The sequence below is a fragment of the Halomonas sp. 7T genome (genome assembly GCF_025643255.1).
In the GTDB taxonomy this organism is placed as follows: Bacteria; Pseudomonadota; Gammaproteobacteria; order Pseudomonadales; family Halomonadaceae; genus Vreelandella.
Map to the genome: position 1 here is coordinate 2,932,341 of NZ_CP087112.1, position 115,343 is coordinate 3,047,683.

At 53.5% G+C, this 115,343-nt stretch carries 107 protein-coding genes, 3 rRNA genes and 1 other RNA gene (2 of these 111 cut by a window edge); 68 read left to right on the forward strand and 43 right to left on the reverse strand.

What is annotated here, in order from left to right; genetic code table 11:
* Both ligB and metK read right to left on the reverse strand, forming a co-directional pair.
* A protein-coding gene (gene ligB, locus LOS15_RS13700) for an NAD-dependent DNA ligase LigB (RefSeq protein WP_263066498.1) crosses the window boundary here: on the reverse strand, positions 1-581 show its 5' portion. It extends 1,144 nt beyond the left edge of the window; 581 of the gene's 1,725 nt are visible here — the first part of the coding sequence; the start codon lies at positions 579-581; its stop codon lies beyond the left edge, outside the window.
* Positions 582-756: 175 nt separating this feature from the next.
* Complete coding sequence (metK, locus tag LOS15_RS13705; RefSeq protein WP_263066499.1) at positions 757-1,977, reverse strand: methionine adenosyltransferase; 1,221 nt, start codon at positions 1,975-1,977, stop codon at positions 757-759.
* A 242-nt stretch (positions 1,978-2,219) separates the two neighbouring features.
* Between metK and tkt the strand changes: the two genes are divergently transcribed.
* The 7 genes from tkt to LOS15_RS13740 all read left to right on the forward strand — a co-directional run bounded on the left by tkt (position 2,220) and on the right by LOS15_RS13740 (position 9,314).
* A complete protein-coding gene (gene tkt / locus LOS15_RS13710; protein ID WP_263066500.1) occupies positions 2,220-4,211 on the forward strand; it encodes a transketolase in 1,992 nt (663 codons plus the stop codon).
* A 33-nt stretch (positions 4,212-4,244) separates the two neighbouring features.
* Positions 4,245-4,598 (forward strand): CidA/LrgA family protein, encoded by a 354-nt coding sequence (locus tag LOS15_RS13715; protein ID WP_263066501.1) that lies wholly within the window; start codon positions 4,245-4,247, stop codon positions 4,596-4,598.
* Positions 4,588-5,307 carry an LrgB family protein gene (locus tag LOS15_RS13720; protein WP_263066502.1) on the forward strand — a complete coding sequence of 240 codons (720 nt, stop codon included), beginning with the start codon at positions 4,588-4,590 and terminating at the stop codon, positions 5,305-5,307. Before LOS15_RS13715 ends, LOS15_RS13720 begins: the two co-directional genes overlap by 11 nt.
* Before the next feature lie 45 nt (positions 5,308-5,352).
* Positions 5,353-6,396, forward strand: coding sequence for a type I glyceraldehyde-3-phosphate dehydrogenase (locus tag LOS15_RS13725; protein ID WP_263066503.1), 1,044 nt, complete (start codon positions 5,353-5,355; stop codon positions 6,394-6,396).
* 48 nt (positions 6,397-6,444) lie between these two features.
* Positions 6,445-7,614 (forward strand): phosphoglycerate kinase, encoded by a 1,170-nt coding sequence (locus LOS15_RS13730; RefSeq protein WP_263066504.1) that lies wholly within the window; start codon positions 6,445-6,447, stop codon positions 7,612-7,614.
* An 80-nt stretch (positions 7,615-7,694) separates the two neighbouring features.
* Positions 7,695-8,759 carry a class II fructose-bisphosphate aldolase gene (gene fba, locus LOS15_RS13735; RefSeq protein ID WP_263066505.1) on the forward strand — a complete coding sequence of 355 codons (1,065 nt, stop codon included), beginning with the start codon at positions 7,695-7,697 and terminating at the stop codon, positions 8,757-8,759.
* A gap of 210 nt (positions 8,760-8,969) precedes the next feature.
* Positions 8,970-9,314, forward strand: coding sequence for a hypothetical protein (locus LOS15_RS13740; protein ID WP_263066506.1), 345 nt, complete (start codon positions 8,970-8,972; stop codon positions 9,312-9,314).
* Here the strand turns inward: LOS15_RS13740 and LOS15_RS13745 are convergent.
* The gene (locus LOS15_RS13745) at positions 9,311-9,637 is read right to left on the reverse strand and encodes a hypothetical protein (protein WP_263066507.1); all 327 of its coding nucleotides are present in this window, start codon (positions 9,635-9,637) and stop codon (positions 9,311-9,313) included. The two genes, LOS15_RS13740 and LOS15_RS13745, sit on opposite strands and share 4 nt — an antisense overlap.
* Before the next feature lie 226 nt (positions 9,638-9,863).
* Between LOS15_RS13745 and LOS15_RS13750 the strand changes: the two genes are divergently transcribed.
* The 3 genes from LOS15_RS13750 to LOS15_RS13760 are packed head-to-tail and all read left to right on the forward strand — an operon-like array spanning position 9,864 to position 11,903.
* Positions 9,864-10,562, forward strand: coding sequence for an HAD family hydrolase (locus tag LOS15_RS13750; protein ID WP_263066508.1), 699 nt, complete (start codon positions 9,864-9,866; stop codon positions 10,560-10,562).
* 1 nt (position 10,563) lies between these two features.
* Positions 10,564-10,938, forward strand: a complete 375-nt coding sequence (locus LOS15_RS13755; RefSeq protein WP_263066509.1) for a translation initiation factor Sui1 — start codon at positions 10,564-10,566, stop codon at positions 10,936-10,938.
* Positions 10,939-10,994: 56 nt separating this feature from the next.
* Positions 10,995-11,903 carry a nuclease-related domain-containing protein gene (locus LOS15_RS13760; protein WP_263066510.1) on the forward strand — a complete coding sequence of 303 codons (909 nt, stop codon included), beginning with the start codon at positions 10,995-10,997 and terminating at the stop codon, positions 11,901-11,903.
* Positions 11,904-11,910: 7 nt separating this feature from the next.
* Here LOS15_RS13760 and LOS15_RS13765 read toward each other — a convergent pair whose 3' ends face one another.
* The 4 genes from LOS15_RS13765 to LOS15_RS13780 all read right to left on the reverse strand — a co-directional run bounded on the left by LOS15_RS13765 (position 11,911) and on the right by LOS15_RS13780 (position 18,324).
* A complete protein-coding gene (locus LOS15_RS13765; protein ID WP_263066511.1) occupies positions 11,911-13,242 on the reverse strand; it encodes a deoxyguanosinetriphosphate triphosphohydrolase in 1,332 nt (443 codons plus the stop codon).
* Positions 13,243-13,349: 107 nt separating this feature from the next.
* Positions 13,350-13,465 (reverse strand): 5S ribosomal RNA (gene rrf / locus LOS15_RS13770).
* 132 nt (positions 13,466-13,597) lie between these two features.
* Positions 13,598-16,491, reverse strand: a 23S ribosomal RNA gene (locus tag LOS15_RS13775).
* A gap of 294 nt (positions 16,492-16,785) precedes the next feature.
* Positions 16,786-18,324 (reverse strand): 16S ribosomal RNA (locus tag LOS15_RS13780).
* The 16S, 23S and 5S rRNA genes sit together here, the layout of an rRNA operon.
* A 584-nt stretch (positions 18,325-18,908) precedes the next feature.
* Between LOS15_RS13780 and LOS15_RS13785 the strand changes: the two genes are divergently transcribed.
* Positions 18,909-19,934, forward strand: a complete 1,026-nt coding sequence (locus LOS15_RS13785) for an aspartate carbamoyltransferase (RefSeq protein ID WP_263069738.1) — start codon at positions 18,909-18,911, stop codon at positions 19,932-19,934.
* A 14-nt stretch (positions 19,935-19,948) separates the two neighbouring features.
* Here LOS15_RS13785 and ruvX read toward each other — a convergent pair whose 3' ends face one another.
* The 7 genes from ruvX to LOS15_RS13820 all read right to left on the reverse strand — a co-directional run bounded on the left by ruvX (position 19,949) and on the right by LOS15_RS13820 (position 24,700).
* On the reverse strand, positions 19,949-20,404 hold the full coding sequence (gene ruvX, locus LOS15_RS13790) for a Holliday junction resolvase RuvX (RefSeq protein ID WP_263066512.1): 456 nt from the start codon (positions 20,402-20,404) through the stop codon (positions 19,949-19,951).
* A gap of 12 nt (positions 20,405-20,416) precedes the next feature.
* Positions 20,417-20,974: a YqgE/AlgH family protein gene (locus tag LOS15_RS13795; RefSeq protein WP_263066513.1), complete on the reverse strand. Its 558-nt coding sequence runs from the start codon at positions 20,972-20,974 to the stop codon at positions 20,417-20,419.
* A gap of 67 nt (positions 20,975-21,041) precedes the next feature.
* Positions 21,042-21,998, reverse strand: coding sequence for a glutathione synthase (gene gshB, locus LOS15_RS13800; RefSeq protein WP_263066514.1), 957 nt, complete (start codon positions 21,996-21,998; stop codon positions 21,042-21,044).
* Positions 21,999-22,077: 79 nt separating this feature from the next.
* Positions 22,078-22,782: a S1 RNA-binding domain-containing protein gene (locus LOS15_RS13805; protein ID WP_263066515.1), complete on the reverse strand. Its 705-nt coding sequence runs from the start codon at positions 22,780-22,782 to the stop codon at positions 22,078-22,080.
* Between the two features lie 153 nt (positions 22,783-22,935).
* Entirely contained in the window at positions 22,936-23,703 is a 768-nt protein-coding gene (locus LOS15_RS13810; protein ID WP_263066516.1) for a 16S rRNA (uracil(1498)-N(3))-methyltransferase, read from the reverse strand.
* Between the two features lie 3 nt (positions 23,704-23,706).
* The gene (gene secB / locus LOS15_RS13815) at positions 23,707-24,216 is read right to left on the reverse strand and encodes a protein-export chaperone SecB (RefSeq protein WP_009102012.1); all 510 of its coding nucleotides are present in this window, start codon (positions 24,214-24,216) and stop codon (positions 23,707-23,709) included.
* 61 nt (positions 24,217-24,277) lie between these two features.
* On the reverse strand, positions 24,278-24,700 hold the full coding sequence (locus LOS15_RS13820) for a rhodanese-like domain-containing protein (RefSeq protein WP_263066517.1): 423 nt from the start codon (positions 24,698-24,700) through the stop codon (positions 24,278-24,280).
* A 253-nt stretch (positions 24,701-24,953) separates the two neighbouring features.
* Here LOS15_RS13820 and gpmI point away from each other — a divergent pair, with 253 nt between their 5' ends.
* The 3 genes from gpmI to LOS15_RS13835 all read left to right on the forward strand — a co-directional run bounded on the left by gpmI (position 24,954) and on the right by LOS15_RS13835 (position 29,067).
* On the forward strand, positions 24,954-26,522 hold the full coding sequence (gene gpmI, locus LOS15_RS13825; RefSeq protein WP_263066518.1) for a 2,3-bisphosphoglycerate-independent phosphoglycerate mutase: 1,569 nt from the start codon (positions 24,954-24,956) through the stop codon (positions 26,520-26,522).
* Positions 26,523-26,527: 5 nt separating this feature from the next.
* Positions 26,528-27,667: a murein hydrolase activator EnvC family protein gene (locus LOS15_RS13830; RefSeq protein WP_411537052.1), complete on the forward strand. Its 1,140-nt coding sequence runs from the start codon at positions 26,528-26,530 to the stop codon at positions 27,665-27,667.
* Positions 27,668-27,762: 95 nt separating this feature from the next.
* A complete protein-coding gene (locus LOS15_RS13835; protein WP_263066520.1) occupies positions 27,763-29,067 on the forward strand; it encodes a S41 family peptidase in 1,305 nt (434 codons plus the stop codon).
* On the opposite strand, the gene LOS15_RS13840 is transcribed toward LOS15_RS13835, so the two are convergent.
* The 4 genes from LOS15_RS13840 to LOS15_RS13855 form a co-directional block, all read right to left on the reverse strand.
* Positions 29,064-30,320 carry a UbiH/UbiF/VisC/COQ6 family ubiquinone biosynthesis hydroxylase gene (locus tag LOS15_RS13840; RefSeq protein ID WP_263066521.1) on the reverse strand — a complete coding sequence of 419 codons (1,257 nt, stop codon included), beginning with the start codon at positions 30,318-30,320 and terminating at the stop codon, positions 29,064-29,066. The two genes, LOS15_RS13835 and LOS15_RS13840, sit on opposite strands and share 4 nt — an antisense overlap.
* 26 nt (positions 30,321-30,346) lie before the next feature.
* Complete coding sequence (gene ubiH, locus LOS15_RS13845) at positions 30,347-31,573, reverse strand: 2-octaprenyl-6-methoxyphenyl hydroxylase (protein WP_263066522.1); 1,227 nt, start codon at positions 31,571-31,573, stop codon at positions 30,347-30,349.
* Positions 31,574-31,646: 73 nt separating this feature from the next.
* A complete protein-coding gene (pepP, locus tag LOS15_RS13850) occupies positions 31,647-32,987 on the reverse strand; it encodes a Xaa-Pro aminopeptidase (RefSeq protein WP_263066523.1) in 1,341 nt (446 codons plus the stop codon).
* Between the two features lie 36 nt (positions 32,988-33,023).
* Positions 33,024-33,602, reverse strand: a complete 579-nt coding sequence (locus LOS15_RS13855; protein ID WP_263066524.1) for a YecA family protein — start codon at positions 33,600-33,602, stop codon at positions 33,024-33,026.
* 167 nt (positions 33,603-33,769) lie between these two features.
* On the opposite strand from LOS15_RS13855, the gene LOS15_RS13860 reads away from it, so the two are divergent.
* The 3 genes from LOS15_RS13860 (at position 33,770) to LOS15_RS13870 (ending at position 34,957) form a co-directional block, all read left to right on the forward strand.
* The gene (locus tag LOS15_RS13860; RefSeq protein ID WP_263066525.1) at positions 33,770-34,078 is read left to right on the forward strand and encodes a cell division protein ZapA; all 309 of its coding nucleotides are present in this window, start codon (positions 33,770-33,772) and stop codon (positions 34,076-34,078) included.
* Between the two features lie 42 nt (positions 34,079-34,120).
* Positions 34,121-34,303, forward strand: a non-coding RNA gene (gene ssrS, locus LOS15_RS13865) — 6S RNA.
* Positions 34,304-34,309: 6 nt separating this feature from the next.
* Positions 34,310-34,957 (forward strand): 5-formyltetrahydrofolate cyclo-ligase, encoded by a 648-nt coding sequence (locus tag LOS15_RS13870; protein WP_263066526.1) that lies wholly within the window; start codon positions 34,310-34,312, stop codon positions 34,955-34,957.
* A 412-nt stretch (positions 34,958-35,369) separates the two neighbouring features.
* On the opposite strand, the gene ilvA is transcribed toward LOS15_RS13870, so the two are convergent.
* A complete protein-coding gene (gene ilvA / locus LOS15_RS13875) occupies positions 35,370-36,884 on the reverse strand; it encodes a threonine ammonia-lyase, biosynthetic (protein ID WP_263066527.1) in 1,515 nt (504 codons plus the stop codon).
* Positions 36,885-37,045: 161 nt separating this feature from the next.
* Between ilvA and rpiA the strand changes: the two genes are divergently transcribed.
* Entirely contained in the window at positions 37,046-37,720 is a 675-nt protein-coding gene (rpiA, locus tag LOS15_RS13880; protein WP_263066528.1) for a ribose-5-phosphate isomerase RpiA, read from the forward strand.
* Here rpiA and waaA read toward each other — a convergent pair.
* The 3 genes from waaA to LOS15_RS13895 are packed head-to-tail and all read right to left on the reverse strand — an operon-like array spanning position 37,712 to position 41,518.
* Positions 37,712-39,001: a lipid IV(A) 3-deoxy-D-manno-octulosonic acid transferase gene (waaA, locus tag LOS15_RS13885; RefSeq protein ID WP_263066529.1), complete on the reverse strand. Its 1,290-nt coding sequence runs from the start codon at positions 38,999-39,001 to the stop codon at positions 37,712-37,714. The two genes, rpiA and waaA, sit on opposite strands and share 9 nt — an antisense overlap.
* Positions 39,001-40,431 (reverse strand): bifunctional D-glycero-beta-D-manno-heptose-7-phosphate kinase/D-glycero-beta-D-manno-heptose 1-phosphate adenylyltransferase HldE, encoded by a 1,431-nt coding sequence (gene hldE / locus LOS15_RS13890; RefSeq protein WP_263066530.1) that lies wholly within the window; start codon positions 40,429-40,431, stop codon positions 39,001-39,003. The genes waaA and hldE overlap by 1 nt, the downstream gene beginning before the upstream one ends.
* Positions 40,421-41,518, reverse strand: coding sequence for a glycosyltransferase family 9 protein (locus LOS15_RS13895; protein WP_263066531.1), 1,098 nt, complete (start codon positions 41,516-41,518; stop codon positions 40,421-40,423). Before LOS15_RS13895 ends, hldE begins: the two co-directional genes overlap by 11 nt.
* On the opposite strand from LOS15_RS13895, the gene LOS15_RS13900 reads away from it, so the two are divergent.
* The 6 genes from LOS15_RS13900 to LOS15_RS13925 all read left to right on the forward strand — a co-directional run bounded on the left by LOS15_RS13900 (position 41,517) and on the right by LOS15_RS13925 (position 47,265).
* Positions 41,517-42,230: a 3-deoxy-D-manno-octulosonic acid kinase gene (locus LOS15_RS13900; RefSeq protein WP_263066532.1), complete on the forward strand. Its 714-nt coding sequence runs from the start codon at positions 41,517-41,519 to the stop codon at positions 42,228-42,230. The two genes, LOS15_RS13895 and LOS15_RS13900, sit on opposite strands and share 2 nt — an antisense overlap.
* 24 nt (positions 42,231-42,254) lie before the next feature.
* Complete coding sequence (locus LOS15_RS13905; protein WP_263066533.1) at positions 42,255-43,013, forward strand: glycosyltransferase family 2 protein; 759 nt, start codon at positions 42,255-42,257, stop codon at positions 43,011-43,013.
* Positions 43,010-43,840 carry a glycosyltransferase family 2 protein gene (locus LOS15_RS13910; RefSeq protein WP_263066534.1) on the forward strand — a complete coding sequence of 277 codons (831 nt, stop codon included), beginning with the start codon at positions 43,010-43,012 and terminating at the stop codon, positions 43,838-43,840. Before LOS15_RS13905 ends, LOS15_RS13910 begins: the two co-directional genes overlap by 4 nt.
* Complete coding sequence (locus tag LOS15_RS13915; protein ID WP_263066536.1) at positions 43,827-44,816, forward strand: glycosyl transferase family 90; 990 nt, start codon at positions 43,827-43,829, stop codon at positions 44,814-44,816. Before LOS15_RS13910 ends, LOS15_RS13915 begins: the two co-directional genes overlap by 14 nt.
* A 63-nt stretch (positions 44,817-44,879) precedes the next feature.
* Positions 44,880-45,584, forward strand: a complete 705-nt coding sequence (locus LOS15_RS13920) for a glycosyltransferase family 25 protein (RefSeq protein ID WP_263066537.1) — start codon at positions 44,880-44,882, stop codon at positions 45,582-45,584.
* Between the two features lie 31 nt (positions 45,585-45,615).
* The gene (locus LOS15_RS13925) at positions 45,616-47,265 is read left to right on the forward strand and encodes a sulfatase-like hydrolase/transferase (protein ID WP_263066539.1); all 1,650 of its coding nucleotides are present in this window, start codon (positions 45,616-45,618) and stop codon (positions 47,263-47,265) included.
* On the opposite strand, the gene waaF is transcribed toward LOS15_RS13925, so the two are convergent.
* Together waaF and rfaD are read right to left on the reverse strand one after the other, a co-directional pair.
* Positions 47,255-48,301: a lipopolysaccharide heptosyltransferase II gene (gene waaF / locus LOS15_RS13930; protein WP_263066540.1), complete on the reverse strand. Its 1,047-nt coding sequence runs from the start codon at positions 48,299-48,301 to the stop codon at positions 47,255-47,257. The two genes, LOS15_RS13925 and waaF, sit on opposite strands and share 11 nt — an antisense overlap.
* Entirely contained in the window at positions 48,294-49,250 is a 957-nt protein-coding gene (gene rfaD, locus LOS15_RS13935) for an ADP-glyceromanno-heptose 6-epimerase (protein WP_263066541.1), read from the reverse strand. Before rfaD ends, waaF begins: the two co-directional genes overlap by 8 nt.
* 109 nt (positions 49,251-49,359) lie before the next feature.
* On the opposite strand from rfaD, the gene glyQ reads away from it, so the two are divergent.
* The 4 genes from glyQ to gmhB all read left to right on the forward strand — a co-directional run bounded on the left by glyQ (position 49,360) and on the right by gmhB (position 53,994).
* Entirely contained in the window at positions 49,360-50,331 is a 972-nt protein-coding gene (glyQ, locus tag LOS15_RS13940) for a glycine--tRNA ligase subunit alpha (protein ID WP_263066542.1), read from the forward strand.
* Positions 50,331-52,397 carry a glycine--tRNA ligase subunit beta gene (gene glyS, locus LOS15_RS13945; protein WP_263066543.1) on the forward strand — a complete coding sequence of 689 codons (2,067 nt, stop codon included), beginning with the start codon at positions 50,331-50,333 and terminating at the stop codon, positions 52,395-52,397. Before glyQ ends, glyS begins: the two co-directional genes overlap by 1 nt.
* 216 nt (positions 52,398-52,613) lie before the next feature.
* On the forward strand, positions 52,614-53,402 hold the full coding sequence (locus LOS15_RS13950; protein WP_263069739.1) for a hypothetical protein: 789 nt from the start codon (positions 52,614-52,616) through the stop codon (positions 53,400-53,402).
* Between the two features lie 7 nt (positions 53,403-53,409).
* Positions 53,410-53,994 carry a D-glycero-beta-D-manno-heptose 1,7-bisphosphate 7-phosphatase gene (gene gmhB, locus LOS15_RS13955; RefSeq protein WP_263066544.1) on the forward strand — a complete coding sequence of 195 codons (585 nt, stop codon included), beginning with the start codon at positions 53,410-53,412 and terminating at the stop codon, positions 53,992-53,994.
* Between the two features lie 115 nt (positions 53,995-54,109).
* On the opposite strand, the gene gyrB is transcribed toward gmhB, so the two are convergent.
* The 4 genes from gyrB to dnaA form a co-directional block, all read right to left on the reverse strand.
* A complete protein-coding gene (gene gyrB / locus LOS15_RS13960) occupies positions 54,110-56,530 on the reverse strand; it encodes a DNA topoisomerase (ATP-hydrolyzing) subunit B (protein ID WP_263066545.1) in 2,421 nt (806 codons plus the stop codon).
* Positions 56,531-56,569: 39 nt separating this feature from the next.
* Positions 56,570-57,673, reverse strand: coding sequence for a DNA replication/repair protein RecF (gene recF / locus LOS15_RS13965; protein ID WP_263066546.1), 1,104 nt, complete (start codon positions 57,671-57,673; stop codon positions 56,570-56,572).
* Between the two features lie 86 nt (positions 57,674-57,759).
* The gene (gene dnaN, locus LOS15_RS13970; protein ID WP_263066547.1) at positions 57,760-58,863 is read right to left on the reverse strand and encodes a DNA polymerase III subunit beta; all 1,104 of its coding nucleotides are present in this window, start codon (positions 58,861-58,863) and stop codon (positions 57,760-57,762) included.
* Between the two features lie 57 nt (positions 58,864-58,920).
* On the reverse strand, positions 58,921-60,387 hold the full coding sequence (dnaA, locus tag LOS15_RS13975) for a chromosomal replication initiator protein DnaA (protein WP_263066548.1): 1,467 nt from the start codon (positions 60,385-60,387) through the stop codon (positions 58,921-58,923).
* A 535-nt stretch (positions 60,388-60,922) separates the two neighbouring features.
* Here dnaA and rpmH point away from each other — a divergent pair.
* From rpmH to mnmE, 4 genes are all read left to right on the forward strand, one after another.
* On the forward strand, positions 60,923-61,057 hold the full coding sequence (gene rpmH / locus LOS15_RS13980) for a 50S ribosomal protein L34 (RefSeq protein WP_009723348.1): 135 nt from the start codon (positions 60,923-60,925) through the stop codon (positions 61,055-61,057).
* A gap of 13 nt (positions 61,058-61,070) precedes the next feature.
* Positions 61,071-61,472 carry a ribonuclease P protein component gene (gene rnpA, locus LOS15_RS13985; RefSeq protein ID WP_263066552.1) on the forward strand — a complete coding sequence of 134 codons (402 nt, stop codon included), beginning with the start codon at positions 61,071-61,073 and terminating at the stop codon, positions 61,470-61,472.
* A gap of 115 nt (positions 61,473-61,587) precedes the next feature.
* Complete coding sequence (gene yidC / locus LOS15_RS13990) at positions 61,588-63,279, forward strand: membrane protein insertase YidC (RefSeq protein ID WP_263066554.1); 1,692 nt, start codon at positions 61,588-61,590, stop codon at positions 63,277-63,279.
* A gap of 136 nt (positions 63,280-63,415) precedes the next feature.
* Positions 63,416-64,786, forward strand: coding sequence for a tRNA uridine-5-carboxymethylaminomethyl(34) synthesis GTPase MnmE (gene mnmE, locus LOS15_RS13995; RefSeq protein WP_263066555.1), 1,371 nt, complete (start codon positions 63,416-63,418; stop codon positions 64,784-64,786).
* A gap of 13 nt (positions 64,787-64,799) precedes the next feature.
* Here the strand turns inward: mnmE and LOS15_RS14000 are convergent, their stop codons facing one another.
* From LOS15_RS14000 to rdgB, 4 genes are all read right to left on the reverse strand, one after another.
* Positions 64,800-65,645 carry a 23S rRNA (adenine(2030)-N(6))-methyltransferase RlmJ gene (locus LOS15_RS14000; RefSeq protein WP_263066557.1) on the reverse strand — a complete coding sequence of 282 codons (846 nt, stop codon included), beginning with the start codon at positions 65,643-65,645 and terminating at the stop codon, positions 64,800-64,802.
* A 143-nt stretch (positions 65,646-65,788) separates the two neighbouring features.
* The gene (locus LOS15_RS14005) at positions 65,789-66,463 is read right to left on the reverse strand and encodes an OmpA family protein (RefSeq protein ID WP_263066559.1); all 675 of its coding nucleotides are present in this window, start codon (positions 66,461-66,463) and stop codon (positions 65,789-65,791) included.
* A gap of 48 nt (positions 66,464-66,511) precedes the next feature.
* Positions 66,512-67,681 (reverse strand): radical SAM family heme chaperone HemW, encoded by a 1,170-nt coding sequence (hemW, locus tag LOS15_RS14010; protein WP_263066561.1) that lies wholly within the window; start codon positions 67,679-67,681, stop codon positions 66,512-66,514.
* A complete protein-coding gene (gene rdgB / locus LOS15_RS14015; protein ID WP_263066562.1) occupies positions 67,674-68,282 on the reverse strand; it encodes an RdgB/HAM1 family non-canonical purine NTP pyrophosphatase in 609 nt (202 codons plus the stop codon). Before rdgB ends, hemW begins: the two co-directional genes overlap by 8 nt.
* A gap of 282 nt (positions 68,283-68,564) precedes the next feature.
* Between rdgB and LOS15_RS14020 the strand changes: the two genes are divergently transcribed.
* From LOS15_RS14020 to LOS15_RS14045, 6 genes are all read left to right on the forward strand, one after another.
* The gene (locus tag LOS15_RS14020) at positions 68,565-69,257 is read left to right on the forward strand and encodes a response regulator transcription factor (protein WP_263066563.1); all 693 of its coding nucleotides are present in this window, start codon (positions 68,565-68,567) and stop codon (positions 69,255-69,257) included.
* A gap of 45 nt (positions 69,258-69,302) precedes the next feature.
* Positions 69,303-69,818 (forward strand): curli production assembly/transport protein CsgE, encoded by a 516-nt coding sequence (locus tag LOS15_RS14025; RefSeq protein ID WP_263066564.1) that lies wholly within the window; start codon positions 69,303-69,305, stop codon positions 69,816-69,818.
* Entirely contained in the window at positions 69,818-70,234 is a 417-nt protein-coding gene (locus LOS15_RS14030; RefSeq protein WP_263066566.1) for a curli assembly protein CsgF, read from the forward strand. Before LOS15_RS14025 ends, LOS15_RS14030 begins: the two co-directional genes overlap by 1 nt.
* A 72-nt stretch (positions 70,235-70,306) precedes the next feature.
* Entirely contained in the window at positions 70,307-71,137 is an 831-nt protein-coding gene (locus LOS15_RS14035) for a CsgG/HfaB family protein (protein WP_263066567.1), read from the forward strand.
* A 255-nt stretch (positions 71,138-71,392) separates the two neighbouring features.
* Positions 71,393-71,947 (forward strand): hypothetical protein, encoded by a 555-nt coding sequence (locus tag LOS15_RS14040; RefSeq protein WP_263066569.1) that lies wholly within the window; start codon positions 71,393-71,395, stop codon positions 71,945-71,947.
* Between the two features lie 60 nt (positions 71,948-72,007).
* Complete coding sequence (locus LOS15_RS14045; protein WP_263066571.1) at positions 72,008-72,814, forward strand: hypothetical protein; 807 nt, start codon at positions 72,008-72,010, stop codon at positions 72,812-72,814.
* Positions 72,815-72,864: 50 nt separating this feature from the next.
* Here the strand turns inward: LOS15_RS14045 and LOS15_RS14050 are convergent, their stop codons facing one another.
* From LOS15_RS14050 to LOS15_RS14070, 5 genes are all read right to left on the reverse strand, one after another.
* A complete protein-coding gene (locus LOS15_RS14050) occupies positions 72,865-73,134 on the reverse strand; it encodes a hypothetical protein (RefSeq protein WP_263066572.1) in 270 nt (89 codons plus the stop codon).
* Between the two features lie 195 nt (positions 73,135-73,329).
* The gene (hemL, locus tag LOS15_RS14055) at positions 73,330-74,610 is read right to left on the reverse strand and encodes a glutamate-1-semialdehyde 2,1-aminomutase (protein WP_263066575.1); all 1,281 of its coding nucleotides are present in this window, start codon (positions 74,608-74,610) and stop codon (positions 73,330-73,332) included.
* Between the two features lie 36 nt (positions 74,611-74,646).
* Complete coding sequence (locus LOS15_RS14060; RefSeq protein WP_263066577.1) at positions 74,647-75,456, reverse strand: hydroxymethylpyrimidine/phosphomethylpyrimidine kinase; 810 nt, start codon at positions 75,454-75,456, stop codon at positions 74,647-74,649.
* The gene (gene hemJ, locus LOS15_RS14065) at positions 75,456-75,887 is read right to left on the reverse strand and encodes a protoporphyrinogen oxidase HemJ (RefSeq protein ID WP_263066579.1); all 432 of its coding nucleotides are present in this window, start codon (positions 75,885-75,887) and stop codon (positions 75,456-75,458) included. The genes LOS15_RS14060 and hemJ overlap by 1 nt, the downstream gene beginning before the upstream one ends.
* A gap of 50 nt (positions 75,888-75,937) precedes the next feature.
* Positions 75,938-77,743 (reverse strand): chloride channel protein, encoded by a 1,806-nt coding sequence (locus LOS15_RS14070; protein ID WP_263066580.1) that lies wholly within the window; start codon positions 77,741-77,743, stop codon positions 75,938-75,940.
* 228 nt (positions 77,744-77,971) lie between these two features.
* On the opposite strand from LOS15_RS14070, the gene argC reads away from it, so the two are divergent.
* The 19 genes from argC (at position 77,972) to mgtE (ending at position 95,602) form a co-directional block, all read left to right on the forward strand.
* Complete coding sequence (gene argC, locus LOS15_RS14075; protein ID WP_263066582.1) at positions 77,972-79,006, forward strand: N-acetyl-gamma-glutamyl-phosphate reductase; 1,035 nt, start codon at positions 77,972-77,974, stop codon at positions 79,004-79,006.
* A 102-nt stretch (positions 79,007-79,108) separates the two neighbouring features.
* Complete coding sequence (gene erpA / locus LOS15_RS14080; protein ID WP_009098079.1) at positions 79,109-79,462, forward strand: iron-sulfur cluster insertion protein ErpA; 354 nt, start codon at positions 79,109-79,111, stop codon at positions 79,460-79,462.
* A gap of 147 nt (positions 79,463-79,609) precedes the next feature.
* Entirely contained in the window at positions 79,610-80,380 is a 771-nt protein-coding gene (locus LOS15_RS14085; RefSeq protein ID WP_263066584.1) for a transporter substrate-binding domain-containing protein, read from the forward strand.
* Between the two features lie 104 nt (positions 80,381-80,484).
* Positions 80,485-81,156, forward strand: a complete 672-nt coding sequence (locus LOS15_RS14090) for an amino acid ABC transporter permease (protein ID WP_263066586.1) — start codon at positions 80,485-80,487, stop codon at positions 81,154-81,156.
* A gap of 10 nt (positions 81,157-81,166) precedes the next feature.
* Positions 81,167-81,925: an amino acid ABC transporter ATP-binding protein gene (locus LOS15_RS14095; protein WP_317629610.1), complete on the forward strand. Its 759-nt coding sequence runs from the start codon at positions 81,167-81,169 to the stop codon at positions 81,923-81,925.
* A 564-nt stretch (positions 81,926-82,489) separates the two neighbouring features.
* Positions 82,490-84,394: a tRNA uridine-5-carboxymethylaminomethyl(34) synthesis enzyme MnmG gene (mnmG, locus tag LOS15_RS14100; protein ID WP_263066587.1), complete on the forward strand. Its 1,905-nt coding sequence runs from the start codon at positions 82,490-82,492 to the stop codon at positions 84,392-84,394.
* Positions 84,391-85,056, forward strand: a complete 666-nt coding sequence (rsmG, locus tag LOS15_RS14105; RefSeq protein WP_263066588.1) for a 16S rRNA (guanine(527)-N(7))-methyltransferase RsmG — start codon at positions 84,391-84,393, stop codon at positions 85,054-85,056. The genes mnmG and rsmG overlap by 4 nt, the downstream gene beginning before the upstream one ends.
* A complete protein-coding gene (locus LOS15_RS14110; RefSeq protein WP_263066589.1) occupies positions 85,056-85,823 on the forward strand; it encodes a ParA family protein in 768 nt (255 codons plus the stop codon). The genes rsmG and LOS15_RS14110 overlap by 1 nt, the downstream gene beginning before the upstream one ends.
* A 43-nt stretch (positions 85,824-85,866) precedes the next feature.
* Entirely contained in the window at positions 85,867-86,796 is a 930-nt protein-coding gene (locus LOS15_RS14115; protein WP_263066591.1) for a ParB/RepB/Spo0J family partition protein, read from the forward strand.
* A 213-nt stretch (positions 86,797-87,009) separates the two neighbouring features.
* On the forward strand, positions 87,010-87,405 hold the full coding sequence (locus LOS15_RS14120) for an ATP synthase subunit I (RefSeq protein ID WP_263066593.1): 396 nt from the start codon (positions 87,010-87,012) through the stop codon (positions 87,403-87,405).
* 15 nt (positions 87,406-87,420) lie between these two features.
* Entirely contained in the window at positions 87,421-88,248 is an 828-nt protein-coding gene (gene atpB / locus LOS15_RS14125) for a F0F1 ATP synthase subunit A (RefSeq protein ID WP_263066594.1), read from the forward strand.
* Positions 88,249-88,319: 71 nt separating this feature from the next.
* Positions 88,320-88,547 (forward strand): F0F1 ATP synthase subunit C, encoded by a 228-nt coding sequence (gene atpE / locus LOS15_RS14130; RefSeq protein WP_039179032.1) that lies wholly within the window; start codon positions 88,320-88,322, stop codon positions 88,545-88,547.
* Positions 88,548-88,623: 76 nt separating this feature from the next.
* A complete protein-coding gene (locus LOS15_RS14135) occupies positions 88,624-89,094 on the forward strand; it encodes a F0F1 ATP synthase subunit B (protein ID WP_054640721.1) in 471 nt (156 codons plus the stop codon).
* An 11-nt stretch (positions 89,095-89,105) separates the two neighbouring features.
* On the forward strand, positions 89,106-89,642 hold the full coding sequence (locus LOS15_RS14140; protein ID WP_263066596.1) for a F0F1 ATP synthase subunit delta: 537 nt from the start codon (positions 89,106-89,108) through the stop codon (positions 89,640-89,642).
* A 16-nt stretch (positions 89,643-89,658) separates the two neighbouring features.
* Complete coding sequence (gene atpA, locus LOS15_RS14145; protein ID WP_263066597.1) at positions 89,659-91,203, forward strand: F0F1 ATP synthase subunit alpha; 1,545 nt, start codon at positions 89,659-89,661, stop codon at positions 91,201-91,203.
* Between the two features lie 65 nt (positions 91,204-91,268).
* On the forward strand, positions 91,269-92,156 hold the full coding sequence (gene atpG, locus LOS15_RS14150) for a F0F1 ATP synthase subunit gamma (RefSeq protein WP_263066598.1): 888 nt from the start codon (positions 91,269-91,271) through the stop codon (positions 92,154-92,156).
* Positions 92,157-92,232: 76 nt separating this feature from the next.
* A complete protein-coding gene (gene atpD / locus LOS15_RS14155; RefSeq protein WP_263066599.1) occupies positions 92,233-93,612 on the forward strand; it encodes a F0F1 ATP synthase subunit beta in 1,380 nt (459 codons plus the stop codon).
* 24 nt (positions 93,613-93,636) lie between these two features.
* Positions 93,637-94,065: a F0F1 ATP synthase subunit epsilon gene (locus LOS15_RS14160; RefSeq protein ID WP_263066600.1), complete on the forward strand. Its 429-nt coding sequence runs from the start codon at positions 93,637-93,639 to the stop codon at positions 94,063-94,065.
* A 154-nt stretch (positions 94,066-94,219) separates the two neighbouring features.
* Entirely contained in the window at positions 94,220-95,602 is a 1,383-nt protein-coding gene (mgtE, locus tag LOS15_RS14165; RefSeq protein ID WP_263066601.1) for a magnesium transporter, read from the forward strand.
* A 6-nt stretch (positions 95,603-95,608) separates the two neighbouring features.
* Here the strand turns inward: mgtE and LOS15_RS14170 are convergent, their stop codons facing one another.
* Positions 95,609-96,802 (reverse strand): cation diffusion facilitator family transporter, encoded by a 1,194-nt coding sequence (locus LOS15_RS14170; protein WP_263066602.1) that lies wholly within the window; start codon positions 96,800-96,802, stop codon positions 95,609-95,611.
* Between the two features lie 189 nt (positions 96,803-96,991).
* Here LOS15_RS14170 and LOS15_RS14175 point away from each other — a divergent pair, with 189 nt between their 5' ends.
* From LOS15_RS14175 to LOS15_RS14205, 7 genes are all read left to right on the forward strand, one after another.
* Positions 96,992-97,792: an undecaprenyl-diphosphate phosphatase gene (locus tag LOS15_RS14175; RefSeq protein ID WP_263066603.1), complete on the forward strand. Its 801-nt coding sequence runs from the start codon at positions 96,992-96,994 to the stop codon at positions 97,790-97,792.
* 31 nt (positions 97,793-97,823) lie between these two features.
* Positions 97,824-98,945: an FAD:protein FMN transferase gene (locus LOS15_RS14180; protein ID WP_263066605.1), complete on the forward strand. Its 1,122-nt coding sequence runs from the start codon at positions 97,824-97,826 to the stop codon at positions 98,943-98,945.
* A 1-nt stretch (position 98,946) separates the two neighbouring features.
* A complete protein-coding gene (gene glmU / locus LOS15_RS14185) occupies positions 98,947-100,311 on the forward strand; it encodes a bifunctional UDP-N-acetylglucosamine diphosphorylase/glucosamine-1-phosphate N-acetyltransferase GlmU (protein WP_263066607.1) in 1,365 nt (454 codons plus the stop codon).
* Positions 100,312-100,378: 67 nt separating this feature from the next.
* Positions 100,379-102,217: a glutamine--fructose-6-phosphate transaminase (isomerizing) gene (glmS, locus tag LOS15_RS14190; protein WP_263066608.1), complete on the forward strand. Its 1,839-nt coding sequence runs from the start codon at positions 100,379-100,381 to the stop codon at positions 102,215-102,217.
* 156 nt (positions 102,218-102,373) lie between these two features.
* Positions 102,374-103,840, forward strand: a complete 1,467-nt coding sequence (nhaD, locus tag LOS15_RS14195; protein WP_263066609.1) for a sodium:proton antiporter NhaD — start codon at positions 102,374-102,376, stop codon at positions 103,838-103,840.
* A 167-nt stretch (positions 103,841-104,007) separates the two neighbouring features.
* A complete protein-coding gene (locus tag LOS15_RS14200) occupies positions 104,008-104,922 on the forward strand; it encodes a GNAT family N-acetyltransferase (protein ID WP_263066610.1) in 915 nt (304 codons plus the stop codon).
* A 222-nt stretch (positions 104,923-105,144) separates the two neighbouring features.
* A complete protein-coding gene (locus tag LOS15_RS14205; RefSeq protein WP_263066611.1) occupies positions 105,145-105,954 on the forward strand; it encodes a c-type cytochrome in 810 nt (269 codons plus the stop codon).
* Between the two features lie 96 nt (positions 105,955-106,050).
* Here LOS15_RS14205 and rep read toward each other — a convergent pair whose 3' ends face one another.
* Positions 106,051-108,120, reverse strand: coding sequence for a DNA helicase Rep (gene rep, locus LOS15_RS14210; RefSeq protein ID WP_263066612.1), 2,070 nt, complete (start codon positions 108,118-108,120; stop codon positions 106,051-106,053).
* 108 nt (positions 108,121-108,228) lie between these two features.
* On the opposite strand from rep, the gene LOS15_RS14215 reads away from it, so the two are divergent.
* Positions 108,229-108,702 carry a tRNA (cytidine(34)-2'-O)-methyltransferase gene (locus LOS15_RS14215; RefSeq protein ID WP_263066613.1) on the forward strand — a complete coding sequence of 158 codons (474 nt, stop codon included), beginning with the start codon at positions 108,229-108,231 and terminating at the stop codon, positions 108,700-108,702.
* Positions 108,703-108,711: 9 nt separating this feature from the next.
* On the opposite strand, the gene pyrE is transcribed toward LOS15_RS14215, so the two are convergent.
* The gene (gene pyrE / locus LOS15_RS14220) at positions 108,712-109,377 is read right to left on the reverse strand and encodes an orotate phosphoribosyltransferase (RefSeq protein ID WP_263066614.1); all 666 of its coding nucleotides are present in this window, start codon (positions 109,375-109,377) and stop codon (positions 108,712-108,714) included.
* A gap of 151 nt (positions 109,378-109,528) precedes the next feature.
* Between pyrE and LOS15_RS14225 the strand changes: the two genes are divergently transcribed.
* Positions 109,529-110,296 (forward strand): exodeoxyribonuclease III, encoded by a 768-nt coding sequence (locus tag LOS15_RS14225; RefSeq protein WP_263066615.1) that lies wholly within the window; start codon positions 109,529-109,531, stop codon positions 110,294-110,296.
* A gap of 117 nt (positions 110,297-110,413) precedes the next feature.
* Here LOS15_RS14225 and rph read toward each other — a convergent pair whose 3' ends face one another.
* Positions 110,414-111,163, reverse strand: coding sequence for a ribonuclease PH (gene rph / locus LOS15_RS14230; protein WP_263066616.1), 750 nt, complete (start codon positions 111,161-111,163; stop codon positions 110,414-110,416).
* Between the two features lie 126 nt (positions 111,164-111,289).
* Here rph and LOS15_RS14235 point away from each other — a divergent pair, with 126 nt between their 5' ends.
* Complete coding sequence (locus LOS15_RS14235; protein WP_263066617.1) at positions 111,290-112,168, forward strand: YicC/YloC family endoribonuclease; 879 nt, start codon at positions 111,290-111,292, stop codon at positions 112,166-112,168.
* Between the two features lie 250 nt (positions 112,169-112,418).
* A complete protein-coding gene (locus tag LOS15_RS14240) occupies positions 112,419-113,645 on the forward strand; it encodes a tyrosine-type recombinase/integrase (protein WP_083007765.1) in 1,227 nt (408 codons plus the stop codon).
* Positions 113,646-113,959: 314 nt separating this feature from the next.
* On the opposite strand, the gene LOS15_RS14245 is transcribed toward LOS15_RS14240, so the two are convergent.
* Together LOS15_RS14245 and LOS15_RS14250 are read right to left on the reverse strand one after the other, a co-directional pair.
* Positions 113,960-114,418 (reverse strand): ATPase, encoded by a 459-nt coding sequence (locus tag LOS15_RS14245; RefSeq protein ID WP_083007764.1) that lies wholly within the window; start codon positions 114,416-114,418, stop codon positions 113,960-113,962.
* Between the two features lie 24 nt (positions 114,419-114,442).
* Positions 114,443-115,343 carry the 3' portion of an APC family permease gene (locus LOS15_RS14250; RefSeq protein ID WP_083007763.1) on the reverse strand. 437 nt of this gene lie beyond the right edge of the window, so 901 of the gene's 1,338 nt are visible here — the last part of the coding sequence; the start codon falls outside the window, past its right edge; the stop codon is at positions 114,443-114,445.

The window sequence follows — 115,343 nt, forward strand, 5'->3', positions numbered from 1 at the left end:
TCTAGCCGCCAGTACAGCTCGCCTTGGAACACCGCAGAAACGGGCTCTGGGAGTGATGCGGGCACGCTGGGCAACTGCTGAACCCGCGCTGTCCAATCCTGTCCGCGCTCGCCATCTCCCCGGCTGATGGCTTCTACTAGCTCCCCATTCTGATAACGCAGCGTCACCGCCACGCCGTCTACCTTGGGTTGAATCCACAGGTCGTCACGGCGGCTGGTAAAGCGTCGTATGCCGTCTTCATCGGCTTTATTGAGCCCGGTTTGGACAGCAGGATGCGTGCGGGTGCCGCTGCTGCTCGTGATGCGGGTGAGTGGCCGATGGGGAGTAGGAGCGTCCAGGCAAGCTTGCCAGCTCTCCAGCCGCGCCAGCGCCTGATCGTAAAGCTCATCGGCGATCAGCGATTCGCCGTCATCATGGTAAGCGCGGTCCCACACTTCGATATGCTCAGCAAGCGCCTGGGCTTCCAGCGCCAGCCGCTCGGCGGACCAGTCGGGGCACGTTTCGGCCTGTGCGGAAAAGGTGACACTCATGAACCAGGCTGCCGCCAAGCCTGCTATTCCAGTGATTCGACAACCCGGCATACGCATCCTCTCGCGGTGAACGGAGATTTCTCAGCACACATTAAATTTAACTTATATGAAACTAGCGGATATGCAATGCGCGGCGGCCATGTTCAACACATAAAAAAGCGCTCCCTGGCATGAACCAGAGAGCGCTTTTAGCTAACCCGATGCGCGAGCTGCGCTAACGGAAAGCTTACAGACCGGCGGCCTGACGCAGCGCATCCGCTTTGTCGGTTTTTTCCCACGGGAACGCGATGAAGGTCTCTTGATGCTCTTCGCCTTTGTCGTCTACCCAGCGGTAGCTGTGCTCGAACGGCTCACGACCAAAGTGGCCATACGCTGCCGTTAGGCGGTACATCGGGTGCAGCAGATCCAGCATCTTGGTGATCGCGTAGGGGCGCAGATCAAAATGCTCGCGCACCAGCTCAACGATTTTTGCGTCGTCGATTTTGCCGGTACCGAAGGTGTCGATAGACACCGAGGTAGGCTCTGCTACGCCAATAGCGTAAGAAACCTGAATCTCGCACTTGTCTGCCAAGCCTGCAGCGACGACGTTTTTCGCCACGTAGCGGCCGGCGTAAGCGGCGCTGCGGTCAACCTTTGAGGGGTCTTTACCCGAGAAGGCGCCGCCACCGTGACGGGCCATGCCGCCGTAGGTATCGACGATGATCTTGCGACCGGTCAAGCCGCAGTCGCCCACCGGGCCACCAATGACGAACTTGCCGGTCGGGTTGATGTGGTACTGGGTAGCGTCATCCAACCACTCAGCGGGAATCACCTGTTCAATGACTTCACGCTTAATCATTTTGCGCAGGTCTTCTTGATCGATTTCCGGGTCGTGCTGGGTCGACAGGACAATCGCATCGACGCCACAGGGCTGGCCTTCGGCGTTATAGCGGAAGGTAACTTGGCTTTTGGCATCCGGGCGCAGCCACGGCAGCAGGCCGTTTTTACGCAATTCAGCCTGACGCTCAACTAAACGGTGCGAGTAATGAATCGGCGCGGGCATAAACGAATCGGTTTCGTTGGTGGCGTAACCAAACATGAGCCCTTGGTCACCGGCCCCCTGGTCTTCAGGCTTAGAGCGATCCACACCCTGGGCAATATCAACGCTCTGCTTGCCGATCAGGTTGATCACCCCGCAGGTTGCACCATCAAAGCCCACGTCGGATGAGGTGTAACCGATATCGGTAATCACATCCCGTACCAGTGCTTCCAAATCGACCCACGCAGACGTAGTGATCTCACCGGCAATAATCGCCACGCCGGTTTTTACCATGGTTTCACAGGCAACGCGGGCCTGTTTATCCCGGGCGATAATGGCATCTAACACCGCGTCGGAAATTTGGTCGGCAATCTTATCGGGATGGCCTTCTGAGACGGACTCAGAGGTAAACAGGGAATATTCGCTCATCGCGCACTCGACCCTCTGTATGACGGCTGCATCGTGACCGCAGCATCAGCAGGAAATCATGGCAGGAGGTTCCCTGCCCGTATATAGAAGCGGCTCAAGAAGTTTCACGGCCACTTCGGGAGGCAGAGTCTACACGCTGTTGGGGGTTCTTCACAGAAGCGGCCCGCAGAATTTGCCGCCGCGAGGGAAGTCAGCGACAATAGAGGCTTTATTATTTCTGTTTTCAGGCGAGGAGCACCCCCATGCCGTCCCGTTTTGAGCTGGCCAATGCCATTCGCGCCCTTTCCATGGATGCTGTACAGAAGGCCAAATCTGGCCATCCCGGCGCCCCCATGGGTATGGCTGATATCGCCGAGGTGCTGTGGAATGACTACCTCAAGCACAACCCCGAAGATCCTAAGTGGGCCGACCGCGACCGTTTCGTGCTGTCGAATGGGCATGGTTCCATGCTGCTCTACTCACTGCTGCACCTTAGCGGTTATGAACTAAGCCTGGAACAGCTGCAAAATTTCCGCCAGCTGCACTCGCCCACCGCAGGTCATCCAGAGTACGGCTACGCGCCGGGCATCGAAACCACGACCGGTCCGCTGGGCCAAGGCTTTGCCAACGCCGTGGGCTTTGCGATTGCCGAAAAGACCTTGGCCGCGCAGTTCAACCGCCCGGGCCATACCATCGTTGACCACACCACCTGGTGTTTCTTGGGTGACGGCTGCTTGATGGAAGGGATCTCCCATGAAGCAGCGTCATTAGCCGGCACTCAGCAGTTGGGTAAACTGGTTGCTCTGTATGACGACAACGGCATCTCGATTGATGGCGAAGTGGAAGGCTGGTTCACCGACGATACCGCCAAGCGCTTTGAAGCTTACGGCTGGCACGTGGTGCCCAATGTAGATGGCCACAATCCGGAAGAAATTAAAGCCGCGATTGAGCTGGCTAAAAGCCACGACGATAAGCCTAGCCTGATTATCTGCAAAACCATCATTGGTTTTGGTGCCCCGAATAAGCAGGGCAAAGAAGAGGCTCATGGCGCACCACTAGGTGACGAAGAAGTGGCCCTGGCGCGTAAAGAGCTTGGCTGGGAGCACGCGCCGTTCCATATCCCCGAGCCGATTTACTCCAAGTGGGATGCGCGTAACGCAGGTAAAACCCGCCAACAGGAGTGGGACGCACGTTTTGCACGCTATGCTGAGGCCTACCCAGCAGAAGCACGTGAATTTAAGCGTCGCATGAAGGCGCAGTTGCCAACCGACCTGTCCACAGAAGCGCTGATTGAGCAGGCCCAAGAGAAAGGCGAAAGCATCGCCTCACGTAAAGCCTCCTTTGAAGCGCTGAACGTGATTGGCCCGCAAATGCCCGAACTGCTGGGAGGCAGCGCTGATCTCGCGCCCTCTAACCTGACGTTCTGGAAAGGCGCTAAAGCGATTACGCCAGAAGATGCCAGCGGCAACTACCTACACTACGGGGTGCGTGAGTTCGGCATGGGCGCGGTCATGAACGGTATTGCGCTACACGGTGGTTTCGTGCCTTATGGCGCTACTTTCCTGATTTTCATGGAGTACATGCGTAACGCTGTACGCATGGCAGCGCTGATGGAAAAGCAGGCTATTTACGTGTTTACCCACGACTCCATTGGCTTGGGTGAAGATGGCCCAACCCACCAGCCAATTGAGCAGCTGACCAGCCTGCGCACCACGCCGAACCTGAACACTTGGCGCCCCTGTGACGCTGTCGAAACCGCCGCCGCCTGGGATGCCGCCCTTAAACGCCACTCCGGCCCCACGGCGCTGGTGCTATCACGCCAAAACCTGCCCCACCAGTCACGCACCAAAACGCAGCTAGCCTCAATTCAGCGCGGCGGTTACGTTTTGAAGGATTGTGACGGTACGCCTGAGCTTATCCTGATTGCCACCGGTTCAGAAGTTTCCCTGGCCATGGACGCTGCCGCTGAGTTGGAAAAGCAGGGCAAAGCCGTACGCGTTGTCTCCATGCCTTCAACCTTCCGTTATAACGGCCAGGAAGAGGAGTATCGTGAGCGTGTACTGCCTAAAGCCGTCACCAAACGTATCGCCATTGAAGCGGGACACGCCGACTACTGGTACAAATACGTGGGCCTTGATGGTCGTGTGATTGGCATGACCACTTACGGCGAATCAGCGCCTGCAGGTGAGCTGTTCAAGCACTTTGGCTTTACGGTTGATAACATTGTCAAACAGGCTAATGAACTGCTCGGCTAACGCTATGCAGGCTGATCGAGCGCGGGTACTGCAATGCCCGCGTTAAACGGTCTGCTATGGCTGATTAGTTATTGGTTAATCGGAGAAGTGGTGATCCACTTCTCCGGGCTCCCTGTTTCTTCTGGGGTGGTGGGCATGCTACTGCTGTGCACCACTCTGGCGGTACTTAGGCGCGTTCCCGCAAGTCTTGCCGCCGCTGCTCAACCGTTAATCGCTCTGCTTGCCATGCTAATTATGCCTGGCGTCGTCGGGGTGTTTTTTATGCTGGATGCGTTAGCTGGTGAGTGGCTCGCCGTTCTGACCGCGCTGTTGCTAGGCACGCTGCTTAGCGTTGTTACCACGCTATGGCTGCTCAAACGTCTCATTGGACGCCCAAATGCCTGCTAGACTTCTGAGTACCCTAACCACTACCCCTCTGTTTGCTGTCGGTTTAACGCTCGCCGCTTTTTTACTTGGCAGCGTACTTTTCAATCGTCTGAAAAAGCCTTCATGGCTACCGGCAATTTTAATTGCCGCGCTGCTATTAGCAGCGACCATCGCGGTGCTCGGCGTGCCCTACGCGACGTATCAGCAGGGGGCTACGTGGCTCACGATACTGCTAGGGCCCGCGACCGTGGCGTTAGGCATGCCTCTCTACCAGCAGTTGCCACGCATTCGTGAGTTATGGCGCCCTCTGGTGGTGTGCCTACCTATCGCGGCTATGCTTGCCGCTAGCTACGCCTTACTCATCGGTTGGTTAATGGGCAGCAGCCAGCATATCCTCGCCTCTATTGCCGCTAAATCAGTCACCGCGCCTATCGCTATTGGCATTACCGAACAGCTGGGTGGCAGCGTGGCGCTGCTGATGGGGGCACTATTGTTGACCGGTGTGGTGACTATTCCGTTTGTCAGCTTTTGCGCAAAACTGCTAAATATCGATGATGAGCGAATTATCGGCTTCGCTCTTGGCCTTAACGGCCATGCTATTGGCACCGTGCGGGCATTTGAACTCAGCCCAACGGCGGGGGCTTTTGCCTCACTCGGCATGAGCTTAACCGGCATATTAACCGCTCTGCTGCTACCACTTGCTTGGCGGCTTATCGGCATCGCCGGTTGAAATACGTTATCATCTCGCCACTTTATTTAAGAGCCGCTCTGTCTCATGGCTAACTCAACACCCACGTATCGTATCGCCATCAATGGCTATGGGCGTATTGGTCAATGCGTGCTTAGGGCACTGGTTGAGCGCAACCATCCCGAGCTTGAGGTGGTCGCCATTAATGAGCTTTCTGACCTCGCAACGATTACCTATCTGACCCGCTACGACACTACCCACGGACGTTTTCCAGGCGACGTGGATCACGATGGCGAAGCGCTGCTGATCAATGGCCAGCGAATCCACGTGCTGTGTGAACCTGACCCCAAGGCGCTGCCCTGGGCAGCTCTGGATATCGACCTAGTGCTCGAGTGCTCTGGCAGCTTCAAAGATCGTGCCACGGCGGAACTACATCTGGCAGCAGGCGCTAAGCGGCTACTGTTTTCTCAGCCCGCTGAAAGCGATGTGGATGCCACGATTGTGTGGGGCATTAACGAACACAAGCTAGCGCTTTCCCAGCGCATTCTTTCGGCAGCCTCTTGCACAACCAACTGCTTAGTGCCGCTGCTGACCGTACTGGATGAAGCGCTCGAACTGGAGCACGGTGTCACCACCACCATCCATTCGGCCATGAATGACCAGCCGGTGATTGATGCTTACCATCAAACCGATTTGCGGCTGACCCGATCTGCCATGCAGTCGATCGTACCGGTAGACACCGGCTTAGCTGTGGGCATCAGCCGCCTGATGCCAAGCTTAGCCGGGCGTTTTGAGTGCTTGCATGTGCGTGTACCGACCATCAATGTATCAGCGATGGATGTGGCATTAAGTGTGCGCCGAGATACGAATGCCGAACAGGTCAACGCTCTGCTGCGTACCGCCAGTGCGGAGCGACTTGCCGGTGTACTCGGCTATACGGAAGCTCCCATGGCATCGATTGATTTTAATCACGACCCGCGCTCTGGCATCCTAGACGCTACCCAAACGCGCGTCGCAGGCACGCGCTTGATTAAACTGCTGTGCTGGTTTGACAACGAATGGGGCTTCGCCAACCGCATGCTGGATATCAGCCAGCGGTTGGCGTCTCTAGAAGCGGGACACGCTGACTAGGGCTACATCACTACTTTTCACCTGTTTTAACACGAGGAAATCACTCGCATGAACGTGCAAAAAATGACTGACCTGCCCTTGGAAGGGCAGCGTGTGCTAATTCGTGAAGATTTGAATGTACCCATCAAGCATGGCCGTGTTTCCAGCGATGCACGTCTGCGAGCAGCGCTGCCTACCATTCAAGCCGCCGCCAAAGCAGGCGCCAAAGTGATGCTGATGAGCCATTTAGGTCGCCCCACCGAAGGAGAACCCGCTGAAGAGTTTTCGCTAGCCCCAGTGGCCGAGCATCTGGGCCAACTACTGGGCAGCCCGGTCAACTTAATCAACGACTACCTCGACACGGTTCCGTCGCTCAATAATGGCGATGTGGTGCTGCTTGAGAACGTACGTTTCAACCGTGGCGAGAAGAAAGACGACGAGCAGCTGGCCAAGCAGTATGCCGCACTATGTGATGTGTTTGTGATGGATGCCTTTGGCACCGCCCACCGTGCTCAGGCATCCACCCATGGCGTCGCTCGCTTTGCTCCCCAAGCCTGTGCAGGCCCACTACTGGCCCAGGAGCTCGACGCTCTTGAGAAAGCACTGGCGAATCCAGCGCGCCCTATGGCAGCCATTGTCGGCGGCTCTAAGGTCTCCACCAAGCTAGACGTGCTCACCGCGCTTGCCGATAAGTGCGACCAGCTGATTGTAGGTGGCGGCATCGCCAACACCTTTATTGCGGCGGCAGGCTATAATGTGGGCAAATCGCTTTATGAGGCCGATTTGATTGGCCAAGCTAAGGCGCTGATGGACAAGGTTTCCATACCGCTGCCCACCGATGTGGTGGTGGCCACTGAGTTCTCTGAATCAGCGGACGCCGTGGTTAAGCCCGTGGACCAAGTTGCGGATAACGAGATGATTCTCGATATCGGCCCTGACACAGCAGCCCATCTGGCCAACCTGCTTAAAGATGCCGGCACTATCTTGTGGAACGGCCCAGTGGGTGTATTTGAAATTGACCAGTTCGGCAAAGGTACCCAGGTAATCGCTCATGCCATCGCCGATAGCGCAGGTTTCTCGATTGCCGGTGGCGGTGATACCTTAGCGGCTATCGATAAATATGCCATTGCTGAGCGTGTTTCCTATATTTCCACAGGTGGCGGCGCGTTTCTTGAGTACGTTGAAGGTAAGCCGCTGCCTGCCGTCACCGCGCTCGAAGCGGCTGCTCTGCGCAATTAAGTCGCTGGCGCTGAAACTGTGCGCTCACTGCATCTATACACATAGACAATCTCATTTAAAAACATACATAAGGTGACCCCATGGCTTTGATCAGCATGCGCCAAATGCTCGACCACGCTGCCGAATATGGCTACGGCATTCCAGCATTTAACGTTAATAACCTTGAGCAGATGCGCGCCATTATGGAAGCCGCTGATGCTACCGATTCACCAGTGATCGTGCAGGCTTCTGCTGGCGCACGTAAGTACGCGGGTGCCCCTTTCCTACGCCATCTGATTTTGGCAGCGGTGGAAGAGTTTCCGCATATTCCAGTGGTGATGCACCAGGATCACGGCACTAGCCCTGCGGTTTGCCAGCGCTCCATACAGCTGGGCTTCTCTTCAGTGATGATGGACGGCTCTTTGGGTGAAGATGGCAAAACGCCCATGGACTATGACTACAACGTTGATGTTACCCGCCGTACCGTCGACATGGCGCATGCCTGCGGCGTTTCCGTCGAGGGCGAGCTAGGCTGTCTCGGCAGCCTGGAAACCGGCATGGCCGGCGAAGAAGATGGCATTGGGGCGGAAGGCAAACTGGATATGGAGCAGCTGCTAACCGACCCCGAAGAAGCCGCCGCGTTTGTAAAGGCCACCCAGGTTGATGCACTGGCTATTGCCATTGGCACCAGTCACGGCGCTTATAAATTCACTAAGCCGCCCACTGGCGATACGCTCTCCATTCAGCGCATTAAAGAAATTCATGCGCGGATTCCTGACACCCATCTGGTCATGCACGGCTCCTCTTCCGTGCCTCAGGAGTGGCTTGAGGTCATTAACCAGTACGGTGGTAACATCCCGGAAACGTATGGCGTGCCGGTGTCAGAAATCGTCGAAGGCATCAAGCACGGTGTGCGCAAGGTCAATATCGACACCGACTTACGCTTAGCTTCTACCGGCGCAGTACGCCGCTTTCTGGCCGAAAACCCCTCTGAGTTTGACCCGCGCAAATTCTTGAAAGAAACCGTCTCGGCGATGCGTGATCTTTGCATCGCTCGTTATGAGGCCTTTGGCACAGCGGGTAATGCGAGCAAAATCAAACCGATTAACCTCGAAGCGATGTTTGAGCGCTACGCACGCGGTGAGCTGGACCCTAAAGTGAAATAAGCGTAACGGGGTATATCTCTACAAAGGCGCCCAAACGGGCGCCTTTTTTAATATATAATTGTTGCAATGCAGCAAAATTGTACTATTACTTAATATAGAGGCTTTTATACTTAGTGCCAGTCGCTGATCAACGTTTTATTTATCAAAAGCACTTACCCCTGAAGTAACCCCCGAGTCATGCACCCGTTTCACATAATAGGCATTCGTTTTATGAAGCACTCCCCTATGGCCTTATCTGCGCCCCCCATGGCAATGCTAGATATCTGGAAATCAGGTCTTATGGCGTTTGAGCTTTGGAGCTCTTCATTATCGACCATTGCGATGCGACAGCAGCTGTGGCAAACACAGCCATTTTTTAGCCCCTCTATGATGCGTGAAAACCAACGCATGGTGACTGAAAAAATGGAGGCCAGCATGGAAGCTGCCCTCGTCGTGCAAAAAACGTTGTTTAGTGCCATGAGCGGAAATTACGTTCCATGGTGGGTAACCAGCCAAAAAACCATGAAGCCCTACCAACGCCGTAGTAGTGCTAACTCACGGCGTTTGTCCCGCTAACGCTGCTCGCTATCGTGGTCACTCATTTCATCTTCACCCTCTGCGATAGCGTCTTCAGCACTGCCCGTTCCTCCGGTACCCCCTTCAGCATCCTCTTCCTCATCACTGCCATTATCGCTGGAGGCCTCTTCTTCACTACCGCTGGATGTGGGTTCCTCGCGCTGCAGTGCGCCGACCTTAATGCCGTATTTCTCTTCCAACGCCGCGTCGTCTAACGCCTCGTGCTGAGTGTCATCTGCTTCCGTTTGCTCAGCAAAAAGTGGGCCTGCTGCTAGCAGTAGGCCGCCCAACATAATCGACAGCAACCAAGGGGTAAGTCGCATAGAAGTCTCCTTTTTATGATACTCACAAGCGTAGCCTATACAGCGCATACCTACAGAAGAACCTTGAAGAAAGTGCGTTAAAACTGGCTCCTTGCATAACCACTGACCAGCGCTATCTTATAAAAATTATGAAACAGTGTTCACAAAAGGCGTAAAATCTCGTTCAATAGCAGTGTGTCGGCTTCAACTAACATGGGCAGCGCCTTTAGCGCTCCAAGGAACGACAATGCCGCTTCCACTTTTGCTGTTTGACTGTGATGGCACCCTCGTTGATAGCGAGCCTCTTTTGGCCGAAGAGATGGCCATTGGCCTTAACTCTGTCGGCTTACCGTTTGCTACGTCTGATTATCTTGGAGAGTTTCGCGGCACGCGCTTCCGACGTATCGTGGCTGAGCTGCAGCACCGCTATGGTGAAGTAGAGGCCGAGCAGCTCGACCGTATGGAACGTTCAATGCGCGCTAAGCTTGCAGAACGCCTAGCCACTGAGTTGACGACTATCCCAGGTGCCCGTGAATCGCTTGACGCACTTAGCCACTTTCCCAGTGCAGTTGTTTCTAATGGCCCTGAGAGTAAAATTCACACCGCTTTGCAAACCACCGGCCTCTCCCACTATTTTGGCAATCGGCTATTTAGTGGCTACACCGCCAATTGCTGGAAGCCCGAACCCTGTTTACATCTGCACGCAGCCAGTATCATGGGTTACGCTGCACAAGACTGCATTGCGATAGACGACGCACTGGTAGGCGTGCGTGCTGCATTGCAGGCGGGGATGACAGTGATTCATCTAAACCGTTTCCCAGATGCCGAAAACACCCCTGAAGGCGCTATCATGATCAGCAGCATGTACCAGCTACCGGCGGTGGTGAAGCGTCTGTCGCATGAGTGGCAGCAAGCATCTGTGCCTCAACAATCTATAGGTAATTAGCATGGCTTCTTTACGTGACCAGCTTGGAGGACTTGTCTACTCAACCGAGCATGGAAAAACGTGCCCCGAGTGCCGAGCCCCGATTGACGACTGTCGATGTGAAGACACCAACGAGCAAGAGCGGCTTGCCAGACTAGATGGTATTGTCCGCATCCGGCGTGAAACAAGCGGCCGTAAAGGAAAGGGGGTCACTACCATTAGCGGCGTGCCTTTGCCCGAAGCGGAACTTAAGACGCTAGCCAAAACGCTCAAGCAGCGTTGTGGCACAGGTGGTGCTGTTAAAGATGGCATTATTGAAATTCAGGGCGATCACCGCGAAACGCTGCAGCAAGCACTAACGTCACTCGGCTACCAAGTAAAGCTAGCGGGTGGCTAACACACCTCTATAATGCCGGTTTACATAGGTAAATCGCTAAAGGGCAAGGCACTGCAATGGTTTGGCTGGAATACCTGCTACCGCTTATTTTTCTGTTCCCCATGGCAGCCATGGGCGGCATTGTATTGGTACTACGTAGCCTACACGATGCCCGCGTCCACTCTCCGTTTGACGCGCCGCTTCGCGAGCCTGGCCAAGCACTAAGGCACCGTCTGGACAAAGCTTTCTCAAGCCTATTTCTAAACGGTGCGTTGGGCCCTATTATAAGCCTTGCGCCGCTGGTTTATGGCATGGGTAGGATGCTATTTGTTGAGCAGCAGGACTGGGTGGAGTGGGCACTTTATGGCTTACTTAGCACTCTATTGGTACTAGCGTTTTCCCTATTATTAATCCGTGATTATCAGCGTATTCGTCGGCTTAAGCTCGGCCTAGCCTGTGAGTTAGCCGTTGGTCAAGAACTGGAGCGCTTAGTACGACCAGAAGCGCACCCTTACTATGTCTTTCACGACGTCCCTACTGATAGCTTTACCATTGACCACGTAGTCGTGACCCCCCATGGTATTTTTGTAGTCGAAACCCGGGCACGGGCGCTGGCAATCGGAACCGATGGCAAAGAGATAAACAGTGTCGCGGTCGAACGCGAACGGCTGCGCTTCCCGCATTGGCAGGAGCGACGCCCCTTACATAAAACCCGCCAAGGGGTCAGCTGGTTAACCCAGTGGCTGGAACGACGCTGTGGTGTGCCCGTGCCCGTCAAAGGGGTACTTGTCTTACCCGGCTGGCAAATCGATACCAGCGAAGCATCGCCGGATATTTTAGTGGTAAGCGGTGAGCACCTTGCGCGCCAGTTGACCGAGTTAACACCTGGACAAATGAGCGATGCCATCCACGATCGGGTCATCCATATCCTGCTTGAAAGAGCACGCTTGATGGAGCTTAAGCATCTCCGTGAACCGTCGGTATAACCGCAGCTCAGTCGCCGCGCAGGCGACCACCCATCTCCTGGGCAAGATCAACCGCGTAGTGGTCAGTCATCCCACCAATAAAGTCCAGCATCCGCCGATAGCTATTGTAAAGTGTCCAGGAAGGCAGCGGTGTATTTTCGCCTATTAACGCTAGCACTCGCTGGTGCTTAAAGGAGCTTTGCCCGGTATGGTGCAACTCGTGAGCCGCACCGATAAAAGCCTCAAGCAGTATACCCAGCGTTGTGTAAGCTCCAATCTCTAGCTTTGCTTTACGCTCATTCTGGAAGATACGCTCCCGCGCTAGCTGTTTCGCCGCCTGAACGCCCCATCCTAAATCAGGATGGCAAAGCTCTAACAGGTCTTCGCTTAGGGTACCGCTGAGCAGCGCTTGCTCATGCTGCACAAAGACCGCGCCCACATCGTTTACGGCTCGCTCCATAGCCGCCCCTCTGAGTAGCGCTATTCGGCGACGTTGCGAGACATTTTTACGCTGCATCTCGACATACTCCGGCGGAAACTCGCCGGCAATTTGGCGTAGAATCTCCACCACTTCCTCGTAGCGCAAAATGCCCATCTCTAGGCCATCTTCTAAATCCAACAAGGCATAACAAATATCATCCGCTGCTTCGACCAGCCAGGCCAGCGGGTGGCGACACCAGCGCTGCTCCCCCTGGGGCAACAGACCAACCGCCTCGGCGACCTCTTTTAGCAAGGCTTGCTCCGATTGGTAAGCACCGAACTTGCCCGCTCGGCCGCTATAGCGAACTGTCCAGGGATACTTGAGCAGCGTTCCGAGCGTGGCAGCCGATAGGCGCATTCCGCCATTGAACTGGTTGTATTCAATCTGGGTAATCACACGAAAGCCCTGGGCGTTGCCTTCATAGGTCAACAGGTCTTCGCGCTCGGCCTCTGACAGGCCCTCTAGCAGGCCACTGCCTTGGGCGCGACGAAACCAGTCGCGTATCGCGTACTCACCCGCGTGGCCAAAGGGTGGATTACCGATATCGTGCCCAAGGCATGCGGTTTGTACGATTACGCCCAGATCAGCGGGGGTAATCCAGTCAGGGAGGCGGTCACGCAGTAGCTCACCCACAATCATACCCAGAGAGCGGCCAACACAGCCGACTTCAAGGGAGTGGGTTAAACGTGTGTGGATATGATCATTTTCAGTCAGAGGGTGCACCTGGGTTTTGCGGCCCAAGCGCCGAAAGGAGCCGGAAAAGACAATGCGATCATGATCTTTATGAAAAGGACTGCGCCCAATTTCCCGAGTGCTATCTGTTCGTTTATCGTGAAGGCGTCGAGGGGAAAGTAATTGATCCCATTGCATTTGTGTCATAGCGCTCCTCCTTGGAGTACACATTCTGACATAAAAACGCTGACATAAAACGAGGGGTAGAAAAACAAAAAACCCAGCCGGTTGGCTGGGTTTTTTGCGGTATAAGTGCCTGACGATGACCTACTCTCGCATGGGGAGACCCCACACTACCATCGGCGCTAAGCGGTTTCACTGCTGAGTTCGGCAAGGGATCAGGTGGTTCACGCTCGCTATGGTCGTCAGGCGTAACTTGTAATGCATATCATGCTGAACAGGCAATGCGTGTTTTGTGATCGTCTCTTGTCAGCAAGCGTCTTGGCTTGCCGCTGCGTATCCGGTGTTCGTTATCACTGCGACCAGACCCCTTGGGTGTTATAGGGTCAAGCCTCACGGGCCATTAGTACACGTTAGCTCAACGCCTTGCAGCGCTTCCACACCGTGCCTATCAACCAGCTGGTCTCGCTGGGCCCTTTAGGAGGCTCAAGGCCTCGGGGATGTCTCATCTTGAAGGGGGCTTCCCGCTTAGATGCTTTCAGCGGTTATCCTGTCCGACCATAGCTACCCGGCAATGCCACTGGCGTGACAACCGGAACACCAGAGGGTCGTCCACTCCGGTCCTCTCGTACTAGGAGCAGCTCTTCTCAAACATCCAACGCCCACGGCAGATAGGGACCGAACTGTCTCACGACGTTCTAAACCCAGCTCGCGTACCACTTTAAATGGCGAACAGCCATACCCTTGGGACCGACTTCAGCCCCAGGATGTGATGAGCCGACATCGAGGTGCCAAACACCGCCGTCGATGTGAACTCTTGGGCGGTATCAGCCTGTTATCCCCGGAGTACCTTTTATCCGTTGAGCGATGGCCCTTCCATACAGAACCACCGGATCACTAGAACCTGCTTTCGCACCTGCTCGACGTGTCTGTCTCGCAGTCAAGCACCCTTATGCTCTTGCACTCATTGCACGATGTCCGACCGTGCTGAGGGTACCTTCGTGCTCCTCCGTTACTCTTTGGGAGGAGACCGCCCCAGTCAAACTACCCACCACACACTGTCCTCGATCCGGATAACGGACCTGAGTGAGAACGCCAATGATGCCAGGCTGGTATTTCAAGGTTGGCTCCACCCGAACTGGCGTCCGGGTTTCAAAGCCTCCCAGCTATCCTACACAGGCAACATCAGCGTCCAGTGTGAAGCTATAGTAAAGGTTCACGGGGTCTTTCCGTCTAGCCGCGGGTACACCGCATCTTCACGGCGATTTCAATTTCACTGAGTCTCGGGTGGAGACAGCGTGGCCATCATTACGCCATTCGTGCAGGTCGGAACTTACCCGACAAGGAATTTCGCTACCTTAGGACCGTTATAGTTACGGCCGCCGTTTACCGGGGCTTCAATCAAGAGCTTCGCCTTACGGCTAACACCATCATTTAACCTTCCGGCACCGGGCAGGCGTCACACCCTATACGTCCTCTTACGAGTTAGCAGAGTGCTGTGTTTTTACTAAACAGTTGCAGCCACCTGGTATCTTCGACCGGTTCGGGCTGAGAGAGCAAGTCTCGTCACCCTACGCCGGCGTGCCTTCTCCCGAAGTTACGGCACCATTTTGCCTAGTTCCTTCACCCGAGTTCTCTCAAGCGCCTTGGGATTCTCACCCTGACCACCTGTGTCGGTTTGGGGTACGGTCGCACATGATCTGAAGCTTAGAGGCTTTTCCTGGAAGCGTGGCATTGATGACTTCGACACCGTGGTGTCTTCGTCTCGTGTCTCGGCCTTAAAGGGTCCCGGATTTACCTAAGACCCCAGCCTACTCACTTTCACCAGGACAACCAACGCCTGGCTCACCTAGCCTTCTCCGTCCCCCCATCGCAATCATGTCCGGTACGGGAATATTGACCCGTTTCCCATCGACTACGCCTTTCGGCCTCGCCTTAGGGGCCGACTCACTCTGCTCCGATTAGCGTCGAACAGAAACCCTTGGTCTTCCGGCGAGGGAGTTTTTCACTCCCTTTATCGTTACTCATGTCAGCATTCGCACTCGTGATACCTCCAGCGAACTTCTCAATTCACCTTCATCGGCTTACACGACGCTCCTCTACCGCGCATTCCTAAGAATGCACCCGTAGCTTCGGTACCTGGTTTAGCCCCGTTACATCTTCCGCGCAGGCCGACTCGACTAGTGAGCTATTACGCTTTCTTTAAAGGATGGCTGCTTCTAAGCCAACCTCCTAGCTGTCTGAGCCTTCCCACATCGTTTCCCACTTAACCAGGATTTGGGGACCTTAGCTGACGGTCTGGGTTGTTTCCCTTTTCACGACGGACGTTAGCACCCGCCGTGTGTCTCCCACGCTCGCACTCACCGGTATTCGGAGTTTGCCTCGGGTTGGTAAGTCGGGATGACCCCCTAGCCGAAACAGTGCTCTACCCCCGGCGGTGATACGTGAGGCGCTACCTAAATAGCTTTCGAGGAGAACCAGCTATCTCCGAGCTTGATTAGCCTTTCACTCCGATCCACAAGTCATCCAAATCTTTTTCAACAGATCCTGGTTCGGGCCTCCAATTGATGTTACTCAATCTTCACCCTGCTCATGGATAGATCGCTCGGTTTCGGGTCTATATCCAGCGACTGTGTCGCCCAGTTAAGACTCGGTTTCCCTACGGCTCCCCTAAACGGTTAACCTCGCCACTGAATATAAGTCGCTGACCCATTATACAAAAGGTACGCAGTCACAGAACAAGTCTGCTCCTACTGCTTGTACGCACACGGTTTCAGGATCTATTTCACTCCCCTCTCCGGGGTTCTTTTCGCCTTTCCCTCACGGTACTGGTTCACTATCGGTCAGCCAGGAGTATTTAGCCTTGGAGGATGGTCCCCCCGTCTTCAGTCAAGGTTTCTCGTGCCCCGACCTACTCGATTTCACATGATCAGATTTTCGACTACGGGGCTATCACCCGCTACGGCCACGCTTCCCAGCGTGTTCGCCTAATCAGTCTCATGCTTAAGGGCTGGTCCCCGTTCGCTCGCCGCTACTAGGGGAATCTCGGTTGATTTCTTTTCCTCAGGGTACTTAGATGTTTCAGTTCCCCTGGTTCGCCTCTTACGCCTATGTATTCAGCGCAAGATACTCAGCTTATGCTGAGTGGGTTTCCCCATTCAGAGATGCCCGGGTCACAGGTTGTTTGCCACCTCGCCGAGCCTTATCGCAGGCTACCACGTCTTTCATCGCCTCTGGCTGCCTAGGCATCCACCGTGTGCGCTTCATTGCTTGACCCTATAACCCGAAGGAGTCTGGATGTCGCAATGATAACGATTGCCGGATACGCTTGAGACGTATCACAAAACAATTACGTATAAACACTTCTAAGAAGTGTTTATGTCAGCATGATATACATTGTTAAAGAGCGACTGCTATGCGCAGTGATAAGCGTTCTTTCACGTTAAAAAAAGAGAGAAGACCTTTCTTTTTCTTTTAATGTGAAAAAAGCATTCGCTTATCACTGCGTATCAACAGCATTCTGATCAGGCAATTCATTGTGAGCGCTTACCGCGAGGATGATGCATCGCTTAAGGAGGTGATCCAGCCGCAGGTTCCCCTACGGCTACCTTGTTACGACTTCACCCCAGTCATGAACCACACCGTGGTGATCGCCCTCTTGCGTTAGGCTAACCACTTCTGGTGCAGTCCACTCCCATGGTGTGACGGGCGGTGTGTACAAGGCCCGGGAACGTATTCACCGTGACATTCTGATTCACGATTACTAGCGATTCCGACTTCACGGAGTCGAGTTGCAGACTCCGATCCGGACTGAGACCGGCTTTTCGGGATTAGCTCACTCTCGCGAGTTGGCAACCCTTTGTACCGGCCATTGTAGCACGTGTGTAGCCCTACTCGTAAGGGCCATGATGACTTGACGTCGTCCCCACCTTCCTCCGGTTTGTCACCGGCAGTCTCCTTAGAGTTCCCGGCATTACCCGCTGGCAAATAAGGACAAGGGTTGCGCTCGTTACGGGACTTAACCCAACATTTCACAACACGAGCTGACGACAGCCATGCAGCACCTGTCTCTGCGTTCCCGAAGGCACCAAGTGATCTCTCACAAGTTCGCAGGATGTCAAGAGTAGGTAAGGTTCTTCGCGTTGCATCGAATTAAACCACATGCTCCACCGCTTGTGCGGGCCCCCGTCAATTCATTTGAGTTTTAACCTTGCGGCCGTACTCCCCAGGCGGTCGACTTATCGCGTTAACTTCGCCACAAAGTGCGCTAGGCACCCAACGGCTGGTCGACATCGTTTACGGCGTGGACTACCAGGGTATCTAATCCTGTTTGCTACCCACGCTTTCGCACCTCAGTGTCAGTGTCAGTCCAGAAGGCCGCCTTCGCCACTGGTATTCCTCCCGATCTCTACGCATTTCACCGCTACACCGGGAATTCTACCTTCCTCTCCTGCACTCTAGCTTGACAGTTCCGGATGCCGTTCCCAGGTTGAGCCCGGGGCTTTCACAACCGGCTTATCAAGCCACCTACGCGCGCTTTACGCCCAGTAATTCCGATTAACGCTTGCACCCTCCGTATTACCGCGGCTGCTGGCACGGAGTTAGCCGGTGCTTCTTCTGCGAGTGATGTCTTTCCTAGGGGGTATTAACCCCTAGGCGTTCTTCCTCGCTGAAAGTGCTTTACAACCCGAGGGCCTTCTTCACACACGCGGCATGGCTGGATCAGGGTTGCCCCCATTGTCCAATATTCCCCACTGCTGCCTCCCGTAGGAGTTCGGGCCGTGTCTCAGTCCCGATGTGGCTGATCATCCTCTCAGACCAGCTACGGATCGTTGCCTTGGTGAGCCATTACCTCACCAACTAGCTAATCCGACATAGGCTCATCCAATAGCGGGAGCCGGAGCCCCCTTTCTCCCGTAGGACGTATGCGGTATTAGCCTGGGTTTCCCCAGGTTATCCCCCACTACCGGGCAGATTCCTATGCATTACTCACCCGTCCGCCGCTCGTCAGCATCTAGCAAGAGCAAGCTAGACCTGTTACCGCTCGACTTGCATGTGTTAGGCCTGCCGCCAGCGTTCAATCTGAGCCATGATCAAACTCTTCAGTTTAAAATCATTGTGATGCTTACCTGTCACTCGAAAGCAACAGAAGCGCATCAAACTTGGCTCAAGGTTCAAACGAATTCGAAAGATTCGAAAATCTTTCTTGTGCGCTTGCCTTGATATTTGGTGATTTATCACCCTCATCGGCAAGCGCCCACATGAATTACCTGATCAAATTGTTAAAGAGCTGTTTCGCTGTGTTGGCTCGATGACTTGAACCGTGTTGCCTCAGCGAGGAAGGCGTATTCTACGCATTTCCTGGTGATTGTCAACCGCTGTTTTCAGTGACTGAATTCAGCGAACGAGGCGAGCCAAACAACTGCTCTAACCTACTGACAAACCGAAGGTTTTCACCTTCATGCACCGCTGGTAACGCTTGGCGTCCCCGGCAGCGGATGCGTACTTTACGGATTCGCGGCCGGGTTGGCAAGAGCTAATGATCAAATAGTCGAAAAAAGTCTCTGCCGCCTCATTTGCCCTCTTATATAAGGCAATGGAAACCGCTTCGGCAGGTTCCGTTTGGCGGTTACACTGAGCACTCTATTATAGCTGCCACCTTTCAACCACGCCCACTTATGATGAGGTCCATGATGAGCCAGCACCTATTAACTGTCGATTCATTAAGCCGCGAGAGCGTTGATCACCTATTACGCGTTGCGGCACGCATGGAGCCGATTGCTAGCCGTCGCCAAGTAACGCGGGTGTTGGAAGGAGCAGTGTTGGGCAACCTGTTTTTTGAAGCGAGCACCCGCACACGAGTGAGCTTTAATGCTGCCTTTTGCCGCTTAGGGGGCAGCGTGTGCGACACCACGGGCTTCACCTTCTCTTCCATGGCGAAGGGAGAGTCGCTCTACGATACTAGCCGAGTGATGAGCGGTTACTGCGATGCGATTGTCATGCGCCATCCTGATCAAGGCTCAGTGGCAGAGTTTGCAGCGGCGACCAACGTGCCGGTGATTAACGGTGGGGATGGCCCGGGTGAACACCCAAGCCAAGCGTTGCTAGACCTTTATACGATTGATAAAGAGTTTCAGCGGTTAGGTAAATCGCTCAGTGGCGCGCATATCTTACTGACCGGCGATTTAAAGTATGGCCGTACAGTGCATTCGCTGATTAAGCTGCTGTCCCTTTACGATCCGCTGCGCATTACCCTGGTTTCTCCGCCTGGGCTTGAGATGCCTTCAACACTGATTGACTTAGTGACCTCACGCGGGCACCGCATTGAACAGCGCGACTCATTGGCCAGCGATTTCTCAGACCTAGACGTGGTTTACACCACGCGGATTCAGAAAGAGCGCTTTACCGACGAGATGAACGAGAGCTTCCAGGGGCTTTCCGATGACTTTATGGTCAACCGCGATTTCCTTAACCAGCGCTGCGGCCAGAATACGATTGTGATGCACCCACTGCCTCGGGATAGCCGCCCTGGGGCCAATGACTTAAACGTCGATTTAAACGGCGACCCACGCCTAGCGATTTTCCGCCAGACGGATAACGGCATCCCTATGCGGATGGCGATTTTCGCAACGTTGCTGAAAGTTGACGATTTGATTGAGAAGGATCTGCGCTCGGTACGTTGGTTCGTTCCCACCCAAACCGGTACGCTGGACCGATAATTTTCTATACCGCGTTAATAAGCGCTACGCCCACCGGGAAGCCCTTCCTGGTGGGCGAACCAGCCTTCTAAAATAAGCACGGCGGCGATGCCGTCAACGCTCTCTTCCCGGTAGTTGCCACGGTGGCCTGAGGCATGAGCGATCTGCTTTGCTTCGCGGGTAGAGCCTCGCTCGTCAACCATTTCACAGGGCTTGCCATAGCGCCCATGCAGGCGGTTGCCGAACTTACGGGCCCGCGTGCTCATGGCCGATTCAGTGCCATCCATATTGAGCGGCAAACCCACCACAAACAGATCAGGCTGCCACTCCTCGACTAAACGCGTGACAAGATGCCAATCAGGAATTCCGTCGCGAGCGGTGAGAGGTGACAGCTCCCGAGCACTTTTTAGCAGCTCGTTAGCCACCGCAACACCAATACGCCGGGTGCCAAAATCAAACCCGAGTATCAGCCGCTGACCGCTATCCGCCATGACACTTCACCATCACGCATGCCCTGCATCACGGGTCATCAGATTTAGGTCAACGCCCAAAATTCCAGCGGCGGCAGTTAAACGCTCGGCTGGGGGCGTATCAAACAGCACGCTTCCCTCGCCTTCAACGGTCAGCCACGCGTTCTCTTTTAGCTCCTCCTCCAACTGCCCAACATCCCAGCCCGCACAGCCTAAGCAGACCAGAAAATGCTCAGGCCCCGTGCCATCGGCAAGTGCCTGCAGAATATCCATGGACGTTGTCAGCGCAATGTTATCTTCCACTTGGACACTGGAATCCCACTCTTGGCTGTCACCCACATGCAAAATGAAGCCACGATCTTTGTGCATGGGGCCACCATAATAAACCGGCGCATTACGGTGCGGGCTGTCATCGCCGCCAAGCGAGAGCTGCTCGAACAGGGCGTCTAACGTGATTTCCAGAGGTCGGTTAGCGATAACGCCCATGCAGCCGTTATTATCATGGTCACAAAGGTAGATCAGGCTGCCGGCAAAATTAGGGTCTTCTAAGTGCGGCATAGCCATTAAAAAGTGATGTTTTAAACTTTGCATGCGTCTCCTACGGCTCGCCAGTGACTCGGCAAGCCTCGAATTGTTTAGCGACTAGAACGTTCAACCTTTAGGCCAGCCGACGCTCAATCGCGCCCAGCAGCATGCCAGCAATATCGGTACCACGCTGATCATCGATTTCACGCACGCAGGTCGGGCTGGTGACGTTAATTTCGGTGATGTAATCGCCAATCACGTCTAAACCAACAAACATCAACCCTTTTTCACGAATCATGGGCTGAACCTGCTGAATCAGCCAGTGATCACGCTCGGTTAGCTCGCGGCTAACGCCACGCCCACCGGCGGCAAGATTGCCTCGCGTTTCTCCTGCGGATGGAATGCGTGCCAACCCATAGGGCACCGGCTCACCATCTACCAAGAGAATTCGGGTGTCGCCGTCTTTGATTTCCGGCAAATAACGCTGAGCCATAATTTGGCGCTGGCCACGAAGCGTCAGTTGCTCAATCACTGCACCGATGTTACGGCCATCGGGGCCAATGTGAAAAATACCGGTGCCGCCCATACCATCCAGCGGTTTAAAGATCACATCGCCGTGCTCAGCGTGGAAAGCGCGCAATACGTCATCGCGGCTGGCGACTATCGTGGGGGCACAGCAGTGGGGAAACTGCTGAGCAAAAAGCTTTTCGTTGCACTGCAAAAGCGCGGCGGTAGGGTTAACCACGAGTACACCTTCACGCTCGGCAAAACCCAATAGATGTACCGCATTGGTAAACTCGGCATCTACCGGCGGGTCTTTACGCATGAGGATCACGTCTAACTCGGCCAGCGGACGTGAAGCCGCTTCCCCCAAATCGTACCAGTGGTTGGGGTCACGGTGCACCGTCAGCGGGCGCATACGCGCATAGGCGTGCCCCGCGTTCAAGAAAAGATCGTCCTGCTCCATATAATGCAGTGTGTAGCCGCGCTCTTGAGCCGCCCACAGCATCGCCATAGTGGTATCTTTCTTGTAAGCGATGTCGCTGATGGGATCCATCACCACACCGAGATGCAACGTTGCTTGGCTCATTAGAGTACCTATTCATACATGAACAATAGCCGCCAGTATGCCGCACTGCCTGTACGGCTCCAACCACTGCGACGTGCGGCTACTCAGCTTGCTCATCGGAGAGCGCGCCGGGCATCAGGCGAATAGCACCAGGCTCTAAGGTAATTAACTGCTGCTTATAAAGACGCCCAATCGCCTGTTTAAACGCACTCTTACTGACACCAAGCCGCGTTTTAATATCATGCGCCGAGCTTTTATCGCCTAATGGAAGGTAACCACCACTTTCGCGCAGGGCCTTTAGCACCTTATCGCCCACCACATCTAGGCGAGCCGCGCCTGGCGGCAGCAGCGAAATATCGACTCGGCCATCTTCACGGCGCTGCTTTACATAGCCCTTGAGCGACTGCCCGCGGCGAAGCGGCTGAGTAATATCATCTTGATAAATCAACCCCCAGTAACGGTGATTGACCACCACTTTCATACCCAGATCAGTGCGGTCGGCAACTACTACAGAGACCTCATCCCCTTTATCCAATGCCCAAGCATCGTCGGTCAAAAAACGATCCAATTTCATGGTCGCCACCGGACGCCCCTGATCATCGCTATACAGCATAACGAGAACCCGCTTACCGGGGTCGGGGCGAAAACGCTGCTCGCTGTAGGGCAGCAGCACATCTTTAGGCTGTCCCCACTGCAGAAAGGCACCCGTGTTATTCACCGCTGTCACGGTTAAGTACGCCACATCCCCTATTTGGGCGGATGTATCGCTTGCGGAGCGGGGAGATGAGTGTGACTCACGTGCCATGGCTGGCATCCTTACAGAAAGTAGATCTTCATTATGGCGCCTGGATAACCCAAGGCAAAGCGGTGCTGCCCAAAGCCGCACCGATAGCATTCATCGTTGGGTACAAAAAAGCCGCTGCCGCAGCAAAGTCGGCAGCGGTTTGATAGTAAGCGCTTACAAATCGCCGAAGTGGTGCTGCAGTAACGTTAACGCCACTACCGGGGCGGTTTCAGTGCGCAGCACCCTAGGCCCTAACGTTAGCGGCGTAAAACCACTGGCAACAGCGGCACTCACATCCGTCTCACTCAAGCCACCTTCGGGGCCAATCAACAGCGCCACCGCATCAGGGCGAGGCTGTTGGTTAAAGGCGTTGCCTGTTGCCAAATGCAGCATTAAGCGCAGCGGCTCTTGGCGCTCGACGAGCCACTCATCAAGCGCGATAGGTGGATAAACCGGGGGAACTACCGCACGCCCGCACTGCTCGCAGGCACTGGCAGCGACTGCCTGCCAATGCGCCAGCTTTTTCTCTTCCCGGTCACCTTTGAGGCGTACATCACCCCGCTCGGTATAGAGCGGGGTAATCGCGGCAACGCCTAACTCCACGGCTTTTTGAATGGCGTAGTCCATTCGGTCGCCTTTGGAAATCGCTTGACCAAGATGCACGGCCAGTGGCGACTCGCCGCTGCCTTGCCAGAGCGCCTCAATACGCACCGTCGTGTGTTTGCGACTCACGTCAGCTAAGCGCACGCCCGCCTCTCGCCCCTGACCGTCAAACAGCATCAGTGGCGCGCCTTCGCCCATCCGCAGCACCCGCGTAACGTGTCGCGCAGGGCCTTCCGGAAGCGTTAAGGTTGCGCCTACTGCCAACTCAGAAGGCACATAGAGACGCGGCATTTTACCGTGCAAGGCAACCCAATCAGCGGCGAGCAACGTTTCCGGCATAGCTTAGTGCGTGTTTTCTGCGGCTTGTTGAGCCTGCTGCGCTTCACGCTGCTTGCGCTGGGCGTACATGGCTTCAAAGTTCACCGGCGCCAGCATCAGCGGGGGGAAGCCTCCGCGATTGACGAGGTTGTCAACGCATTCACGGGCGTAAGGGAACAGCAGGTTGGGGCAGAACGCACCCAGCGTTTGCTCCAACTGCGCACCTTCGATGCCTGAAATGCGGAACAGGCCCGCTTGCTCGACTTCGGCGAGGAAAGACGTGGTGCCGGTTTCACTATCGTTCACCTGAGCCGTCACTTTCACCACCACTTCATACTGGTCGTCAGCGATTTTCTGGCTGGTAGTGTTCAGGTCCAGGTTGACCTTCGGCTTGAACGCCTGCTTAAACACAGAAGGAGAGTTAGGCGCTTCAAAAGAGATATCTTTTACGTAGATACGCTGTAAAGAGAACTTCAGCTGTGGCTTTTCGCCTTCTGCGGCGCCAGCTTGGGGGGTATTGTTATCTTCCGCCATTGGAATGCTCCTGATAATTCATTCGATAGATAAAAGCACGCGGGTACTAACAGCCACGTGATTATTTTTTAACGACCGGTAACCCATCGGCCTGCCACTGCACCATCCCACCTTTAAGCTTAATCGCGCGCTCAAAGCCCGCTTTGGAGAGCTTTGCCTGCGCAGCGCCGGAGCTTTGACCATGCTTGCATACCACAATGATCGGCTGGCTTTTGACTTTCTCCAGTTCGCTCATGCGGCTGTCGAGGCTGCTTTGGGGAATGTTACGTGCGCCAGCGATATGCCCGGCTTTAAAGTCTTTGCTTTCACGAATATCCAGTACCACCGCGTCTTCACGGTTGATGAGCTGGGTGGCTTCCGTAGAAGTCACGGCATTAGTGGCAGCACTGCGCGCTTCATAGGCAAGCCACGCTATCAGTACCAGCAAAAACGCCCCCACTAACAGGGGGTGATTCATTACGAATTCGAACAGCTGATCGATCATCGCGAACACAATCTCTTGGTCTGTGCAGAAAAAAGCGGCCTAGCCACTGTCAGAAACGCGACAAGTATACACGTCACACAGCATAACGCGCAGGTCATGACGCCCGATGGCTGCCTGCGTTATGATGCCCCATGCACGCGAGCGTCGCGACCCCGACCAATAGGTGTTGTCTGAAGACTGCTTGAGCAGCCTTTCACAAGGTCTCAAAGCGCTCCTCTCGCACTTTAGCGAGCCAACTGAACGAGGTGTTTCCATGGCTACATCGACTGCCACTCCGCGCCCTGTCGCACTGATCATTTTAGACGGCTACGGCCATAACCCAGACAGCGCTCACAACGCCGTGGCCGCCGCCCATACCCCCGCCATGGATAAACTATGGGCCAGCCGCCCTCACGCCTTCGTCCACACCGACGGCCTTCATGTGGGTTTGCCAGAAGGTCAGATGGGCAACTCCGAAGTGGGCCATATGAACATCGGCGCAGGGCGCGTTGTGTATCAGGACTTTACCCGTATCACGAAAGCCATTGAAGAGGGCGATCTAGATACGATTGAGGTGCTGACCAAGCCGATTGATGAAGCCGTCGCCGCCGGTCGTCCTGTCCACCTGCTGGGGCTACTCTCCCCGGGCGGCGTACATAGCCATGAAGATCACTTTATCGCCATGGCGGAACTGGCTGCCCGCCGCGGCGCTCAGCGTATTTATGTCCATGCGTTTTTGGACGGCCGCGATATGCCGCCGCAAAGTGCGCTCCGCTCGCTTGAGCGTGCCAATGCCCGTTTAGCGGAGCTGGTGGGCGCTGACAACGGCTTTGTTGCCTCCATCATTGGCCGCTTTTACGCTATGGATCGCGACAACCGCTGGGAGCGGGTTGAGCAAGCCTATCGTCTGCTCACCGACGGCCACGCAGACTTTATCGCTTCTAGCGCAGAAATGGCGCTGCGCGATGCGTATCAACGCGGTGAAACCGACGAGTTTGTCGCCTCTAGCAGTATTCCGCTCAACGGTGATGCTATTACGCTGCAAGATGGCGATGCAGCGATTTTTCTCAATTTCCGTTCCGACCGTGCCCGTGAACTCACCCGCGCCTTCACCGAGCCCAACTTCAGTGGTTTCGAGCGTCGCGTTTGCCCGAAGCTCGCAGGCGACGGCTTAGTGATGATGACCCAGTACGCCGCCAGCATTCCCGCGCCAGCGGCATTTCCACCATCCGATCTGAGCGACACTCTCGGTGAAGTGGTGGCTAAGCGAGGCCTTACCCAACTACGCATTGCCGAAACCGAGAAATACCCCCACGTGACGTTCTTCTTCTCAGGTGGCAATGAAGCCGAGTACGAAGGAGAGGAGCGCATCCTGGTGCCCTCCCCCCGCGACGTTAAAACCTACGACGAAAAGCCCGAAATGAGCGCTTTTGAGATCACGGACAAGCTGGTAGAGGCGATCGACAGCGGCCGTTTTGACTTAATGGTTTGTAACTACGCTAATGGCGATATGGTCGGCCATACCGGTGATTTTAATGCCGCCGTTAAGGCAATTGAAACCGTCGACACCTGCGTTGGCCGCGTGGTAGAAGCCATCGAGCGGGCTGGCGGCGCCTGTTTAATCACCGCCGATCACGGCAACGCTGAGCAGATGGTGAACCCAGAGACCGGCGCCCCACAAACGGCTCATACCACCTTTACGGTGCCGCTTATCTACGTAGGCGAGCGAAACGGCGCGTTGAAAGATGGCAGCCTGTGTGATTTAGCCCCCACGCTTTTAACTATGATGAATCAACCTATTCCCGAGGCAATGACCGGGAAGCCGCTGTTACGCTTTCGTTAATGCCTATGCGGCGCAGCTTAATCCTTCTTCTCACGCTGGCGCTAGGGTATGCGCCAGCCGTTACTTTTGCCCAATCTGATGAACGTGCCGCACGCCAGCAGCTAGATGCTCTAGGCCAAGAAATTAACTCAATGGCTGAGCGTCTAAGTGCCACTGAGCGAGCACGCGATAGTGCTGAACGTGAGCTAAGAGAAGTGGAAACAGAGCTGGCCCAAACGCACCAACGTCTCGACACACTGCAAGCCGAACGCCGCCAGCTAAACGACGAAACCACACAGCTCCTCGCGCATCGGGAACGCTTAGAGAATGAGCGCGATGCTCAGTATGCTGCGCTCTCCCAACAGCTTGCGGCGCTCTACCGCCTTGGCCCAACGCCTCAGCTTAAACTGCTGCTGAACCAAAATGACCCTGCCGAGCTAGATCGCATGCAAGCCTACTTAAACCGGCTCACTCAAGCCCGTCAGCAGCGCTTAACAGACATTGAACGCTTAGATGCTGCACTGGCCGATACGCAGCAGGCCTTAAGCCAACGCCAATCACGGCTTGATACGCTGGCAGACGAGCTGGAGACCCAAAGCACCCTGCTTGCCCAACGCACCGCTGAGCGGCGCGGCGTTGTAGCAACGCTCGATGACCGCTACGGCAGTGAAGCTGAACGCCTAGCGGATCTTAACCAAAGCCGCGAACAGGCCGAGCAGCAGCTGCGCGCCATTCAGGCAGAGCTTGCCCGCTTAGCGCAACCGACTCCCACCACCCATATCACACGCACCCAAGGCGATTTGCCCTGGCCAGTGCAGGGGTCCATTACTGCGGATTTCCAACGCCGCGACGGCGTGCACTACAACGGCATCGTCATCCAAGCTAGCGAAGGCACGGCGGTGACGGCAGTGCATAGCGGCCGAGTGGTATTTGCCGATTGGATGCGGGGGTTTGGCAACCTGCTGATTATCGATCACGGTGACCAGATCATGACTTTGCACGCCCACTTACAGCAGTTCAGCGTCCGCCCTGGCCAGCAAGTCAACCGAGGCGATGAAATTGGCCGGGTTGGCACCAGTGGCGGCCAATCTCGTTCGGCGCTCTACTTCGAAGTGCGCCGTGGCGGCGAACCAATTAACCCACAACGTTGGATTGCACGCCGCTGACGGGATAAGCTGACGTGTATTACTACTCTATCCAGCTTTAACGTCTAATTTTGCGCAGCGCAGCGACGCGCTGCCTTTCGCCTAGCGGAGTCTGCATGACGCTAACTGTTACCGAGGTACCGGTCCCCGCCAAGCGTTTCTTGGCCACCCTGCTACCGTTTGTCCTGTTGTTAGCGCCGCTACCGCTGGCGGCTCAGCCCGCAGGTAACAGCGCGGTTGATGACCTTCCTTTAGAAGAGATACAAACCTTTGCCGAAGTGTTTGAGCGCATAAAACGCGGCTATGTCGAAGAAGTCGATGACCGCACACTGCTGCGTAATGCCATGCGCGGTATGCTCAGCGAACTTGACCCTCATTCGGCGTACCTAGACGAAGATGAATACCAAAGCCTGCGTGAATCTACCCAGGGTGAGTTTGGCGGGATTGGCATTGAAGTCGGTACTGAGAATGGTCAGTTAATGGTGATTACGCCCATTGACGACACCCCCGCTTCGCGGGCCGGGCTCCTCTCTCGGGATATTATTATTGGCATTGACGGCACACCCACTGACAGCATGTCGCTCCAAGAAGCGGTGGGCATGATGCGCGGTGAACCCGGTAGCCAGCTGCGCATCTCTGTGCTGCGGGCAGGGGAAGAGGCACCGCGCGAGTTCACACTGACCCGAGAAATCATTCGTAGTGAAAGCGTTAAGCATGAGGTGTTAGCACCTGGCTACGGCTATCTGCGCATCAGTCAATTCCAGTCACGCACCACCGAACAAGCGCGCCAGGCGATTGAGCGTATGGGCCGCGAACAGCCCCTTGAGGGCTTAATTCTCGACCTGCGAAATAATCCCGGCGGCGTACTCCAGGCTGCGGTAGGGGTCGCCGACCTGTTCCTGGATGAAGGGCTGATTGTGTATACCGAGGGACGGCTTTCCGACACCGAAATGTCCTTCTCAGCTTCACCAGCCACACCGGCTGGCGACGTACCGCTTGTGGTATTGATTAACAGCGGCAGCGCTTCAGCGGCTGAAATTGTCGCCGGTGCCCTGCAAGACCAGCGCCGTGGCGTGGTCATGGGAACCGAAAGCTTCGGCAAAGGCTCCGTACAGCAGATTATGCCGCTCGGTAACGGCGAAGGCCTTAAGCTCACCACCGCGCTTTACTACACGCCCAACGGCCGCTCGATTCAAGCACAAGGCATCACGCCGGATGTCGAGGTCGTTCGTGGGCGTCTAGAGGTTGCCGAAAGCCGCCGCGAAATCCGTGAAGCGGATCTCGACGGCCACCTCGGCGGCCAGTCGGCGCTACCTCGCGAACGCTCTGCATCTACCCAGCGGCTTCAGGATGATTATCAGCTGAGCGAGGCGCTTAATCTGCTTAAAGCGCTCAACGTCGTGGATCGCCGCCGCCGCTAATGACACGACAGCGGCAGGCGCCCCCGCTCTCCGGTGGCCTGCCGCATAATCATGCGCTTTAACGGCACCAGTTGATTCATACCGCTCATCCCGATATTACGCGCCAGCGTGAACACCGGTATATGGCTACCAAACAGCACCTTAAAGCCTTTCATCAGCCCTAACATGGCGCTGTTATCAAAACGCCGACGCCGCTCGTAGCGGGTCAAGGTGGTTAGCGCTCCCCACGGCGCGCCACGCTGCCACGCCGTGATCACTTCTTCAGCCAGCACTGCCGCATCCATAAAGCCCAGGTTCACGCCCTGCCCGGCCAGCGGATGGATGCTGTGGGCAGCATCCCCTACCAAGGCAAAATTAGGCTGCACATAGTGTGCCGCATGCCGCTGCACCAGTGGAAAACGGTGGGCATTATCCACGACGGTTACCTTGCCCAGCCGGTGGTTAAACGCACTGCCTAGCGCGTCACCTAATTGCTCCCGTGAAAGAGATGCAAGCTCCTCTGCATGCGCAGGCGTAGTAGACCAAACAATCGAACAGTAACGGTCATCGCCCTTCACCGTCAGCGGCAAAAAGGCTAAGGGGCTTCCCGCGATAAAGGCCTGACGCGCCGTAGCACCATGCGCTTTTTCGCATAAAACCGTCGTCACTAGCGCATCCTGCTCCATCGCCTCTTCAGCGACCTCAATCCCTGCCAGCTCACGCAGAGCAGAGCGCGCACCATCTGCAGCGACTAACAGCGGAGTGTGCAGCTGGCGCCCCCCCTCTAGCACCAGCCAGCGTCCATTACTGCTGGTCTGGAGCGCCTGGATACGTGCACCAAAAAACGCATGGACACCGGGTAGGCTCAGCACCTGCTCATTGAGCGCCGCCAGCGTTACAACGTTTTCCACAATATGCCCCAGCACCGGGGCACCCGCTTCATCAGCAGAAAAATTAATGCTGCCGCTGCCTTCAGCATCCCACACCTGCATATAGCGGTAAGGCGTTACTCTGGTCACCTCCATGGCGGGCCAAGCCCCTAGGTGGGTCAACAACCGCTGCGAAACAGGTGTCAGTGCGCTCACTCTGGGTTCAGGTGGGTGGTCTCCAAACGCGCTAAGCACTAGCGGCGACGCCTTAGCTTCCACCAGCGCCACTTGCATACCCGCCTTGGCAAGCAGCCCTGCCAACGCCGTTCCTACCATGCCTGCTCCAACAATCACCGCGTCAAAGTGTTCAACCGATGCCTTGTTTGCCGCTGTTTGCGTTGTCATCGCATGTTCCTTAATGGCTTAGAAAATCATCGCTCAAGACCCATTGCCCGGCGCGCGAGGCCACGGCGTAGCGGGCCGACCAGATTCAGCCCAATCAACCCCGCCGCACGGGCATGGGGCAGCAGGGGTAACGAGTAACCAAATAGACGCACCAAGCCATCACTAAAACGAATAACGTTGGCCCGATCCCGAGCGCGTCGCTGTTCAAAGGCAAGCAGCGTAGGCATATCACCCAGCGCCCGCTGGTGTTCAGCCCCCTGCTCCAACGCCTCCACCAAATCCATCACCGAGCGTAGCGCAAGATTAAACCCCTGGCCTGCAACCGGATGAAGCGCATGCGCCGCATTGCCCAGCACCGCCAACCCAGGCCTGACGGACTCTTCAGCGGTGATCAGCGAAAGGGGATAGCTGTAACGCTGCCCCACCCGAGTAAAGCGCCCAACGCGGTCGCCAAAGGCATTTTGCAGCTGCTGCAAAAACTCTCGATCAGGCAAGGCTAGCCGCGCTTGCTCGGTGCCGCTGGCGTGGGTCCATACGAGCTCCATGGCTTGGCCGGGTAACGGCAGCAGCGCAATGGGGCCCTCTGCTGTAAAACGCTCGTAGGCCACGCCTTGATGGGGTTGACTCACTCCAACATGAGCGATCAGTGCGGTTTGGTCGTAGGAGTGGCGGCGGCTGCTAATGCCTAGCTGCTCTTTAAGGCCAGAGCGACCGCCGTCTGCCAAAATCGTTAGCGCAGCGGTTAGCTCACTCCCGTCAGAGAGCACCAAGTGGTGGCCGTAGGCTTGCGGTGTTAGCTGGTCAACCTTCGCTGGGCAGTACCACTCAATGGGTAACCGCTGGAGCTGCTGATGAAGCACGCGCCCCATCCACGCATTGGGGATGACATGCCCTAGTGCTGTCACACCCAGCTCCTTGGCGCTTAACCGCGCAGCGCCTAGGCGCCCACGCTCACTAATATGAATACGCTCAATGGGGGCTGCTTCGTGCTGCATGGCTTCCCACACGCCTAGTTGGCGAAAGCGCTGGGCAGAGCCTTCGGCAATGGCGCTGGCCCTGGCATCAAAGCTGGGCTGCCAGGGCATATCCTGTGCGTTTTCAGGTAACGACGCCGCTTCAATAATCGCCACACGCCAGCCGTAACGCTCAATCAGCGGCGCCAATGCACAGCCTAAGCTTGCCCCTACCAGGCCACCGCCAACTATCACGATATCGTGGCTGAGCGTTTGTTTCTCTTGCTTAGCGCTTTGCATTGGCCTCTCCTGAACTCTTAACGTAAACCGTAACGTAAATTACATAATGCAGAAACAGCGTGTTTAAGACGGGTTATTTATTGCTCATTAACTGCTCTATTTCTGCTACCTGTTTAGGCACCGCAGCGGTCAGCACCTCATGCCCCCTAGACGTCACCACGACATTGTCTTCAATACGAATGCCCATGCCGCGATAAGCCGTGGGTATATCGTCTTCGTCAGGTATATAGAGCCCGGGCTCAACGGTCAGCACCATGCCTTCCGTTAGCGGGCGCGGGGTTTGCTCATCAAACCGGTAAGTGCCCACATCGTGAACATCCAGCCCTAACCAGTGAGAAGTGGAGTGCAGGTAGAAGCGCCGATAACTCTCATCATCTATGCGCGCTTGAATTTCACCCTCTAACAACCCCAGCGCAATCAGGCCAGCGGTCAGGTCATGCACAACGCCTTGGTGAATATCGGCAAGCGTAGCGCCGGGAGCAACGGCTTCAACAGCACGCACTTGGGCGTCTAACACCACTTGGTAGAGCGCCCGTTGGGCATCATTAAAGCATCCGCTAACGGGGAAGGTGCGCGTAATATCGCCAGCATAGAGATCGAACTCGGCGCCAGCATCAATCAACACCAGCGTATCAGCCTCTAGCTCGTCGCTGTTTTCAATATAGTGCAGTACGCAAGCGTTCGCGCCACCGCCCACAATCGTACTGTAGGCTGGCCCGCTGGCTCCTTGGAACCTGAATTCATGCTCCAACTCTGCCTGAAGTTGATACTCGCTTAACCCCGACTGGCAGGCCCGCATTGCCCGCACATGGGCCTGGGCAGAAATAGCCGCGGCGTGGCGCAGCAGCGCGATTTCTGCCGGGCTCTTAATCAAACGCATGGAGTGAATTAGCGGACGGCTATCCAGCCAGCCTTTTAGGGCAGGTTGACCCCGCCGCAAGCCTGCCTGGGCATGGGCTAACGCGTCTTCGGCGATGCTGAGGGCGTCAGGGTTATCCAGCGGCGCGTAGAGCAGCTCACGGCCTTCCAGCAGGCCTGGCAACAGCTCATCGCGCTGGGCATTTTCATACGCTTGGTCAAGACCATGCAGGCGCTCGACACCCTGGGCGCCCAGCCGCCTACCCGTCCAGGCTTCCAGAGTGGGGTCACGGTCTTGGCAAAACACCACGCTTTGCCCCTCCTCGCGGCCGGGCAACAGCACTAACAGCCCGTCTGGCTCTTGAATGCCGGTTAAGTAGTAGAAGTCGCTCTGCTGGCGAAACGCGTACTCGCTATCGTGAGAGCGCGTGACCAAGGACGCCCCTGGCACCACCATGGCAGCATTGTGCGGCAATTGCGCTATCAGCGCTTCCCGCCGCTTTTGATACTCAGCGGGTTCAATCGCGGCGGGGCGGGGCAGTAACTCAGGCAACATAACAGCTCCTGTCAAGACGTTTGGAAAAGGCAGAGATCAGTGAACGGGGGCGTCAGCTTGCTCAACCTGGGGCATGCCGGGGTGCTGTTCGGTATACAGCAGCATGGCCGCCATACGCGCATGTTCAGTCAGCGCAAATAGGTCATTCTCGTTTTCAGAGCTATCGTCGATATCGGTTTCGATCTGCGCAAGCCCTGCCAAATCCTCGATGGCTTCACGCAGGGTTTGCGACCAGCGCTCGCGCAGCGTGTCGTCGGCGACATCTTCGACCACTTCCATAAAGCCTAGTGTCCACTCTTTTAGGCCTTGAGCCTGTTCGGCTAATGAAAACAGCTCATCTGGCAGCAGCGGCGCGTAATTCAAATCGCTGGCGCTCAGTGCGTCTAACGTTTGCTTTCGCCAGCCGAGCAAGCGTTCTGCGCTGGCGGCGTCACGGGGCTGTTCAACGCCCAGGCTGAGGCAGACCTCTTCCAACCACGCTTGAGCAGTAATATCGCGCAGCGCCAACAGGGCCGATAAGCGGCCATCTAAAAAGGCCGGGGACTGCATACTGCCATGTAAAAGAAACACATCTGCAACATCAGAAAAATCCTGGCGCTCATCAATAAGAGACATGGTGATAACTCGCGTTAGCTTAATTAAAGAAAAATACGTTACGACAGCGGTCAGCGCCTTCGCGTTGACCCCGCATAAGCGGCTCTCTTATAGTGGATGCCGTCTATCCTTTCTATGCAGTGATGTTAACGCATCGGCCAACAAAATGACCGGTGCTGGAGCCTTTGATGAGTAACGCTAAGCGGCCAACGAAAGAAGTCACCCTACTGGGTCGCCACTATGTAATTGCCTGCGACACCGGTGAAGAAGCCAAGCTTGAGCGCGCTGCTCGCTATTTAGACCGCGCCATGCAGGGCATTCACTCCCAAAGCAGCGTGCTGGGCAGTGAACGCATTGCCATCATGGCGGCGCTTAATATCACCCACGAGCTGTTGGAAACGTTAGACGAGCACCGCGCCAGCGAAGCGAACCTCAGCCGCTTAAATGATCGGCTTGAAAAGGCACTGGCAAACACGCGCCGGAGTGAAGAACCTTAACGCGATACTTTGGCATTAGCCCTGGCTCTGGTAGGATAGCGGTGTTCTCTGGGGTGTACGCCAGTCGTTATAGTCCCTCGAGCCTATGCGCAGTACCCAGGGGGCCAAATGCTAGCCAGGCCCGTGTGCATGTCCGTGCGTCGGAAAGCCTGACGGTCTGGCTGCGGCCACCCACCTGAACCAGTAGGTTCAGGGCCAGAACGACAGCGGCACTCTGGGGAACACTTTGTCATGCACGACCTCTCTTCGTGTCATATCACCTCTCGCCAGCGCTTGGATGATAAGCGCACCCTGCGACGTGAGCTTAAGCAGAAACGACGCGCACTTTCTCCTTATCAACAGCGTCAGGCTGCCACTGCCCTGTGTCAGCGGCTAAAACGGCTGCCCGAAATTCGCCGAGCTAAACGCATCAGCCTCTATCTCCCGGTCAACGGTGAAATTGACCCAACGCTGTTAATCCCTTGGCTTCGTCAGCGCGGCATTGCTATCTATTTACCCGTACTACGTCCTTTTAGCGCCAACAGTCTCTGGTTTGTTGCCTACCGCGATACAACGCCGATGGTCACAAACCGCTTTGGTATTGCCGAACCTTGCCCACGCTTTGCAGCACAGAAACACAACCGGCTGCCGGCATGGGCACTGGACACGTTAATCGTCCCACTGGTGGGTTTTGATGCTCAGGCAAACCGAATGGGCATGGGAGGCGGCTTTTACGACCGTAGTTTAGCCTTTATGCGTCGCCGAGGGCCTGCGCCTACACTCATTGGCGTGGCCCATGCCTGCCAGCAGGTAGAGGCGCTCCCCACGGAGCCTTGGGATATTCCACTCAGCGCGGTCGTTAGCGATCAGTCAACAGTTCGTCCAAAAAAAGCGGGCTGACTCTATGAGCCAGCCCGCTTTCAAAACGATTCATTACCCTAGGTGGAGCAGCGTTATGCCGATTGCTGCGGGGTCATGTAGCGAGTTAACTCCCCGACACCGCTTGCGCATATCCAGTAGCTAATACGCCAAGTAAAAATACTACTGTTAACGCCATCACCATATCAGGCTTTTTACGCCGCATGCCTCTTCTCCAACGTCTTTCGCAGTTGCCCAAAACCCCTCAGTGCGTCGCCAAGGCTTTACCTTTGGAAAGGAGACACACTGTATTAATTTCGCTCATGACTATAGGGCTATAAAGACTTACTGACAACTGCGATAAGCGCTATTTTTGACGATCAATTAAACGTTTTGTTGTGTTTGGATTGCTTGGCTGCTCTCTCTCAACGCGTTAGTGAATACTCACTTACAATTAAGCCATAAACAAACGATAGGCTGGGTTATCGCTCTCTTGCCAATAGCGATAGCCAATGGCATCCAAGTATTCAGTCACATGGGTACGATCCCCATTTGGCACCTGCATTCCCACTAACACACGGCCGTAGGCGGCACCGTGATTACGATAATGAAACAGCGAAATGTTCCAGTCATGGGGCAACTGGGTTAAGAAGTTCATCAAAGCGCCGGGGCGCTCGGGAAATTCAAAGCGGTAAAGCTCCTCTTCAAAGCGCTCGCTAGGACGACCGCCACTCAGGTGACGAATATGCAGTTTCGCTAGCTCGTTATCGGTAAGGTCTTCCACTTGGTAGCCCCCTTCGCGGAGCTTATCAATCACCGCCTGACGATCTTCTCCCCCCGGTTTAACTTGAACACCCACAAAAATATGCGCTTCGCTATTATCCGCATAGCGATAGCTGAATTCAGTCACCATGCGCTTACCCAGGGTGCGGCAGAACTTTTTAAAGCTGCCGGGTTTTTCAGAAATCGTCACCGCCAAGATCGCTTCACGCTGCTCCCCCAGCTCGGTGCGCTCGGCGATATGCTGAAGACGGTCAAAGTTGGTGTTAGCCCCCGAGTTGATACACAGCAGCGTTTGGCCTTCAACACCGGTTTGCTGCACGTATTTTTTTAGGCCTGCCAAGGAGAGTGCACCCGAGGTTTCCGCCACCGCGCGCGTATCTTCAAATATATCTTTCACCGCCGCGCACATTTCGTCGGTATTAACGGTAATGACTTCATCTACCAAGTCGCGCACCAACGAGAAAGGCACTTCGCCAATTTGCGCAACGGCCACCCCTTCCGCAAACACACCTACCTGATCTAACACCACTCGCTCGCCAGCTTCCAATGCGGCTTTTAAACAAGCACTATCTTCAGCTTCTACGCCGATGATTTTGATATCTGGGCGTAAATACTTAACGTATGCCGCGACGCCTGCAATTAATCCGCCGCCGCCTACGGGGATAAAAATCGCGTCTAACGGCCCGCTGTGCTGGCGCAGAATTTCCACCCCGATAGTACCCTGGCCTGCGACCACATCGATATCATCAAAGGGCGGGATATAGGTATAGCCGTGCTCTTTGATCAATTCCTGCGCGTGCTCAGCAGCGGCGGCAAAGGCATCACCTTTCAGAATGACCTTAGCGCCACGGGCACGCACCGCCTGTACCTTGATATCAGGCGTAATACGCGGCATCACAATAACCGCCTTCACACCCATCAGCTTGGCGGCCATGGCTAGTCCCTGGGCGTGATTTCCTGCGGATGCGGCAATCACGCCTTTTGCCTTCTGCTCTTCAGACAGCTGGGCCATTTTGTTGTACGCACCGCGAATCTTAAAAGAGAATACTGGCTGAAGATCTTCGCGCTTAATTAAAATTTGGTTATTGAAACGACGCGACAAAAAGGGAGCGGGTGAAATAGGCGTCTCACAAGCAGCTTCATAAACGCGGGCTTGGAGGATCTTTTTGACGGTTGCTTCGAGCATGCGGAATTCCCAGAAAAATAGCGTGGCCCTAACGGGATGCGGGCAAAGCCCTTATTGGTAGCAGATTACGCCTAGCGGCGTCTAGCGGCGTTTCCTTCGGCAGCGAGCGCCAAGGCCGTTATACTAGGCAGCACTGCCTAATCCTGACGCGGAAAAACACGATGACCCAAGATGAACTGAAAGCAGCCGTAGCTGACGCGGCGATTAAAGAGATTGAGCCCCATCTCGAAAAAGACACGGTGCTGGGTATTGGTACCGGCTCAACGGCCAACCTGTTTATTGACCGCTTAGGCCCGCTGCGTGACCGTTTCAAAGGCGCCGTTGCCAGCTCGGAAGCCAGTGCTAAGCGCCTACAAGCGCTAGGTATCGAGATATTCGAATTAAACAATGTTGGTGATGTACCTTTTTACATCGATGGTGCAGACGAAGTAAACGCTAACTTACAAATGATTAAAGGGGGTGGCGCAGCGCTGACCCGAGAAAAAATCGTCGCCGCCTGTGCCAAGCGATTTATTTGCATTGCCGACGGCTCTAAATATGTGGATCAGCTTGGCAACTTCCCGCTACCGGTTGAGGTCATCCCGATGGCGCGCTCCTACGTCGCTCGGGAGCTGGTCAAACTAGGCGCAGATCCCGTCTACCGGCAGGGGGTGATCACCGATAACGGCAATCAAATCATCGACTGCTTTGATTTTATGATCGACGATCCTGCCGCCATGGAAGCACGTATTAACGCCATCGTGGGTGTGGTAACAAACGGTTTATTCGCCCAGCGCGGTGCGGATGTCCTGCTGCTAGGCAAGGCAGACGGCGTGGAACGGGCTGCGTTACGTTAGCCACTGACTGAGCCCATCCAGCGTGCGCGCCAACGCGCCTCGGTGGGCCTCAATCACCTCCCGCCCTGCCTGCCCGATTTGCTGGGCATGTAGGGGCTGTGCTAACAGCTCCGACAGCGCATTGACCAAGGCATCTACTGTTTCCACCACGTTTAACGCGCCTGCCGCTAGTAGCGGCTCAGCCACATCGCTAAAGTTCTCCAGCGAAGGCCCGCAGAGCACGGGCTTAGCTAACGCAGCAGGTTCCAACACGTTGTGGCCGCCCATTGGCACAAAGCTACCGCCAACATAGGCCACATGCCCTGCTGCATACAGCGTTGCCAGCTCTCCTAGCGTATCCCCCAGGTAGACCTGCGTTTGAGGCGTGACGGCCTGCTGCTGGCTGCGGCGGCTGAGTGCCCACCCATCTGCAGTGCAGAGGCTTGCTACGTCCTCAAAGCGCTGAGGGTGACGCGGCACTATGACCAACAGCGCATCAGGAAAACGCTGACATAGCTTGCGATGTGCGTCTAACAACAGCGTTTCTTCTCCTTCACGCGTGGAACCAGCTACCCATACAGGGCGCCTCCCCCACTCGCGAAGTAAGCGCCCACTCTCTACGATCGCTTTATCCTGGCGGGCAAGCTCAAATTTTAACGACCCCACCACCGTCGTGCTCTCGGCCCGCGCGCCGAGCGCTTGAAAGCGCTCGGCATCGGCGGCCGATTTTGCAGCCACCCACGTGACATTCGCTAACGCGCTCGCCATCAGCGGCCGCAGGCGCTGATAGCGCGCAAAGGCGCGTGGTGATAAGCGGCCGTTGACCACCACAACAGGTACCGCTTGCTGGTGGCAAGCATTCAGCAAATTGGGCCACAGCTCGGTTTCAAACAGAATGGCAAGCGTGGGCTGCACGCGCGTCATAAAGCGCTTGGCCGCCCCCGGAAAATCCAAGGGGAGAAAGCAGTGGGCAAGCCTTGTTTGATCCGGCGCCGTTTGCTCGCTCATTATCGCCTGCACCTGCTCAGCGCCGGTTGCGGTCATGGTGGTCAGCAGCAGGCTGTGCTTGGGGTAACGCGCCAGCAAGCCCTCTATTAGCGGGCGGGCAGCGCGCACTTCCCCCACCGAGGCGCAGTGCAACCAAATGCGCGGTGTCGAAGGAAGCGACCCCAAGCGTATGCCTAGCCGCTGCAAGCGAGAGTAAGTAAGCACTTGCTCTCGCCAAATACGCCAGCCAATCAGCGGAGAAAGCAGATAGAGCGCCGCAGAATAGACCAACCTTGGCCAGCAAGAAGCTGCCATTAGCTTTCGCGATCCAGGATTGAGCTAATCATCGCCGTGGTGGACACGCCATCCTCAAAGCCCAACACTTTCACCTCGCCACCGTTGGCCACTACCGCTTCGCCACCGGCAATATCTTCAGGACGGTAGTCGCCACCTTTCACCAAAATATCCGGCAAAACGGCTTCAATAAGTGCCTGGGGCGTATCCTCACTAAAGGGCACGACCCAATCGACAGCGCCCAAGCCTGCCAGCACCTGCATTCGACGGTTGAGCGGGTTAATGGGCCGCTTAGGGCCCTTTAAACGGCCAATCGAAGCATCGTCATTCACCGCCACAATAAGACGGTCTCCTAGGCGCTTGGCTTGCTCCAGATAAGCCACGTGGCCGGCGTGAAGAATATCGAAACAGCCGTTGGTCATGACGACGCGCTCGCCGCGCAGCTGGGCTGCACGCACAGCCTCGACCAGCGGTACTGGGTCAATCACGCCGAACTCAGCCAGCTTGTCACCATGCAGTGCGGTGTAGAGTTCTGCTATCGAGAGCGTTGCCGTTCCCGGCTTAGCCACCACAAGGCCTGCACCCAGGTTAGCCAGCATCATCGCTTCCGGGAACGCGTGGCCGGCCGCCAAGGCAAGGCCCATCAAGCCAATCACCGTATCGCCCGCACCGGTAACATCAAACACCTCCTGGGCGCGGGTGGGCAGGTGCAGCGGAGCGTGGCCTTCACGAATGAGGGTCATGCCTTTTTCACTGCGGGTAATCAGTAGCGCTTCCAACTCAAGCTCGCTGCGCAGCGCCTCACCGCGCTGGGCAAGCGCTTCATCGGTTGCACATAGCCCAACCACGGCTTCAAACTCGGTTACGTTGGGGGTGATCAAGCTGGCGCCACGGTATTTGCTGAAGTCTTGGCCTTTCGGATCAATCAGCACCCGCTTTCCATGAGCCCGGGCCATCGCAATCAGCTTCTCCACTTGGTTGAGCGTGCCTTTACCGTAATCGGAAAGAATCACCACGTCACACTCAGGCAGCGCTTTTTCGACGTGCGCCAGCAGTGCCGTCGTGTCGACACCATTGAGGCGCTGCTCAAAATCCAGACGCAGCAGCTGCTGGTTGCGGCTCATCACTCGCAACTTTGTAATGGTGGGAACATCCGGGCTGCGCTGAAAGTAAGTACTTACTTTTGAAGCCGCTAAACGCGCTACCAGCAGCTCAGCATTGTTATCTTCGCCCACAACGCCTGCCAAAGCAGCATGACCGCCTAGGGACGCGACATTAAGTGCTACGTTGGCTGCGCCACCCGGACGGTCGTCGGCATTCTCAACACGTACTACCGGCACCGGCGCTTCGGGTGAAATACGCGTTGTGCCACCATGCCAGTAGCGGTCGAGCATAACGTCTCCCACCACCAGCACGCGGGCATGCTCCAGGGCGGTTAAATCAACTTTCATCCTTGGGTCCTGTTGTTGGCTGCGCTGCGGTATGCGTCAGCAGCGCGTCTAGCTTGGTAATCACATCATCGGCTTTGATCAGATCCATTGCATCGGCATGGCGCACCCGCTGCCCCCAGCTCACCTCTTCCACCGACTTATGCAGATACGTGCGTACCGCATCGGGGTAGGCATTGACTGCAAAATCGCGCCACAAATAAGGTGCTGCCCTTTGCGGATTAGTGGTGGCATAGAGGCCAAGCGTCGGCGTGCCCATGGCGTTGCCCATATGGGCTGGGCCGGTATCCGGAGCAATCACCGCTCGGGCATTATCGATCAGTGCCAGAACCCCCTTTAACGATGTGCCGCCGATAGCGTTAATCACGCTACCTGGCTGGCATAGCGCTTCAATCTGGTCGCTGACCTCGCGCTCGAGGGAGCTTCCCCCGCCGGTCAATACGCTCTTTAAACCATGCCGCACCCAAGCGTGCTCTATGACGCTTGCATAACCTTCTACTGACCAGTTTCGAAAGTTACGTAGCCGTGCGTTGCTGCAGGGGTTAATGACGATATAAGGCCCGTCGCCGCTGATGGCCAGCGCCTCGTCATATGCGACGGGGGGAACCGCTAGGTTCCACTCCAAACGGTCGTCTTCTACGCCCAGCAAGCGAGCGAAGTCCATAAACGACTCAAGCACATGGGCATTGGGATGCGGCATAAGCTGGCGCTGGGTAAACCAGTGCTGGGCATCTTTCGCACGGGCTTTGTCGTACCCTATTCGCACGTTAGCTTTGAGTCCCAGTGACAGCACGCTGGCGCGAATGGCCTGCTGCATGTGCAGCAGCACGTCAAAGCGGGTCTTAGCCAGCTCACGCCAGATGGCACGCATGCCTGAAAGCCCCGTCGATTTGTCGTATACAACAAACTCGACCCCAGAAAGCCCCGCCAGTAAACTGTGCTCCCCCTTGCCGATAATCCAGGTAATGCGTGTTTGGGGCCACTGGCGCTGCAAGGCCCGCACCGTGGGCACAAGATTGCACACGTCTCCCAGAGCGGAGAGGCGCAAAATGGCAATATGGTTAGGTTGAGCAGGCAGAGAGGGCTTCATGCGCTTAGCGTCACTCCAGCAGAGAAATGGACTGATTTTACACGATGTAGACAGTTTAAGTGACGTGTCCACATCACACCAACTCAACCCAACGCTGTTTGAAGAGAAGTACTGGCGTCGGCAGGGACTAATCGTTGGTGAAGCGCCTGGGCGGGGCAGCAGTCTATTTTTACAAGCTAGTGATCACGAGCAGTGGGTACTGCGCCCCTACCGCCGAGGTGGGCTGGTCGCTAAACTCAGTCATAAGCGATACCTATGGCTTGGGAGAGAGCGCACTCGCGCATTTCGTGAGCTGCGCTTAACCGCTATGCTCTATGAACAGGGCTTGCCGGTGCCTCGCCCAGTCGCCTGCTGCGTCACCCGTTTTGGCCTCACTTATAAGGCAGCGCTGATAACCGTGCGCATTCCTGGTGCCCAGGCACTAGCCTCGTTACTTTCTGGTAACGAGGCAGATGAAGCGCTGTTGAGGCGTGTAGGAGTAATGATCAAGCGCTTTCATCAGGCGGGGCTTGACCATGTAGATCTTAACGCCCGCAATATCTTAATCGACCCTAACGGCGAGCCTTGGCTGATTGACTTAGATCGCTGTCGGCTGCGCCCGGCGGGTACGTGGCAAAAGCGAAACTTGAAGCGGTTGGCTCGCTCATTAGAGAAGTTACAAGCAGGCTCAGCTATTCACGTCATAAAGACAGGGTATAACCAAAAGACCTAACATGGATTGGATATAGGTAGCGCTATGGAAATAAGTTATGTAACACCTGTCTTGATTGTTAAAAATGGAGAGGCTACCATTGGTGATACGTTAGATGCCCTCTCCGCATTTAAAAAAGTGGTTGTTTATGACAATGGCTCTGAAGACCGTACTTTATCAATAGTCAATGAGTTTGCTAATGTTCAACTCATTCAGGGTGAGTTCTTCGGTTTTGGAATTACCAAGAATGTGGCTGCCAGCCATGCTAATACTGAATGGATTTTTTCGCTGGACTGTGACGAAGCACCTGATCAAACGCTGATTAATAATATAGCGGCTTGGCATCCACAAGATGACAACTGTGTCGTTGAAATTCATCGAGAAAACTTTTTCTGTGGGAAACCCATCAAAACTAACGGCTGGGGCAACGATTTTTTAATAAGGCTTTATAATAAAGAAACGCATCGCTTTACTAAAAGCCAGGTGCATGAAAAATTAGAGCTGCACTCCAACTCCAGTAAAATAAAGCTACCAGGAAAGCTCCAACATACCGCCATTACTGACTTAAAACAGATACTAGAAAAAGCACAACTTTATTCTGAAATTTATGCTAACTCAGAAAAGGCAAAGTTTTATCCATTTCCTATCATCATATTAAAAACTTGCTTTGCGTTTTTTCGCTCCTACTTATTAAAACTAGGATTATTTTCAGGCTGGCGCGGTTTTATTATTTCCTTTGGCGATGCAGTCGGCGTTTTCTTTAAATATGCCAAGGTATATCAAAAAGCTGAGGTTAAAAAATGAAAGTCAGCTTAATAGTCACCACGTACAATTGGCCAGAGGCTCTAAAGCTTGTTATTGGGAGCGCCTTAAACCAAGACTATCAAGACTTTGAAATCGTTATTGCTGATGATGGCTCCGATGAGCAAACCACCTCATGCATTGAAGAATTTACTAGATCGAGCAATGTTACTATAAAGCATGCTCGGCAGGAGGATCTAGGCTTCAGGGCTGCCAGAATACGAAATAAAGCGGTTTCTATATCTGATGGAGAATACCTTATATTTATTGACGGTGACTGCATTCTTCCTAAATCGTTTATTACCGATCATATCAATTTATCGCAACACGGTTTTTTTGTACCAGGCTCAAGATTAAAAATCTCTAAAGATTACACTCATCAATTAATTGCTAGCGGAGCATTATACAAATTTCAGCGCCGCGAAATTCTGAAGCTTTGGCTAAAAAGAAAAATAAAAAGAGTTCACCCTATTTTCAAAATGCCTGTCGACTCTTCGTTTCGTTTTCGGAGAAAAAACAAGTGGCAAGGTGCCGTTACATGCAACCTTTCGCTATGGCGAAAAGATTTTATGGATATTAATGGTTTTAACAATGACTTTATAGGCTGGGGTTTAGAAGATAGTGACTTGGTAATCAGGTTAATAAACAATAAAATCTATAGAAAAGATGGTAAATTTTATAGTTACGTTATGCACCTTCATCATAAAGAAGCTTCGCGCCTCCATGAAAGTGCAAACTATTCAAAATTCCAAATCTCTTTAGAAAAGGGAACGACTTATTGCAAATCTGGAATAAACATCATGTCAAAGGAAAGCAATGAACTTGTCTAAACGCATACAAAAGCCTAGAAAAAATTTAGAGAAACTAAAACGCTACTACAAGTATGCGATATTGAAGCTCACACCTAAAACCTATCAAAAGAAAAAAATAATTCGACTTTTTGAATTATATTATAAAAAAGCAAACGCTCATGAAAGGAAAAATCTACTCCAAAGAGTAGGCTACTATAATAAGCTAGACAAAAAGTTTGAAATAAATAAAGAGCTGAGCGCTTATCACGTCTTAAATATTAAAAAAACGGGCAGCTGGTTTTATCATTATGATTTAACGATACAGTCAGCTGCTTTTACAGAAAACTCATTATTTCACTACCTCCCTGGTGATGTGCAAACCATTCCTAACACACCAACCTTTGTTAAAAGCAGACCTATCTCTCAAGAAAACAAAAACTCTGTTTTATTGAAACTGAATACAATCAGGCATTTTAATTTTATAAAAGACCCTTTTCATTACGCTGAAAAAAAAGACTTACTAGTTTGGCGTGGAGCCTGTTATCAACCTCATCGTCGCTATTTTATTGAAAACTTTCACTCGCACCCACTTTGCAATGTTGGCGATACAAGCAGAGACGCTGAACTGGGAAAAAAACCGTTCATGAGCATACAAGAACAGTTGACATATAAATTTATTTTAAGCATTGAAGGCAATGAGGTAGCCAGCAATCTAAAATGGATTATGTCGTCTAACTCTCTATGTTTTATGGTTAAACCTAAATTTGAAACCTGGTTCATGGAAGGATTGCTCATTCCTAATTTCCACTATGTTGAATTAAAAGAAGACTATTCGAATCTTGACGAAAAAATTAATTTTTACTTAAAAAACGAAGACGCAGCAGTTAATATAATTAAAAATGCAAATAATTTCACCAAACAGTTTTTAGATCATGATCGTGAGAACTTAATATCTCACTTAGTAATCCAGAAATATTTTTTAATGAGTGACCAATATATACAAGAACCACTATAAAATATACCCGCACTCTTTCTATATTTACTCTAAATAAAACATTATTTTTAAAAGAGAAAAAAGATGCTTAGTGAAACAGATATGAAAAAAGAAATAGATATATATGTAATAACAACAGGAGATGAACAAAGATCAAAAAGGATTGAAAAATCATTAGAAACAATTAATTTTAACTATGTGTACTCTGATAGCATTGATGATCTCAATGTTTTAGCTAAGGAGTATAGGAAAAAGTCGCATAAATTTAGGCAGAAAGCCATCATGGCTGGAGAAGTCGGTGCATTCAAAACACATGCGGCCGCATGGGAAAAAATCATCCAATCGAATAAACCATCAATAATACTTGAAGATAATATTCATTTTATTAAAGACCCAAAAAAATTATTTAATCAAGACATTATTAATCAAATTGAGAGCTGTGGCCTCATCTCATTCACCGACTTTGCATATAAAAAGCTTCCATATCAGCCATCTTTAATATCTTCAATAAACGAGAAAAAACCTTTACCTATTGTATGTTATGGAATAACGCCAGAAAGAGCTTTTAATCTAATATCTGCAATGAAAAAAACAGCCTATGTTATGCCTGTTGATAAATGGTTATCAATACCCAAGCTATGTGGTTGTTATGCTTTTGTTAGCCATATAACTATTGCAAAAAGAGACCCATTACTTACCAGCATTGCCAATAAAAAGAAAGGTAAGAAAGCAAAAAACCCGATCTGTGTACTTTACTGGGCTTTCAATAAAATAAAATATAGGTATTAAAAAAGAATATTTATAGATGAGCATTTAACATATGACACGGCTATCAATACCAAAAGTTACCCCATGGCTACCTCTGTTAATTACTGGAGTCTGCCTGGGCTATTCTACTACGGTAATAACCCGCCTCCCCTGGTGGGCACTGTTTTTTATTGCCGCCACCTGGGTTGGCGTGGGGCTGAAGCTGCGCTGGGGGCGGCCTGCCAATGCCCGCTACCGGAAAGTATGGCCTTGGTCGCTGTTGCCGATCAGCTTGCTGGGTATCTATGTCTATTTAGCCGATAGTTTTGGCAATGTTGACCTTGGCGCGGTGTTTTTTCATCTTCAGGCAGGCATGGCAGAGCACGGAGGGGCAGGGAAAATGCTGCTAGCGCTCACTTATGTCCTAACCGTGTCGGCTGTGCTGGCATCGGTCACATGGCTGTCACGCCATGACCAGCGTTGGCGGTTAAGCGAACGTTTTTTTGCGATTGCCCTGCTGGCGGCCAACCCACTGCTCTATGGCATCGGCCAGCGCAGTGCCGCGATTGTGACTGACGATGGTGCTTGGTTAGACCGCCGCTACATCGAACCGCCTAACACTGAGCTGGCCGACCCGCCTAATTTATTGCTTCTCTATTTAGAGAGCATTGAGCGCACCTATGCCAATGAAGCATTTAGCGAGGCATATGCTGATCTTAGTGCATTAGGAGAAGGAGGCGCTGTTTTCGAAGGCGTCCGGCAGATGGAAAACACTGGTTGGACGATGGCAGGTATGATTGCCAGCCAGTGCGGCGTGCCGCTGATGCCTGCGGGGCTACTCCACGATAGTCAGTTTGAACCGCTCTCCAAGGTGGTACCGGGCGTTGACTGTTTGGGGGATGTACTGGCTAAGCGGGGCTATCGGCTCAGCTTTTTAGGTGGCGCCAGCACGCAGTTTGCGGGCAAAGGGCTTTTCTATCGGGGCCATCAGTTCAGTACCGTGAAGGGTAAAGAGGAGCTGATGCCTGAACTCGAGGATCCCGATTATATAAACAGTTGGGGGCTTTACGACGATACGCTCTATGACGTTACCGCCAGCGAAGTACGCCGCCTGCACGAAGAAGACGACGGCCCGTGGGCGGTGGTGAACCTGAGTATCGCCGGTCACGCTCCCAGCGGTTTCCCGTCCCAAACCTGCCTGAACCGCCAGGGCGAGTTCGATGGTCAGGATATTCTCTACTCCGTGGAGTGTTCTGCGCGGTTAGCCCGAGACTTTATCGAACGTCTAGCAGCAGAAGGCCTGCTGGATAATACGCTCATCGTCGTGCTCAGCGACCACCTGACGATGCGAGTATCAGTATGGGATCAGCTTATCGCACTAGATCGTGATAACACGTTCATCATGCTTGGCGATGGCATCAGTCCGCAACGGGTGCAGCGGAGTGCCACCATGTTAGACGTATTCCCCACGATTCTGGACGCCATGGGGTTAACGTTGAACGAGAACCGCGCTGGATTAGGCGCTTCCTTGCTCAGCAGTCAGCCCACGCTGGTCGAAACTCATGGGCTAGAGACGCTGAATGAGCGATTACGCGAAGAGACCGCTCTTCAGCAACGGCTTTGGGAAGGGCTGGCCCCACAGCGGCGTGAACAAGAAGCGACCGCTGAGCAGGTCACCGAGACGCCTACTGACCAGGCCAACGAAATAGAGATTATGCGCTAACAATAACGCCGTGCGCGTTCTGCCCATCAGCGCGCATGGCTTGATAAACGCGTTCTACGCCTAATTCGTTCAAGCAGTTTGTGTGTCCCAGAGGGCACGTTCGCTTAAAGCATGGCGAACAGGAGAGCCCTAAATAGTGGATAACGGCATTATCGGTGAGCGGTGGCGTATAGACAGGTGAGGAGGAGCCATAAAGTGCGTGAATGCGCACGCCTACAGCGGCCGCTACGTGCATCAATCCAGAATCGTTCGTGACCACTTGGCGGCAGTCAGCAAGTAAGTCTACCGCGTCCGCCAACTGCGTTTTGCCACATAAATTATGCGCATGGGGCAGTCCCTTTACGATGGTCTGCCCTGCCGCATGATCCTTCGCTCCGCCCAGCACCCGTACTTCATAGCCATCTTTGACCAGCTTTTCTGAAAGTTGGTGAAAGTACGCCAGCGGCCACTGCTTGGCGGGGCCATACTCTGCGCCGGGCATCATACCAATCGCGGGTCGAGACGAAAGTGCATGGCTAAGACGCAAATTTACTAGGTTATCTCGATCGATAGTGAGACGCGGCGTAGGAATTGAGAACTGGCCGGTTTGCGCCTCTTCCAGTGGCAAGCCTAGGGAGACAAACCGTTTGACCGTCTGATCCAATATCTGCTTGTCTAGTTTACGGCGCTCTTTAAGCAGGCCATAGCGATGCTCGCCTAAAAAGCCCACACGCTCTGGAATGCGGGCCATAAAGGGTACCAGCGCCGCCTTCCAGGAGCGCGGCAGCACAATGGCGCGATCAAAACGCCCGCGCAGTCTCGCCGCAAGCTCGCGGCGGCTAGCAAGGCCGAACTCCCCGTGGCCTACCGCCAGCGGCAATACTTCATCCACTTGCGGCATACGTTCAAGAATGGGCTGGGACCAGGCGGGCGCCACCACGCCCAGCGTGGCACCCGGGTAGCGCGCTTTTAAGGTCATAAACAGGCTCTGAGCCATGACCATATCGCCTACCCAGGAGGGGCCAACTACCAGCAGTCGCTTGGCAGAATTAGCCATTTAGCCACTCCAAGTACGCCTTAACGCCCTGGGCGACGGTTTTAAATTCCACATTGCAGCCAGACGCCCGCAAGTTGCTAATATCGGCCCGGGTATAGCTCTGGTAGCGCCCTTTCAGCTCTTGAGGGAAAGGAATGTAATCAATCTCCCCTTGGCCATAAAAGTCGATGACCGCTTCGCCAATGGCCTTGAACGGCTCAGCACGGCCTGTGCCCAGATTGAAAATGCCCGACGCGCTGGGGTTATCCAGGAACCAGAGATTCACATCGACCACATCGCCCACGTAGACAAAATCACGGCTCTGCATGCCCGCCTCGTAGCCGCCGTAAGCCCCGAACAGCTTCAGCGTTTCGCCATTACGGATCTGCAGGTGGTTGTGATACGCCACGCTAGCCATTTTGCCTTTATGCTGCTCCCGTGGCCCGTAGACGTTGAAGTAGCGGAAACCGACCACCTGGGTGGTTAACTCACTCCAGCGCGAGCGCACGTGCTGATCAAACAGCAGCTTAGAGTAACCATAAACGTTCAGCGGCTTTTCATGCTCAGGCGCTTCCTTGAACACCTCGCTACCCCCGTAGGTAGCCGCCGACGAGGCATACAGGAAAGGGATGCCCAGCTTTTCGCAGTAATTGAGCAGCACTTTGGAGTACTCGAAATTATTCTCCATCATGTAGTGCCCGTCCCACTCGGTGGTGTCTGAACAGGCCCCTTCATGGAAAATCGCATCGATGGTCGGTAGGTCGACCGTCTCACCGCGCAATGCTGCTTTAACGCGAGAAATAAAATCTTCTTTATCCAGGTAGTCAGCCAGCGTGCAATCCGCCAAATTGACAAACTTAGTGCCATCGCGAAGGTCATCGACCACCATCACATCATCACGGCCACGAGCATTCAGCGCTTTGACAATATTGGCGCCGATAAACCCGGCACCGCCTGTTACAACGATCATCTCGTTCTCCTTACCAAAAGCGGCTCTTTGGCTATCGTGCCTATAACCCATCTGCCTGTGATTGTATACTTGACGGCTTATGAATTCATGGCCAACGGTGCTTTCCGCGATGAGTGTTTCGACAAACCAATCGACACCCGATGTGTCGACCTTTCAAGGCTTGATCCTTGCTCTGCAACAGTACTGGGCAGAACAGGGCTGTGTCATCCTTCAACCCCTCGATATGGAAGTCGGCGCGGGCACCTTCCACCCCGCCACCTTCCTGCGGGCGATTGGCCCAGAAACCTGGAACGCGGCCTACGTGCAGCCTTCCCGCCGCCCAACCGACGGCCGCTATGGCGAAAACCCCAATCGCCTGCAGCACTACTACCAGTTTCAGGTGGTGATGAAGCCCTCCCCCAGCAACCTGCAGGATCTTTACCTGGGTTCACTAAAACGCCTAGGGCTTGATCCGCTGATTCACGACGTGCGCTTCGTAGAAGATAACTGGGAATCCCCTACCCTAGGAGCCTGGGGTCTTGGCTGGGAAGTATGGCTCAATGGCATGGAAGTGACTCAATTTACCTACTTCCAGCAGGCCGGCGGCATCGAGTGCTATCCCGTCACCGGCGAGCTGACCTACGGGCTTGAGCGTATTGCGATGTACCTGCAGAACGTCGACAGCGTGTATGACCTAGTCTGGGCCATCGCGCCGGATGGCAGCAAAGTTAGTTACGGCGATGTCTACCTGCAAAATGAGCGTGAGCAGTCCGCGTATAACTTTGAGCACGCGGATGTGGATCAGCTCTTCGCCGCGTTTGATCATCAGGAAAAAGAGTGCAGCAAACTGCTGGCCGCTAGCCTGCCGCTGCCCGCCTACGAGCAAGTGCTCAAGGCGTCTCACACATTTAACCTACTGGATGCCCGCCACGCAATCTCTGTCACGGAACGCCAGCGCTTCATCCTGCGCGTGCGCACCATGGCGCGTGACGTAGCAACCGCCTACTTCGAGTCTCGTAAAGCAGCAGGATTCCCTATGGCCCCCGAGGCCCTGCGCCGCGAACTGTTGCAAGAACCACTCGCCGACCAGGGAGACGCATAATGGCTGTTGATACGCTTTTATTAGAATTAGGCGCAGAAGAGCTTCCCCCCACCGCACTGGACGCACTCTCTGATGCGTTTGCTGCGGGCATTGAAAAAGGTCTGCAAGATGCCGAGATTCCGTTCGAAACCGTGGTCGCCTACGCCACACCACGCCGTTTAGCGGTGCAGGTGACCGGGCTCGCTGACAAGCAGCCAGACCGTGAAGTAGAACGCCGAGGTCCCGCCCTGGCCGCTGCGTTTAAAGATGGCGCCCCCACCAAAGCAGCAGAAGGCTTTGCCCGCTCCTGCGGTGTCAGCGTGGATGAGCTGATTCACCTGGAAACCGACAAAGGTACTTGGCTAGGTTTTCAGGAGCAGCAGCAAGGCGAAAGCGTTCAAGCGCTGCTGCCAGAAATGATTCGCAAAACGCTACAGTCGCTGCCCGTGCCCAAGAACATGCGCTGGGGCGCATCACGCGTTGAGTTTTCCCGCCCGGTGCACTGGCTCGTCGCCCTATATGGCAGCGATGTGATTGCTGCTGAAGCGTTGGGTCTAGAGGCTAGCCGCACTACCTATGGCCACCGCTTCCACGCACCGGATGCGATTCAGCTTGAGCACGCTGATGATTATCTAGCCGCGCTTGAGAACGCCTATGTACTGGCAGAGCGTCAGCGTCGCCGGGAACGCATTCGTGAGCAGGTGTTAGCAGAAGCCGAGGTGCAGGAAGCCAACGCAGTCATCGATGAAGACCTGCTGGTAGAGGTCAGCGGTTTGGTAGAGTGGCCCGTTGCGCTCACCGGCAGCTTCGACGAGCGCTTTTTGGAAGTACCGGCGGAGTGTCTGATCTCTTCCATGAAGGCCAACCAGAAGTACTTCCACTTGCTGGATGACCAAGGCAAGTTGAAACCGCTGTTTATCACTATCTCGAACATTGAAAGCCAAGACCCCGAGCAGGTAATTTCTGGTAACGAAAAGGTCATTCGTCCGCGCCTAGCGGATGCGGCGTTCTTCTATGATACCGACCGCAAACAGACGCTGGCCTCGCGTATTTCCCAGTTGGAAAGCGTGGTATTCCAGCAGCAGCTGGGCACGTTAGCGGATAAAGCTCGCCGCAGCACGGCCATTGCGACGTTCATTGCCGAACGCATTCACGGCGATGTAGCCCACGCGCAGCGAGCCGTGGCCCTGGCTAAGTGTGACCTCGTCACTGAGATGGTGCTCGAATTCCCCGAACTGCAGGGCATTATGGGTCGCTACTACGCCGAGCAAGATGGCGAGCCTGCTGACGTTGCCCAGGCGCTAGAAGAGCAGTACCTGCCCCGCTTTGCCAGCGATGCCATTCCCCAAAGCCTGACCGGCCAAGCGCTGGCTCTGGCAGATCGTTTGGACACCCTGGTGGGCATCTTCGGTATTGGCCAACGCCCCACGGGGGCGAAAGACCCCTTCGCCCTGCGCCGCGCCTCCATTGGTGTGCTGAATATTCTGGTAAAAGGCGAGCTGAACCTCGACCTGCGTGAACTGCTGCAGGTGGCCGCTGACCAGCACCAGAACCTGCCGAAAGCCGACGGCCTGGTCGAAGACGTGCTGACGTACATGCTCGATCGCTTCCGCGCCTGGGGTCAAGATGAGGGCATTTCTGCTGAAATGTACCTTGCGGTTCGCGCTCGCCCGGTGACCAAGCCGCTAGATTTTGCGCGTCGCTTACGTGCCGTCAAAGCCTTTGCTCAACGTGAAGAGGCCGCTGCGTTGGCCGCTGCTAACAAGCGCGTCTCCAATATCCTGAGTAAACAGGAGCATGACGGCAGCACACAGGTGGAGACTTCGCTTCTCCAAGAATCGGCCGAAAAAGCACTGTTCGAAGCGGTCACGACCAGCCAGCAGCAGGTAGCTCCTCTATTCGCAGCAGGTGATTACCAGCAGGCACTAGATGCTTTGGCAACGCTACGTGAACCGGTAGACGCATTCTTTGATCAGGTGATGGTAATGGCAGATGACGATACTATTCGTCGCAACCGCCTCGCATTACTGGCCAGCCTGCAGGCGCTGTTCCTGGAAGTGGCTGATATTTCTCAGCTGCCTCAGTAACGCGGCTTAGCCTTTCAAAAGCGCCTTATCATGCTCTTAAGGCGCAACCGTTAGCTCAGCTCGTAGCCCGGCTTTTTAAAGCCGGGCTTTTTGTTGCGCTGTGATGTTTCACGTGAAACAACAATGTAAAATAAATGAAATATTTTCAGTTCTCGCCACGCTTTAACAACATACGCATTGGCAATTTACTCGCCAAGGAGTTGGCTTGTGTACGATATGTTTCTTTTCGACACCCTTCCTCAGCAGCAGTCCAACATAGCGTCCTATCGGCTAGATGGCCAAAAAGTGTGGCTGAAAAAAGCCTCCAAGCGCAATTCACGCTGGGCCTATCTGCCGCTAACATTGCTAGCACGATGTTTAAATATCGACGCACTTAAGCCCGTCCCTAACCTAGGAGGCGAAAAAAGCGTGGCGCTGGAAGCCATGAGAATTAGAGCACTATGCGCTGCGGGTATTGCTGTTCCTACTATTCTGGCAGAAACGTCTGAAGCACTATTACTCGCAGATGCGGGTGATGAAGCAACATCTACACAAACGCTACTGGAAAGCCTAGCGCAAGCCGAAACACCAGACGAAATTGACCATCTGCTGATTATGAGCATCTCAGCGTTAAACGATGTTCATATGCGAAGCTGTTATCTTAGTGAAGCCTTCGCGCGCAATATCCTCGTCAATAAAGAAGGGGTTGTGTTTATCGACTTTGAAACCGATCCCGGCCACTATCATAAGCTTACCGACTGCATGGTGCGCGATTGGCACTGCTTTATTTTTTCGCTCTACGGCAAGCTGAGCAAACGTCCGTTACATCAGGAGCGTTTAACCGCAGCGCTAATGAGTGGGTTGCAAGATGCCCGAGAAGATGTGCGTGACCGTTTCATTGCCACGCTACCCCGACTCAAGCGCTTGCAAAAATTTCCGTTTCAGCGCTTTGGTAGCGACGGTAAAAAAATCGCTCACACGCTCAATGCGCTGGCACTTCTAGATCAGCATTTACGTAGCAAATAGGAAAGGCATGCTCTCTTCACCCTCTACGACTGCCATATCACCAGAAAAGCTCGTGATTCTTGACCGAGATGGCGTTATCAATCACGACTCTGATGCCTACATAAAATCTCTTTCCGAATGGATCCCCTATCCTTCTGCTATCAGCGCGATTGCCCGTCTTACCCAGGCAGGCTTTACCGTGGCAGTGGCTACCAATCAGTCAGGCATTGCTCGCGGCTATTATGATGAGGAAACGTTGAGTGTCATGCATCAGCGGATGTGTGAACTTGTAGAAGCAGAAGGAGGCCGTATTGCTCACATCGCCTATTGCCCCCACGGGCCTGGTGATCACTGCGATTGCCGCAAGCCGCTCCCAGGACTGCTATTCAACATTCAGCACGCCCTCAGACTGAGTACCATAGCAGGTAGTTGGATGGTGGGAGACAGCTTGCGAGATCTGCAAGCGGGTGAAACAGTGGGATGCCGCAGCGTTCTCGTAAAAACGGGCAAAGGTGAAAAGACCTTGGCAAAAGGTATCGGACTAGAGAATGCTTTGGTCTACGCTGACTTGGCTACATTTGTCGACGACTTACTAACAGATGTACTGGACTAGCCTTTACGCATTTTTCGCAATGTATTGAACACCCTCACGCAAAAAAACCGCAGGCATTGCGCCTGCGGTTTTTTTACGTTTCAATGTTTCACGTGAAACATATTGAAGATATTTTTTAAATGTCCAGATTCGCCACTAACGCGTTTGTCTCAATAAACTCACGACGGGGCTCTACTTCATCCCCCATCAGCGTATTGAACATCATATCGGCGGCCACAGCATCTTCGATGGTAACGCGCAACATGCGGCGGCTGTCGGGGTCCATAGTGGTTTCCCAGAGCTGGTCAGGGTTCATTTCGCCCAAGCCTTTGTAACGCTGGAAAGAGAGCCCACGCTGACCTTCTTGCATTAACCACGCCAGCACCTCTGAGAAGTGAGAAACCGGCTTTTGCCGCTCACCACGGGCAATATACGCCCCCTCATCCAGAAGTCCGTTCAGCGTATCCCCTAGACCAGCAATAGCGCGGTAGTCGGCACTTTCAAAGAAGTCTAAGCCCCACACATACTCCGTCGTCACGCCATGGGCAATCAGAGACACAGCGGGTAAATGCAGGCCACGCTCCGTATCTTCATGGAGATAGAACTGGTAGCGCGGGCCACCTTCATATGCCACCTTATCATCCATCGCTTTTTGTAACTCAGCGATCCAGTTCTCCATCGTCACGCGGTCTTTAAGGCTCGTTTCGCCTTGTAGTGCCGTTGTATGTACCGTCTGCTTGAGCACTTCAATCGGATAGACACGGGCAAGACGGTCAATGCGCTTCATGACATTACGGTACTGATTCACCAGCGCTTCCAGCTGCGAACCGGTGATGCCCGGCGCATCGGCATTAACGTGTAAGCCGGCCCCATCCAGCGCGGTGGTCGTTAGATAGTCGACCATGGCCTGCTCATCTTTAAGATATAGCTCCTGCTTACCACGCTTGATTTTATATAGTGGCGGCTGGGCAATAAAGATATGGCCGCGCTCGATCAGCTCCGGCATTTGGCGGAAGAAGAATGTGAGTAGCAGCGTACGAATGTGAGAACCATCCACATCGGCGTCCGTCATGATGATAACCGAATGGTAGCGCAGTTTATCAGGGTTAAACTCTTCACGGCCAATGCCACAGCCCAGTGCCGTGATTAACGTGCCCACTTCCGCCGATGAAAGCATTTTATCGAAACGTGCTTTCTCAACGTTAAGAATTTTACCTTTCAGCGGTAATATCGCTTGGGTACGACGGTCACGCCCTTGCTTAGCACTACCACCCGCCGAGTCACCCTCCACCAAGTAAAGCTCTGACTGACTGGGGTCTTTCTCCTGGCAATCTGCCAATTTCCCCGGCAATCCAGCGATGTCCAATGCGCCTTTACGTCGCGTCATATCCCGCGCTTTACGAGCTGCTTCACGGGCACGCGCAGCATCTAACATCTTGTTGACGATGGATTTAGCTTCATTGGGCTTTTCAATCAGGTACTCTGAAAATAGCCGCCCCATCTCCTGCTCAACGGCCGTTTTCACCTCAGAAGAGACAAGCTTCTCCTTGGTTTGAGATGAAAATTTCGGATCTGGTACCTTAACAGAGATGACTGCTGTCAAACCTTCCCGCGCATCGTCACCAGACGTATTTACCTTAGATTTTTTCAGCAGCCCTTCTGCTTCAATATAGTGGTTCAGCGTGCGGGTAAGCGCCGCGCGGAAACCTGCCAGGTGAGTACCGCCATCACGCTGGGGAATATTATTGGTATAACAAAAGATATTTTCAGTGAAAGCTTCGCTCCACTGCATGGCAACTTCGACTTCAACACCATCTTCACGGACGGCATTAAAATGAAAAACCGGATTCAATACGGTTTTGTTTTTATTTAGGTGGTCAACAAACGCTTTAAGCCCCCCTTCATAATGGAATAACTCTTCTTTCCCGCTGCGCTCATCCATAAGACGGATAGCAACACCGGAATTCAAGAAAGAGAGCTCGCGCAAGCGTTTGGCTAAGATATCGTAATGGAATTCGATATTAGCAAATGTCGCAGGCGAAGGACGGAAGTGGACACTGGTACCACTTTTTTCAGTTTTTCCCACTACGCCAAGCGGTGCTTGTGGCACACCATGGCGATAAATCTGCTCAAATACCTCATTTTGACGCCAAATGGTCAGGCGCAGCTCCTCCGATAAGGCGTTGACAACTGAAACCCCTACACCGTGAAGTCCACCTGAGACTTTATAGGAGTTGTCATCAAACTTACCGCCAGCATGCAACACCGTCATAATAACTTCTGCAGCGGATACCCCTTCTCCTTCATGAAGCTCTGTAGGAATACCGCGGCCGTTATCACTGACCGTTATCGACTCATCGGGATGGATAACGACTCGGATTTCACTGCAGTGACCTGCCAAAGCCTCATCGATGGAGTTATCCACCAGCTCGAAAACCATATGGTGCAGACCGGTACCGTCGTCGGTGTCACCGATGTACATACCTGGGCGCTTGCGTACTGCGTCTAGCCCTTTGAGCACCTTGATGCTTGATGAATCGTAAGCCTGCTCGCTCATTGACCACTCCGTCGTGAAGTCTGTCTCATTCCGTGTCGCCTACCCATCCGTCATTAACTGGCTTAAGCCCTGCCCGGAATGTTTCACGTGAAACATACCTAGCGGTGTCTCAGGCTGCCACATGCCGTTTAAAGCGGCCGGGTCGACGCTGGTAATAAATGCTTGGCACTGCATCTCTTCAAGCAATTTGCAGAATCGCTGGCGGTGCTGCTCATCCAGCTCCGCAGGCAAATCATCTATCAAATACACACAGTGCCGCCCTGCTGTGCTTTCCAGAAGCCGCCCTTGGGCTAGCTTCAGCGCACTGACCACCAGCTTTTGCTGGCCTCTGGAAAGCACTTCAACTGCTGGCTGTTTATTTAACCGAATACGTAAATCTGCGCGTTGGGGTCCCTGTTGGGTAAATCCCATTTGCTGATCTGTTTCGCGGCTGCTCTCTAACACCTCAACCAAGGGCTTCTGCTTATCCCAGCCTCTGGCATACCGAAGCGTTAGCCCCGGCAATGGTAGTAATCGTGCTAGCGTTTCCTCAAAAACGGGTAAAAACTCGCTGAACCAGCTTTGACGTAGCGTATCCATATGCTCGCTCCAGGTCGCTAGTTCCTGCTCCCACACTGCAATTTCACCGGGTACTATTCTACCACGCCTGAGCAGCGCATTCCGATGTTTCACCGCCCGACGCGTTCGCTTCCATGCCTCCAAGAAGTGATGTTTCACGTGAAACACACCCCAGTCGAGGAACTCTCTACGACCGGCTGGCGACCCTTCTAATAACCGAAACGCATCGGGATTTATTAGCTGCAGCGGCATGGCCTCTACCAATTCAGCCAAACGTACGCCTTTTTCACCCCGTAAGCGCAGCTCAAGCTCTCTCTCTGCACGTAACCGCCTAACGCCAAGGGTAACCTCGGGACTCCCGGCTAAACGCCCGTAAAGCGTCATATACGGGACTTCTGCTTGGATAACATTCTTAAGCTGGCGCGTCCGAAATGAGCGCCCCATCCCTAATATATGGATTCCTTCTAACAAACTGGTTTTCCCACTGCCGTTAACCCCGTACACAACATTAATACGCGAAGAAGGGCGCATTTCTACGGGTGCGAGATTACGCAAGCCTTGCAGGTGTAGCTGAGTTAGGCTCATTAACAGTCGCCACCAGTTTGAAGGGTTAAACGTGAAAACGGCGCTTCTGCTATCAGAAGCGCCGTTTTATCATGGGCTAATGCGTGTTATAGACGCATAGGCATTACCACGTAAAGCGCATCGCCACCGCCCGGCTCTTCTAACAGTGCGCTGCTATTAGGGTCAGCTAAGGTGACCTGTACGCGATCTTCGTTTAACACCGAAAGTACATCGACTAAATAGCCCACGTTGAAGCCCACTTCCATAGCGCCGCCATTATATTCAACCGCTACGTTCTCTTCTGCTTCTTCCTGCTCCGGGTTATTGGCCATCACCTTGAGATTATTTTCTTCAAGGTAGAGACGCACACCCCGATACTTCTCATTAGAAAGAATGGCAGTACGCGAAAGCACCTGGCGCAGTTCAGCACGCTCAGCAATCAGCACCTTGTCACCGTTGCGTGGCACAACGCGCTCGTAATCAGGAAATTTGCCGTCGATTAACTTAGACGTAAAGGTAAAATCACCCGTATGAGCACGTACATGCGTAGCCCCCAGCGTCAAGCTAACCGGCTCGTCGCTATCATCTAATAACCGAGACAGTTCAAGAATCCCCTTACGCGGCACAATCAGCTTTTGCGACTGGCTAACAGAAATATCGATAGGGCGTGAACACATGGCCAAGCGGTGTCCATCGGTGGCTACTGTCCTCAATAAGTTGCTTTGAATCTCAAGCAACATACCGTTCAGGTAGTAGCGAACATCTTGCTGAGCCATCGCAAACGAGGTGGCTTCAATAAGATGCTTTAACGTGCCGCGCGGAACGCTTAGCTCTTGACTGCCATCCGCATCCTCAATATTGGGAAATTCAGCTACCGGCAGGGTTGAAAGCGTGAAGCGCGAGCGACCGCTACGCAAAACAGCCCTCCCCTCTTCAACAGCAAGCTGGATATCTGATTGGTCCGGCAGTGACTTGCAGATATCCATTAACTTGCGCGCAGGTAGCGTTGCCGCACCTTCCTGGTCGACCTGATTAGCCACCGTGCGCCCTATCAGCTCAACTTCAAGATCGGTACCGGTCAGCGAAACTTGGTCACCTTCTACTTGAATCAAGACGTTAGAGAGCACAGGCAGCGTTTGGCGCCGTTCTACCACGCCCGCCACCAGTGTCAGCGGGCGCAGCAGCGCCTCTCGGGAAATTGAGAATTTCATCAATACTCCGGTTATATATCCTGAAAGGCCCCTCTACTTCAGACCCAACAATAGTGGTTAACTGGTTAACAGACGCAGTAGATTTTTATAATCTTCGCGTATATCCGCACTCTCTTCCTGCAGTGCTTTTACCTTTCGGCATGCGTGCAATACTGTCGTATGATCGCGTCCGCCAAACGCATCGCCTATCTCAGGCAGACTATGATTGGTGAGCTCTTTGGCCAACGCCATAGCGACCTGCCGAGGCCTTGCCACTGAGCGCGACCGTCGCTTAGACAGCAAATCTGCGACCTTAATTTTGTAATACTCAGCCACCGTGCGCTGAATATTATCGACCCCCACCTGTTTATCCTGAAGCGCAAGCAAATCCTTAAGCGACTCACGAATAAAATCTTGGGTAATGGTTTTGCCCATAAAATGCGAATCGGCGATAACTTTCTTCAGCGCACCTTCAAGCTCACGTACATTTGAACGAATTTTTTGGGCAATAAAAAAAGCAGCATCATGTGGAAGGTCGACTTTTGCTTGATCGGCCTTCTTCATCAAAATGGCGACACGGGTTTCAAGCTCTGGCGGCTCTATCGCGACGGTAAGCCCCCAACCGAAGCGTGACTTCAAGCGCTCTTCCACACCGCTGATCTCTTTGGGGTAGCGGTCAGACGTGAGAATCATCTGCTGCCCCCCTTCTAACAGCGCATTGAAGGTGTGAAAAAACTCTTCTTGGGAGCGCTCTTTACCCGCAAAAAACTGAATATCATCGATGAGAAGCGCATCAACACTGCGATAAAAGCGCTTGAAGTCGTTAATGGCATTTAGCTGCAGCGCTTTCACCATATCCGCCACGAAGCGCTCCGAGTGCAGGTAGACTACTTGAGCATTTTCGCGCCGTTCAGCCAGCGCATTACCTACCGCGTGCATTAAGTGTGTTTTACCTAAACCCACACCACCGTATAAAAACAAGGGGTTATAAGCACCACCAGGATTTTCCGAGACTTGACGGGACGCCGCACGCGCCAATTGGTTCGATTTACCCTCAACGAACTTATCAAACGTGAAATTAGGATTGAGACCACTACCGTGCTTTAAGCTACCTTCAACCTGCACTTGACGTTCGTTACTCCGGCGAACCGGCGCCTCTTCCCTTAGTTGGCTAATTTCTCGCTCATCGGAAATATTCCCCCGGGGTGAAGTGTGAACGGCGGGGGCCATTCGTTGGGCGGGTGCTGCCGACACCGGGTTACCTAAATCACGCGGCTGTGGTGCGGGTGCCGCTGCACGTCGGCTACCCACCGTTAAACTAACTTTAGGTGGCTTACCGGGGGCTAGCTCACGTATCAATTCGCTGATTCGTTTGGCGTACTTATCACTCACCCAGTCGCGCACAAAGCGGTTCGGCGCCAACAAGCATAGCTCGTTAGACTCTCCTTCTTCTGCCTGCAACGGACGTATCCAGGTATTGAACTGCTGTGAATTCAGTTCGTCCTGCAGGTAGTCCAGGCACTGTTGCCAAAGCGCGAGTGACACTCATCTCACCATCGGTTGAAAACGGCCGACCATTGTAGCGCCCAACGAAGCGGTTATCCACACGCAGTGGCGCCTCTTTTTAGCCTGTGGACAACTTTTCGTAAGCCACGAGGAAAACCTTATGACGGTCTTGGGATAAGAGGAAAAAAGGCTACTTCCACCGTTACTAACCACATCTAATTAACAGCTTATAAGGCCGTTATTTGAAGGTTATGCACAGATTTTTTATCATTTTAAACGTTTGATAAAAATAGCCTAAAACAACTTATCCACAATTAGTATCCCCACTATTAATAACAGCAGGTTTTAAATAACTTAATTAGTAATAATGATGCTGTACCCGTCAAACAGAAATGATACCAAGGTGGCAGCGCCATTGCCTTTTTCACGCTTTTTATGCAAGGAAAAATTGCACCAACGGCGGGAAGTCTCTACAATTTCCGGTCTTGAATTGAATCTACCCGGCTAGTTCCTCACTGGACCGGGTTCTTTGGAATTCACTTTCCGTCCTAAAACCACGTGGGAATAACGAGTTATGAAACGCACTTTTCAACCTAGCGTTCTCAAGCGCAAGCGCGCGCATGGCTTCCGTGCTCGTATGGCAACCAAAAACGGCCGTGCCGTTATCGCACGCCGCCGCGCCAAAGGCCGCAAGCGTCTGAGCGCCTGATCTCGGATTGCGTGTGCTGCATCAAGGCTTTCCCCGGTGCTTACGTTTGCTAACCGCTGGGGATTTTAGTCACGTGTTTGAACAGGCAGACCTAAAGGTTCATGGCAAAGGTATGATGGCGCTAGCGCGCTTAAGTACCCGGGGGCATCCCCGCATTGGCCTGGTGGTCAGCAAAAAAAATGTGAAACGCGCTGTTGATCGCAACCGCTTTAAGCGCCTTGTTAGAGAGTCTGCCCGGCTTCGCCAAGACCACCTACCCTCTGTGGATATCGTGATTCTGGCTAAGCGTGGTGTACAGGATATCGATAATGAGACGCTACATCGCCAGCTACACGGCATGTGGAAACGACTTCAGCGTGACGCACAAGCGGTGTCTTCAACTCCCCCGCTTGATGGCGTAACACGTGACGCTTGACGACACACCTCGCCGCTCGACCTCGGCCTGCCGTCTGGCAGGCTTTCGTGTGTCATGGGTCGAGTAAATGACACTGCGCCATTAGCATGTTCACCACCCATCGGGCAGAACCCTCATGGACGTAAAACGACTTCTATTACTGATTCCACTGGCTGTACTTGCCTACCTACTGGTAGTCCAGTGGAATCAGGATTACGGGCAGATCTCCTACGATTCGACGCCTGAAATTACGCAGCAAAGTAGCAACGGCGACTCGGCAAGCGAACCTGCCAATGGCGACGATTTGGCAGTACCCAGCACGTCGGCACCCCAAAGCGCTATCGGCGATGGCATGCAGGATGCGACTGAAAGCGAGACCGCAAGTCGCGACTTTATCGCCGTAACCACCGACGTTCTCGACGTGCGTATTGATCCGCACGGCGGAGACATTGTCTATGCAGCCTTGCCGCAGCATAAGCTGACGCTGGATTCCGATCGCAACTACGTGTTGTTATCCGATAATGCCACGCGCAGCTATGTAGCTCGCTCAGGCCTACAGTTGGACGGCCAGGCCAGCCGCATTGCCTTCACTCCTGAGCGTAACGAATACCGCCTGGGTGATGATGAAGAGCAGCTCACTGTTGACCTCACCGCCAATGTAAACGGTGTTGACGTCATTAAACGACTCTCTTTTGAGCGCGGAAATTATGCGGTCGGTGTTAGTTACTACTTAGCCAACAATACCGATGCACCCGTCAGCGCTCGCTTTATTGGTCAACTAGCACGCGATAACAGCCCTGACCCATCTAGCGGTGTCGCCATGGGTATGAACTCCTATCTAGGAGCAGCTTACTCCACACCGGAAACTCGCTACGACAAAATCGATTTTGACGATATTCAGCGTAGCCAGTTTGAGAACCGCGAAGCGCAAGGCGGCTGGGTAGCCATTATCCAGCACTACTTCGTGTCAGCCTGGGCTCCCCCGCAAAATCAACAGAACCTCTATTACGCCACCACGGATTCTCGCGGTCGTAATGTGGCTGCCTTTGCAGGCCCGACAACTAACGTTGCCGCGGAAGGGGAAGCGACACTAAGCGCCACGCTTTATATGGGTCCTAAGGTTCAAGACTATCTTGAGCAAGTCGCGCCTAACCTACGCTTAACCGTGGATTACGGCTGGCTGTGGTTCATTGCTAACCCACTGTTCTGGTTACTAGACAAGATTCACGATGTCGTTGGTAACTGGGGCTGGTCGATTGTTCTACTGACCGTACTGGTAAAACTCGTGCTATTCCCGCTTTCTGCCAAGGCCTACAAGTCCATGGCGCGTATGCGGAAACTTGGCCCGGAAATGCAGCGTCTCAAAGAGATGTATGGCGATGATCGTCAGAAAATGTCTCAAGAGATGATGAAGTTTTACCAAAAAGAGAAGATCAATCCTCTGGGCGGCTGTTTGCCGATTCTAGTGCAGATGCCGGTGTTCATCGCGCTATATTGGATGCTGCTTGAATCCGTCGAGCTGCGCCACGCACCGTTCATGTTCTGGATTCAGGATCTCTCGGTTAAAGACCCATTCTTTATTTTGCCAATCTTGATGGGGATTTCGATGTTCGTTCAGCAAATGCTGAACCCCACACCACCTGATCCCATGCAGGCGAAGATCATGAAGATGCTACCGATTATCTTCACCTTCTTCTTCCTGTGGTTCCCGGCTGGTTTGGTCATCTACTGGGTGGTCAACAACATTATCTCGGTCGCACAGCAGTATGTGATTACGCGTAATATCGAGAAAGACCCCAGCGTAGGGAAAGGGATGCGAACCAAATAACGCACCTTCCAAGACCACCAGACCCCCGCCCTAGCGGGGGTCTGGCGTTTTAGGCGATACTTCTTCATAAACCATTCGTTATAAAACGCCTGACTACTTTCCAATTCGCAACCTTCCATCAGCAACGGAAACCGCCATGGCCGACCGACTCTATACTCAAGACACTATTACTGCCTTGGCAACCCCCCCTGGCCGAGGCGGTGTGGGCATTATCCGCGTATCTGGCCCTGCCTGCCGTGATATCGCCTCTGCTATACTTGGCCACTGCCCTGCCCCGCGCTACGCCCATTACGGGCCATTTAATGGGGCTCAGGGCACCATTGATGAAGGGATTGCCCTACTCTTTAATGGCCCACACTCCTTCACCGGTGAAGATGTGCTGGAGCTTCAAGGGCATGGTGGGCCGATCATTATGGATATGCTGCTGGAGCGCTGCCTTCAATTAGGCGCTCGCCTGGCGCGCCCTGGCGAATTTTCTGAGCGAGCATTCTTAAACGACAAACTAGACCTTGCCCAAGCCGAAGCCATTGCCGACCTGATTGATGCCTCTTCACGCTCAGCAGCTGAAAACGCCGTAAGGTCCCTGCAAGGGGAGTTTTCAAGCCGTGTATCAGCCCTGGTACAGCGGCTGATTGAGCTACGCGTGTACGTAGAAGCGGCCATTGATTTTCCGGAAGAAGAGATCGACTTCCTTGCCGATGGCCATGTTGCCCAGCACCTAGCAGGCGTACAGCAGGCATTAGCCGATGTGCGTAAAGCAGCAGGCCAAGGTGCCTTGCTACGTGAGGGCATGAGCGTGGTTATCGCCGGGCGCCCTAATGCGGGTAAGTCCAGCCTACTAAACGCGCTGACCGAGCAGGATACCGCCATCGTGACGGATATCGCCGGCACCACGCGCGATGTACTGCGTGAACACATTCACATTGACGGTATGCCGTTGCATATCATTGATACTGCCGGCTTACGCGACACCCCAGATGCCGTTGAGAAGATTGGCGTGGCCAGGGCGTGGGATGAGATCGAAAAAGCTGATCGAGTCCTACTGCTTGTAGATGCAACCACCACCGAGGCAACCAACCCGATGACCATTTGGCCGGAGTTTGTAGCGCGGCTTCCCGACCAAACACGATTGACGCTAGTGCGTAATAAGATTGATACCAGCGCCGAACCGGCAGGGATTGATTTATCCACAGCCACTCCAACGCTGCGTTTGTCCGCAAAAACCGGAGCAGGTGTGGATAGTTTAAAAACGCACCTTAAAGAGGTGATGGGCTTCTCAGCCACTACCGAAGGGCGTTTTTCGGCACGCCGCCGCCATTTAGATGCTCTCGACCGCGCCATGAGCGCGCTGGAAACCGGACGCGCTCAGCTAGATGGCTACGGCGCCGGTGAACTTCTTGCTGAAGACCTCCGCGATGCCCAGCAGGCGCTGGGAGAAATTACCGGAGAGTTCAGCGCTGATGACCTGCTTGGCGAAATTTTCGGCAGCTTCTGTATCGGTAAATAACTCCCTCTCGCCGCTACTCTTCTACTAACCAACCTGCATGGTAGCGGCTTTCTTTGCCTAACAGCGGCGTTATGTGTGCCATGGCAGCGGCTAAGTGCTCATCCAGCCCCCAGGGCGGATTAATGACCAGCATGCCGCTGCCATACATCCCGTGGCCTTGCTGATTAGGTGGGCGTAGCAGCAGCTCACTGCGCCAAATTTTCCGGATACCGCTCTCTTCCAAGCCGGTTAATAGCGTGTGGTGGTGGCCTGCGGGCAGCAGCGGGTACCAAATCATCACCACGGCGTGGCGCACTTTTGCCATCGTATGCACAACCGTCTCGACCACCTCTTGATACTCCGTTTTACGCTCATAGCTGGGGTCAATCAGTGCGCATAATCGAGGAGTAGGCACAGGCACTAACCCTCTTAGTCCTGCCAAACCGTCACCATAAATTCGCTGGGCCTGCTTAGGCAGCGCTTGGCCCTCCAAGTGCCCATGTTCTCCAGGGTGCAGCTCATAAAGCTTGAGCCGATCCTGCTCCCTCAGCGGCTGGGATAGCCACCACGGCGATCCAGGGTAGCGGGTTAGTTCGTCCGCTTCCGGCTGGGCATTAACCAGCGCTTCCATCCAAGCGTTCAACAGCACACTGTTTAGGTCACGGCGCGCTTGCCACAGCGGCCAAACACCTTCGCGATACTCTTGTAACCGCTGTGTCTCTTTTGTAGCAAGCGGATAGAGACCTCTACCGGCATGAGTATCCACATATGTAATGGCTGTTTTTTTACGTAATAAATAATCAGTAACCGCGTAAAGCGTAAGATGCTTATGTATATCGGCAAAATTACCCGCGTGGTAGGCGTGTTGATAAGACAGCATGGCAGCTCGCTAACAGTGAATCGAAAAAAAGCCCGCTATATCAGCATAGCGGGCTTTTATCAGCAATACCGAGGTTAAAGCGTTCTCATCAATCGACTTTTTGGAGAAGACTGGTAGAGAGTGCTTAACTCGATAATGATTGGTTAGCCTTGGCCGTCGCCAGTAGGCCTAAGGGTAATTTCAACCCGACGGTTCTGAGCGCGGCCTTGGTCGGTGTCGTTACTTGCCACAGGCTGAGTGGCGCCGTAACCCCTGGTATTAAGGCGCATGGAAGAAACACCGTTTTGGCTTAGGTAGCTACCCACCGCCTGAGCGCGGCGCTCAGAAAGACGCTGGTTATAATTAGGGTCGCCCACACTATCGGTGTGGCCTGCAATATTAACGCGGGTGTCTTGATACTGCGTCAATACGTTGGCCACTTCATTGAGTGCGCCACGCGCTTCGCTAGTGAGGTCGGCTGAGTCAAAGCCGAACGTTACACCGCTTGGCATATTGAGCACGATATCATCGCCGCGACGGTCAATTTCGATCCGTGACCCTTGTAGGTTTTCACGCAGTTGTTGCTCTTGGCGATCCATATAAACGCCAATGCCTGCACCTGCAGCGGCACCCACGGCTGCACCGATAAGGGCACGATCACGGCGACTGGTACTACCATCGCCGGATAGAGCACCTGCCGCCGCGCCTACAGCAGCACCAATACCTGATCCCATCGCAGTACTGGAGCGCTGCGTTTGCCCGCTGTAAGGGTCAGTAGTAGCACAACCAGCCACAAAAATAGCAGCCGCTAATGGGGTCAGTAGTCGAGAAATACGCATCGCTCACTCCTTGTGTATCTTCAGGGTAGTTGCTTTCTATATCGCTGATCACTCATTACTTATTAATGCCAGCAACTCATTCAAGAATAATAGACCTTGAGGTGAAGCACGCAGATTTTCAGGCATTTCCATTAAAAGTCCTTTTTCATAGGCACTTTGTAAGCGCTTAAGTAACACCGCCTGGGGCTGGCCGGTATGGCCTGTCCACTTACCCATGGCGACCCCATCGGTTAAGCGCAACGCGTTCATTGAAAATTCAAGCGGCAGTTCATCCCTATGGATGAGCTGCTTACCTGCTATAAAGCCACGTGGGTCGTTGGCACGGCGCAAGTAAGCTTCTGGTTGACGTGTTTTCCAACGCCGCTCTATATGCCACTGCCCCTCTTGGTCAATGGTCGTCAGCTTACCGTGAGCTCCCGCCCCAATGCCAAGATAGTCGCCAAACTGCCAGTAATTGATGTTATGACGACTTTGCTGGTGAGGCTTTGCATAGGCAGATATTTCATAGCGGTGTAAGCCCGCTTGCTCAAGACGCTGATGGCCCGCTTCTTGGATATCCCAAAGCGCCTCCTCTTCAGGGAGTACCGGAGGGTGAGAAAAAAAGGCGGTATTAGGTTCAAGCGTTAATTGATACCAAGAGAGATGCTCGGGTGAGAGCGCCAGGGCTTGTTCTATATCCTCCAGTGCCTGTGCAGGCGTTTGCTGAGGCAGCCCATGCATCAAATCAATATTGAGATTATTAAACCCCGCTTTACGGGCCTGCTTGACCGCTTGTAGGGCTTCTTGGCCGCTATGAATACGCCCTAACGCTTCGAGCTGCGTGACATGGAAACTTTGCACGCCTAACGATAAACGGTTAATACCCGCTTCTCGATAGCCAATAAAACGTCCTTGCTCGGTTGTCCCAGGATTGGCTTCAAGGGTAATTTCAATATCGGCAGCAAAGGGAAGGCGTTGGCGTATTGCGTTAAATAGTTCGCGATAAAACGCTGGCGATAGCAGGCTGGGAGTCCCCCCGCCAATAAAGATCGTCTCGATCGTTCGCCCAGCCGCCAGGGTAAGATCCCCATCTAGATCTTTCAGAAGCGCGTCTAAATAAGCCTTTTCCGGCAGCTCACTACTCTCAGGCTCATGAGAGTTAAAGTCGCAATAGGGGCACTTACGCACACACCATGGCGTATGGATGTAGAGCGAGAGCGGGGGTAATAGCTCAGCCATGCGCCACCTTCAAAAGGTCCACTAAACTCTGTAGCGCGCGACCTCGATGACTCAAACGGTTTTTGGTTTCACTGGGTAGCTCAGCCACACTCATCCCCTGGTCGGGTAACCAAAAAAGCGGATCGTAACCAAAGCCACCTTCCCCTCGTGGATGGGCCAGAATCTCCCCCTCCCAACTGCGTTGAACAATAACAGGAACAGGGTCTTCAGCATGGCGCAAATAGACCAGCACACACCAGTAGCGACCGGTTCGTTGCCCCTCCGCACACTCACTCAGTGCTTTAAGCAGCTTTGCATTATTTTGTTGATCGCTTCTGGGTTCCCCAGCGTAACGCGCTGAGTAGATCCCCGGTGCCCCGTGGAGCGCATCTACTTCTAAGCCAGAATCATCGGCTAACGCGGGTAACCCACTGACGCGGCTCGCCTCTCGTGCTTTTAGCAATGCATTTTCTACAAACGTAAGCCCTGTCTCTTCCACATCGCATACGCCAAATTCTGCCTGAGGGCGGACATCAAATCCTAGCGGCATCAGTAACTGGTTGAACTCTTTAAGCTTTCCATCATTGCCGCTGGCTAACACCAGGGGAGTAAGCGTTGACATAGGTAAACCTCCAAACAAGAGACGCTCAGTCTACGCCTATCGAATTCGCATCAGAAGCCAACAAAATGTTACTCAATGTATCGCTGATGGCGAGTCTTCCAAATAACTTTAATCGACATATTTATTTTAAAAACAATTGATTAAAATACATATAAATAAAAAATATAAACATATAGCATTTATTTTTACCACAACTCTAATAACAAAACTTTACGAAATGTATCTTATAGACAACACTTGAGTGAGCTATAGCTCACTCTTTCTATCTATGAGGATTTCACAATGTCGCAGGAAAAGACCGATGATTTGGTGTACATCATCACCGAAAAAAGCCCACAGTCTCAGCTTTTTGCTGACTATTTACATGAACATACGGGCTGTGCCGTCAGTATTTACTCTCCAGGAATCGCGCTTCCCGCCTCTACCGCCAAACGAATGCTGATTCTCATCGACAGTGACCACATCAGTGTTGAGGCACTGCCAGATTGGCAAGATGCCTTGACCGAAACACTCGCGAAAGTCCCCCTTGCGGCGTTCAACATCCACGATATGGATCACGCATTAGAAGCGCTCTCCTGCGCTCAGTTGAAGGGCGTCTTTTACCGTAATGAAAGCCTCGAAGTTATCTGTAAGGGTATCCATGCACTGATGGAGGGAGACCTTTGGATGTCACGCGACCTGATGGCGAAGCTCATCCTTTTTTATCGCAAGTACCAGAGTAACGCCTTCCGACCAGCGTGCGGTCTTACGAATCGTGAAATGGAAATTATCTCTTTATTAAGCGCGGGCTCATCTAACCAGCAAATAGCTGACAAGCTGTTTGTCAGTGAACACACCGTCAAATCCCATCTTTACAACATTTTCCGAAAAATAAACGTTCATAACCGAATTCAAGCACTTAATTGGATACATCAAAACTTAGGCCCCATTTTGCCCAATATCGATACCGCAAGAAGCTTAAAACGGCACCGTTAGCCGTTAAGCCAATCGCTAGAAAATGGTTAAAAAAGGTTACTTACCATGCCGCTATTTTATGTCTTTTTAATCACATGGTTTTTAGCGTTCTCACCAATGTCCTGGGTGCTCGCTAACGAGCCCGCCCCACCTGCCGAATCGCTGGCAGAGAATGAACAAGACGCAGTCGATGCTATTAATCAGCTATCAAGCTCTGATGGCCCAGAAATTCATAGCCGCGCTAACGGCAGTAGTGAGCTGACCGGAATAATGGTTGATCGAACCATCACGATGGCGGGCAAAACGTTCTATCGCGCCTTTAGCCAGCAAGCAATGGGCAACGTATTGATAGGCAATGCCACGCTCACTATTCAAGAGCGTCCTGACGCACGTTGGGGCAGCCAAGTATGGATTATGCAAGGCAACCGGATGTACTTCAGAACGCAGCTCTCTCCCCGGATTAGCGAAGCGGATCAGGTGGCTGGGGAGGCTGTACAAATCGTCGAGGAAGCGCTTCTCCAGCAACAGCTGGCTTCCGCTCTTACCTCTGACAAAGACTTGGGAAGAGAGGAGTTATTCTAATGAATAAGCTACAAAAAATGAGTGCATCAACTGCGCTACTCGCATTGGCACTATCCCCCGTTGCCCAGGCTGGCGAGCTGATCTATCGCCCGCTCAACCCCTCTTTTGGCGGTGACCCGTTTGTCGGCAGCTACTTACTCGGTAAAGCCCAGGCGCAAGATAAAAATACTGACCCAAACGTGCGTAGGGCACAGCCAACATCAGCTACAGAACGCTTGCTGCAAAGCTTAGAGAGCCGGTTAATTTCGCAATTAATTTCTGATGTAAGCTCTGGAGATGTTACTCAAGGAAGCTTTGATAGTAATGAATTTGGCGTGGTAGTTAGTGATACCGGTGGGCAGCTTGTCGTACGTGTTGTCGATAAGCTAACGGGGGATGTAACAGAGATTAGCGTTGGAGGGTTGTTTAACCCTTAAAGCTTCTATACATCTTCGGCGGCTAAAACTCGAGAATAATGACTAACGCTATCTGCTTGCTAGGGAATCATCATGAAAATTATCATTTCACTTATTATTACTATTTTACTTAGCGGTTGTGCTGGAGTAGTCGCAACATCTGAGAATTTAGAAGGTGCTCAAGCAACGCTCACTCCACGAGGAGCCACGTATCAGGATCTTATATCGCTCCCACCCCCAGCAGGTAAAATTTTTGTCTCCGTTTATGATTTTCGCGACCAAACGGGACAGTACCGACCAGCACCAGCCAGTACGTTTTCAACAGCCGTGACACAAGGAGCCGCAGCAATGCTCACCGGTGCCCTTGCTGATTCGGGGTGGTTTATTCCTCTTGAGCGTGTTGGTCTTCAAAACTTATTAACCGAACGGCGCATTATCCGCGCAGAATTTGAGCGTTTTGGTCAGCCAGACACACTACCCTCGTTGAGAGCCGCATCGGTAATGTTAGAAGGCGGCATTATCGCGTATGAGTCGAACGTACGAACAGGGGGAGCCGGTGCTGAATATTTTGGTATTGGAGCATCAGGCCAATACCAGGTCGACCAAGTAACCGTAAATTTACGTGCAGTGGAAATATCGACCGGTGAAATATTGGCTAACGTGACGACAACAAAAACAATCTATTCAAAAGAACTACGGGCTGGGGTTTACCGTTTTATTGATTTTAGACGATTACTAGAAATAGAGACGGGTATTACAACGAATGAACCTGTTCAGCTTGCTGTTATGTCAGCAATCGAGTCAGCCGTCATTCATCTTGTAGCAAGAGGAATTGAAAATCAGCTGTGGAACCTAGCACCTGGAACTGCTCTTCAAGAGACGATACTAAACGACTACCTTAATGCGTCTATACCCATGCTATAAAAATTAACTCATTGTAAATTTGAAAAAGTAATAGCTGCTCACTGTGAGCAGCTTTTTTTATTTCCCTAATTCCCACTTAATATAAAACTATTAGATAAGCCATCAATATTTAACTAGATATTTGATTTTTTAGTTAACAAATAAGCTAAAAAACTAACCTTACGATTAATAAAATTTCTTATAGCGATAATTTTTAGATAGTCCAAACTCAATCCATGAAACAAAAAGACACACAAAGTTTCAAAAGGAACACCCATGAAAACTTCAAGCCTTTGCTCAGCAACAATTACAAATAGCGCGGTTAAACGCTATTGCGCTTCGCTAGCAATAATAGGCTTACTTACAGGTAATGTTTTTTCAGCAGAAGCTAATGATAACGAATTTGTTGTATTAAGAGAAGGCGCGCGAGTTGCTCAGTATATTGATCAAATCGATGCAGCAGCTCTAAGAGGCAATATCAGTATCATTGAACAACAAGGCAACAATAATAGTGCACGTGTTTTTCAATCTCGCTCTGCAGCTTATCAACTAGCGAATTTTTCACATATTTATCAGCGCGGTAATAACAACGTAGCAAACGTGAACCAAGTTAACGGAAATAATATTGGTGTGGTGTGGCAAGTTGGCAACAACCATACTGCCCATATTAATCAACAAGGAAATAGTCTTTCATTTAGCGCTGATATTTATCAATTAGGTTTTAGCGGAGACGTCACCATTTCACAATCGGGCAGTGGCCTACGCGGTGTAAGTGTCCAGCAACAAAACTATTCGGGCAATACACGACCGGTCACTATCGATACCTACTGAGTTGCCACCTGCTTCTCAGTAAACAACCAAAGCAAGTTGATTAAACAAAGGGGAAACACCATGAAAACTAAAATCACCGCCCTCGCCGCTGCAATTGCTGTTTCTTTGAGCATGGGTGCATCTGCTGATCCACGTAGTCCTAACTACGAGCATGATGGAAATATCTTCAACGGCGGCTCTGGTGCATTTGCTTCACAAGAGGGTATTCGTGCTGGTATGAATGGCTATCCTTCACAAGGGCAAGATGCAGGTGTTCGCTGGTCTGAGATCACTCAAAGTGGTGGTAATAACAATACCGCTGCAGCAACGCAGATGGGGCACCAACAATACTCGCGTATTGTTCAGACGAATGGTGACGATAACCAAGCATACGTTCGTCAAGGTATTGCTGGAGGGAATGACGAAAAGAATGAATCCGTCGTTATTCAACGCGACGGTGACTTAAATGAAGCACGCGTTACCCAAACCGGAAACTTCAATGACTCTTATGTACGCCAGCTCGGTTCAGGTAACAAAGCCACGGTAGATCAACTGAATAATAGTGATTACAGTGACTCTATTATTTATCAAACAGGCAATGATAACGAAGCAACCGTTCTACAGCGTGATAATACAGATGAGACATGGAGTTTCGTTGCTCAGTATGACGATGGACATGAGGCAAACATCACTCAAGTACGAGCGAATAATTCTGCTTCTTATGTGTTCCAAGCAGGGCACGAGGGTCATAAAGCCACGGTTGTTCAACGTGATGAAGCAAACAGCCTATCGATGATTCGTCAAAATACCAACATGGGTGGCGCCGCTGTAGCATCGCACACCCAAGTAAATGGCTCTGGCAACTACGCCAGCACCATTCAGTGGTAAGAGTGTCACTTCTTACGATCAACCGCCCCTTACGGGGCGGTTTTTTCGTTTCAGCGCACCATAACGGTTAATGTGCCGCCTTTGCCCTGAGTAGAAGAACGCGAGCGGTTGGTGCCTTTTACAATATCAACGTCAAGACGCTCATCGTCGGTCAGCAGCTTTACGGTTCCCTCCAGGGTGGTTCCTTCAAACGTGTACTCTGCGGGCACGGTGCCCTGCTTTTCGATGTGTTCGGTTGTTTCGCCTTCGTGCGTAATACGCCATTCGGCGGAAAATTCAGCGCCTGGCGAGCCACTCATTGTGATGTGAATCTGTGTCATAGCATGCTCCTGTGCAGCAGTTGCACCTAACGGTACACCCAGGGTGGTTACAGCGGTTAAAAGTGCGTAATTGAATAATCTATAGTGCCAAGCCGTTTGCCCTTTCATGCTTGCCTACCTCATTAACCACAAGAGCCGCTCACTATGAGCGGCTCTTGCAGTGTAGCAGTAGAAACAGACCTCCGTTACTTTGCGTTACATAACAGAGAAGGCTTTTTCTGCGGCATCCAAGGTGAACTGAATATCTTCAGGTGAGTGGGCGCTCGACATAAAGCCTGCTTCAAAAGCAGAAGGGGCAAGGTAAACGCCGTGGTCCAACATGGCACCGAAAAAGCGCCGGAACGCCTCTGGGTTACACGCGGTCGCCTGGGCAAAGTTATCCACCCGCGACTGGGAGGTGAAAAAGACGCCAAACATACCACCGGCTGATTGGGTCATCATCGGAACACGTGCCGCATTGGCGCGCTCCTGCAGGCCGTTACATAGGGTCTGCACTCGCTGCGTCAGTGCATCGTGAAACCCAGGTACCTGGAGCTTGGTTAACAGGGCGACCCCTGCCGCCATGGCCAGCGGGTTACCGGAAAGCGTACCGGCTTGGTATACCGGCCCCAGTGGCGAAATATTTTGCATTATCTCCTGCTTGCCACCGAACGCGCCAACGGGCATGCCGCCGCCCACAATCTTGCCTAGGCAGGTTAAGTCCGGCGTGACGCCGTAGTGCGCTTGAGCACCGCCTAACGCAACGCGGAAGCCGGTCATCACTTCATCAAAAATCAAAATGCTGCCGGACTCATTACATACCCGACGCAGCGTTTCGAGAAACCCTGGCTGAGGCGGGATACAGTTCATATTGCCCGCCACAGGTTCAACAATAATACAGGCAATCTGCTCGCCAATCTCCGCAAAACACGCTTCCACCCCTTCAGGGTCGTTATACGATAGGGTGATAGTGTGCTCGGCAAGCGACGCCGGTACGCCGGGCGAGCTGGGTTCACCGTGGGTTAACGCGCCGGACCCCGCCTTAACAAGCAGTGAATCCGAATGACCGTGGTAATTCCCTTCGAATTTCACAATTTTGTCGCGCCCTGTCGTGCCGCGCGCTAGGCGAATGGCCGACATCGTCGCTTCGGTGCCCGAGCTGGTCATGCGCACCATTTCCATGGTGGGTATGATCTCGCAGATAAGGTCTGCCATGGTGGTTTCAACCGCCGTCGGCGTACCGAAAGAGAGGCCGTTATCTAATCGAGCGCGTACCGCCGCCAGTACGTCTTGGTCGGCATGCCCGGTAATCATTGGCCCCCAGGAGCCAACGTAATCTACGTAGCGATTACCTTCCACATCGAACAGATAAGCACCCTGGGCGCGCTCCATAAAAACCGGCGGGCGATGAAGACCTTTAAATGCTCGGACGGGCGAGTTAACCCCGCCTGGAATATGGCGACTGGCAAGGTCAAACAGTTCAGCAGATGTGGTCATGGCATCCTCAATATAAATGGTTTACCGGCAATGAGATCAAAAACGTACGGGGTGTGGCAAGCGATTGGGCAGGCACTGACCGCTGGGTGGCTGATAGCCCTGAGACAAACTTTCCCAAGTAAAGTGCTGCGCCTGCTCGCACGCCATGGGCAAGCGCTCCCCTACGGCTAATCGGGCGGCAATGGCCGAGGCTAATGTGCAGCCAGAGCCATGAAACGTTTCTGGCAAACGGGGCCACTGCCACTGGCGGGTAGTGTCTGGCGAGTGGAGGGTATGTATCACTTGCTGCGCATTGCCCGGCAAAGGGTCGTCGGTTGCGGTCACTAAAATAGCTTGGCATCCCCGCGAAAGTAACGCCACCGCGCGCGCCGTATCGTCAAAAGGCGCGGTAATCTCAGGGGTTAGCGCAGCCAGTTCAAAACGGTTGGGGGTTAAGATATCCACAAGGGGCAATAAACGATCCATATACAATTTTTGTAAAGCCGGTGTGGATAACTCTGTTCCACCCCCCGCTTTCAGCACAGGATCAGCCACCACCGGCACACCGGGGAACCGTCGAATAATCTGCTCCGCCGCGCGAAGCGTTGGCTCATCCGCTAATAACCCAACTTTAATCGCGGCAATCTGCATATCACCTAACGCCTCGGCCATTTGGCGCATGGCGCCGGGATCGGCGGGCAAAATTCGCATCACATCGTGACAATTTTGCACGGTTAGCGCGGTAGGGATTGTCACCGCCCAACCGCCACAGGCCCTAATCGCTTCACTATCGGCCACTAGCCCAGCACCGCCGGTTGGGTCGTGGCCTGCAAGCACTAATACCACGGGAGGAAGAGGTTGGCGCATCAAAAGGGCTTCACCACCGCAAGAATAATAATTGCGATTAACGCAATGACGGGCGCTTCGTTAAACCAGCGAAAAAACACGTGGCTTTTGGTGCAGCGGGCTTGTTCAAATTGTTTTAAATAAATGAGACATACATGGTGATAAGCGATTAGCAGGGCAACCAATGCTAATTTGGCGTGCATCCAACCTTGGCTAAACCACGCGGGCACCAAGTAGAGCATCCAGCCGCCAAAGATCAATACCACAATCATTGAGGGCGTCATTATGCCCCGATACAGCTTGCGCTCCATGGTTTTAAAGTAAGTGATTGCTTGCTCATCGCCTTTATCCCGCGCCATGGCGTGGTAAACATACAGCCGTGGCAAATAAAATAGCGCAGCAAACCAGGTAACGACCGCCATTAGATGAATGGCTTTTACCCATAAATACATACTCTCTCCTTAAGCAGAGGGGTCATTGCTGGAAAATAGCCGTCTAGGCGTCAGGGCTTTTTTTCAGCACTTTGGCTTTCAACACTGAGAGGGTCAACGTAGTGATAGTAACGCTCGATAGCATCACGGGTAATGATACCTGAAATACGCTGCTGCTTTGGTCGATAACCGTGAACCACATAGAGCGCATCCAGCGTATCTGCCTGCAATTTTAAAAATGCCTCAGAGAGTGTGGCTTGCAACGCAATAGGCGCCATTTCCAGACGCTGACCGGGAACTTCAAGTAAATCGATCAATTCGTCGTCCGGTGGGGCTTCTCCCTCAAGCGCCTTATCGTGCTCCAACAACCAGCGGGCAAGCTCTGCGGCTTTGAGCGCCAACACCGGTTTTTCACTGCTGGAGCGCTCAATCACCAGCCAGACGGGACTGCTTTCCAGTAAACGGCGCGCATGGTTTGGCGTTATCATGCGCTCTGTACGAACTAACTGTCGCTCCATTACCGCAGGCACTGAAACCCGCGAAAGCGCCTGCATCAAAGGCTGTTGAAGTGGATGCAACCCGTAGCGTACCGAGCTGATAAAAAAACCTTCACAACCCGTTAGCTGGCGTGACGTTAGGCAAGCCACGACGACCACTAACATGCCCGGTAGCATAATGTTCGGCGAATGGGTTAGCTCAAGCAGCGCCATCAACGCTGCCAGGGGCGCTTGCAGCACGGCCCCCATCATCGCCGCCATGCCCAGCATCGCATAAATGCCGGGATTTGCCGCTTTATCTGGCCATAGCCAGCCACCTAACATTCCCCCTAGGGCTCCGGTGGCAGCGCCTACCACTAATACAGGGCCAATAATGCCGATCGGCACCCCTCCAGCCACCGTGATGGCAGTAATCAATAACTTAGCAATCATTAGCGCCAGCAGAACGCTGACAGCTAGCTGATTGTTCAAAATGGCAGCAACACTGTCGTACCCAATGCCTTGTACGTCAGGAAACCACCATGCAACAGCCCCTGTTGCCACACCAACTACGCCTAACCTTAACCACAGCGGCCACTGTTGCAGGTACTGGCTACGTGACACATGAATAAACAAACCTGCTAACAGGCCAATCACTAACCCCATCACGACCACCCAAGGCACATTCAATAATGAACCCAGAGCAACCTCAGGAATACGAAACGCCGGTTCGTTGCCGTACACCAGCTGAGCAACGAGTGCCCCCATGGTCGAGGCGAGTATCACGGGCATAAAGCTCATCAGGGTATATTCCATCATCACCACTTCCATGGCGAAAATGACACCCGCTATAGGTGTATTAAACGAAGCTGAAATACCCGCAGCGGTACCGCAAGCCACTAACACACGCAGGCTATTATTGGGTAAGCGAAGCTTAAGTCCCAAGCCGCTTGATGCCGCAGCGCCCAAATGAATCGCCGGCCCTTCACGCCCGGCAGAAAGCCCACCCAGCACCGACACCACACCGACCCACCACTGGTTTAACCAGTTGCGCATAGGAAAGCGTCCTTGATGATAGGTAAGGCGCTCAATGACATGCCCTACCCCCAACTTGCGTGCTGTGGCTTTTTGACGATATAGCAGCGTGCCCACGAGGCTTACCGCTACAATTGGCAATAGCGCCCGTAGCCATGGCGCTAAACCTTCAAAAGCTTCCGGATTACCCTCAGGCATATAGAGCGCGGCGCCCGCCTCAAGCAGTAAGCGAAACGCCACCATTAATGCGCCCGTTATAACCCCCGACATCAGCCCCAGCACGCATAGCTGCGGCAGGGCGTCCACGTTCGCCAATTGGCGTCGAAAACTCTCTAAGGTGAAATCTGACCGGGAAAAACGTGCCACAGCGACCATCCTTGCGCTTGGGTTACGAAAGGTTCTATCAGCATACCCGAATTAACTAACCCCGTGGCGTTCATCGCATCGTTCTTACCATTGAGCGCTCTTATGGGAGACGCCTCTTGTGTATCATAGCTTGATACGCTTCGACAGCCTGCGACCCTTTAATAAGGCTGTTTATGACTAGCGCTTTATTGTTCAGACATAACGTGCTCAACGCGCAAGGAGTGGTTTGTGATTAAGGTTGGTATTGTCGGCGGTACGGGTTACACCGGTGTCGAGCTTTTAAGGCTCCTCTCCCAGCACCCCCACGTTAGCGTAGAAGCGATTACCTCACGATCGGAAGCGGGCGTTAAGGTGTGCGATATGTACCCCAACCTGCGCGGCCACTACGACACGCTGGCGTTTAGCGAGCCCGATGCCAACGCGTTAGGGGCGATGGATGCCGTGTTTTTTGCCACTCCCCACGGTGTGGCCCACGCCCTTGCCGGGGAGCTGCTCGAAAAGGGCACACGGGTTATCGATCTCTCGGCCGATTTTCGCCTGCGCGATGCAGCGGAGTGGAGCCAGTGGTACGACCAGCCCCACGGCGCACCAGAGCTATTAAAAGAAGCTGTTTACGGCCTGCCAGAAATGCATCGTGAGCAGATAAAAAGCGCTCGCTTAATTGCCGTACCCGGCTGCTATCCTACCGCCGTTCAGCTGGGCTATCTGCCACTTTTAGAAGCGGGCCTAATCGACCCAGGCCAGTTAATCGCTGACTGTAAATCCGGCGTTACCGGGGCTGGCCGTGGCGCCAAAGTAGGGTCACTGCTCGCCGAAGCCAGCGAATCCATGAAAGCCTACGGTGCGTCTGGTCATCGCCATTTGCCTGAAATTCGTCAAGGCTTGCGCGATATGCAGACAAACGCCGTGGGCCTTACGTTTGTGCCTCACTTAACGCCCATGATTCGCGGTATACATGCCACCCTCTACAGCACACTCGCCAGCGAACCCGGCGATTTACAAGCGCTGTTTGAGCAGCGTTATGCCAACGAGCCGTTTGTGGATGTGATGCCTGCGGGCAGCCACCCGGAAACCCGCAGCGTCAAAGGTAACAATACCTGCCGTTTAGCGATTCATCGCCCAGGCAATGGCAATACCGTTGTTGTGCTCTCAGTGATTGATAACCTCGTTAAAGGCGCTTCTGGCCAGGCGATTCAAAATCTTAACTTAATGTTTGGCTTTGACGAAAACACTGGCCTTACAGCCCCTGCCTTGATGCCTTAAGCAGTTACTAATTCCCAGCAATAGTTGACCCTTTTGCTGGGAATTACCCATAATCACCCTCCAATGCCGATTATTCGTTCTTAAAGCTCGCGGGAGGTACCCATGAGCGGTGCAGAAGCTTTTGTTCCAACCCCTCTACTTTTATCTGATAGCGCACGCAGTCGCATCAACGCGCTAATAGAAGAAGAGAGCAATCCAGCGCTCAAACTACGCGTTTATGTGACCGGCGGTGGCTGTTCAGGATTTCAATATGGTTTTGATTTCGCTGAAAACGTCGCCGAAGACGATACGCTGATTGAGTTTGGCACTGCCACGCTAGTGGTCGATCCACTCTCCTATCAGTATTTAGTAGGTTCCACTATCGATTATGAAGAGGGTCTTGCCGGGGCGCGTTTTCGCGTGCAAAACCCCAATGCTACGACTACCTGTGGCTGTGGCGCCTCATTTATGGTCTAACCAACGTTTGTGGCAAGCCCACCCCGTGACTTGACGCCTTGGCGGTTTCTCGCCAAGGTTAAAAGGTCAATAACGGTTGCAGACGTGATTTATAAGAAAAACTCTCTTTGAATGACGCCGCTAACCAAACAATACACGGGGAAACGAATGAGCTACTTACTGAAAAAATCTGTCATTGCCACCGCTCTCGCATTGGGTTTAGGCAGTACCACTATCGCGTTTGCACAAACGCCTACTGTAAATGTGGCCACTGACCCAAGCTTTGTGCCGTTTGAAATGATGGACCCAGAAACCGGCGAAATGATCGGTTTCGATATGGATATCATCAGCGCAGTCGCCGAACGTGCAGGTTTTGAGGTTAACCTCACTACCATGGAGTTTTCTGGCATCATTCCTGCGGTACAGACCGGCAGCCAGGAAATCGCCCTCGCAGGCATCACCATTACCGAAGAGCGTGCCCAGGTTGTCGACTTCTCCGACCCCTACTATGACTCAGGTCTGCAAATTATTGTGCGCGCCGACAACGAAGAGGTCTCTTCGATTGAAGATCTAGCGGGTCTCACCGTTGCCACCAAGATCGGCTCCACTAGCTACGACTTTCTTCAACAAGAACTCGGCGATGATGCTGACATTACTCCCTACCCAGGCACCGCCGACATGTATATGGCGCTGTTAGGGCGTAACGTCGATGCCGTACTGTACGATGCCCCTAACGTGGCCTACTTCTCACAAACCCGCGGCGAAGGACGTACCAAGGTTGTCGGCCCACTGTATGAAGGCCAGCAGTACGGCATCGTGTTCCATAAAGGCAGCGAGTGGGTAGAGCCTACCAACGAAGCGCTAGCCTCCATGCGTGAAGACGGCACCTATGATGAAATCTACACAAAGTGGTTTGGTGAAGCCCCCAGCGCTGAGTAACAGCGCTGTTAGCGACCACTGATACCCATTAGTGCTTTTCATCGCAGGGCCGGGCGGCTACTCCCCCGGCCCTGCGTCGTTGTTTATTTTTCTGGAGATAACGCGTGGACGTTAACTTTCAGTTTGATTGGTCGGCCGCATTTGGGTCGATTCCTTACTTGTTGCCCGGTATTCCTTGGACACTGCTCATCTCGTTCGGCGGCTTGGCGATCGGCTTCTTTATCGGCATTTTCTTTGGTTTATTACGTATCAGTCCCGTGCGCTGGCTACGCTGGCCAGCCGTTTTATATGTTGAGATTTTCCGCGGTACGCCGATTTTAGTGCAGGTTCTGTTTATTTTTTATGGCTTGCCCCAACTGCTGGGAGGGCCGATCAACGCACTCGTTGCCGGTATTGCCGCTATCGCCATTAACTCAGGAGCGTATATTTCTGAAATAGTGCGGGGCGGCGTACAGTCTATTGAACGGGGCCAGCGAGAAGCATCGCTCTCATTAGGCCTTTCACGAACCCAAGCGTTTCGTTACGTGATTTGGCCACAAGCCCTAAGACGCATGATTCCTCCACTGGGTAACCAGGGCATCATTAGTATCAAAGATACCTCGCTATTTTCAGTGATCGGGGTCGGTGAATTAGTCCGCCAAGGGCAGATTTATATTGCGACTACCTTTACCGCACTTGAGGTCTATTTCATGGTGGCGCTGATGTACCTTGCCATCACCTGGACTCTCTCTTTGATTCTGCGCCAAGTTGAGCGCAGAGGCCTCGCAGGACAATAAGGAACGTGCAATGACCTCTACCCAATCGCCCATTGTGCGTATGCAGCAGCTCAATAAGCATTTTGGCAGCCTGCACGTACTCAATAATATTGACCTTGAAATTATCCCTGGCGAAGTCGTCGTTATTATCGGTGCCAGCGGTTCAGGTAAATCAACGCTAATCCGCTGTATCAACGGCTTAGAAGAGTTCCAATCCGGCTCTCTTGAGGTTGATGGCAACCCACTACTGCCCAACGGTAAAAGCAGTAAAGCGCTACAAACTATCCGTACCGAAGTTGGCATGGTGTTTCAGCAGTTTAATCTTTTTCCTCACTTAAGCGTGCGCGACAATGTCACCTTAGCGCCGATGAAAGTGCGAGGGTGGAGCCGCCAAGATGCGGAAGAGACCGCTGAACGACTGTTAGAGCGCGTTGGTATCGCTGACCAGGCCGATAAGTACCCAAGCCAGCTCTCCGGCGGTCAGCAGCAGCGTGTGGCGTTAGCCCGTGCGTTAGCCATGGAACCCCGTCTTATGCTGTTTGACGAGCCCACGTCAGCGCTTGACCCTGAAATGATTGGCGAAGTTCTGGATGCCATGCGTGAGCTTGCCAAAGAGGGTATGACCATGGTGATTGTGACCCACGAAATGGGCTTTGCGCGTGAAGTGGCGGATCGCGTTATTTTTATCCATAAAGGTGAAATTGCTGAACAGGGGCCTCCCGAGCAGCTGTTCGACACGCCACAACATGAGCGAACACAATCTTTTCTTGCTCGCGTTTTGAAGCATTAGTATCAGTGTTCCTCTGATTTTTTGATCAATTTTTACCGCGTTAAATGGCCTGTCTTCGTGACAGGCCATTTTTTTTGCCTGTGGATACTATTTTTTTCATACGATGAGATACCGCTCTGAAGCCCTGACCATGAGCGCGAATAACCTCTTATTAGGACACCTGTCTCTCTTGTACACAGGTGCGGTAACAAACTCGGTATGGCCCGGTGGATAACCGGTCGTTAATTCGGCCTGTGTGTAAGTCGCACTTCCATCCACAGGAGTAGCACCGTTTCTTCGCAGGTACTCCGCCGTTTAATCATGCGATAGCTAACAACCTAATAAATTGAAATATAAGTACTTATTTTAGTTATCAACAGATTTTGTCCACACCATTAGTTACAGCATTAACAGAACTTCTCTTATATATTTTTATTTTGTTATTAATAAAAGGTTAGATAGCGTCCAAGGGTGTGGAAAAACCTGACGGTTACCCACAGGAGGTTTATACTGGCGAGCTTATTTCGTCAGTATCGATTTACTGACCACATCATCCGTGCCAACTGGCACAAGACGAGGTGTCTCTTGAACTACCCCGACCGCTTTGACGTGATTGTCATCGGCGGTGGCCATGCGGGAACTGAAGCCGCATTGGCCTCTGCTCGCATGGGCTGTCAAACCCTATTGCTGACCCACAACATCGAGACGCTTGGCCAAATGTCGTGTAATCCTGCGATTGGCGGGATCGGCAAGAGCCATTTGGTGAAAGAAATTGATGCGCTCGGTGGCGCAATGGGGCTAGCCACGGACCTCGGCGGCATCCAGTTTCGTGTGCTTAACGCACGCAAAGGACCAGCAGTACGAGCAACCCGCGCTCAAGCGGACCGCATTCGCTACAAAGCAGCCATTCGCGGCATGCTGGAAAACCAGCCTAACCTGACGATTTTTCAGCAGGCGGCAGGTGATCTGATTGTGGATAACCACACCGTGCGCGGCGTCGTGACCGAAACCGGCATTCGCTTCCACGCGGAATCTGTCGTGCTCTCAACCGGTACCTTCCTGGGCGGTGTTATCCACATCGGGTTAGATCAAAGCCGGGGTGGCCGCGCGGGTGACCCACCTTCGAACGCGCTTGCAGAGCGGCTACGTGCGTTGCCGTTTCACGTTGACCGTCTCAAAACCGGGACACCGCCACGTATCGATGCCAAGACGGTTGATTTTTCCCAATTGGAAGAGCAGCCAGGCGATACGCCTACTCCGGTGATGTCTTACCTCGGCTCCCGGGAAATGCATCCCCAGCAGGTGAGCTGCCATATCGCGCACACCAACGAGCGTACCCACGAGATTATTCTGGGTAACTTAGATCGTTCGCCGATGTACTCCGGCGTGATTGAAGGGATTGGTCCGCGCTACTGCCCGTCGATTGAAGACAAAGTGCACCGCTTTGCCGATAAATCGAGCCACCAGGTGTTTATTGAGCCGGAAGGGTTAGATACCCACGAGCTCTATCCCAACGGCATTTCGACCTCGCTGCCTTTTGATGTGCAGCTACAGGTCGTGCGCTCGATCAAAGGCTTAGAAAACGCGCACATTACGCGTCCTGGCTATGCCATCGAGTACGATTTCTTCGATCCACGGGATTTGAAACACTCGCTGGAAACGAAATTTATCCACAACCTGTTTTTTGCCGGGCAGATCAACGGCACAACCGGGTATGAAGAAGCGGGCGCTCAAGGGCTGCTGGCTGGCCTAAACGCCGCACGGCGCGCAAAACAGCTTGAGGCGTGGTATCCCCGCCGTGATGAAGCCTACCTGGGCGTATTGGTAGATGACTTAATCACCATGGGCACCAAAGAGCCCTACCGCATGTTCACCTCTCGGGCGGAATACCGTCTTCTGCTACGCGAAGACAACGCCGATCTTCGCCTGACCGAAAAAGGCCGTGAACTTGGTCTGGTAGACGATACCCGCTGGGCAGCCTTTAGCGAGAAACGCGACGCCATCGAGCGTGAAACAGCGCGGCTAGCCACCGTATGGGTGCAGCCAAATACCCCTGCAGCAGATAAAATTGCTGAAAAAACCGGCAAGCCATTGCCACGTGAGTACTGCTTAAGCGATCTACTCAAGCGTCCTGAGCTTACTTACGCTGATATTGCAACGTTGCCTGGTTTGGAAGAGGCTGGCGTTGAAGACGATGCCGTTACTGAGCAAGTACAAATCCAGGCGAAATACCAGGGTTACATCGAGCGTCAACAGGACGAGATCGATAAGCTAAAGCGTCATGAAGCAACGCCGCTACCTGCTGAACTGGACTATGACCGCGTAGAGGGCCTCTCTAACGAGATTCGTCAGAAGCTGAGTGAAGCACGACCAGAAACGCTGGCTCATGCGGCACGCATCTCGGGAGTAACGCCCTCGGCGGTATCAATTTTATTAGTCCATTTGAAAAAGCGCCGTTTGGTGAGTAGTTCTGAGGTAGTTAACGGATGAACTCTTTGCAGTCTCTGATAACTAGCCTACCCACTGGCGTTGCGCCCCGTTTAGATGAAGGCTTAAACGCGCTTAATTTGGGCGTTACCTCCTTACAGCGCGAACAGCTGTTAGCGTTATTGGCTCTGTTGCATAAGTGGAACAGGGCTTATAACCTCACTGCAGTACGCGATGTGGAAGAAATGGTCTCTCGCCACGTGCTTGATAGCGCTGCCGTGGCCCCTTATGTACATGGGCCAAGGTTGCTTGACGTTGGCGCTGGGCCGGGATTGCCGGGGTTAGTCTTAGCAATTCTCAAGCCTGAACTGCAGGTAACGCTGCTGGATAGCAACGGTAAAAAAGTGCGCTTTCAACGCCAGGCAGCCATGGAGTTAGCCCTGAGCAACGTTACTCCTACTCAGGTGCGTGTTGAGCAATTTATCGGCCAAGCATTTGATCAAGTGATTTCACGGGCGTTTGCAAGCTTGGTGGATTTTGTCACCCTCACCCACGCATTACCGGCAGCAAACGGGCAGTGGCTAGCCATGAAAGGCCCAGGCGCCGACGAAGAGCTAAAACACTTACCTTCAGGTATCGTGCTTCAAGAGCGTCATCTGTTGAGCGTACCTTTTGAAACGGCCGAGCGGCAGCTGTTGATTCTGACCCCAAAAGGAGTTGAGTAGTGAGCCAGATCATTGCCCTGACCAACCAAAAAGGCGGCGTGGGCAAATCCACCTCAGCCGTAAATCTAGCGGCCAGCCTAGCAGCGCTGGATCGCCGTGTACTGCTGGTAGACTTAGACCCACAAGGGCATGCCAGTATGGGTAGCGGTATCGATAAATATGAGCTGGATAAAAGCGTACTCGACGTGCTGCTAGGAGAGGCAACGGCCAATGAAGTTATTGTGCGCGACTTGCCAGTTAAGTTTGACGTGCTGCCTGGCAACGGTGACTTAACCGCAGCGGAAGTAGAGCTACTGGACATCGACCAGCGGCAAAGCCGTTTATCGCTGGCGCTCAATGCGGTAGCCGATGACTACGATGTAGTGCTCATTGATTGCCCCCCGTCGCTCAATATGCTGACGGTTAATGCCCTCACTGCAGCGGATGGGGTGCTGATTCCACTGCAATGCGAATTTTATGCGCTGGAAGGCTTGTCAGCGCTGCTGGATACGGTCGAACAGATCAAGCAGAGTGTTAACCCTGAACTCGCTATTTCAGGCATTTTGCGCACCATGTACGATAAGCGCACCAGCTTAACGCGAGAAGTCGATAAGCAACTGCGCGATTTTTTCGGTGATGCGCTGCTGAAAACCACTATTCCGCGTAATGTGAAGGTTGCCGAGGCGCCCAGTCATGGGTTGCCAGTTACGCAGTACGCGCGCTTTTCACGCGGTAGCCAAGCGTATCGAGTGTTAGCGAAAGAGATGATTCGTCGTCTATCACTTTAATGATCTCGCAGTAACGTATAGCTAAAAGTTCGAGGGGAAGCGAATGACGCGTAAACGCGCGCTAGGACGTGGCCTGGATGCCCTGATTGGTGCGGGCGCCCGTCGTCGTGACAGTTTAGATTTAACCGGTGACGCTACGCTAGAGCGAACAGACGCACCGTTATTGCCCGCCGCTTCCCATGATGCGTCAGCGGAGCGTTTAGAGCGTTTGCCCTTGGGCCAGCTTTCCCGCGGCAAGTATCAGCCTCGCCGAGACATTCAGCCCGAAGCATTGGAAGAGCTGGCTGACTCTATTCGTGCCCAAGGGGTGATGCAGCCGATCGTGGTGCGGCCAGTAGGTGAAGAGCGCTACGAAATAATTGCCGGTGAACGCCGCTGGCGTGCCGCTCAGTTGGCAGAGCTGGATGTTATCCCTGCGGTTATTCGCGATGTTAGCGATGAAGTTGCGCTCGCTCTGGCGCTAATCGAAAATATTCAGCGAGAGAATCTGAATGCTGTTGAAGAAGCCTTGGCGTTAAAACGCTTGGGTGATGAATTCGAGCTTACTCAGCAGCAAATAGCCGACGCGGTAGGCAAATCACGCACCCAAGTTGCCAACTTATTACGCTTACTAGCGCTGGATCCTGAAGTGCAAACACTGCTTGAGCGCGGTGATCTCGATATGGGGCATGCACGGGCGCTGCTGTCGCTCAACAGCACTCAGCAGCGCCAGGTTGCCCATGAGGTGGTCAATAATGACTTGACCGTGCGGGCTACCGAAGCGTTGGTTAAAAAAGTTCAAACAAGCCAGGCGCCTATTAAATCTTCCTCTCGTGTTGCTAAAACGCCAGATGTAGCGCGGCTCGAGACGCATTTAGGCGAGTTGTTAGGCGCGCCTGTATCAATTGATCACGGGCAGAAAGGTAAAGGCAAAGTGACAATTCGCTATACCAGTCTCGAAGAGTTGGACGGCATCTTGGCGCATATTAAATAGCAGACTTATTAAATAAGCGGATCAAAGCGTCACTTTTTTAACCCATTGGTCGCATGTCGTTGCTAAAACGCGTCAAATCCGTGCAACTTCGGTTGAAGGTGTGATAGCGCTTCCCTATAATCCGCCGGTGTTTGTTAAAAGGTTGTATGAGAGGATAAGCGCCGAGCAATAACGCTCAGCGCTAATTAAAAGCGGTAGGGAGTAGAGAACAACGTGCCCCATGTTTCTACTGCTCAACGCCGTTCGTTAGATTTTAGAAGGCTGTTTCAAGCCCAGCTAGCAACAACTGTTTTCATTATGGTGGTTGCTAGTGCAGTATCGGGAAGCCAAGCAACGCTATCAGCGCTAATGGGGGGTATTGTCAGTATTTTGCCCGCTATCTATTTTGTCTGGCGCGGCACCCGACGTACTGCCAAACAGCCTCAGCGTAACGTACTTAATTTATACCAAGCAGCAATGGGCAAGTTTGGTTTGACGGTGGCGCTATTTGCACTGGTGTTTGCCCTAGTGCCGCCCTCAAACCCAGCTTATTTCTTTGTCGCCTATGTGGTGGCCCAACTCATGTACTGGCTAACACCTTGGCTTGTGCGCGAGCGGTCAACCCCTTAAACCTGAGGAAGCAGTATGGCAGCGGATAACGAAGTATCGGCCATCTATTACATACAGCACCACCTCCAGAATCTTACGTTCGGAAAGCATCCGGAGAACGGTTGGTCGCTTGCGTCCACCTCTGCCGAAGCCTCTGAAATGGGATTTTGGGCCATCCACCTGGATACCATGGGGTGGTCAATTGGAATGGGTGTACTATTCCTTTGGCTATTCCGTAAAGCCGGAAAGGTAGCTACGACCGGCGTACCAGGTGGTCTTCAAAATGCGGTAGAAATGGTCATCGAGTTTATTGAAAACTTGACCCGTTCTACGTTCCACGGCAATAACAAGCACATCGCGCCGATCGCACTCACGCTCTTCATGTGGATTCTTCTCATGAACAGTCTGAAGATCATCCCGGTCGACTATTTCCCCCAGCTTTTCGGCAAGCTTGGCTTCGAATACATGAAAATCGTACCGACCACAGACGTTAATGCGACGTTAGGTATGGCTTTTGGTGTGTTCTTAATGATTCTTTACTACAGCATCAAAGTAAAAGGTGCCGGTGGTTTTGCTAAAGAGCTTTCGCTCACGCCGTTCAACCACTGGTCGCTCATTCCCTTTAACTTAGTGCTAGAGATTGTTGGCCTGATCGTAAAGCCGATCAGCCTGGGCCTACGTCTGTTCGGCAACATGTTTGCCGGTGAAGTTATCTTCATTCTGATTGCCCTGCTACCCTTCTGGGCTATCTGGCTGTTAGATGTGCCATGGGCCATCTTCCATATTTTGGTGGTATCGTTGCAGGCCTTCATCTTCACGACGCTGTCGATCGTGTACTTGAGTGCCGCACACGAGCATCACTAAGAAAGAGCAACGCTTTGCACTATACCCTTAACCTAAACCCTTGAAACTAACGCACTATCAGGAGCTTTATCATGGAAATCGTCTACATCGCTGCCGCCATCATTATCAGTGTTAGCGCTCTGGCAACTGGTCTGGGTTTCGCCATGCTGGGTGGTAAACTGCTTGAATCTACCGCGCGTCAGCCGGAACTGGGCGACCAGCTGCAAACCAAAACCTTCATCATGGCCGGTCTGCTGGATGCCGTTCCGATGATCGGTGTTGGTATCGCGATGTACCTGATCTTCGTTGTTGCCGGTTAATGCAGCTTAACCGAGCGGCTCTCCGCTCGGTTTTGTTTCACTCCGGTCGCCACGAATTTGTCAGAGGTACATCCCTGTGAATATCAACATGACGCTTATCGGGCAGACGATCGCCTTCGCGATCTTTGTCTGGTTTTGCATAAAATATGTGTGGCCTCCGATCAGCAACGCGCTTCACGAGCGTCAAAAGAAAATTGCTGATGGCTTGGACGCAGCTAGCCGTGCTACCCGTGATCTTGAGCTAGCTCAAGAGCGTGCTGAACAGACGCTACGCGAGAGCAAGGAACAGGCATCTCAAATTCTCGAGCAAGCGAATAAGCGCTCTGCCCAAATGATCGAAGAGGCACGTGAACAAGCACGTGCTGAAGGCGAACGTTTGGTGGCCAATGCTCGGTCAGAAATTGAGCAAGAAATTAACCGCGCGAAAGACGAGCTGCGTGCACAGGTTTCCCACCTTGCGATCGTAGGCGCTGAGCGTGTTCTTGAAGCCTCTGTTGACGAGAAAGCGCACCGCGACTTGCTTGATAAGCTTGCCGCTGAACTGTAAGGAGGTGACCCATGGCGGAACAATCTACCGTCGCTCGTCCTTACGCCAAAGCGGCGTTTGAATACGCGCGCGATCACCAAGCGCTTGATGCTTGGTCGCAGGCACTGGCAATGGCGGGATCAATCGTTATTGATCGCCAAGTTGCTGGCCTGCTAGGTAGTCCCAAACTCAGCAGTGAACAGAAAGTGTCGTTAGTAGCAGATATGCTGGGCGACAACGCAGACGATGCGTTTAAACGCTTTCTAACCACTTTGGCCGATCAGCGTCGCTTAGCGACGTTGGATGCTATTGCTGACCAGTTTGAATACCTTCGCGCAGAGCATGAGCAGCGTATCGACGTCACTGTGGTTTCAGCTTACAAGCTGGACAGCAAGCAGAAGACCAAGCTAGGCAACGCGCTCAAGAAACGTCTAAATCGCGAAATCTCCATTACTACTCAGGTGGACAAGTCGCTTATCGGCGGTGTCATCCTGCGTGCCGGCGACACCGTCATTGACGGGTCGGTGCGTGGTCGATTGAACCGCCTTTCCGAAGCGCTGACCGTTTGAGTCTGAGGGACATGGCATGCAGCAACTGAATCCTTCCGAGATCAGCGACATCATCAAGCAGCGAATTGAGAAGCTTGACGTCGCATCTGAAGCCCGTAATCAGGGCACCATCGTCAGCGTTTCCGACGGTATCGTGAAAATTCACGGCCTCGAAGACGCGATGTTTGGTGAAATGATTGAATTTCCCAACAGCATTTTTGGCATGGTACTGAACCTGGAGCGCGACTCCGTCGGTGCCGTTGTCCTGGGTGACTACCTGCAGCTTGAAGAAGGTATGACCGCTAAGTGTACCGGTCGTATCCTTGAAGTACCGGTAGGTCCTGAGCTGATTGGTCGCGTTGTCGATGCGCTGGGTAACCCCATCGATGGCAAGGGCGACATTAACGCCAAAATGACCGACGCGGTAGAAAAAGTAGCGCCCGGCGTTATTACCCGTCAGTCCGTTGATGAGCCGATCCAGACCGGTTTGAAATCTATCGATGCCATGGTGCCAATCGGTCGTGGTCAGCGTGAGCTGATCATCGGTGACCGTCAGATTGGTAAGTCCGCCATTGCTATCGATGCGATCATCAACCAGAAAGGCAAAGGCGTTACCTGTGTTTACGTTGCCATCGGTCAGAAGCAGTCGACCATTGCTAACGTGGTACGCAAGCTAGAAGAGCACGGTGCGATGGAACACACCATCGTCGTAGCTGCAGGCGCTGCCGATCCGGCACCCATGCAGTTCCTGGCCGCTTACTCTGGCTGCACCATGGGTGAGTACTTCCGCGATCGCGGTGAAGACGCACTGATCGTTTATGATGATCTTTCCAAGCAGGCTGTGGCCTATCGCCAGGTATCACTGCTACTGCGTCGTCCGCCGGGCCGTGAAGCGTATCCGGGTGACGTTTTCTATCTCCACTCTCGTCTGCTTGAGCGTGCTGCACGCGTAAACGTCGACTATGTAGAGAAGTTCACCAACGGTGAAGTGAAAGGTAAAACCGGTTCGTTAACCGCGCTGCCGATTATTGAAACCCAAGGTGGCGACGTATCAGCGTTCGTTCCGACCAACGTAATCTCGATTACCGATGGTCAGATCTTCCTGGAAACCAACCTGTTTAACTCCGGTATTCGTCCGGCGATTAACGCAGGTCTTTCGGTTTCTCGTGTCGGTGGTGCTGCACAGACCAAAATCATCAAGAAACTGGGCGGTAGCGTGCGTCTAGCACTGGCTCAGTATCGTGAACTGGCGGCATTCTCGCAGTTTGCGTCTGATCTTGATGAAGCGACGCGTAAGCAGCTTGAGCACGGTCAGCGCGTGACCGAGCTGATGAAACAGAACCAGTACTCGCCGATGTCTGTGGCGCAAATGGCGCTGTCTCTGTATGCCGCTAACGAAGGTCACCTGGATGATGTGAGCGTCGAAAAAGTGTTGGACTTCGAACGTGCTCTGCACGATTACATGAAGTCTGAACACGGCGACCTGCTCGATAAGATCAACCAGACCGGCGACTACAACGGCGAGATTCAGGACGGCTTGAAGTCAGGTCTCGAGAAGTTCAAGGCGACTCAGAGCTGGTAATGTCCGGCCCGTCTGCGGGCGGGCTTGCATGCTTTCTGAGAGCCACGAACGAAGGGTAGATCGCTATGGCAGCTGCAAAAGAGATACGCACCCAGATCGGGAGCATTAAAAATACGCAGAAGATTACCAGTGCCATGGAAATGGTCGCTGCATCGAAAATGCGTAAAGCGCAAGATCTGATGAAGGCTGGCCAGCCGTACGCCAAGCAGATCCGCAACGTGGTAGGCCATATTGCCGACGCAAACCCCGAATACAAGCACGACTACATGGTCGAGCGTAACGAGGTAAACCGCGTTGGTTATATTGTGGTCTCCACCGACCGCGGTCTGTGTGGTGGTTTAAACGTCAACTTGTTCAAGGCTGTGGTGAAAGACGCCATGTCCTGGAAGAAGCAAGGCGCTGAGCTGGACTTCTGTGCCCTCGGCTCTAAAGCCGGTGCTTTTTTCCGTAACTACGGGGGCAACCTGGTTGCCGCCAAAAGTGGTTTAGGAGAAGCACCGACCGTTGAGGGTCTGATCGGTAGTGTTAAGGTCATGCTCGAAGCTTACGACGACGGGCGTCTAGACCGTCTGTACGTGGTATATAACGAATTCGTTAATACCATGACACAGCGTCCCGTTGTACGTCAGCTTCTTCCGCTGTCGTCCGATATGGGCGCTGACGCGAAGCATGACGAAGAAAACGCCCGTCCCGGAAGCTGGGACTACCTGTATGAACCGGATGCCAAGGCGTTGCTAGACAGCCTGTTGGTTCGATTCATCGAATCGCAGGTGTATCAGGCGGTAGTCGAAAACGGTGCGTGCGAGCAGGCCGCCCGAATGATCGCTATGAAGAGTGCCACTGATAACGCGGGCAACCTGATCGACGATCTGGAGATGGTATACAACAAGGCCCGTCAGGCCGCCATCACCCAGGAAATTTCCGAGATCGTCGGCGGCGCTTCTGCCGTATAACGCCTAGGGAGCTTGCTATCGCTTAGATGGCTCCCGGCAGACAGGTTTCATTTGCAGGTTTTTGAGAGGAACCAAGATGAGCGGACGTATCGTACAAATCATCGGCGCGGTGATTGACGTAGAGTTTCCGCGGGACTCTGTGCCCAAGGTCTACGACGCGCTGAAGGTCTCCGAAAAAGAGACCATCCTCGAAGTCCAGCAGCAGCTGGGCGACGGCGTGGTGCGCACCATCGCCATGGGCTCCACTGAGGGCTTGAAACGTGGCTTGGACGTGACCAGCACAGGTGCTGCGATTTCCGTACCGGTTGGTAAGGAAACGCTGGGTCGTATCATGAACGTACTCGGCGAGCCGATTGACGAAGCGGGCGACATTGGCGAGCAAGAGCGCATGCCGATTCACCGTAAAGCACCGAGCTATGCCGACCAAGCAGCGTCTAATGAGCTGTTGGAAACCGGTATCAAAGTTATCGACTTGGTCTGCCCGTTCGCTAAGGGTGGTAAAGTCGGTCTGTTCGGCGGTGCCGGTGTTGGTAAAACCGTTAACATGATGGAGCTTATCCGCAACATCGCCACCGAGCACAGCGGCTACTCTGTATTCGCTGGTGTCGGTGAGCGTACGCGTGAGGGTAACGACTTCTATCATGAAATGACTGAATCCAACGTTATCGATAAGGTAGCGCTGGTGTACGGTCAGATGAACGAGCCGCCCGGCAACCGTTTGCGCGTGGCGCTGACCGGTCTAACCATCGCTGAGAAATTCCGTGATGAAGGCCGTGACGTTCTGCTATTCGTCGATAACATCTACCGTTACACCCTGGCGGGTACCGAAGTATCTGCCCTGCTGGGTCGTATGCCGTCTGCGGTAGGTTACCAGCCGACACTGGCGGAAGAGATGGGCGTTCTTCAGGAGCGTATCACCTCGACCAAGACAGGCTCGATCACATCCGTACAGGCCGTTTACGTCCCTGCGGATGACTTGACCGACCCGTCGCCGGCGACCACCTTCTCGCACCTGGACGCCACCGTCGTATTGGCGCGTTCTATCGCTGAGCTAGGTATCTACCCGGCTATCGATCCGCTGGATTCTACCTCACGTCAGTTGGATCCGCTGGTCGTCGGTGAAGAGCACTACAACACCGCTCGCGGCGTACAGAACGTTCTACAGCGTTATAAAGAGCTGAAGGATATTATCGCGATTTTGGGTATGGACGAGCTGTCTGATGAAGATAAGCTGGCTGTATCTCGCGCGCGTAAAATCCAGCGCTTCCTGTCGCAGCCGTTCTTCGTGGCCGAGGTCTTCACTGGCTCGCCCGGTAAGTATGTTTCTCTGAAAGATACTATTACTGGCTTCCAGGGCATCCTCGCGGGCGAGTATGACGATCTGCCGGAACAGGCCTTCTACATGGTCGGCTCCATCGACGAAGCTGTCGAAAAAGCCAACCAGATGAAGAAGTAATCCCGTCCATTAGGGGGATTCGCTATGGCGAATAGCTTCACTTGCAATATCGTCAGCGCTGAAGCATCTATCTTCTCAGGCAGTGTTGAGCAGGTAGTGGCTTCCGGGATTATGGGTGACCTCGGCATTTTGCCGGGGCACGCCCCGCTGCTGACCGAGCTTCAGCCGGGCCCTGTCCGCGTGATCCACGATGATGGCAAGGAAGAAAACTTCTTTGTCTCAGGTGGCTTCATGGAAGTCCAGCCGGACGTGGTAACGATCCTGGCAGACGCTGCGGCGCGTGCAGGCGACCTCGATGAGGCTGCCGCTGAAGACGCGCGTCAGCAAGCGCTGAAAGCCTTTAACGAGAAATCAGCGGAGCTGGATTATACCCGTGCTGCTGCTGAACTTGCCGAAGCCGTTGCTCAGCTGCGAACGATCCAGCAGCTGCGTAAAAAGGCGGGTAAAGGCTAGAACACGCATTTGCGTGAAGAAAGCGCTCCTTGAACCCGATAGGGTTTAAGGGGCGTTTTTTTTGTCTGTTAATATGAGAAAACGCATTCAGCGTAGGGACGCTCGTTTGTAATAGCGCATCGGCACACTATGAGTCTGTACAAGGGAGAGAGCGATGTCATTGAACGATGAAACCCTACAGGAACTAAAATCTGAGCTGCTTGACGAGCTAAATAAAGAACAATCAGACAAAGCGTTTCTTGCGGAGCGCTTAGCCGAATTTCGTTCGGCAGACATTGGTGAGGTCATTGAAGAGCTCATTGAAGAGGACGAAGAGCTGCCCGCTGCGTTGCTGGTACTCGATATTCTCTCCACCGAGCGTGCTGCCAACGTACTGGGGTATCTACCAAGAGAAAGTCAGCTAGAAGTGGTGGGTAAGCTGTCGGACACTCAGGTGCTTAAACTGCTCGAAGAGATGGGGTCTGATGAGCGGGCTGACTTATTTAATCTGCTGGGTGAAGACCGCCGAGAAGCGCTGCTTCGCCGTATGGCCCACCAAGAGCGGGAAGATTTAAAACGTTTAGCGAGTTATGAAGAGGGCACTGCAGGCGCCATCATGACCTCTGACTATGTGGCCATAGCCAGTGGCATGACGGTGTCGCAAGCCATGATGCGCGTGCGTCAAACCGCCCCCGATGCAGAAACGGTGTATCAGCTCTACGTGCTCGATAGCGACGGCCAACTGATCGGCACCATGTCGCTGCGCCAGCTCATGGTGGCGCGCCCTGGGGCGCTGGTGGATGACATCATGATTAAAGATGTTATCCACACCCCCGTTGATAAAGAGCAGGAAGACGTGGCCCGCATTGTGGCCCGCTATGATTTACTTGCCCTGCCGGTGGTTGACGCTGACGGACGCATGGTGGGTATTGTGACCCACGATGACGCCATGGACGTTGCCGAGTCGGAAGCCACCGAAGATATCCACAAAGGGATGTCGATTGGCCAGCTGGAAGATGGCGTTAGCCGTGTGCCGTTATGGAGTCTTTATCGTAAACGGGTCTTCTGGCTGGTACTGCTGGTGTTTGCCAACCTGTTTTCAGGCGCAGGTATTGCCTACTTTGAAGACACCATTGCAGCCCAAGTGGCGCTGGTGTTCTTTTTACCCTTACTGATTGGTAGCGGCGGTAACGCAGGTGCCCAAGCGGCCACGCTAATGGTACGCGGTATGGCAACCGGCGATGTGGGAGTTAAAGACTGGAGCAAAATGCTCGGCCGTGAGCTGTTGGTCGCAGGGTCGCTAGGTCTGACAATGGCGGTAGCGGTCACGCCGATAGGCGTCATGCGCGGCGGTGAAGCGGTGGGCATTATTGTTGCGCTTAGTATGGTCACGATTGTGCTCTTTGGCAGCATGATCGGCATGTGTCTGCCGTTTCTGTTAGAGCGCTTTAAAGTCGACCCGGCGACAGCCTCAGCACCGCTGGTAACCACGTTGATTGACGCCACGGGCGTGTTGATTTACTTCAGTATTGCCACTGCCATACTGGCAGGCGTTTAGGAAGATTTAACGCATCGAACTGCTGGCAGCGCGGGTAATAAACATGACCTCCACGTGGCCCAGCCACTCAATATCGCTTGCCAGCGCTTTCAACTGGCTTGCTAAGCACTGCGGGGGCTGGTGCACTGAGTCGCCAATAATCAGCGATACGGACACCTTATCGTCTAGGTAGTGCAGCTGTAGTTCGCTTAATGTCCGCCATACAGGATGCCTATACCAGCGCTCATTAAGTGCGGCCTCTACCTCCGGGCGAAGGGGAAGGCCTGGTAAGCGGCTGGGGTCACCCTCACCAGCATCATCTTCAGGGTCGATGTGGAAAATAACGTCGGTGAGCAGTGGAAAGTCATGGCGTAGCCGTCGGCTAACTTCGTTACCGATTTCATGGGCTTCTGAGACGGTAATTTTAGGGCCCACGACCACATGCAGATCAACCATGACCCAGCCTGCCGATTGCCGGGTGCGTAGGTCGTGCACGCTGTCGACGCCCGGAACGCTGCAGGCAACATCATGCATTTGCTGCTGAATACGCTCGGGCAGTGCGGTATCCACCAACTCCCGCGCCGACTCCCAGAGTAAATCCCACCCCACTTTACCGACCAGTAAACCAACAATGATCGCGGCCACGGCGTCTAACCAGCCAACACCAAACTGCGCACCAATGAGCGCAACCAGTACGACTGCGGTAGAGAGCGCATCGCTGCGTGAGTGCCAGGCATTGGCCTCAAGAAGCTTTGAATTGACACGCTTGGCCACCCGCATGGTGTAGCGGAAGATCCACTCTTTGCTTATCAGGGCCAAAACGGTAATCAAAATCGCGATCAGGCCGGGCGCTCCTACCGCGGTGCCGCTGAATAGGCGGTCTAAGCTTGACCAGGCGATGCCGCCTGCGACGAAGATGAGTACGCTGCCCAGCAGCAGCGTGGTCAGGGTTTCGATACGGCCATGGCCATAATGATGGTCAATATCCGGCTCTTGACGGCCATAGTGAATGGCTGCCAGTACAAAACCGTCAGTCACAAGGTCAGAAAGTGAGTGGATGCCATCGGCAATCAGCGCTGCTGAGCCAACGAAAAAGCCCACCGCGACTTTAACGATACTAAGCAAACCATCCAGCCACGCGCCGATATAAGTGACGCGTTTGGCCTCTTGGCTATCTAGCTCGCGGTTGGGAACCACTGGCGTTTCTACGGTCTGAGTCATGAGGTACCTTGCAGGGACGCACACTTCCAATAGTTGCCCATTGTAGCGCACAGCAGCACTCGCTCTATAGCCTGTTTATCAGTCGCGCACTTTTTCCAGTGCGGACAACGAATTAATGGATGTGTATCCTTAGCGCCACGATAAATGCAGAAACGGCGCTAAATAGCTAAAAAGCATACAGGATGACCTATGGATTGGCTCCAGGTAGTGGTACTCGCGGTCGTACAAGGCATAACGGAATTTTTACCTATCTCAAGCTCTGCTCACCTGATTTTGGTGCCGGTGCTGACTGCCTGGGAAGACCAAGGGCTTGCCTTTGACGTCGCGTTACACTTAGGAAGTTTAGCCGCCGTCGTGCTGTATTTTCGCCATGAAATCTTACGGATGCTCGCCAGCAGTGTCGATGCCGCCACTGGTAAAGGCGTTAACGAAGACGCAAAGCTGGCCTTATGGGTAGTGTTAGCAACGCTTCCGGTTTGTATCATTGGCTTTTTAGGGCGTGACCTTGTTGCAGAGCACATGCGCTCGACACTGATTATTGGTATGAGCCTGATTGGCTTTGGTGTGGTATTGGGCTATGCCGATTGGAAAAATCGAGGCAGTCGAAGCGAGTACCATCTGCGCCTTAAGGATGTGCTGATTATTGGTGTTGCCCAAGCGCTAGCGCTGATTCCAGGCACCTCGCGCTCCGGCATTACCATTACCGCCGCGTTGCTGGTGGGGATGAGCCGGGAAGGGGCCGCGCGTTTCTCGTTTCTACTCTCAATACCGGTGATTGTATTGGCCGGTGGACTAGAAGTTATTGGGTTAGCAAGCTCTCCTGCGCCGATCGATTGGCCTGCGATGATAGTCGGAACGTTACTATCAGGCATTAGCGCCTACCTCTGTATACACTACTTCCTAGTCATTATTAAAAAGCTAGGGATGCAGCCGTTTGTGGTCTACCGGGTGCTGTTTGGTGCGTGGCTGCTGTGGTTCTTCCACTTTTAATACCCAAGCATACTGTTCAAGGAAACTGATCATGAACCGCTACCACCGATCGTCGCGTGTCATCGGCTTAGTGCTGCTCATTACTCTCTTACTTGTTGGCTGTTCAGAAAATGACCGCCCCTTGGAAGCGCCCGTTCGTTTCGAAGGCGCTATTTTTGGCACGTTTTACCAAGTAACCGTGACGGATCCACTGACCCAAGGTGAGGCCAACGCGCTGGAAGAGGGGTTCCTGGAGGAGCTTGAGAGTGTCGATCAAGCGATGTCGACGTACCGTGACGACGCAGAGCTGATGGTGTTTAACGAAACCCCGCTCAATGAATGGCAGCCGCTATCCAATGAGCTAATCGAAGTGCTTGCCATTAGCCGTTCGGTATCAGAAGAGAGCAGCGGCGCTTTTGATATTACTGTGGGTGGTTTGGTCAATTTATGGAGTTTTGGCCCGGAAGCTCGCCCTGAAGTCGTCCCTTCTGAAACCGAGCTAAACGAGCGCTTAGCCACGGTAGGTTACGATGCGATTGATGTGGACACCCAGGCCATGCAGGCGCGGCGTACTCGGGATGTATTCGCCGACCTTTCAGCGGTTGCCAAAGGGCACGCTACTGACCGGGTCGCGGCGTATCTTGATCAGCAAGGAGTAGAGCACTATTTAGTGAATTTAGGCGGCGACCTGATTTCACGCGGTTACCGTGACCCCGAGACCCAAGAATCGTGGCGTGTTGGCATCGAAGTGCCCCACACAGGCCCCCAGCAGGCCCAGCATATCCTGCCCTTGGAAAATATGTCGGTGGCGACCTCAGGCGATTACCGAAACTATTTTGAGGAAGATGGCAAACGTTACTCGCACACCATCGATCCGCGCACCGGTCGTCCGGTCAACAACCGCTTAGCGTCTGTCTCTGTGTTTCACCCGTCCAATGCCTGGGCCGACGCCTGGGCGACGGCGCTCACTGTTACTGGCAGTGACGCTGGTATGCAGCTAGCGCTTGAGCACGATCTTAATGCCCTGCTGTTAATTAAAAGCGAGGAGGGCCAGTGGCAAAGCCTTGGCACCCCCGCATTTATCAACTATTTCGGTGACGCGCTGGTGGAGGAACTAGGTATAGACGCCTGGGAAGACCCGTCTGCCACCCGCCAAACGGCCACAGGTGAATAACATGCAAGAGCTTGATATCGTTATCCTTGCGGCGGGTAAAGGTACCCGCATGCGCTCGCAAATGCCCAAGGTACTGCACTCTTTGGCAGGCAAGCCCATGGTGCAACACGTCCTGGATACCGCGGCAGGGCTTAACCCAACACGCATACACGTCGTTATTGGCCATGGCGCTGAACAGTTACGCGCATCCCTGGCGGAAAGCGCTGTTTCCTTTGCTCTGCAAACTGAGCAAAAAGGCACCGGCCACGCGGTGGCCCAAGCCCAGCCGCAGCTGGGGAGTGGTAAGGTACTGGTACTTTACGGGGATGTGCCGCTTATCCGGCGTGAATCGTTACATGCCCTGTTAGCCCAGGTGGATGAGCAACACATGGGGCTGTTAACCGTCACGCTAGATGACCCCAACGGCTACGGGCGTATTGTGCGCAACGAGGCAGGTGACGCGGTGGCCATTGTTGAGCAAAAAGATGCCGACCCCGCACAGCTGGCGATTACTGAGTGCAATACCGGCATTATGGCGATGACCAGCGCCCAGCTAAAACGCTGGTTGCCCCAGCTATCGGCGGAAAATGCCCAGGGTGAGTACTACCTGACCGATGTGATCGCCATGGCCGCGAAAGAGGGCATTAACGTATGTACCGCCCAACCAGCCTCTGCGGTAGAGGTGGAAGGGGTTAATAACCGGGCTCAAATGGCCCGCTTGGAGCGGGCCTACCAGCAGCAGTTGGCCGATCAACTTATGCAACAAGGCGTCGCGCTAGCTGACCCGGCAAGAATTGACATACGCGGTAAGCTAACCTGCGGTCACGACGTCTTTATCGATGTGGGCTGTGTGTTTGAAGGCGACGTAACGCTTGGCGAAGGCGTTCAGGTTGGCCCTTATTGCGTTATCAAAAACAGCACCATTGGCGCTGAAAGCGTGATCGAGAGCCACAGCGTTATGGATTCGACGGTTGCCGCTGGGTTAAACCAAATAGGCCCCTATGCGCGGCTGCGTCCCGGTACACGCTTAGCCGTTAAAGCTAAGGTAGGTAACTTTGTCGAAACCAAAAACGCTGAGGTGGGCGAGGGCAGCAAAATTAATCACCTAAGCTACGTTGGCGATGCCCATTTAGGCCGGAACGTAAATATAGGGGCAGGGACGATTACCTGTAATTATGACGGTGCCAATAAGCACCGCACGGTGATTGGTGATGATGTCTTTATCGGTTCCAATAGCGCGCTTGTTGCGCCGGTAACGGTAGGTAAAGGGGCCACCGTGGGCGCTGGCTCCACGATTGCTAAAGACGTTAGTGAGCACGCGCTGGCGGTTACCCGCAGCCGGCAGTTGGAAAAGGCCGACTGGCCGCGTCCGGAAAAAAAAGCTTAATTAATTCGGCTTTCATATAATTTATTAGTGTTCTAAAAGCGCGCTAAAACGCCAAGGAGAAACGTTTATGTGTGGCATCGTCGCTGCGGTTGCACAACGCAATGTGCAAGGCATCCTGCTGGAAGGGCTTAAACGCCTTGAGTATCGTGGTTACGATTCGTCTGGCATGACGGTGCTCCACGAGGGGGCGCTAACTCGTCACCGCGCCTTAGGTAAAGTGGTGGCTCTTGAAGCGCAGCTAGCCACCGCGGCGCTGCCCGGTGTTGCCGGTATCGCCCACACCCGCTGGGCTACCCACGGCAAGCCTTCTGAAGCCAATGCTCACCCTCACCACAGCAGTGATCAAGTCGCCGTGGTGCACAACGGTATTATCGAAAACTACGAACACATTAAGGCAACGCTGCAAGCAAGCGGTTACGCTTTTACTTCGGAAACCGATACTGAAGTGATTGCCCACCTGCTGGCCGACAAACTGCAAAGCGGACTTGGCCTGTTTGAGGCCACCCAGCAGATTGTAAATGGTTTGGGCGGCGCTTATGCGTTGGGCGTTATGAGTGCATCCGAGCCTGACCTGGTGGTGGGCGCCCGTCAGGGGAGTCCGTTAGTGGTAGGCGTGGGTATTGATGAGGCGTTTTTAGCCTCTGACCCGCTGGCGCTTTTACAAGTCACCGACCGTTTTATCTACTTAGAAGAGGGCGACTTGGTTGAGCTTCGCGCGCTGGGCGAAATTCGTATCGTCGATCGTGAAGGCAACACAGTAGAGCGGCCTATCCAGACATTTGAGCACGGTGACGGCGCCGCCATTAAAGGTGATTACCGCCACTACATGCTTAAAGAGATTTTCGAGCAACCGGAAGTCATTAGCGCAGCCCTTGAAGGGCGTTTAAGTGCAAGTAGCGTACTGGTAGAAAGCTTTGGCCCCGAGGCCCAGGCGCTGTTTGAAAACACCCGTCATATTCATATTATTGCTTGCGGCACCAGTTACCATGCAGGCTTAGTGGCACGCTACTGGCTTGAGCGCTACGCCGGTGTGCCGGTGCAGGTAGAAGTCGCCTCCGAGTACCGTTACCGCCACCCAGTGGTGCCCGAAGGCACGCTTTTTGTCACTCTATCTCAGTCGGGCGAAACCGCCGATACGTTGGCCGCGCTGCGCTTTGCCAAAACGCTCAACTACCTAGGCACCTTGGCGATTTGCAACGTACCGGGCAGCTCATTAGTGCGTGAATCGGACACAGCGCTGATGACGCGGGCGGGACCGGAAATAGGCGTAGCGTCTACCAAAGCCTTCACCACCCAGCTAGTCGCGCTGATGCTGTTGACACTCTCGGTGAGTAAGGCCAAACATCAGCCTGAAAAAGCGGAGGCGATTGCCGAAATAGTCACAGCGTTGCGTCAGCTGCCTGCTCTTTGCCAACAGGTTCTGGGGTTGGATAGCCAAATTGAAGCGCTATCGCAGGCATTTGCAGAAAAGCACCACGCGCTGTTTTTAGGCCGCGGCGCCCACTACCCCATTGCGCTGGAAGGCGCGCTTAAGCTGAAAGAGATTTCTTATATTCACGCTGAAGCCTACCCCGCAGGCGAACTTAAACATGGGCCGTTGGCGCTGGTAGATAGTGAAATGCCGGTGATTTCCGTGGCACCTAACGACGACCTGCTGGAGAAGCTTAAATCTAACCTGCAAGAAGTGCGCGCCCGGGGCGGCCAGCTATTTGTGTTTGCCGATGAAAGTGTCGGCATTAACGAGCAAGCCGATATTCGCGTATTGGCGCTGCCTCACGTACACGAAGCGCTTGCCCCGCTGCTTTATACGCTGCCATTACAATTACTTAGCTACCACGTTGCCGTGCTAAAAGGTACCGATGTGGACCAGCCTCGTAACTTGGCTAAGAGCGTCACCGTGGAGTAAATTTCAAGACACAATTAATTGGCAAGGCAGCGATAAAAGCGCTTTACAGAATGCGACGAATGGCCGCATCTTATGCGCAATCGCTGCGTTGCAGCACATTGTTAGTGTGCTTATTATCGTGGCGATATTTCCTCACCTTGCCAGGACCTCGCCACCATGAAACCACCTAACGCCCTTGCAATGCGGCAAGCTACTTGCCGGTTTGCTTGGTTGTTGACAGCACTCTGTTTGTTTGCCTTTCCTAGCCTCTCTTATGCCGCCTCCGGCCCTTTAGATCTTACCGCATCGTTTGCGGGTATTGCCTCTGTGGCTATTTTCGTTCTTGCCTACGCCTTGGTCATGAGCGAAGAACTTATCCACATGCGCAAATCCAAACCTGTACTCGTGGCCGCCGGGCTTATCTGGGCACTCGTCGCGTGGGTTTATGTACAAGCGGGCATGCCGCACGAAGCGGAAGCGGCGTTTAAAGAAACGCTGCTTGAGTACACCGAGCTGTTACTGTTCTTACTGGTGGCGATGACCTACATCAACGCCATGGAAGAGCGCCGTATTTTTGATGCCCTGCGGGCATGGCTAATACGTAAAGGGTTCAGTTATCGCAGTCTGTTCTGGATTACGGGCTGTCTTGCCTTCGGCATTTCTGCGATTGCCAACAACATGACCACGGCGATGCTAATGTGTGCGGTGGTGTTGAAGGTAGCTGAAGGCGATAAAAAATTTATTAGCCTGTGCTGTGTCAACGTGGTGGTGGCATCCAATGCAGGCGGCGCGTTCAGCCCGTTTGGCGATATCACTACGTTGATGGTGTGGCAGGCAGGCCAGGTACCGTTTGGCGGCTTTTTTGCGCTACTGATACCAGCCATTGTCAATTTCATCGTACCGTCGGTGATTATGAATTTCTTCATCGTCAATCGACAGCCCGCCGCGCTGACTGAAAATGTCTGGTTAAAGCGTGGTTCGCGTCGCATCATTGCGCTTTTTTTAGTGACTGTCGCTATTTCTGTGTTGTGCCACTCGGTTCTTTATCTACCGCCTGCGATGGGGATGATGTTTGGCCTTGGCCTGTTGCAGTTCTTTGGCTACTACCTGCGTCGCAGCCTGCCGCGCTCTCTGGAGCGTAAGCGTGAGCGTTACTCTCGTCGCGGCGATTGGAGAAAGCTTGAGCAACTAGGCAGCGTCGTTCCTTTCGATATTTTCAGCCGTATTGCCCGTTCTGAGTGGGACACACTGCTATTCTTTTATGGAGTAGTAATGTGTGTGGGCGGCCTGGGATTTATGGGTTATCTAAGCCTCTTATCAGAAACGCTTTACGGTAGCTGGAATCCCGTGTGGGCTAACGTTGTCTTAGGGCTTATTTCAGCAGTAGTTGATAATATTCCGGTCATGTTTGCTGTGCTTTCAATGGCGCCAGATATGTCGCAAGGCAACTGGCTTCTGATTACCTTAACTGCGGGCGTCGGCGGCAGCCTGCTCTCAATGGGTTCAGCAGCAGGAGTCGCGCTGATGGGGCAAGCGCGCGGTATTTATACCTTTGCGGTTCATTTGCGTTGGGTGCCGGCTATTTTACTGGGCTATGCCGCCAGCATTATGGCTCATTTGTGGATTAACGCAGCGCTGTTTTAAGTGCGCGGCTAATGCCGTTAAGCACAATGAAACGCCCCTTATCAATTGATCAGGGGCGTTTTGATAATAGCGATCAGCAGCGTCGACACTCGGGGCGTCTTCAACCAGTAATAGGCGCATATCAATGAATAACGCCTTGTTCACGGCGGGCTACTGAGGAACGTAACATGACAAGTGATTCTCCTTTCGGCCATCGCTCCTCAGCCATCACAGTAATGCCATGCCCACCGGAACAGCGGCGTGAAGCGCTGCTGCATTTAGCGGCGGTACATGTCCCTGCGCAACAGCCAGCTCTTCAGCAGGCCTTATCAACCGTCAAAGGGGGCCCTGACACTGTTTGGAAAGGCCTTTGGATAGCCACCCAAGCGGGCCAGATTGAAGCCGCCGCCTGGGTGCAGCCATTGGCTAACCAAATGGCGCAGCTTTGGCTTCCCAGGCAGCATAATTCAGCGGCTGATGCGCTATTGAACGCCTTACAAGGCTGGGTAAGCGAGCAGCCGATTGCGCTATGCCATGTGGCACTAAACGACGATACAACCACCTGGGAAACGGCATTAGTCACCCACTCTATGCGGGCACTTGCCACCCTGGAGCACCTTGTGTGGCCGTGCCAGGCGGTTCCATCGCACGATAATCGGCTACTGCTAAGCCGCTTTGCTGAATTGGCCCCTGCTCAACAACAGGCGCTGGTAGCGAAGGTAAGCGAAGGCTCGTTAGACTGCCCAGGGCTTCGCGAAGCGCTCACCATCGATGCGCTGCTTGCTGGGTTTTATGCCCAGGCGCCGAGTGCCCCAGACCAGTGGTACCAGGTATGGCATCAGGGCGAAACAGTCGGCGTACTGCTCCTTGCTCCTGACCCTGTTAGCCAACGCTGGTCACTGCAATTGATGGGGCTGTTACCTGAGTGGCGAGGTAAAGGGTTGGGCAAGGCAATCATTGAAAAAGCACAAGTGTTGGCTAATCAGGCAGGAGCACGCGATATCACGCTCACCGTTGATACGCAGAATATGCCGGCAAAGCGTGTATATGCTCAGGCAGGGTTTACGCGCTATGCTCATCAGCGTTTACTGGCATGGTGTTAATTTGCCAAACGTGACACTGTTTTTATACCGCTAATTAAAGCGCGGAGTACGGCATAGGTTGAATTGCCGCGCTTAGTAGCATTTTCTTACGCTTGGCGTTCTCGGTATACTAATGCGCTATGCACGTCTTGGCGTTTCGGTTGCCGCAGGTTGATGATGTCGCTGCCGCGCGCAGGGGTTAAGCACAAAACGTTTTATGACAAAACTCAAGAGGTGGTGAGAGTGAAATCTAAGCTGATCATGAGCGGGCTGGCGGCCCTAGGCGTCATGGCAGGCACATCCGGTGCTTATGCTCAAGACGCAGCACGAGACGCAATTGCTGAGCGCTTAGCGCCGGTAGGCCAACTCTGCTTGCAAGGCCAAGACTGCGGTACCGCAGCAGCGCCGGTAGTCGCGAGCAGCGGTGGCGGTGATGAGATTGATGGCGCAGGTATCTACAACAATGTCTGCATGGCGTGCCACGAAACCGGCGCAGCGGGTGCCCCTATTCGCGGTGATGAAGCGGCGTGGGCTGAGCGCACCGAACAAGGTTTTGCCACTCTGCTGGAACACTCCATCAACGGTATTGGTGCCATGCCTGCCCGCGGCGGCAACCCCAATCTGTCAGACGAAGAGATGGAAGCGGCGACAGCCTATTTAGTTGAGCCAGTAATGGACGTGCCTGAACTGGCTGGCGGTGAAGAAACGGCTGCTGCCGATGACAGCGCGAGTGACGACGTTGCCGCTGCAGAAGACACCGCGACAGACGAGCAAGCCGTGGCAAGTGAAGATGCCGCAACTGGCGGCAGTAACCTGGACGGTGAAGCGCTTTACGCCAGTGCTGGTTGCGTGGCGTGCCACGCAGCAGGCGTTGCCGGCGCCCCGTTGATTGGCGATGCTGACGCTTGGGCGCCGCGTATTGAGCAAGGTATTGATGCGCTGTATGAAAGCGTCTTTAACGGCAAAGGCGTAATGCCGCCACGCGGTGGCAGCAGTGCCTCTGACGAAGAGATCATGGCCGTCGTTGATTACATGGTGTCAGAAGTGCAATAAACAGATTTTGTAATAAGTGATTTGTTATCTATCCACAGGCGGGTGCTAACCCCCCTGTGGATATTTTTTGTGTTGCCACTTTCACCTTACTGGCCGTTAACCCAGTAAAGAGCGCAGCCCGGCAATCGCATCTTTACCGCGTGCCTGCTTTTTCTCGGGGTCCTCTTTATCGGCGCGACCCTCCCACTCCAAGTCATCAGCGGGCAGCTCATCCAAAAAGCGGCTGGGTTGGCAATCCATTAGCTCGCCGTAGGCCTTGCGCTGGCGGGCCAGCGTTAGCGTCAGCGTGCGCCGGGCGCGAGTAATGCCCACGTAGGCTAAGCGCCGCTCTTCTTCTACGGTGCCCATTTCAATGGCGTTACGGTGGGGCAGCAAATCCTCTTCCCAGCCCATCAAGTACACGTGGGGAAACTCCAACCCTTTGGAGGCGTGCATGGTGAGCAGCTGCACTCGATCCGAGTCATCCTCTTCTGCCTGTTGCTCCAAAATATCCCGCAGCACTAAGCGCGAAATGGCCGCTTCTACGCCGTCGGTTTCCGTTGCAGTGGAGTCATCGGCATCTTCCGGGTCGCGGTTGAGCGACTTCTCCAACTGATCAATCAAAATCCATACGTTGGCCATGCGCCGCTCGGCGATGGTAGGGGCGCTGGCGTTTTGGTAGAGCCACGCTTCGTAATCCATATCCCGCAGCATGTCGCGGATGGCGGCAATGGCATCGCCCTGATCCATCCGCTTGCGCACACCATCGATAAAGTGGGTAAAGCGCGATAGCCGCTCCACGGCGCGGGTAGCCAGGGTTTGCTCAAGCCCTAGCTCATGGCAGGCGGCAAACAGCGAAATCGAGCGCTCGGTGGCATAGTTGGCGAGCTTTTCCAGCGTACCGGGGCCAATTTCGCGGCGGGGTACATTCACGATACGCAAGAAAGCGTTGTCGTCGGCGGGATTAATCAGCAGGCGCAGGTACGCCATGGCGTCTTTGATCTCGTTGCGGGAGAAAAACGACGTGCCGCCGGAGAGTTTGTAAGGGATTTGATAGTGCTGCAGCTTCAGCTCCAGCAGCCGCGCCTGGAAGTTGCCCCGGTAGAGCACCGCAAAATCCCGCCACTCGGCTTTTTCCTTGATGCGCCGCGTCAGCATCTCACTGGCCACGCGCTCCGCTTCGGCCTCTTCATGGCGGTTTACCACCACACGAATCGGCGCGCCGTCGCCCATATCCGACCACAGGGTTTTATCGTAAACGTGGGGATTATTGGCAATCAGCATGTTGGCAGCGCGCAGGATGGTGCCGGTAGAGCGGTAGTTCTGCTCCAGCTTGATGACTTTCAAACGGGGGAAATCCTCCCCGAGCGTGACCAAATTCTCTGGTCGCGCGCCCCGCCAGGCGTAAATCGACTGGTCGTCGTCGCCGACCACGGTAAAGGTGGCCCGTTCCGCCATCAGCAGCTTTACCAACAGGTACTGGGACACGTTGGTGTCCTGGTACTCATCCACCAGCATGTAGTGGATTTTGCGCCGCCAGCGGGCCAGCGCCTCAGGGTCGCGCTGCAAGAGCACCACCGGCAGCAGAATTAGATCGTCGAAATCCACCGCGTTGTAGGCTTTGAGGTGGCGCACGTACGCTTCATAGACGCGCGCGGCAAAGTGCTCGTCATCGTCGTCAGCGAACGAGAGCGCATCCCCCGGCAGCACCAAGTCATTTTTCCAGGTCGAGATTTTGGCCTGCACGGCGTTGATCTGCTCGGCGTCTACCTGGGCGTCTTTATTCATCAAGTCCCGCAGCAGCGCCTTAGCATCCTCCGGGTCGAACAGCGAAAACCCCGGCTTGTAGCCCAGGGTTTTCAGCTCGCCGCGAATGATATTGAGCCCCAAGTTGTGGAACGTCGAAACCGTTAGCCCGTGGCCCTCTTTGCCCTTCAGCATTTGGCCCACCCGCTCTTTCATTTCACGGGCGGCTTTGTTGGTAAAGGTCACCGCGGCAATTTTGCGCGCGCTCATGCCACACTCTTGCACGAGGTAGGCAATCTTGGTGGTGATAACGCTGGTTTTGCCCGACCCCGCGCCCGCCAGCACCAGGCAGGGGCCATCGATGTAGCGCACCGCTTCTTGCTGGCGTGGGTTGAGCCCTTTGATACGGCTAAGAATGCTCTTTGGCGGTTGGGGCGTCATGGCGAAGGGTGACCTCTACAAGTGTTTCGGGGCAATTTCTATTACAATCAGCGGCGCTGACGAAGGCGCAGCAGGCAAATACAGCAGGTAACTCATAGGCAGGTGGTGATGTTTGAAGTAGCGCTATTCGAGCCGCGCATGGCTCCCAATACGGGCAACATTATGCGCCTAGTGGCGAACAACGGCTGCCGACTCCATCTGATCGAGCCGCTAGGCTTTGATCTCGAAGAGAAAAAGCTCCGCCGCGCTGGTTTAGACTACCGTGATCTCGCCAACGTGACGCGCCATGCGGATTTTACGGCGTTTTACACCGCCATGCAGGGTCGCACCATCTGGGCGATTACCACCAAGGGCACCCGTGCCCACAGCGATGCTAACTTTGCACCGGGGGATGTGCTGCTGTTCGGTTCGGAAACCGCCGGGCTCTCTCCTGAAGTGCACGCTATGCTGCCCGCTGAGCATAAACTGCGCATTCCCATGCAGCCTAATAACCGTAGTTTGAATCTCTCCAACGCGGTAGCGGTGGTGAGCTATGAAGCTTGGCGCCAGCAAGGCTATGCTGGCGCATTAGACAGCGAGTAACAGGCAAGACTAGCCAGCGATGCCGTAGTGGTCGCGATAAGCGCGAACGGCCTCGGCGTAAGCCAGCATTTCGCCGCCCGCGTGCTCTTCTAGATACGTCAGCACTTGCTCTAAGGTAACGATACTCACCACTGGCATGCTGTACTGGGCTTGGACTTCTTGAATAGCGCTCTGTTCGCCCTGGCCGCGCTCTTGGCGGTCAAGCGCAATGATCACCCCACCGGCACGGGCACCGCTTTGCTCAATCAGGCCCATCACTTCACGAATTGCAGTACCGGCAGTGATTACGTCATCAATAATCAAAATATCGCCAGAAAGCGGCGCACCGACAATATTACCGCCTTCGCCGTGGGTTTTGGCCTCTTTGCGGTTAAACGCGTAGGGCATATCGCGGTCGTGATGGTCAGCCAGTGCCGCTGCAGTAACGGCCGCCAGGGGAATACCTTTATAGGCGGGGCCAAACAATACATCTGCCTGCAGGCCGCTATCGACAATTGCTTGGGCATAGAAGCGGCCCAGCTTAGCGAGCGCACGGCCCGTTTGAAACAGCCCTGCATTGAAAAAGTAAGGGCTTACTCGCCCCGATTTAAGCGTGAACTCGCCAAACTTGAGCACGCCCTGCTCAATGGCGAAGGCAATGAAATCGCGTTGATAGGGTTGTAGAGTGGTGGCCACGGCGGTCTTCTCTTGTCGGTAGGAGTGGTCGATAAGAATGTAAGTCAAACGCAACAATAAAACGGGTCTAAATAGCAAGATTAGGTTTGTCTATTTACCCAAACGTCTAAACGTCGGGTATCATACAGCAGCGACGCAAAAGGGACGATTTATGAAAATTGCCAGCATCAATGTCAATGGTATACGTGATGCCGTCGACCGTGGCTTCCTGGACTGGCTGGCTCAGCAGGATGCCGACGTGGTCTGCGTGCAGAACATCAAGGCGAAAAGTTTTGAACTGGATGATCATATCCTCTATCCAGAAGGCTACGAAGGTTACTTTCTGGATGCAGAAGAAGATGGCTTCTCCGGTGTGGCGCTTTATTGCCGCAAAATTCCCAAGGCGATTATGTACGGCCTTGGGTTCCCTCAGTGCGACCACGAAGGGCGCTTTCTGCAGGCGGATTATGACCGCTTCAGCATCGCCACCTTCTTAATGCCTGATGGAAGTGACCAAAAAGCCAAACAGGCGTTTATGGAGCAGTACCAAGAGTACCTGACGAAGATGTCCCGCAAACGTCGCGAATACATCATCTGCGGTACTTGGCACGTTGCTCATAAAACCATCGATTTGGCCAACTGGTCGGACAACCAGCTCACTTCTGGTTTCCGCCCGGAAGAGCGTGCCTGGATGGATCAGGTGCTTGGCCCCACCGGCTTTATCGACACCTTCCGCGAAATTAATCGCGACGCTGGCGAATACACCTGGTGGCCAAAGCTTGACCAAGATGTACCCCGTGAGCGCCAAGAAGGCTGGCGGATCGACTATCAGCTGGTCGGCCCCAACTTCCGTCGCCATGTGGTCGACGCGTGGATTGATTACGATGCGACCTTCTCAGAGTTCGCACCGCTGATCGTTGAGTATGACTTAGCGCTTTAAGCACTAGTTTTAAGTACTAGACAACGCACTTTTCCCGCGTCGCGTTATCCGTCTCAGCAACAGGCCAGCTTTTAAGCTGGCCTGTTTGCGTATGCGCGTTTTAATACTTATAAGGAGTTAACCACGAATCCCCAGCGCTTCACGCTGCTTTTCGCGAAGCTCATCACCCGCCTTCTCGGCCAAGTCTAGCATCGCGTCGAGCTCTTTACGGTTAAACGCTCCCGCTTCCGCCGTGCCCTGCACTTCAATCAGCTCGCCGCTTTCGGTCATTACCACGTTCAAATCGGTGTCGGCTTTGCTATCTTCCGGGTAGTCCAGGTCCAGCACCGGCACGCCTTTATAGATACCCACCGAGATCGCGCTGACCAGCTGCTTAAAGGGGTCGCCTTTGATCTTTTTCTCACGCTGTAAGTAGCGAATCGCATCCACCAACGCCACGCAGCCACCGGTAATCGCCGCCGTACGGGTGCCGCCATCAGCCTGGATCACGTCACAATCCACGGTAATGGTGAACTCGCCCAGCTTCTTCAAATTCACTGCCGCGCGCAGGCTACGGCCAATCAAACGCTGAATTTCCAGCGTGCGGCCACCCTGCTTGCCACGAGTTGCTTCACGGCCGCTGCGGGAATGAGTAGCGCGGGGCAGCATGCCATATTCAGCGGTAATCCAGCCCTGATTCTTACCGCGCAGCCAGCGCGGCACGCCCGCTTCCACGCTGGCGTTGCACAGCACCTTGGTATCGCCAAACTCCACCAGTACGGAGCCTTCTGCATGGCGGGTGTAGTCGCGGGTTAAGCGAATCTCACGGAGCTGGTCGGCTTCGCGACCGCTGGGGCGAACAACATCAGGACGCTTAGCACTGCTCACAGATAGCACCTCTCACAATAAACGCGTTTCAGGGAAAAGCCGTCTATTGTACACGTCTGAGCGTGCGCTGATGGGCCTATCGGTTAGACTGTCCGGAACCCACTAATGGATAGGATGCATCGACCCATGGCCGCTTCCCGCCGCGTACACAGCATGACTGCCTTTGCCCGCACCGAACAGGCTGCTCCCTTTGGCACCCTACAGGTCGAACTTCGCTCGGTGAATCAGCGCTATTTAGAGCCGCATTTTCGCCTACATGAAAGCCTGCGGGATTTAGAGCCAGTGCTGCGCGAAGCGCTACGCACGCGCCTAGCCCGTGGCAAGGTAGAGTGCAGCCTGCGATTCGAGAGCGCCGACACCGCCCAAGCACCGGCAGTGAACGCCCAGCGCCTAAAAGAGATTGCCGACGCCCTGGCCGCCATTCAGCAGCAGGTGCCCAGCGCCGTGCCGCCCACCACGCTGGCGCTGCTCAACCAGCCCGGCGTGATGGAAACCCAGCACCTCGACCAAGATGCCATCAAAGCCGCCGCCAAAACACTGTTTAACCAAGCGCTGGACGAGCTGATCGACGCCCGCGCCCGCGAAGGCGAAAAATTGGCCGGGATGATCGCCACCCGGTTAGACGCCGTCAGCGAACAAGTGGCCACCGTACGCAGCCTGCTGCCGCAGATTTTAGAGCGACAGCGCGCCCAACTGCTAGAGCGTTTAGACGTCGCCAAAACCGAGCTCGATCCCCAGCGCCTGGAAGCCGAACTGGTACTGGTAGCGCAAAAAGCCGACGTTGATGAAGAGCTAGACCGCCTTACCGCCCATATCGACGAAGTGCGCCACCAGCTTGCCCAGAAAGGCCCCAAAGGTCGCCGTTTGGATTTCCTGATGCAGGAGCTTAACCGCGAAGCGAATACGCTCTCGTCTAAATCGGTGGTGGCAGAGACAACGCGCTGCGCGGTGGAGCTAAAGGTACTGATTGAGCAGATGCGGGAGCAGATTCAGAATATTGAATAGTTTCCATGGTTGTCTACTACAATGTATAAATTTTTGTTTTTTATATTTTTTAAATCAGGCGTTGTCTACGCTTGTCTACCAAGATCCAGCTTAAGCCAGCGCCAAGTGGGTAGTAAAGTGGGTAGTAAAATGCCATGCTACCCACTATTGGGGCAAAATTACTTGAAAGTACTACCCACTTTTTACATAAGTAATTGAAAATAATTTGAAAAATAGGGAAGTATTGAAGCGTTAATGGAGGGGCGAGGGGATGGGGAGCTTTACTGCCAAGAGAATCCAATCATTGGTCAGAGAAGCCAAGCCAGGGCGCTATGGAGATGGCAACGGCTTGTACTTGATGATTCCTAAGGCAGGAGCTGCCTATTGGATGTGCCGTTATACCTTCGCGGGTAAACGTCGTGGTATGACACTGGGTAAATACCCTCACCTCTCCCTAGCTGAAGCTCGTGAACAAGTGGTTGAGACTCAGAGGGCCATTCGTAACGGTACGGACCCTCTTACAGAGCGCAAACGTGAAGAAAAAATATCCATCAGTACGGTGCAGGATCTGTTCGACGATTGGTACCAAGATTTAGAAAAGCGTCTTAAGCATCCCAAAATCCCAAAACGCTTATTTGAGAGGGATATTGCGCCCGCCATCGGTTCGCTAACGCTGGATAGCGTTACCCCAATGGATGTACGTGCCATCGTCAGAAAGGTAACTAGCAGTGGTCGACCAACCATTGCTAATGATGCCTTGATGTATTTAAAGCAGTTATTTAATCACAGCATCAAGCTAGGGTTGCTTACCTATAACCCCGCATCTGCTTTCAACGTCAACGATGCGGGTGGGGTTGAGAAAAGCCGCGACAGGGCGCTAAGCATCGATGAACTCAGTAAAGCCTTTACTGTGTTCAGAGAGAACCGTACTAGCTTTACCCGTGATAACTATCTTGCATGTGCTTTGCTGGTCGTTTTAGGGGTGCGCAAAACAGAGCTTACAGAGGCTAAGTGGTCCGAGTTCGACCTAAACGATGCGAATTGGGATCTACCGGGCGAACGTAGCAAATCGGGGGTCGGGATTGCGATACCTCTCCCTCCACAAGCTATTGCTTGGCTGGAAGAGCTAAAGATTCGTGCTTTTGGTTCGCCGTATGTATTTCCTAGCCGTCGTAGTAGTAAGCAACCCCATATGGGTAAAGACACATTGAACCGAGCAATTGCCAAGCTATTTGGTAAGGAGCCAGGCAAGAAGCAACAGCCCAAGAACAAAATGGGTGATCTCGCTGAGTTTACTGTGCATGACTTGCGACGTACCTGCCGCAGCTTGCTAGCTGCAGCAGGTGTGCCGGGTCATGTTGCTGAGCGTTGCTTGAATCACAAGCTGAAAGGTGTGGAGGGGATTTATGACCGGTATGACTATTATGAAGAGCGGAAACAGGCCCTGATCAAGGTGGCAGAGCTGGTTGAGCCATCTATCAACGATAAAGAAATCTAATAAGCCCACTTGGTTTTAAATAACGTCTTAAGCTTATAACAATTCTTGATATTCCATAACACATTCTTATAACCTACACCGCCTATTAGTGCTTGGACTAACCGGGTGCATGGAGCGGGTATACTTCGCCCCAGGCACGGCGGGTTCAGATGATGGTGTTTTCTCGCTAAAGTAAGTGTCAGAGTTGGATAAAAATTAGTCTTGGCACTTTTCCTAGCTTAAATACTCAGTTTTGCAGCGTGAGTTTCGCGGTACTTGGTCGTGTGCGGTTAACCTCCATTCCGCAAAATGCTTTGTTCAGAGGCTTTGTAGCTTTAGACATCGTGCATTCTTCCAGTTTGCCGCGACAAGCGCATGGCCTCGTGCTCTTCTAAGTCGAGAAGTGTTTCAAGTAGTTCTTTAGCCTCGCGGATTTCGGCTTTGCCTATCAGGCTGCGATATAAAAGTATGGCCTGCTCATGGAAATCTAACACTTCTTTGCAGATAGCATCGAACCCTAGCGTGGCGTAAGGCGCATCGCAGGTACGGTGGCTGCGAATAGGCTGATGAGAGAGGTAGTCGTAGACATAGGTGTGCAGTACGTTGGCGCTTGCAGTGTCTTCAAAGCCAGCAATAACCCGCTGCATTTCCGCCTCATGAAGAGATAGATAGTTAAGAAGCATTCGCGCGCGCTCTTCCTCATGCTGATTCGCGCAGTGGGCCAAGCACTTGGCAAGATGGGCATGCAATTGACGTGTCCAATCAATTAAATCTCCAAACGTTTTAATCTCCATAAACCGCTCCTTGTGCTGTTCTTGCTAGTGAGAATGCGAGTGATCGTTATTGTCCGACTTGTCAAGATTGGCGAGAAATAGCCATTCGCCTACCAATAATACGGCCATCACTATGATGGCAACGATAAGTACCAGGGGGTCGGAAGTGGCCTTTACCCATACAAAGCCTACTAATACGAGGGCATCTAACAAAATGGCGATGCTTAGAATGATCGCGTTAGCGCCTACGATTTCCCTGAGATGGCGCAATACTCCCCAATGGATGGCGATATCCATGATCAGGTAAAAAATAATGCCGAGCGCCGCGATGCGGCTAAGGTCAAAAAATGCGGTCAGCACCAAACCAAAAACAATGGTGTACACCAGCGTGTGCTTTTGCACACTTCCCGGCATATGAAAATGCCGGTGGGGAACCAATTTCATTTCGGTCAGCATGGCGAGCATACGTGATACTGCGAAAACACTGGCGATGATCCCGCCTGCTGTTGCCAGCATGGCTAAAATGACGGTAAAGCCAACGGCGGCTTCACCTAGCGCAGGCCGGGCCGCCGCTGCTAGCGAATAATCTTGTGTTTCAATAATTTCGTCCAAGGAAAGGTTGCTGGCAACCGCAAAGCCAACAAGCGCATAGATCACCACGCACAAGCCGATAGAGATCATGATGGCCTTGCCCAGGTTACGTTTGGGATTTTTTAGCTCCGAGCCGCTGTTGGTAATGGTCGTAAAACCTTTGAATGCCAAAATGCCTAACGCCGTTGCGCCTAAAAAACCGGAGATAGTTGGGGATGGTGCATCGCCGCCAGTACCCATTTCGATAGAATCGGCAATAAAAACACCGACAACACCAAACACGATGATGCCGCCAATTTTGATGAAGCCCAGCACCGAGGCGACTGTCTCGATCAACTTATTGGCGGATAAATTG

Bases quoted from the DNA above. Each gene is read 5' to 3' on its own strand.
- metK (WP_263066499.1), bottom strand. From the start codon at position 1,977: ATGAGCGAATATTCCCTGTTTACCTCTGAGTCCGTCTCAGAAGGCCAT.
- tkt (WP_263066500.1), top strand. From the start codon at position 2,220: ATGCCGTCCCGTTTTGAGCTGGCCAATGCCATTCGCGCCCTTTCCATG.
- LOS15_RS13715 (WP_263066501.1), top strand. From the start codon at position 4,245: ATGCCCGCGTTAAACGGTCTGCTATGGCTGATTAGTTATTGGTTAATC.
- LOS15_RS13720 (WP_263066502.1), top strand. From the start codon at position 4,588: ATGCCTGCTAGACTTCTGAGTACCCTAACCACTACCCCTCTGTTTGCT.
- LOS15_RS13725 (WP_263066503.1), top strand. From the start codon at position 5,353: ATGGCTAACTCAACACCCACGTATCGTATCGCCATCAATGGCTATGGG.
- LOS15_RS13730 (WP_263066504.1), top strand. From the start codon at position 6,445: ATGAACGTGCAAAAAATGACTGACCTGCCCTTGGAAGGGCAGCGTGTG.
- fba (WP_263066505.1), top strand. From the start codon at position 7,695: ATGGCTTTGATCAGCATGCGCCAAATGCTCGACCACGCTGCCGAATAT.
- LOS15_RS13740 (WP_263066506.1), top strand. From the start codon at position 8,970: ATGAAGCACTCCCCTATGGCCTTATCTGCGCCCCCCATGGCAATGCTA.
- LOS15_RS13745 (WP_263066507.1), bottom strand. From the start codon at position 9,637: ATGCGACTTACCCCTTGGTTGCTGTCGATTATGTTGGGCGGCCTACTG.
- LOS15_RS13750 (WP_263066508.1), top strand. From the start codon at position 9,864: ATGCCGCTTCCACTTTTGCTGTTTGACTGTGATGGCACCCTCGTTGAT.
- LOS15_RS13755 (WP_263066509.1), top strand. From the start codon at position 10,564: ATGGCTTCTTTACGTGACCAGCTTGGAGGACTTGTCTACTCAACCGAG.
- LOS15_RS13760 (WP_263066510.1), top strand. From the start codon at position 10,995: ATGGTTTGGCTGGAATACCTGCTACCGCTTATTTTTCTGTTCCCCATG.
- LOS15_RS13765 (WP_263066511.1), bottom strand. From the start codon at position 13,242: ATGACACAAATGCAATGGGATCAATTACTTTCCCCTCGACGCCTTCAC.
- LOS15_RS13785 (WP_263069738.1), top strand. From the start codon at position 18,909: ATGAGCCAGCACCTATTAACTGTCGATTCATTAAGCCGCGAGAGCGTT.
- ruvX (WP_263066512.1), bottom strand. From the start codon at position 20,404: ATGGCGGATAGCGGTCAGCGGCTGATACTCGGGTTTGATTTTGGCACC.
- LOS15_RS13795 (WP_263066513.1), bottom strand. From the start codon at position 20,974: ATGCAAAGTTTAAAACATCACTTTTTAATGGCTATGCCGCACTTAGAA.
- gshB (WP_263066514.1), bottom strand. From the start codon at position 21,998: ATGAGCCAAGCAACGTTGCATCTCGGTGTGGTGATGGATCCCATCAGC.
- LOS15_RS13805 (WP_263066515.1), bottom strand. From the start codon at position 22,782: ATGGCACGTGAGTCACACTCATCTCCCCGCTCCGCAAGCGATACATCC.
- LOS15_RS13810 (WP_263066516.1), bottom strand. From the start codon at position 23,703: ATGCCGGAAACGTTGCTCGCCGCTGATTGGGTTGCCTTGCACGGTAAA.
- secB (WP_009102012.1), bottom strand. From the start codon at position 24,216: ATGGCGGAAGATAACAATACCCCCCAAGCTGGCGCCGCAGAAGGCGAA.
- LOS15_RS13820 (WP_263066517.1), bottom strand. From the start codon at position 24,700: ATGATCGATCAGCTGTTCGAATTCGTAATGAATCACCCCCTGTTAGTG.
- gpmI (WP_263066518.1), top strand. From the start codon at position 24,954: ATGGCTACATCGACTGCCACTCCGCGCCCTGTCGCACTGATCATTTTA.
- LOS15_RS13830 (WP_411537052.1), top strand. From the start codon at position 26,528: ATGCGGCGCAGCTTAATCCTTCTTCTCACGCTGGCGCTAGGGTATGCG.
- LOS15_RS13835 (WP_263066520.1), top strand. From the start codon at position 27,763: ATGACGCTAACTGTTACCGAGGTACCGGTCCCCGCCAAGCGTTTCTTG.
- LOS15_RS13840 (WP_263066521.1), bottom strand. From the start codon at position 30,320: ATGACAACGCAAACAGCGGCAAACAAGGCATCGGTTGAACACTTTGAC.
- ubiH (WP_263066522.1), bottom strand. From the start codon at position 31,573: ATGCAAAGCGCTAAGCAAGAGAAACAAACGCTCAGCCACGATATCGTG.
- pepP (WP_263066523.1), bottom strand. From the start codon at position 32,987: ATGTTGCCTGAGTTACTGCCCCGCCCCGCCGCGATTGAACCCGCTGAG.
- LOS15_RS13855 (WP_263066524.1), bottom strand. From the start codon at position 33,602: ATGTCTCTTATTGATGAGCGCCAGGATTTTTCTGATGTTGCAGATGTG.
- LOS15_RS13860 (WP_263066525.1), top strand. From the start codon at position 33,770: ATGAGTAACGCTAAGCGGCCAACGAAAGAAGTCACCCTACTGGGTCGC.
- LOS15_RS13870 (WP_263066526.1), top strand. From the start codon at position 34,310: ATGCACGACCTCTCTTCGTGTCATATCACCTCTCGCCAGCGCTTGGAT.
- ilvA (WP_263066527.1), bottom strand. From the start codon at position 36,884: ATGCTCGAAGCAACCGTCAAAAAGATCCTCCAAGCCCGCGTTTATGAA.
- rpiA (WP_263066528.1), top strand. From the start codon at position 37,046: ATGACCCAAGATGAACTGAAAGCAGCCGTAGCTGACGCGGCGATTAAA.
- waaA (WP_263066529.1), bottom strand. From the start codon at position 39,001: ATGGCAGCTTCTTGCTGGCCAAGGTTGGTCTATTCTGCGGCGCTCTAT.
- hldE (WP_263066530.1), bottom strand. From the start codon at position 40,431: ATGAAAGTTGATTTAACCGCCCTGGAGCATGCCCGCGTGCTGGTGGTG.
- LOS15_RS13900 (WP_263066532.1), top strand. From the start codon at position 41,517: ATGCGCTTAGCGTCACTCCAGCAGAGAAATGGACTGATTTTACACGAT.
- LOS15_RS13895 (WP_263066531.1), bottom strand. From the start codon at position 41,518: ATGAAGCCCTCTCTGCCTGCTCAACCTAACCATATTGCCATTTTGCGC.
- LOS15_RS13905 (WP_263066533.1), top strand. From the start codon at position 42,255: ATGGAAATAAGTTATGTAACACCTGTCTTGATTGTTAAAAATGGAGAG.
- LOS15_RS13910 (WP_263066534.1), top strand. From the start codon at position 43,010: ATGAAAGTCAGCTTAATAGTCACCACGTACAATTGGCCAGAGGCTCTA.
- LOS15_RS13915 (WP_263066536.1), top strand. From the start codon at position 43,827: ATGAACTTGTCTAAACGCATACAAAAGCCTAGAAAAAATTTAGAGAAA.
- LOS15_RS13920 (WP_263066537.1), top strand. From the start codon at position 44,880: ATGCTTAGTGAAACAGATATGAAAAAAGAAATAGATATATATGTAATA.
- LOS15_RS13925 (WP_263066539.1), top strand. From the start codon at position 45,616: ATGACACGGCTATCAATACCAAAAGTTACCCCATGGCTACCTCTGTTA.
- waaF (WP_263066540.1), bottom strand. From the start codon at position 48,301: ATGGCTAATTCTGCCAAGCGACTGCTGGTAGTTGGCCCCTCCTGGGTA.
- rfaD (WP_263066541.1), bottom strand. From the start codon at position 49,250: ATGATCGTTGTAACAGGCGGTGCCGGGTTTATCGGCGCCAATATTGTC.
- glyQ (WP_263066542.1), top strand. From the start codon at position 49,360: ATGAGTGTTTCGACAAACCAATCGACACCCGATGTGTCGACCTTTCAA.
- glyS (WP_263066543.1), top strand. From the start codon at position 50,331: ATGGCTGTTGATACGCTTTTATTAGAATTAGGCGCAGAAGAGCTTCCC.
- LOS15_RS13950 (WP_263069739.1), top strand. From the start codon at position 52,614: ATGTTTCTTTTCGACACCCTTCCTCAGCAGCAGTCCAACATAGCGTCC.
- gmhB (WP_263066544.1), top strand. From the start codon at position 53,410: ATGCTCTCTTCACCCTCTACGACTGCCATATCACCAGAAAAGCTCGTG.
- gyrB (WP_263066545.1), bottom strand. From the start codon at position 56,530: ATGAGCGAGCAGGCTTACGATTCATCAAGCATCAAGGTGCTCAAAGGG.
- recF (WP_263066546.1), bottom strand. From the start codon at position 57,673: ATGAGCCTAACTCAGCTACACCTGCAAGGCTTGCGTAATCTCGCACCC.
- dnaN (WP_263066547.1), bottom strand. From the start codon at position 58,863: ATGAAATTCTCAATTTCCCGAGAGGCGCTGCTGCGCCCGCTGACACTG.
- rpmH (WP_009723348.1), top strand. From the start codon at position 60,923: ATGAAACGCACTTTTCAACCTAGCGTTCTCAAGCGCAAGCGCGCGCAT.
- yidC (WP_263066554.1), top strand. From the start codon at position 61,588: ATGGACGTAAAACGACTTCTATTACTGATTCCACTGGCTGTACTTGCC.
- mnmE (WP_263066555.1), top strand. From the start codon at position 63,416: ATGGCCGACCGACTCTATACTCAAGACACTATTACTGCCTTGGCAACC.
- LOS15_RS14000 (WP_263066557.1), bottom strand. From the start codon at position 65,645: ATGCTGTCTTATCAACACGCCTACCACGCGGGTAATTTTGCCGATATA.
- LOS15_RS14005 (WP_263066559.1), bottom strand. From the start codon at position 66,463: ATGCGTATTTCTCGACTACTGACCCCATTAGCGGCTGCTATTTTTGTG.
- hemW (WP_263066561.1), bottom strand. From the start codon at position 67,681: ATGGCTGAGCTATTACCCCCGCTCTCGCTCTACATCCATACGCCATGG.
- rdgB (WP_263066562.1), bottom strand. From the start codon at position 68,282: ATGTCAACGCTTACTCCCCTGGTGTTAGCCAGCGGCAATGATGGAAAG.
- LOS15_RS14020 (WP_263066563.1), top strand. From the start codon at position 68,565: ATGTCGCAGGAAAAGACCGATGATTTGGTGTACATCATCACCGAAAAA.
- LOS15_RS14025 (WP_263066564.1), top strand. From the start codon at position 69,303: ATGCCGCTATTTTATGTCTTTTTAATCACATGGTTTTTAGCGTTCTCA.
- LOS15_RS14030 (WP_263066566.1), top strand. From the start codon at position 69,818: ATGAATAAGCTACAAAAAATGAGTGCATCAACTGCGCTACTCGCATTG.
- LOS15_RS14035 (WP_263066567.1), top strand. From the start codon at position 70,307: ATGAAAATTATCATTTCACTTATTATTACTATTTTACTTAGCGGTTGT.
- LOS15_RS14040 (WP_263066569.1), top strand. From the start codon at position 71,393: ATGAAAACTTCAAGCCTTTGCTCAGCAACAATTACAAATAGCGCGGTT.
- LOS15_RS14045 (WP_263066571.1), top strand. From the start codon at position 72,008: ATGAAAACTAAAATCACCGCCCTCGCCGCTGCAATTGCTGTTTCTTTG.
- LOS15_RS14050 (WP_263066572.1), bottom strand. From the start codon at position 73,134: ATGACACAGATTCACATCACAATGAGTGGCTCGCCAGGCGCTGAATTT.
- hemL (WP_263066575.1), bottom strand. From the start codon at position 74,610: ATGACCACATCTGCTGAACTGTTTGACCTTGCCAGTCGCCATATTCCA.
- LOS15_RS14060 (WP_263066577.1), bottom strand. From the start codon at position 75,456: ATGCGCCAACCTCTTCCTCCCGTGGTATTAGTGCTTGCAGGCCACGAC.
- hemJ (WP_263066579.1), bottom strand. From the start codon at position 75,887: ATGTATTTATGGGTAAAAGCCATTCATCTAATGGCGGTCGTTACCTGG.
- erpA (WP_009098079.1), top strand. From the start codon at position 79,109: ATGAGCGGTGCAGAAGCTTTTGTTCCAACCCCTCTACTTTTATCTGAT.
- LOS15_RS14085 (WP_263066584.1), top strand. From the start codon at position 79,610: ATGAGCTACTTACTGAAAAAATCTGTCATTGCCACCGCTCTCGCATTG.
- LOS15_RS14095 (WP_317629610.1), top strand. From the start codon at position 81,167: ATGACCTCTACCCAATCGCCCATTGTGCGTATGCAGCAGCTCAATAAG.
- rsmG (WP_263066588.1), top strand. From the start codon at position 84,391: ATGAACTCTTTGCAGTCTCTGATAACTAGCCTACCCACTGGCGTTGCG.
- LOS15_RS14115 (WP_263066591.1), top strand. From the start codon at position 85,867: ATGACGCGTAAACGCGCGCTAGGACGTGGCCTGGATGCCCTGATTGGT.
- atpB (WP_263066594.1), top strand. From the start codon at position 87,421: ATGGCAGCGGATAACGAAGTATCGGCCATCTATTACATACAGCACCAC.
- atpE (WP_039179032.1), top strand. From the start codon at position 88,320: ATGGAAATCGTCTACATCGCTGCCGCCATCATTATCAGTGTTAGCGCT.
- LOS15_RS14140 (WP_263066596.1), top strand. From the start codon at position 89,106: ATGGCGGAACAATCTACCGTCGCTCGTCCTTACGCCAAAGCGGCGTTT.
- atpA (WP_263066597.1), top strand. From the start codon at position 89,659: ATGCAGCAACTGAATCCTTCCGAGATCAGCGACATCATCAAGCAGCGA.
- atpG (WP_263066598.1), top strand. From the start codon at position 91,269: ATGGCAGCTGCAAAAGAGATACGCACCCAGATCGGGAGCATTAAAAAT.
- atpD (WP_263066599.1), top strand. From the start codon at position 92,233: ATGAGCGGACGTATCGTACAAATCATCGGCGCGGTGATTGACGTAGAG.
- LOS15_RS14160 (WP_263066600.1), top strand. From the start codon at position 93,637: ATGGCGAATAGCTTCACTTGCAATATCGTCAGCGCTGAAGCATCTATC.
- mgtE (WP_263066601.1), top strand. From the start codon at position 94,220: ATGTCATTGAACGATGAAACCCTACAGGAACTAAAATCTGAGCTGCTT.
- LOS15_RS14170 (WP_263066602.1), bottom strand. From the start codon at position 96,802: ATGACTCAGACCGTAGAAACGCCAGTGGTTCCCAACCGCGAGCTAGAT.
- LOS15_RS14175 (WP_263066603.1), top strand. From the start codon at position 96,992: ATGGATTGGCTCCAGGTAGTGGTACTCGCGGTCGTACAAGGCATAACG.
- LOS15_RS14180 (WP_263066605.1), top strand. From the start codon at position 97,824: ATGAACCGCTACCACCGATCGTCGCGTGTCATCGGCTTAGTGCTGCTC.
- glmU (WP_263066607.1), top strand. From the start codon at position 98,947: ATGCAAGAGCTTGATATCGTTATCCTTGCGGCGGGTAAAGGTACCCGC.
- glmS (WP_263066608.1), top strand. From the start codon at position 100,379: ATGTGTGGCATCGTCGCTGCGGTTGCACAACGCAATGTGCAAGGCATC.
- nhaD (WP_263066609.1), top strand. From the start codon at position 102,374: ATGAAACCACCTAACGCCCTTGCAATGCGGCAAGCTACTTGCCGGTTT.
- LOS15_RS14200 (WP_263066610.1), top strand. From the start codon at position 104,008: ATGACAAGTGATTCTCCTTTCGGCCATCGCTCCTCAGCCATCACAGTA.
- rep (WP_263066612.1), bottom strand. From the start codon at position 108,120: ATGACGCCCCAACCGCCAAAGAGCATTCTTAGCCGTATCAAAGGGCTC.
- LOS15_RS14215 (WP_263066613.1), top strand. From the start codon at position 108,229: ATGTTTGAAGTAGCGCTATTCGAGCCGCGCATGGCTCCCAATACGGGC.
- LOS15_RS14225 (WP_263066615.1), top strand. From the start codon at position 109,529: ATGAAAATTGCCAGCATCAATGTCAATGGTATACGTGATGCCGTCGAC.
- LOS15_RS14235 (WP_263066617.1), top strand. From the start codon at position 111,290: ATGGCCGCTTCCCGCCGCGTACACAGCATGACTGCCTTTGCCCGCACC.
- LOS15_RS14240 (WP_083007765.1), top strand. From the start codon at position 112,419: ATGGGGAGCTTTACTGCCAAGAGAATCCAATCATTGGTCAGAGAAGCC.
- LOS15_RS14245 (WP_083007764.1), bottom strand. From the start codon at position 114,418: ATGGAGATTAAAACGTTTGGAGATTTAATTGATTGGACACGTCAATTG.